We start from the raw sequence: 115,343 nt of genomic DNA on the forward strand, positions 1-115,343 counted from the left end.
GGCTATGGCGTGCTCGGCCTGGTCATCCCGACCTCGGCGGTGCTGGCGCTCGAAGACCACGGCGAGATTGCCGGTACGGCGTCGGCACTGATGGGTACGCTGCACTTCGTCACCTCCGCCGTCGCCATGGTGGTTGCGACCATCTTCTTCGACGGCACGGCCCTGCCGATGGCCGGCGCGATTGCCGCTTGCGCCCTTGCCGCCTTCCTGCTGACCCAGGCCACGATCGGCCGCAGCCGGGTGGTCGCTGCGGAATAGGGGCTGCTATTACCGAACCAAAAGGCCGGCGAGGGTGTTCCTCGCCGGCCTTTTGTTTTCAGGTGTGACCGGATGCGCTGTCTTTAAAAGTCCCAGTCCTCGTCCTCGGTCGCGACCGCCTTGCCAATGACGTAGGAGGAGCCGGAGCCGGAGAAGAAGTCGTGGTTCTCGTCGGCGTTCGGCGAAAGGGCGGAGAGGATGGCCGGATTGACCTTGCACGCCTCCGCCGGGAACAGCGCCTCGTAGCCGAGGTTCATCAGCGCCTTATTGGCGTTGTAGTGCAGGAACTTCTTCACGTCTTCGGTGAGCCCGACGCCGTCATAGAGTGCCTCGGTGTACTTTGCCTCGTTGTCGTAGAGCTCGAGCAAGAGGTCGAAGGCGAAATCCTTGATCTCCTGGCGGCGCTCCTCGCTCAGACGCTCCAAAGCGCGCTGGAACTTGTAGCCGATGTAATAGCCATGCACGGCTTCGTCGCGGATGATCAGGCGGATCATGTCGGCAGTGTTGGTGAGCTTGGCGCGGCTCGACCAGTACATCGGCAGATAGAAGCCGGAATAGAACAGGAAGCTTTCGAGGAAGACGCTCGCGACCTTCTTCTTCAAGGGATCGCCGGAGGCATACTCTGCCATGATCAGCGCCGACTTCTTCTGCAGGAACTCGTTTTCCTCCGACCAGCGATAGGCGTCGTCCACATCGGGTGTCAGGCAGAGCGTCGAGAAGATCGAGGAATAGGAGCGCGCGTGCACCGCCTCCATGAAGGAGATGTTGGAAAGCACCGCCTCCTCGTGCGGGGTGGCCGCATCCTCCATCAGCCTGACGGCGCCGACGCCGTTCTGGATGGTGTCGAGCAAGGTAAGCCCGGTGAAGACGCGGATCGTCAGCGTCTGCTCCTCGGGTTTAAGCGTCGCCCAGGACGGGATGTCGTTGGAGAGCGGCACTTTTTCCGGCAGCCAGAAATTGCCGGTCAGGCGGTTCCAGACCTCCAGGTCCTTGTCGTCCTCGATCCGGTTCCAGTTGATGGCGCGGATGCGGCTTGCGGGTTTGGTGTGCATGTTCATCGGTTGGGCCTTTTTTGGGTCAGCCCTTCATCCGCCCGCTGGCACCCTCCCCGCGCGCGGGGAGAGGGTGAGGGGCAGCTTGGGCAGTTGCTGGAATGCAAGGTTACAGTGCGCAGGAAACGCAGCCCTGGACCTGCGTGCCCTCGAGCGCCATCTGGCGAAGACGGATGTAGTAGATGGTCTTGATGCCCTTCTTCCAGGCGTGGATCTGGGCGCGGTTGATGTCGCGGGTCGTCGCCGTGTCGCGGAAGAACAAGGTTAGCGAAAGGCCCTGGTCGACGTGCTGGGTGGCCGCCGCGTAGGTGTCGATGATCTTCTCCGGGCCGATCTCGTAGGCGTCCTGGTAGTATTCGAGATTGTCGTTGGTCATGAAGGCGGCCGGGTAATAGACGCGGCCGATCTTGCCTTCCTTGCGGATCTCGATCTTCGAGACGATCGGATGGATCGAGGACGTCGAATGGTTGATGTAGGAGATCGAGCCGGTCGGCGGCACGGCCTGGAGGTTCTGGTTGTAGAGCCCGCCTTCGATCACTGCCCGTTTCAGCTCCAGCCAGTCTTCCTGTGTCGGGATGGCGATGCCGGCCGTCTCGAACAGCTCTTTCACCTTGTCGGTCGCCGGCAACCATTCCGCCTCGGTATATTTGTCGAAGTATTCGCCAGAGGCGTATTTCGAGTTCTCGAAGCCGCCGAAGCTGACGCCCTTTTCCACCGCAAGGCGGTTGGAGGCGCGGATGGCGTGATAGGTCACCGTGTAGAAATAGATGTTGGTGAAATCGATGCCTTCCTCGGAGCCGTAATAGATGCGCTCGCGGGCGAGATAGCCGTGCAGGTTCATCTGACCGAGGCCGATCGCGTGGCTGTCGTCGTTGCCCTTCTCGATCGAAGGCACGGACGAGATGTGGCTCATTTCGGAGACGGCGGTCAGCGCCCGGATCGAGGTCTCGATCGTCTGGCCGAAATCCGGGCTGTCCATGGCAGCCGCAATGTTCAGTGAGCCGAGATTGCAGGAGATATCCTTGCCCTTGTGCTTGTAGGAGAGGTCGTCGTTGAACGCGCTCGCCTCGCTCACCTGCAGGATCTCCGAGCAGAGGTTGCTCATGGTGATGCGGCCGGCAATCGGGTTTGCCCGGTTCACCGTGTCTTCGAACATGATGTACGGATAGCCGCTCTCGAACTGGATCTCGGCGATGATCTGGAAGAAGTCGCGCGCCTTGATCTTGCGCTTGCGGATGCGGGCGTCCTCCACCATCTCGCGATATTTCTCCGTCACCGAGATTTCGGTGAGCGGCACGCCATAGACCTGCTCCACATCATACGGCGAGAACAGGTACATGTCCTCGTTGTTGCGGGCGAGCTCGAAGGTGATGTCGGGAATGACGACGCCGAGCGACAGCGTCTTGATGCGTATCTTCTCGTCGGCGTTCTCACGCTTGGTGTCGAGGAAGCGCATGATGTCAGGGTGGTGGGCATGGAGATAGACCGCGCCCGCGCCCTGGCGCGCACCGAGCTGGTTGGCATAGGAGAACGAGTCTTCCAGCAACTTCATGACCGGGATGACCCCGGAGGATTGGTTCTCGATCTGCTTGATCGGCGCGCCCATTTCGCGGATGTTGGTGAGCGACAGCGCCACGCCGCCGCCGCGTTTGGAAAGCTGCAGCGCCGAATTGATGGCGCGGCCGATGCTCTCCATGTTGTCCTCGATCCTCAGCAGAAAGCAGGAGACGAGCTCGCCACGGCTTTTCTTGCCGGCATTGAGGAAGGTCGGCGTCGCCGGCTGGAAGCGGCCGGAAATGATCTCGTCGACGAGATCGCGGGCAAGCGCCTCGTTGCCGCGCGCCAAGGCCATCGCCACCATGCAGACGCGGTCTTCGTAGCGTTCCAGGTAGCGCTTTCCGTCGAAGGTTTTGAGCGTATAGGACGTGTAATATTTGAAGGCGCCGAGGAAGGTCGGGAAACGGAACTTCTTCGAATAGGCGTGGTCGTAGAGATCGCGCACGAAGTTGAACGAATACTGGTCCAGCACGTCCTGCTCGTAGTAGCCCTCGGTCACCAGATAATCGAGCTTTTCCCGCAGGTTATGGAAGAAGACCGTGTTCTGGTTGACGTGCTGGAGGAAGTATTGCTTCGCCGCCTGCCGGTCCTTGTCGAGCTGGATCTTCCCCTCCTCGTCGTAGAGGTTCAGCATCGCATTCAGCGCGTGGTAATCCAGCGCCGCTTCCGTCGCCTTCAGGGGGCGTTCGAGTGTTGTGACGTCCAAAATCGTTCCATCCCGTTTTTGACATTGGCGACGTCCTCGTCGGTTCCGAGCAGCTCGAACCGGTAGAGGTAGGGCACCCGGCACTTGTCCGAGATCACGTCGCCGGCGATCCCGTAGGTCGCGCCGAAATTGCTGTTGCCCGCTGCGATCACGCCGCGGATGTGAGAGCGGTTGCCCGCGTCGTTCAGGAAGCGGATCACCTGTTTCGGCACGGCACCTCGGCCATCGTCGCCGCAATAGGTTGGTACGACGAGCACATAGGGCTCCGAAACCGTAAGTGCATCCTTACTTTCTTTGAGCGGTATGCGGGCCGCGCGAAGGCCGAGTTTCTCGACGAAGCGATGGGTGTTTTCCGAGCGGCTGGAAAAATAGACGATCAGCCCCATCGCTTCTCTCCCTCAGGAAAGCGCGCTGATCATGTCCGGGCGGAACCCCGCCCAATGCCGCTCGCCGGCGACGACCACGGGAACCTGCCGATAGCCGAGACCCTGCACGAGCGCGAAACCATCGGAATCCTCGGAGATATCGACGATGCGATAATCGATGCCCTGGCGGTCAAGCGCGCGGGTGGTGGCGGTGCATTGGACGCAGGCGGGTTTGCTGTAGACGGTGATCGACATGGGTTCCTCGTGAGGGTCTGGCAAATGGGCGCAAAAAATCGGCGGCTCGCGCGAACGCGAACCGTGGGCTTGACGATAGGGTACGAAACATCGCTCCCCGATCGCCTCGACCGGAGTGGATGTCGGCAAGCTGGCCCAAAATCGACTAGGCAGCCGGGCCGGCTCGTTCTGGTCGGGCGCTCTGGAATTTCCGCGGGTGCGGGCTCTCAGGACGCGGCCTTTCGATCAGGCGCGCAACAATGCGCACCCGTCCGCAGAAGGTGGATCTGAACTGGAAGAAACTGACATGACTTCACCCCGAAGCTTTCGACAGGCTGCCGGGGAGATGTCGAGACGATCGGGCAGGCTCATCCTGCCACGCACTCAACCTCTCCGGACACCCCGCCCGTGGACGTTTGTTGCTCGAGGCAGGTCTCCTGGCTTACGGGTCAAAGATTCCATCCCGACCTTCCCGAGGCCTCATGCCTCAGTGGTCCAATTCCGGACAGTCGCTCGCCGTCTACAGTTGCGGGGGCAGCTACGGCATAGCCTGAGCGGAAACCCGCCGGCGCACCGTATTCCCGTCTTAGCTCCCAATCCTTGCGAATCGGAAGAACCTCGAACACTAGATATAGTAGTTCATCGCAAATCTGCGTCAATAGGTTCTATATGCTGGAGGCGGGGGTGCAGCGGTCTTTTCTTTTTCGGTGTGGATAACGGGGAGTAAATAGCGGCCCGCGATCAATCCTGTGGACCGAGGGCGCCATGCGCGGCGCCCCCGGCTTGCTCAGGCGGCGAAGGCCGCAACCGGGCGGTTGCGGCTGTCGACGGCCACCATCACGAAAGTCCCGGTGACGGTCAGCACGCGCACGCCGCTGAGCAGTTCTTCCGACCAGAGCTCGACCTCTATCGTTGTGGAACTGCGTCCGGTCCGGGTGACCCGCGCCAGCGTGTCGATGATCGTACCGGCGGCGACACGCCGCTTGAAATCGCTACTGCAGGAGGCGAGCACCATCAATTTTCCGGTCAGCCGGGTCGCGACGACGAAGGCCGCCTTCGTCATCTGGGCGAGTGCATCGCCGCCGAAGAGCGCGCCGGCGCTGTTGGTCTGGCCCGGAAAAACGATGTCGGTCATGCCGACGAAATCGGCGGCGGGCGCAGCCGGCGCGGGCTCGGCGAGCGGCGGAAGGTGCCAGTCGGCACCTTTGTCCTGCGGCATCCCAACCATGGTGAACTGTCCGCGTGAGCAAAGATCGCGGCCGCCGGTCGCAAGGTCTTCGGCCACCATCTCGACGTCGACGACCATCGAGAGCCGCCCGACGCGCACCGGGCGGCCAGAGAAACTGACGATCTGGCCGATGCGGGCGGGTGCGCGAAAGTCGATCCGGTCGCAGGAGGCGGTGACGAAGGGAACGCGGCCGTGGCGGGTGGCGACGATGAAGGCGATCCGGTCCATCAGCGCCAATGCGGCACCCCCAAAGAGGGTGCCGTGATGATTGGTGTCGCCGGGAAAGACGATATCGACGAGGGTCTGTGGCACCGGGGTTTCCCCCGACGCCGCTTCCGTGTGGTCCGTCATGCGCGAAGCGCCTTGCGGGGATCATCCGCGAAGGCCAGGCGCAGGGCGCGCGCCGCCGCCACCATGTTGACAAGCGCTGGCCGGGTTTCCTCCCAGCGCCTGGTCTTCAGCCCGCAATCCGGGTTGACCCAGATCTGCGCCGGCGTCAGCCCTTCGGTCGCGCGCTCGATGAGATGCACCATTTCATCCACCGCCGGTACGCGGGGCGAATGGATATCGTAGACGCCCGGGCCGATCTCGTTCGGATAGGCCCTTCCGGTGAACGCGCCGAGCAGTTCCATCTTCGATCGCGACGTCTCGATCGAAATCACGTCGGCATCCATTGCCGCGATCGCCGGCATGATGTCGTTGAACTCCGAGTAGCACATATGGGTGTGGATCTGGGTGGCGTCGCCGACGCCGGCGGCGCTGAGGCGGAAGCACTCCACCGCCCAGTCGAGATAGGCCTTGCGGTCGGCGGCCTTGAGCGGCAGGCCCTCGCGCAGCGCCGGCTCGTCGATCTGGATGATGGCGATGCCCGATGCCTCGAGGTCCCTGACTTCGTCGCTAAGCGCCAGCGCGATCTGCCGGCACACCACCGACCGCGGCAGGTCGTCGCGCACGAAGGACCATTGCAGCATGGTGACCGGACCCGTTAGCATGCCCTTGACCGGTCGATCGGTCAGTGACTGTGCAAAGGCCGCCCATTCGACCGTCATCGGGTTTGGCCGAGAAACGTCGCCGAAGATGATCGGCGGGCGCACGTAGCGCGAACCGTAGCTCTGTACCCAGCCACTTCGGGTAAAGGCGTAGCCCGAGAGCTGCTCGCCGAAATACTGCACCATGTCATTGCGCTCGAACTCGCCATGTACCAGCACGTCGATGCCGATCTCCTCCTGCCAGCGCACCGCCTGCTCGGTCTCCCGGCGCAGATAGGCGGTGTAGTCGACATAGCTGAGTTCGCCCTTGGCATGCAGGGAACGGGCCTGCCGTACTTCCGGCGTCTGCGGGAAGGAGCCGATCGTCGTCGTCGGGAAAAGCGGCAACGGCAGCGCGTCCGCCTGGAGCGCGCGACGGGCCGGGAAGGGAGGCCGGCGCTCGCTGTCGGCTGCCGTCAGCGCCTTCAGTCGCCCGGCAACGAGTGGATCATGGATCCTGAGCGACGTCAGACGCGCCTTGGCAGCTTCGCTCGATGCCGCAAAGGCCCTTTCCGGATGGGCAAGCCCCGGCTCGAAGGCGCGGGCAAGAAGGCTCAACTCGTCGAGCTTCTGCACGGCGAAAGCGAGCCACGAGGCAAGCTCCGGGTCGAGCGCCTGTTCCAGATCGAGGTCGACGGGCACATGCAGGAGCGAGCACGAGGGCGCAAGCTCGATCCGGTCCCGGCCATGGGCGGAGATGAGCGGCTGCAGGCGGCGCAACAGGCCGGCAAGATCCGTCCTCCAGACGTTGCGGCCGTCGATGATGCCGAGCGACAGCACTCGGTCAGCCGGAGCGGACTGGAGGAGGACCTCGATCTGCTGCGGCGCGCGCACGAGATCGACATGCAGGCCCGCGATCGGCAGCGCCAGGGCGCTCACCATATTGTCGCCGATCGCGCCGAAATAGGTCGCAAGCATGATCCGGAGCCCGGGAACCTTCGCCCGGAACGTATGATAGGCAAGGTCCAGGGCCTGCCTTTCCCGGTTGGTGAGATCGAGCACCAGACTAGGCTCGTCGATCTGAACCCAGTCGGCGCCGGCATTGGCAAGTTCGGTTAGCAGCTCGACGTAAACGGGAAGCAAGCGTTCGATCAGATCCAGGGGATCGAAATCTCCGCCCTTCGCCTTGCCGAGCTTGAGGAAGGTCACCGGGCCAAGCAGGACCGGGCGGGTTCGATAGCCGAGGGCTTCGGCCTCGAGAAAGGCTTCGAGCGGCCGGTTATGCGTCAGCGCAAAGCGTTGATCCGCTTCGAATTCGGGCACCATGTAGTGGTAGTTGGTATCGAACCACTTGGTCATCTCGAGTGCGGCGTTGCCGCCGTCACCCGCATGCGTGCAACCGGAAGCGCAGGGCGAACCGGTCGAGCCGCGCGCCATGGCGAAATAGGTATCGAGATCGACGGGACCGCCCTTCCAGCCATAGGCGGCCGGGACCGCACCGACGAGCACGGCAGTATCGAGCACGTGGTCGTAGAACGAGAAATCGTTCGAAGGGAGGATGTCGATGCCGCGCGCCTTTTGCGCCGCCCAGTTTTCGGCCCGAAGCCGGCGGCCGACGTCGAAAAGGTCGTCACGGCTGATCTTGCCGGACCAGTAGCGTTCAAGCGCGAATTTCAGTTCGCGGTGTCGGCCGATGCGCGGGAAGCCGAGATTGGCAGTCTTGATGGTCATTTCCTTACCCCGAAGGTTGAAGGGCAAGGCTTGAATGCGACGCATCCGCGACGCGAGAAGTGTCCCGCGTCGTCAACGCGCCCCATCGGACACCCCGCCCGTGGACGTTGTTCATCGCGGCAGGTCTCCTGGCTTGCGGGTCAACGCGGACCGTTCCGTCTTCCCGAGGCGTCTTCCTCAGTGACATCATCGAACGGCCGCTCTCCGCCTACAGTTGCGGGGGCAGCTCCGGCCTGGGCGCTTGTCAGCGCCGCACCGAATTCCCTCTTAGCTCCGCCCCGCCGGATGGCGAGGCGCAGAACCACGATGCCTGGACAATGCCCTGCAATCGCTCGGCCGTCAATCGCATAAAGAAATGCTTATGTCTTTATTCTCTCCGGCCTGGGCGCGGGGCGAAACGCGGCCAATGCGCGGTCCTTCGCTGCAAACTGCTTTCGCGGCGGGTTGCACCGGCACGGGCTTGGGCTCCTCCGGCCAGTGCCACGGATCCGCGGTGTCGCCGACGTGCGCACGGATATGTTCCTGGTCCCGCGTCAGGCCGATATCCCGGAGCTGGAACTCGTTGAACGTGTCTATGTCGACCGGAGCACTGAGGGTCCTGTCGGCCCAATTCAGGGCATGGTAAATCATTGATCGCACTGCGCTAAGCATTGCTATCCTCACTTCTCTACAAGGCGTGTGTTCGCGAAAAAAGTGAGGTTTTTTGGCGTTTCGCGCAAAGCGATTTCTCGCATGCTGGCATAAAGAATGCTTATCTCAGCGTCATGAGCAAGATTCCCCCTATGAGTGCAGTGCGCGCCTTTGAGGCCGCCGCCAGGCACCTGAGTTTCACCCGCGCCGCCGAAGAGCTTGGCATGACGCAGGCGGCCGTCAGCTATCAGATCCGGTTGTTGGAGGAACGCATCGGCGCGCCGCTCTTTGTCCGCCTTCCGCGCGAGGTGCGGCTGACCGGTGCCGGGCGGCAGCTGGCGCCAAAGGTAACCGAAGCGATCGATCTTTTAGGGGCGGCCTTCTCGGAGATTGCCGACAAGACCGAACATCACCTGCACATTTCGGTGCTACCGACCGTCGTTTCGAGCTGGCTCGGCCAGCGGCTCGCCACCTTCCAGACCGCGCATCCGAACATCAGCATCAGGGTCCACATGTCGACCGAGCTGGTCGATTTCAAGCGTGACGCTATCGATCTCGCGGTGCGCAGCGGTGCCGGCGACTGGCCGGGAAACGATGTCTTTCCCTTGTTTCCGCTCGATTACGTGCCGGTCTGCACGCCGTCCTTCCTGGAGAAACATCAACTCAAGGAGCCCGCCGATGTTCTGAGGATCCGGCGTTTCGGCAATGCCAACTGGTGGCGGCGGTGGATGATCGAAACCGGCGTCGAGCCGCCGGCGAGCAATGGTACCGAGCTGATCTTCGACGTCCAGGCGATGGATGTCGCCACCATCCTGGCGGATCACGGCATGGCGATTGCCGTCTCGACCTTCCTGATGGATGAACTGAAGAGCGGCCGGCTGATCCGGCCGTTCGAGCATGTGGTGCGCGACGGCCGCGCCTATTGGCTGGTTTATCCGCAAAGCACCAGGCGGCAGAAGAAGATCCAGGCCTTTCGCGACTGGGTCGTCGCGGAAGCAGACGCGTCGAATGCGATGCTTGCGACCGTCATGGAGCAGTCCTGTCCGGCATCTTTTCGGGGCGAACTCGGCGCAAAGTGGTGAGCCTGGGGAAAGAAGTAGCAGACGCATCTGGTGCCGCGTGTGCCGGTTCGCGCCGGCCGGGCTTCTGAAAATGACGCTTTCATGGAGAAACTGAAAATCAGCTGAGAACGGCTGTTACCAAACTGACATGGCGGCTCCCTAAAGACTGCGGCCAACCGCAGAGAAGGGGAGAAGACAGCCCTCCGACGCGGATACCGCAAGCCATCGTCGGAGGCCCGTTTCCATGAAAATCGTCCAGATCAGCGACACCCATCTCAGCCCCGCCAAAAGCCATTTCAACGGCAATTGGGAACCGGTTCGCGCCTGGATCGAGGCGGTAAAACCCGATCTCGTCATCCACACGGGCGATGTCACCATCGATGGTGCCGACCATGAGGACGATATCACCTTCTCGCTCGATCTGATCGGTCAGCTCTCGATGCCGGTCGCGATCGTTCCCGGCAATCACGATGTCGGCCATCTGCCGGGCTCGCACCAGCCTGTGGATCCCGTCCGGCTTGCCCGCTGGCGCCGTCTCGCCGGTCCGGACTACTGGGGCCGCGACCATGGCGACTGGCGGCTGCTCGGCCTCAACAGCCTGCTGATCGGCTTCGAAGACGAGGAAGAAGACAGGCAATTTGCCTGGCTGGAGGAACAACTGCTTGGTCGCGACGGTCGCCGGGTGGCGGTCTTCGCCCACAAGCCGCTCTTCGTCGACGACCCGGCCGAGGGCGACACCGGCTACTGGGGCATCCGTCCCCGCCAGCGCCAGCGCCTCTTTGATCTTTTCGCCGAAGCCGAGGTGGCGTTGCATGCAAGCGGTCACCTGCACTGGGCCTGGACCGGCGAACATGCCGGGACGTCGCTCGTCTGGGCGCCGCCGACCTCCTTCATCATCGACACGCTGGAACGGCCGATGCCGGGCGAGCGGCTGGTCGGTGCCGTCGTGCACGAACTCACCGATGCCGGCGTGACCAGCGAAATCGTGGCGGTGCCGGGTCTGACGAGCCACGTGCTCGACCCGATCGTCGAGGACGTTTATCCGCTCGCCGCCAAGAAGAAGGTTCGCGTGGAGGCAGCGCAATGAGCGTGCTTTCGCTGGATGGCATCACCAAGTCCTATGGCGGCAACGCCATCCTGAAGGGCGTCAGCCTGGAGGCGGAAGCCGGCGAGTTCATTGCGCTCGTCGGCCCTTCCGGCTGCGGCAAGAGCACGCTTCTGCGCATCGTCGCGGGCCTCGATCACGGCGATGCCGGCGAGATCGTGATCGGCGGCCGCAGTGTCGCGCGGATGGCGGCGGCCGATCGCAACGTGGCGATGGTGTTCCAGTCCTACGCGCTCTATCCGCACCTGACCGCAGGTCAAAACATTTCGGTGCCGCTCGCCATGCGGCGCCTGACGGCGATGCAGCGCTTGCCGGTCATCGGCAATCTCCTGCCGGGGCAGAAGCAGATCCGCAGCGATATCCAGCGCCAGGTCAAGGAGATGGCCGGAGCGCTGAAGATCGATCATCTGCTCGACCGCAAGCCCGGCCAGATGTCCGGCGGCCAGCGCCAGCGCGTAGCGCTTGCCCGCGCCATGGTGCGCCGCCCGGCCGTCTTCCTGATGGATGAGCCGCTCTCCAATCTCGACGCCAACCTGCGCGTCCATGCCCGCGGCGAAATCGTCGACCTGCACCGCCGCGCCGGCGTGCCGACACTCTATGTCACGCACGACCAGTCCGAAGCGCTGTCGATGGCCGACCGCGTCGCCGTCATGATCGGCGGCAATCTCTTGCAACTGGCGAGCCCGAAGGAGATCTACGACAACCCCTCCCATATCGAGGTTGCGCGCTTCCTTGGCCAGCCGAAGATCAACGTGCTCGAAACCCGCACGGATACGGCAAGCATCGTGCGCTTCGGCGATCTCGTGCTTCTGGCAAGCCGCGGGCAGGCGCCGGATGCACCGGTGAAGCTCGCAATCCGCCCGGAATTCGTGCGCTTCCATACGGCAGGCGCCGGCCGGCTGACTGCGCGGGTCGAGCGCATGGAGTTTCTCGGCTCCGAGGTGATCGTCCACGCACGCCTCGATGCGATCGGCGAGGTGGTCACCGCCAAGTCAGCACCCGCCGAAGCCGCAGCACTCGCGATCGGTCAGCCCGTCGATGTCGCGTTCATGCCGGAACGGGCGATGCTGTTCGACGGCGAGGGCACCCGGGTGGCAGCCGAGCCGGTCGCTATCGCCGCGACGCTGGAGAAGGTCCATGGCTAGTGTCGCAACCTTCGAAACGGCGATCGCTGCGCACCATCCCGACCGCCGCGAAGCGCGCATCGCCTGGTTGCTGGCGCTGCCGGCCATCACGCTGCTCTTCCTCTTCATCCTGCTACCGACCGCAGCCGTGATCGTGCTCGGCTTCACCGATTTCGAGCTCGGCTACAGCAGCTTCCGTTTCGTCGGTTTCGAGAACTATGCCGAGCTCTTCGGCGACCGCACCTTCCGTCGCTCGCTCTGGAACACCGCCGTCTACACCGCGATCGTCACGCCGGTATCGATCCTGCTTTCGCTGGCGATCGCCATGTTGATCGAGGCGGAAACCAAGGGCAGGGCCCTTTTTCGGACCGTCTATTTCCTGCCGGTCGCCTCGCTGCTCGTCGCCATGGCCACGGTCTGGCAATTCCTGTTCCACCCGACCATCGGCCCGATCAACACCTTCCTCGCCGTTTTCGGCATCGCCGGCCCCAACTGGCTCGGCGCCTCCAGCACGGTGCTCTACGGTCTCTCGATCATCGGCATCTGGCAGTCCGTCGGCTTCAACATGGTGCTGTTCCTCGCCGGCCTCACCGCCATCCCGCGGGAACTCTACGCCGCAGCCGAAGTCGATGGCGCAAAATCCTGGTTCGATCGTTTTCGGCTGGTGACCTGGCCGATGCTCGGGCCGACGACGCTGTTCGTCACCACCATCAGCATCATCAATTCGGTGAAGGTGTTCGAGACGGTGAAGACGCTGACCGAAGGCGGTCCGAACAAGGCGTCGGAAGTGCTGCTCTTCACCATCTACCAGGAAGGCTTCGTCTATCTGCGCGTCGGCTACGCCTCGGCGATGACCGTGGTCTTCCTCGCAATCCTCGTCGTCCTGATGTTTCTGCAGTACCGCGTGCTTGACCGGAAGGTGCACTACGCATGACCAGCAACGCCTTCTCCGTCGCCCGCATCGCCCGTCTGACGGTGCTGTCGCTCGGCGCTCTTATCTTCCTTGCACCGTACATCTTCATGGTCTCGACCGCAGGCAAGGCGCAGAGCGAGATCTTTTCCTCGTCGCTGTCGCTGATTCCTGAGCAGTGGTCCTACATCGAGAACTTCTCCAAGGCGCTGTCGCGCGTCTCGATGTCGACGCTGCTCTTCAACGGCGTGATCGTCTGCGCGCTGATCTTCGTCATCCAGATCGTCGTCGCCATACCTTGCGCCTATGCCATGGCGAAGCTGAAGTTCCGGGCCGCCCGCACCATGATGGTTCTGGTCATGCTCGGACTGCTCGTGCCGATCCATGCGACGGCGCTGCCGATCTACGTGGCCTTCGACCGGCTCTCGGTGCTGAACAGCTACACGGCTCTGGTGGCGCCCTTCTCGATCTCGGTCTTTGCGATCTTCCTGTTCCTGCAGTTCTTCCGCGCCATGCCCGACGATCTGATCCATGCGGCGCGCCTCGATGGCATGTCTGAGGCCGGCATCGTCGCGCGCGTCATCGTGCCGAACGCCTGGCCGGCGATCACGGCTTTTGCGATCTTCTCGGTCGTCGCGCACTGGAACGATCTCTTCTGGCCGCTGATCGTCGTCACCAACCAGGATTATGCCACCCCGCCGCTCGGTCTTCTCTACTTCCGCGCTGCGGAAGCCGGCGACGACTACGGCGCGCTGATGGCGGCCACCCTCATCATCACCCTTCCCCTCGTGACCGCCTTTCTGCTCGCGCAGAAGCGCTTCGTCGAGGGCATCACAATGACCGGTCTCAAAGGCTGAACGGTCCAACCTGGAGCGCAACCCATGACACATCTGAGACAGCTTTTCACCGCCGCTGCCGCATCGCTGATGCTCGCTGCCCCCGCCTATGCCGAGACCCAGCTGACGGTGCATTATCCGATGCCCGGCTTCTTCAAGGACGTGATGGACACGATCTCGAAGAAGTTCATGGAAGAAAACCCGGATATCAAGATCACCTTCGCCAATCCGTCGGCGACCTATGAGGAAGGCATCCAGACGATCATGCGTCAGGCCGGTACGGCCGAGATGCCCGATCTGACCTTCATCGGTCTCAACCGCCTGCGCATGGTCAACGAGCGCGACATCCCCGTCGATCTCGGCCCGTTCATTGCCAAGGACGGCAACATGGCCGAGCAGGGCTTTTCCGAAAACATCCTGAAGCTCGCCCAGGTCGGCGGCAAGCAGGTGGGCCTTGCCTTCGCCACCTCCAACCCGATCATGTATTACAACGCCGATCTGGTACGCAAAGCCGGCGGCGACCCGGAAAACCCGCCGAAGACCTGGGACGAGGTCATCGCGCTCGGGGGCAAGATCAAGGCGCTCGGCGACGGTAACGAGGGCATCGACTTCCGCTGGCAGGGCGACGACTGGATGTTCTCCGCGCTGCTCTTCGGCGCCGGCGGCGAGATGCTGAGCGAAGACGAAAGCCAGGTTGCCTTCAACGGCCCCGAAGGTGAGAAGGCCGTCGAAGTGCTCGACCGCATGGTCAAGGAAGGCGGCCTGCCGGTTCTGACCAAGCAGGCGGGCGAACAGGCCTTCGTTGCAGGCAAGGTCGGCTTCGCCTTCCAGACGACAGGGGCGCTTCGCAACACCATCAAGAATGTCGGCGACAAGTTCGACCTGCGAACAGCGCATATCCCGCTGATCGATCCGGCAAGGGGCAAGCTGCCGACCGGCGGCAACGCCGTCGTCATCCTGACGCGCGACGCAGAAAAGCAGGAAGCCGCCTGGAAGTTTGCGAAGTTCGCTGCCGGCCCCTATGGCGCCTCGGTCGTCGTTCCCGGCACCGGCTATGTGCCGAACAACGAGCTGGCCGCCAAGTCGCCGGAGTACCTCGCCAACTTCTACAAGGAGAACCCGCTGTTCCGCGCCGGCCTCGAGCAGATGCCGCTGATGCGCCCTTGGTATGCCTTCCCGGGCAGCAACGGCGTGAAGGTCACGCAGACGATCGTCGAGAACCTGTCGCGCATCGTCGAGCAGCAGGCCACACCGAAGGAAGCGCTGGACGAAGCTGCAGCCGAAGTCGAAAGCCTGCTGCCGCGCAGCTGATCCTGTAGCCGAAGCGACAGACGCCGCCCCGGGGAAATCTCGGGGCGGCGTTTTCGTGTTTGCTCAGGCGAGGTGGCGAACCGTGCCGCCTGGATAAAGGCGGCAGTCGAGATTGAGATGGCGGCAGACCGACGCGTTCTCCGCCATATCGAGCAGCAGCGCGGCCGCCGCAAGCCCCATGTCGCCATCGGGCATCGAGATGGTGGTTAGCGCCGGCGTCATCAGCCGGCCAAGGGCGATGCCGTCGAAGCCGGCGACGGAGACATCGTCCGGTACGGCAAGACCTTCGCGCCGAAGCGCGGCGATCACGCCGAGCGCCAGCAGATCGTTGGAAGCGATGATCGCCGTCGGGCGGTGCTGCGTTAGAACCGTCGCGAGGTCGGGGTTCTCGTAGCCGTCGACGAAGGGGATCTCGACGGCTTCCATCGGCTGGACACCCGCTTCTCTCATGGCGGCGGAATATCCGTCGTAGCGCAGGCGCGCCCGGTCGGACGAACGGAAGTGGCCGGAGACGACGAGGATGCGGCGATGACCGTGGTCGAGCATGTGGCGGGTGAGTTCGAAGCCCGCCCGGTAATTGTCGACGGTGACGGCGGCGGCGAAGCGGGCGACCGGCCGGTTGTTGAGAAGCACCGTCGGCGGCAGCGCCGCCGAAAGCGCCTCGCTGGTCTTGGCGTCGCAGAGCGTCAGGATCAGACCGGTCGGTCGCTGTTCGAGCAGCGAGCGCACGGCGCGTGCCTCGAGTGCGGGATCGTAGTTTGACTGGGCAATCAGCACGCCATGGTTTGCGGCCTGCAATCGATGCTGGATGCCGCCGAGCGATGCCGCGAAGACCGGATTGGTGACGCTTGGCACCAGCACACCGACGACCGGCTGGCTGCGGTTGGTCGCACGGCCCGTGGCCAGCGGCTGCCGGTAGCCGAGTTCGGCCGCGGCCCGGCGCACGCGGCGCACCATTTCGTCGCTGACGGGACCTTCGCCCTTCAGCACCCGCGAGACGGTCGCCAGCGAGCAGCCGGCATGAAAGGCGATCTGTTGCAGGGTAACCATGACCGCGCTTTAAGGGGTCTCCGTGACAGCTGATTGAAGGACCAGATCCAAGGTTTTCCACGTCGCGCATGAATTATTATTCATGCCATGAATTATATTGACAGAAGCTGAGTCCGCGGCTTAAATCGCAATAGTCGGAAGTCGAGGAGGAGTTCCGGCAAACTCATACATTCAGCGGCCGCAAGCAAACGGCCCTATCGGTTTTTGGGAGGGGCTTCGGCCTCGAGGAGGACGCGTGCGCAAATTTCTCAGCACGACCGCTCTGGCGGTCATTGCAGCTTCGTTTTGGGCAGGTTCGGCAAGTGCCGAAACGGCGAACCCGTTTCGCTGCCAGCCTGGCGAAAAATACGTCATGAACGTCATGGTATCCGGCGTCGAATATTGGTTCCCGGTCTATGAAATGTTCAAGCAGGCCGGCCAGCAGTTCGGCTGCGAGACCGAATATACCGGCACGCCGGAATATGACGTCAACAAGCAGATCGCCACTTTCGACCAGGCGCTTGCCCAGAACCCGGCCGGCATTCTGGTACACCCGATGAACTCCGATCCGTTCATCGAGCCGATCAACCGGGCGATCGACCAGGGCACGGCCGTTGTGACCTTCGCGGCGGACTCGCCGCTGTCGAAGCGCGTCTCCTTCATCACCTCGGACAACACCCGCGAAGGCATCTATGCCGCCGACGCGATCGCCGAGAAGATGGGCGGCAAGGGCGAATATGCCGTGCTTGAAAACCCCGGCCAGGACAACCACGACAAGCGCATCACCGCCTTCGTCAACCGCATGGCTGAGAAATGGCCGGACATGAAGCTCGTTGGTCGCGCCGCCTCGAACCAGGATCCGAACAAGGCCTATCAGGGCCTGATGAGCCTCATCCAGGCCAATCCGAACCTTGGCGCAGTGTTCATGCCGGAAGCCAACTCCGCAATCGGTGCGGCCCAGGCCAGCAAGGAAAGCGGTGGGAAGGTGCTCGTCATGTGCGCCGACGTCAACGCCAACATCCTCGACATGATCAAGGCCGGCGAAGTCTTCGGCTCGATCAACCCGAACCAGGGCATGCAGGGCTACATGGGCTTCATGCTCCTGTGGATGGCCAAGCACCCGGAACTGATCGACCCGATGAACGACGCCAAGCGTTCCGGCTTCAATCCGATGAGCATCCCCTTCGTCGACAACGGCCTTTCGATCGTCACCGCCGAAAATGCCGATGACTTCTACTGGGACAAGTACCTGAAGCGTCGTGGCACCAAGGGCATCGACGAGTAAGATCGTGAATTGGCTGCCCGGGCGTTTCCGGGCAGCCAGGACTGCGGGTGGAGGACAGCATGACAGCACAACCGGTTCTGGAGGTCCGGCGCGTCACCAAGCATTTCGGTGCGGTGAAGGCGCTGACGGAGGTGGATTTTCGCCTCGAGCGGGGAGAGATCCACGCACTCTGCGGCGAAAATGGCGCCGGCAAATCCACGCTGATGAACATCATTGCCGGGGTGCTGCAGCCGAATGACGGCGAGGTGCTGGTCGATGGAGCGCCCGTGAAGATCGCCTCACCGGCCATCGCCCAGACGCTCGGCATCGGCCTCGTCCACCAGGAAATCGCGCTCTGCCCGGATGCGACGGTGGCGGAAAACATGTTCATGGCAGCCACCAACCGCCGGCGTTCACCGCTGATGAATTACGGCGCGCTCGAACGCGAAGCCCAGGTCGTGATGAACCGGCTGGCGCCGATCGACGTTCGCCGCAAGGTCGCCGACCTTGCCATTTCCAGCCAGCAGCTCGTCGAGATCGCCAAGGCGCTGACGCTCGACTGCCGCGTACTGATCCTCGACGAGCCGACCGCGGCGCTGACGGAAGCCGAGGCGCAGGCGCTGTTCGCCATCATCCGCGATCTCAAGGCCGCTGGTATTTCCATCATCTATATCAGCCACCGCATGGCCGAAATTTTCTCGCTTTGCGACCGCGTCACTGTGTTTCGCGATGGCCGCCATGTGGTCACCGAGAAGATCGCTGACGTGACGGCCGACGACGTGGTGCGCCGCATGGTCGGCCGCGAGATCAGCCAGCTCTATCCGCAAAAGCAGGCGCCGGAGGCGCGCTCAGACGAGACCATTCTCTCGGTCCGGGCCTTGAGCGACGGCGACCGCATCGACACCGTTTCCTTCGACCTGAAGCGCGGCGAGATCCTCGGCATCGGCGGCCTGATCGGTTCCGGTCGCACCGAGATTGCCGAAGCAATCTGTGGCCTCAGGGCCAAGTCGAAGGGTGAGATTGCGCTGCGCGGAAAGCCGCAGCGCATCGGCAATTACCGCGATGCGGTCGATGCCGGCATCGTCTACCTCTCGGAGGATCGCAAGGGCTCCGGCGTCTTTGTCGACCTGTCGATCGCCCAGAACATTTCCGTGCTTGACCTGAAGACGCTGACCGGGCCGATCGGATTGCTGAATTCCAGGGCCGAGGCTGATCTCGCGCGCGATTTCGTGCGCCGGCTCGGCGTGCGCATGGGCGGCATCGATATGCCCGTCTCGTCGCTGTCGGGCGGCAACCAGCAGAAGGTGGCGATCGCCAAGCAGCTTGCCGTTCGCCCGCAAGTGATCCTGATGGACGAGCCGACGCGCGGTATCGACGTCGGCGCCAAATCCGAAATCCATCGGCTGCTGCGAGAGCTCGCCGAAACCGGCATCGGCATCGTGGTGATCTCGTCGGAATTGCCGGAACTGCTCGGACTTTGCGACCGTGTGCTGGTGGTGCGCGAAGGCGCGATCGCCGGCGAGCTTGATGATACGGACATGAGTGAGGAGGCGGTGATCCGCCTGGCCTCAGGGGTGACGCAAACGGCCGAGGCCGGCCGGATGGTGGATCATGTCGCCTGAAAGAACTGACAGAGCCGGGGAGGCGGAAATGGCTGTTGATACGATGGTTGCAACGCAAGCACAGGCGCCGGCCTGGAAACGCATCGGCACGATGCGCGAGGCGGGTCTGATCGCCATCATCCTGGCGCTCGGCATCGTCATGAGCTTTGCCTCGCCGCACTTCCTCACCTTTGGCAACATGCGCGCCATGCTGATGAGCTTCTCGGTCGAAGGCATCGTCGTCGTCGGCATGACGATCCTGCTCATCGTCGGCGGCATCGACCTTGCGGTCGGTTCGGTGGTCTGCTTCGCCATGGTGCTGGCCGGCTCGCTGTTCCTCGCCGGTGTCGATCCCTGGACGGCCTCGCTGGTCGGTATCCTCGCCAGCAGCATGATCGGCATGATCATGGGCTTCTTCGTCACCGTCGTCGGGCTCAATCACTTCATCACGTCACTGGCGGCGATGGTAATCGTGCGGGGCCTCTGCCTCGTGATTACCAAGGGCACGCCGCTGTCGCTCTTCACGCTGCCGGCGTCGTTCAAGGCGGTGGGGCAGGGCACCTTCCACGGCGTGCCCTACGTGATCCTTATCTTCGTCGCCGTCGTCGTGCTCTTTGATTTCCTGCTGCGCCGGGCGACCGCCTTCCGCAAGGTGTTCTATACCGGCAGCAACGAGAAGGCGGCGCTCTATTCCGGCATCAAGACCAAGCAGGTGAAGTTCTGGGTGACGGTGCTGTGCTCGACGCTCGCAGGTGTCGCCGGCGTCATCTACATGTCGCGCTTCGGTGCCGCGACCCCCACCTTCGGCGTCGGCATGGAGCTCAACATCATCGCTGCAGCCGTCATCGGCGGTGCCTCGCTCAACGGCGGCTCCGGCACCATCCTCGGCGCCATCCTCGGCATGGCCCTGCTATCGGTCGTCACCAGCTCGTTGATCCTGCTCGACGTCTCCGTCTATTGGCAGGACATGATCAAAGGCTGCATTCTCTTGGCTGCCGTTTCCATCGACCACTTGCTGCACAAGCGGAAGGCAGCCTGACCATGCCGATTGCCAAACCCATTTTGTCCCAGGCTCCAACCGCGCGAGAAGAACTCGTCGTCGCGCGGCAGATGCACCAGGCGCTCGTCCTGCACTTCCTTGAAGGGCTGACCCAGTCGCAGATCGCCGACCGCCTCGGCATCTCGCAGCCGACCGTCAACCGGCTGATCAAGCGCGGTCGCCAGCTCGGTCTGGTCGAGATCAAGATCAAGTCGCCGATCGAGCCCTTGGTCGACATGGAAGAGCAACTGCTTGCGATCGGCGGCATCCGCCGGGCGATCGTGGTACCCACCGTCTCGGACAACCAGCAGACCGCGCTCCAGGCGGTCGGCGAGGCGGCGGCCCGGCTGCTGCTCGAGGAGATCGGCGATGGCGACACCATCTGCATCACCGGCGGCAAGGGCGTCAGCGCCGTCGTCGCCGGGCTGCAGGCGCCGCGCCGCTTCGATGTCGAGGTTATCCCCGGAACGGGCTGCGTTCAGGGCAAGCACTATACGGATGTGAACCACGTCTCGACGATGATGGCGGATCGGCTTGGCGGGCGGTCCTTCCAGATCCACGCGCCGCTCTTTGCAGACAGTGCCGCCGAGCGGGCGATGCTGATCAATATGCGCTCGGTGGCCGATGTCTTCGGACGGGCGCGCGAGGCGAAGGTGGCGGTCGTCGGCATCGGTTCGATCCTTTCGGACGATTCGAGTTACTACGACCTGCACCCGTCCTCGAGCACCGACCGGGCGGCGATCGAGCGCTCTGGCGCAAGCTGCGAGCTGCTCGCCCATCTGCTCGATGATAAGGGCCAGGTCTGTGACTACAGCCTCAACCGTTCGCTGGTGTCGTTGACGCTCGAGGAATTCGCTTCGATCCCGACGAAGATCGGCGTGGCGAGCGGACCGAACAAGGCCGGGCCGATCCTCAGCGTCATGCGGGGGCACCACCTCGACACGCTGGTGACGGACGAGGCGACCGGCGAGCGCGTGCTCGCCATGGCACAAGAAAAGGGACTTCTGGTATGAGCGGGGATCAATTGATGCGGGAGATCGGCCGATCGGGCGTGACGGCTTCGGCCGTTGGGCTCGGCACCTGGGCGATCGGCGGCTGGATGTGGGGCGGAACGGACGAGTGGGAATCGATCGCAGCGATCCAGGCCTCGCTTGACGCCGGCGTGACGCTCATCGATACGGCACCGGCCTATGGCCTCGGCCGCTCCGAAGAAATCGTCGGCAAGGCTTTGGCCGGCCGCCGCGACAAGGCAATCATCGCCACCAAATGCGGCCTCGTCTGGCATACGGACAAGGGACGGCACTTCTTCGATCAGGACGGCAAGCCGGTGCATCGCTACCTCGGCCGCGATGCCATCCACCATGAAGTCGAGCAGAGCCTGAAGCGGCTCGGCACCGATTACATCGATCTCTACATCACCCACTGGCAGGACCCGACGACGCCGATCGAGGAAACGATGGCTGCACTCGAGGAGTTGCGCCAGGCCGGCAAAATCCGGGCAATCGGCGCCAGCAATGTCGGGCGCGGCGAGCTGGAACAGTACATCGCGATCGGCGGGCTCGATGCCATCCAGGAGCGCTTCAGCATGATCGATCGCGAGATCGAGGCGGAGCTTTTGCCGCTGACGCGGCGCAACGGTGTTGCGACGCTGAGCTACTCCTCGCTGGCGCTCGGGCTTCTCTCCGGCGGGATCGGACCGGAGCGGGTGTTTTCCGGCGACGACCAGCGGCGCGACAATCCGCGCCTTTCGGTCCGCAACCGCGAAAAGGTCGCGGCCTTTGCCAAGGCGATCCGGCCGGTCGCAGAGAAACATGGCGCGACGATCGCGCAGATCGTCATCGCCTGGACGCTTGCGCAGGAGGGCGTGACTTTCGCTCTGTGTGGCGCGCGCAATCCGGCGCAGGCACTCGATAATGCACGGGCCGGGACGATCCGGCTCGATCAAGACGATCTCAAGGGGATCGACGCGGCGATCGCCGCGACGCTCGTCAACATGGACAGCTAACGGACTGCCATCATGAACCGGGAAGAGATTTTCAACGGGCTCGCCAAGAGCCCGAAGGTGGACGTGTGCGTCCTCGGCGGCGGCATCAACGGCCTCAGCGTCTTTCGTGAACTGGCGCTGCAAGGGGTGAACGTGCTGCTCGTCGAGAAGCACGACTACTGTTCTGGCGCCAGTGCGGCACTGTCGCGCATGGTGCATGGCGGACTTCGCTATCTCGAAAATGGCGAGTTCAGCCTGGTCAGGGAATCGCTGGTCGAGCGCGACCGGCTGCTGAAGAACGCGCCGCATTACGTGGCGCCGCTGCCGACGACCGTGCCGATCTTCGACATCTTCTCGGGCCTTGCCAATGGCGCGGTGCGCTTCCTGGGATTGACACGCCGGCCAAGCCGCCGCGGCGCCATCGCCGTCAAGATGGGCCTTGGTATCTATGATTTCCTGACGCGCAAGCGGGCGCTGATGCCCAAGCACGCCTTTCGCGGGCGGCGCGCCACGCTTGCCCGCTGGCCGGCGCTCAACCCTGACATCAACAGTTCCGCCACCTATTACGACGCCTGGGTCAGCCAGCCGGAGCGCCTCGGCATCGAACTCTTGAAGGACGGCCTTGCAGCCGGTTCTCACGCCCAGGCGCTGAACTACACGGAACTGACGCTGGCCGCACCCGGGCGCTACGAACTGAAGGACGGCGTCACCGGCGCGGTCGCTGCGATCGAGCCCAGCCTCATCATCAACGCCACCGGCGGCTGGATCGACATCGCCAACGGCGCGCTGTTCCCCTCGACCTCGAAGCCGGCGCCGCTGATGGGCGGCACCAAGGGTTCGCATCTGATTATCGACAATGCCAAGCTCATGGACGCGCTCGACGGCCACATGATCTACTACGAGAACGAGGATGGGCGCATCTGCATCCTCTTTCCTTATCTCGGCAAAGTGCTGGTGGGTTCGACGGACATTCGTGTCGATGATCCCGAAACCGTGCGCTGTGAAGCCGACGAGCGTGACTACATCCTGCAGTCGCTCGCCTTCGTCCTACCCGATATCCGGATCCGACCGGAAGAGGTGGTCTTCCAGTTTTCGGGTGTCCGGCCGCTGCCGACAAGCCAGGACAGCTTTACCGGACGCATCCCGCGCGACCATTTCTGCACCTTCGTGGAGAGCGCCGACGGCGGCCCGCCGGTGCTCTGCATGATCGGCGGCAAATGGACAACGTTCCGCTCCTTCGGCGAAATGGCGGCAGACCTCACCCTGGAACGGCTTGGACGGCAGCGCCGCGTCAGCACTGGCGAGCGCGCCATCGGTGGCGGGCAGCACTATCCCGCCGACCGCGACCGGTGGATCGACGATGTCGCAGCAGCCACCGGGCTTTCGCGGGAGCGCTTGCGCGTGCTTTTTGTCCGCTATGGAACGGGCGCGCGCGACGTCGCCGATTTCATCGCCGGCGGTGCCGACCATGCCTTGCCGCACCCGGATTACTCCGCGCGCGAGCTGCAATATCTGATCCGCAACGAAGCCGCCGAACACCTCGACGACCTTTTGCTGCGCCGCACGACGCTTGCGATCACCGGCGCGCTCTCGCTCGACATAGTGGACGCGGTGCTCGCTCTGCTTGCCATCGAAAGGCAATGGTCGCCGCCACGCGTCGCTGCCGAGCGTAAGCGATTTCTTACTCTTCTCGCCGAGCGCCATGGCGTCGACGAGGAAACCCTATCCGTACGGAACGAACAAAGGAGTGCATTATGCGAAACAACAGCAAGGTCCGGATGAACCGTCTGTTCGGCGGTGGACGTTGCCTCGACGTGGCGATCGACCACGGCGTCTGCAACGAACCGTCCTTCCTGAACGGGCTGGAAGACATGTCCGCCGTGGTCAAGGCCTTGGTTGCGGCCGCGCCGGATGCGATCCAGATGAACTATGGCCAGTCGGATCTGTTGCAGGAGGTACCGGGCAAGGACAAGCCGGCGCTGGTGATGCGCCTCGACATGGGCAATCCCTATAACCGCATCCGCCACCGGCACATGTGGGCCGTGCTGCAGAACGAAGCCGAGCCGCTGATCGGCGCGCTGGCGATGGATGCGGCCTGCGTCGTCGTCAACCTGTTCATGCTGCCGGACGAGCCCGATCTCTTCCGCCAATGCGTCGCCAACATCTCGCGCGTGCGGGCCGATTGCGACAAGTACGGCATGCCGTTGATGATCGAGCCGCTGGTGATGCAGCCGGTCACCGAGCATGGCGGCTACATGGTCGATGGCGACGCCGAGAAAATCGTGACGTTGACCCGGCTTGCGCGCGAAATGGGTGCCGACATTGTCAAGGCCGACCCGACCACCAACGCCGAGGATTTCCACCGGGTCGTTGAGGCGGCGCGCTGCCCGGTTCTGGTGCGCGGCGGCGGCAAGGAGGATCTGCGCACCGTCTTCGACAAGTCGGCGGCCTTGATGCGCCAGGGCGCAATGGGCATGGTCTATGGGCGCAACATCTACCAGCACGCCAATCCGAGCGCCGTCGTGCGCGGCCTGATGGCGATTATCCACGAGGATGTCAGCGGCGAAGAAGCCTACGCGCTCTACCAGCGCGGTTGAAATCGCTCAACCGGAACCGCTTCATAAGCGATGCTCCGGCGCAAGAGGAACGCTGCCGCTGTGAGGACACCGGCGGCGTTCGGGCAAAGGAATTATGGACCTTGGGAGGGGTTCGGCAATGGGTAAATATCTGCTCGGGATCGACGCCGGGAACACCGTGATCAAGACGGTACTTTTCGATCGCGACGGCAACGAGATCGCGATGGCTGCGGAAGAAGGGCACAGCCACGTGCCGATGCCCGGCCACGTCGAGCGTGGCCTCGGCGAACTGTGGAGCCATGCCAAGGTGGTAATCCGCGCCTGCATCGAGCACGCCGGCATTGATGCCAGCGAGATCGCCGCGATCGGTTGCGCCGGGCACGGCAACGGACTTTATGCGCTCGATCGAGACGGGGAACCGCTTGTCGGCATCCAGTCGCTCGACACGCGCGCCGCTGGCCTCGTCGAGGAGTGGCAGGCCGCAGGTGTCGGCGAGCGAACCTATCCGATCGCCGGACAGAAGCCCTGGCCGTCCCAAACGCCGACACTGCTTGCGTGGCTGAAGCGCCATCGGCCGGAGCAGTTTGCAAAGATCGGCACGGTGTTTCTTTGCAAGGACTTCGTCGTCAATCGCCTGACCGGCGCGCGCGTCAGCGACGTCTCGGACATGAGCGGCGCGGGTCTGCTCGATGTCGCCGGTCGGCGCTACGATGCGGTTTTGATGAAGGCCTATGGTCTCGGCGACGACATGGCGCTGCTGCCCGATCTCGCCGAAAGCGCCGATATCGTCGGACGCGTCACCGAAGAGGCGGCGGCGCAGACGGGTCTGGCTGCCGGAACACCTGTGGTCGGTGGGCTCTTCGATGTGGTCGCCTCGGCGATCGGCTCAGGCGTCACCCGCACAGGCGCTGCCTCGATCATCGCGGGCACCTGGAGCATCAACCAGGTGATCATCGATCAGCCGGATCTTTCGCGCCCGCTCTTCATGTCTTCGACCTTCGACCGCGAGCGCTACATGGCGATCGAGGCGAGTGCGACATCGGCCGCCAATCTCGAATGGCTGGTGCGCGAACTCTTCCCGCATGACGGCAAGGACGGCCGGTCGCCCTTCGATCTCTGCTGCCAGCTGGCCGCCGAGATCACGCCGGCCGCGGATGATCCGCTTTATCATCCGTTCCTCTATGGCGCGCAGCAGGATGGCAACGCGCGGGCGGGCTTCTACGGCGTTGCAGGCTGGCACGGCAAGGGGCATCTTGTCCGCGCCTTGCTTGAAGGCGTCGCCTTCGGCCATCGCCAGCATATCGCGGCGTTGCGCGCGGCCGGCGCGCGCTTCGAGGATGCGGTCCTTTCGGGTGGCGGATCGCGCAGCCTGATCTGGCCACAGATCTTCGCCGACGTGCTCGACGTGCCGGTCACCGTCGCCCGTTCGCGCGAGACCGGCGCGCTCGGTGCGGCTATCACGGCCGGCGCCGGCATCGGCCTTTTCGCTGATATCTCCGCCGGCGCGGCGGCGATGGTCAGGGCCGAGCGCCACTACCGGCCGAACCCGGCACTTGCCGCGCATTACGACAGGCGCTTTGCGCTTTACGGCGAGATCGCCGCCGCCATGGCGCCGATCTGGCGTCGGATGGCGACGCCCGAGCGATCGGCGCGGGAAGCGGCGGAGTGATCAAGGTAGGGGCATCGATCTGTGGGGGCGCTGCTGGGAGGAACGTTGCAGCGCCGCCACAAACCGTCTGACCCGTCAGAAACGCATATTGATGCCGGCCTTGATGACGTGGCTGTTGATGTCCTTCTCGCTGGAGCCGGAACTCGTGTAGGTGCGGACATCCGGCGTCGTGATGTAGTTGTATTCGAGCTTGGCGGAGAGGCCGCCGGCAAAGGCCTGCTCCACGCCGGCGCCGAGCAGATAGCCGCCCTTGAAGCCGACGTCGTTACGCACGTCGCCGCCCTTCTTGTAGCTGGTCATGGCATAACCGGCCGTGCCGTAGACAAGCGTCTGGTCGAAGGTGAGACCCGCCTTCGCCTTGATCGCGCCGCGCCATTTCTCCTTGAGCTTGCCGCCATTGACCTTGTGCTCGGTGTCGCCAAGATAGGAGCCTTCGATTTCCGCGCCGACGATGCCGGGTCCGGCCTGCATGTTGTAGCCGGCCTGGACGCCGAGTGCGACGCCGTTGCGGTCGGCGAACGGGTTGGGGCTGCCGGTAAAGCCAAGGCCGCCATGGGCGCCGACATAGGCACCGCTCCAGCTGAAGGCTGGCGGGTCCTGATAGGTGGGGGCGGAGAAATCAGCCGCCCGGGACGATTGTGCGCCGCAGAGGGCGAGGAGGGTAAGACCCGACCAGATGAAAAGCTTGCTGGACTGCCGCATTTTGTTGCTCCGTGCATAGGAAACGCGCCTTGGTGGCGCTTGCGTCCTCCCATGCGCGCTTCACCTTCGGGGCGAGATGGCCATGTTTGGACGGTACACCGCCTTTGTCGGCCTCGCGGATTGCATCAACATTGCGCAACTTTCCTAAGCTGCTGATTTTGTTGTTAGTTGTCTGTTAACCATAAGCCCCACGGAGACATGACCTAGCCGGTCGGCAAGGTGATCCGGAAGCAGGCGCCGCCGGCGGGATCGTCGACAACGGAGATATGGCCCTTGTGGCGGCCGATGATTTCGCTGACGAGATGCAAGCCGAGGCCGGCGCCATGGTCCCGCGGCTGAAGGCGATGGAAGGGCTCGAAGATCCGCGCGCGTTCCCGTTCCGGGATGCCGGGGCCTTCGTCGGTAACCTCGATCACACCGCCGCGCTCCACCCGGATCGTGATCAGGCCGCCGGCGTGTTCGATGGCGTTGCGCACGAGATTGGTGACCGCCCGCTCGATGGCGCCGGTATCGCCGCGTACGATGACGCGCTCGATGCCCGGTGCAAAGGAAAGCTCGCAACCGGCCGAAAGCGCCAGCGGAGCAATGTCGGCCGTCACGTCACGGCAGAGCGATACCAGGTCGAGCGTGGAGAAATCCGTGCCGTCGCGATCGATACGTTCGAGGTCGAGCAACTGTTCGGCAAGGCCGGCAATGCGATTGGAATCGATCAGCAGGCGGTTCCTGAGCGGGCCGGCCTCCATGCTTTCCAGGCGCGTGTGCAGGATCGCGACCGGGGTCCGAAGCTCGTGCGCGGCATCGAGGATGAAGCGCTGGCGGCGCTCGTAGCCTTCATCGAGCCGCTGCAGCGCGCCGTTGAAGGCTTCGACGAGCGGCCGCACTTCGCCTGGAATGCGATGATCGGGCAGCCGAGCGCCGCGGCGGTCGACATCGATCGTCTTGGCCTGGTCGACAACCTCGGCGAGGCCGGCAAAGGCGCGCCTTACAATGATCGGGATTGCGAAGGCCGGGATCAGCACCACGATCAGGACGATCGGCAGCAGCAGCAGGTTGGCCAGGATGAACACCGCGAAGGACGCGCTCCAGAGCCGCCCGCCGCCGGCAAGCACCGTGTAGGTGCCGCTGTCCGTGGTTACCGAGCGCACGATCGACGAGAGCGTATAGGGCTCGACGCTGTCGCGCATATCGCCAAAGGCGATGCGGTCGAGGTGCTCGCCGATGCTGCGATAGGCGTCCGGCACCGGACCGCTGCGGATCATCTCGCCGCGTTCGTTCCGCGCGACGAACCAGAAATCGGCGGACTCGGCCCGCATGGCAAGCAGTTGCGGCGTCTCCACAAGCGTCAATCCACCCGCGGGATCCGGCCGGATTGCCCCGGCCGCGATCGATGCGGCATCGGCGTCGAGGAACTTGCCGCCGAGATCGGCGCGCGTCAGCAAGGCCATGAAACCGGCGATGACCGCCATCAGCAGCAGCACCTGAAAGGTCAGGATCTGCCAGATCAGGCGTTTCTTCAGCGAGTTGGTGGAAACGTTCGTCATGGAGAGGGTCTCAGAAGGTAGCCGACGCCGCGGATGCTGTGAATTTCGACACCGGCACCGGTTTCAGAGAGCTTCCGGCGCAGCCGCGAAACATGCGCGTCGAGGGAGTTGGACTGGATTTCGTCGTCATAGCCATAGACGGATTCTTCCAGCGTCGAGCGCTGCACCGTGCGCCCCTGCCGGCGCGCCAATGCCTCCAGTACCAGGAGCTCCCGCCGCGGCAGGTCCAGCACCCGGCCGTCGACGCGGGCCTGTCTGCCTTCGAAATCGAAGATCAGTTGGCCGATGCGGGCGGTGATCGGCGCAATGTCCGGCGAACGCCGCATCAGGGCGCGGATGCGCGCCAGCAGTTCCTCCACGGCAAACGGCTTGGCGAGATAGTCGTCGGCGCCCATGTCCAGCCCCCGTACCCGTTCGTCGATGGCGCTGCGCGCCGTCAGCACGATCACCGGGATACCCGATCGCAGCGCGCGCACCCGCGGGATCAGCGACAGGCCATCGCCATCGGGCAATTGCCGGTCGAGGATGATGCCGTCGTGAACCTGGTTGGCCAGCGCCGCCATTGCATGGTCGATCGACGGTGCGTGGTCGAGGATTATGTCATAGCGGCTGAGTGCGGCGCTGAGCGCGGCCGCCATTTCCAGCTCATCCTCGACAAGGAGCAGGCGCATTGAATATCTCCGAATCCGATAGGCGTGTCTCGTTCACGTCTGGTGGACGAGGATTGCAACAACGTTGCGGCCTTTCCTGCCTTTTTAGCGGCGAGGGCGGGTGCCCGACAATGCGGCACCGGGGAGGCTTACGGTATTCGGATGGGACGGAGAGAATGCCCGCGCATTCGCGGCGGGCGATCGGAGGAGTGCCAGTAAAGTCGCCTTGCGCGAGGTGCAGATCGTCAAACAATGTGCCGCTGCGCAAGGGCACGCAGCGGCACGGACCGGCCGTGGACCGGTCGATGGTGGCGGTCAGGCGACAGCCATGATCCGCTGGAATGCGTCATAGGCCGCGAGCACCGTTTCCTTCTGCGCCTCGTGGCCGGCGATGAAGGCATCGCCGTAGATGGTCTCGTCGGGATATTCGGTGATCAGCGTCAGCGGTGCCGTGTGGCGGTCGTCGACCGAGATCATGCACGGGAAGCCGTTGATGATGCGGAAGCCGGTTTCGCCGGCATGGGTCTCGTAAAGTGCGATCTGGGCGTCGTTATAGGCGATCAGGCCCGGAACGGCGGCGAGCCGCTCGGTGACGTCTGCGATCAGCTGTTCGGCGCGCGCTTCCCATTCGGCGTGATGGCGCATGATCAGGAAGAAGCCCTTGGGCAGGGTCCACATGGCAAAGCCGCGCGGCACGTAGCCCGAAAGCGGTCGCGTCCATTCATGCGAGGGATAGCCGTGCAGGTTGACGTGCAGCTGCGCGCCCGTCAGCCGCTCGGCCTCCTTGCGGATCTCGCGCTCGTTGAGTGCGGCACCGGTGCGGTATTCGAGATCGTCGCCAAGGGCGGTGTAGCGGGCGGCGTGGTGCATGTGCAGCGGGTTGTCCACCCGCAGCCGCTGGTGCACGGCGTAGCCGTCGGGGTTTTCGAGCGGCGAAATGGTGAAGTGGCTGCCGGCGCGGGCTCCAAGCGTCTGGGCGGCACGTAGCACGCCGACGATGCCGGTCGTCTCGTTCGGGTGCTGACCGCCGCTGATCATCACAGGGGCGTCGGTTCCCTTGTGGTAGCGGGCCTTCACCGGCCGGCCGGCACGCGACTTGGCCTCGAAGGGCTCGCCGTCGATCGCGGCGAGTTCGGCGTGGATCTGCGCCACCGCCAGCGGTGCCTCGGCGGTATCAAGCGGCAGGGTTTCGCCGTCGACATCGGTCGCCTGCAGCGGCAGCACTTTGACGACGACGGTTGGCTTGCCGACGCCGAAGACGATTTCCGGTACAATCTGGCCGGGCTTCAGGCCGCGGTCGCCGAGCGGACGTCCGGATTTCTTCTGGAAGACTTCGAGCAGCGAGAAATAGAAGTCCTCGTGCAGCGCCTCGCGAAGGCTGATGACCTCTTCGCCGACCGGCAGGCGGAAGTCGGTGATCGGCAGGGTGGCGCGGATGTTGAGCTCTTCGAAATAGGGCTCGCTGTCGCCCCAGGCGTGATCGGCGATCGCCTGCATCGTACCGGCAAACAGCCGCTCGTAATCGGTCTCGAGGTGGCACTCGCGATGTTTGTCGCAGCCCTCGTCGAGGCGGATCCAGCCCGTCGGCGAAAGCAGCGTTTCGCCGATGAAATCGGTGTGGATACGGTTCGGGGCAAAGACTGTGTGGCTCTCCTTCCGTCCGTCACGGAAGGTCAGCGCGACATCATAGGTGAAAGCCTTGGCGCTACCGGCCGCAAAGTGGATCTCGGCATCGCCGAGGAGGGCTGCGAGCGGATAGGCTTCGAGCAGGAAGCGGTTCTGGGGGGCGCCCTCGTGCTGGGGATAGCGGACGATGACGTTCGCGAGGGCCGCGCGATCCACTTCTTCAAGGAAGAAATGCAGCAGCGGCTTGTAGGCGCTCCTGAGCGCCGCCTTGACGCCGAAGCTCGCGAGCTTCTGTTCGGCCGCCTTGCGGCTGGCGGCATCGTCGAACAGCCAGGCTTCGAGCTTGGTGCCGCGGGCGGCTTCCTTGCCGTAGGTGGTCAGGAGCGTATCGAGCGTGCGCTGGAAGGCGCCTTCGAAAATCGTGGTCATCGTGAGGTTCTACCGGTTGGGTCGAGGCTGTCACGCAGCCAGTCGCCGAGAAGATTGAGGCCGAGAACGGTCAAGAGGATCGCAAGGCCCGGGAAGACGCTGACCCACCAGGCGTTCTGCAGGTAGGTACGACCGTCGGCGAGCATGCCGCCCCAGCTGGGGATCAGCGGATCGACGCCGAGACCGAGGAAGGTAAGGCTGCTTTCGAGCAGGATGTTGTTGGCGACGTTGAGCGTCATCAGGACGATGACCGGGCCGATCAGGTTCGGCAGCAGGTGCTGGAACAGGATCTTGTAGTCGCGCACGCCGATGGCGCGGGCCGACTGGATGAATTCCCGCTCGCGCAGCGACAGCACCGAGCCGCGCACGAGGCGGGCATATTGTACCCATTGCGACACGATCAAGAGGATGATGGTGTTGCCGAGCCCGCCGCCGACGATGGCAATGAAGGTGATCGCGAGGAGAATGAAGGGGAGCGCGAGCTGAACGTCGGCAAAGCGCATGACGATCATGTCCCAGAAGCCGCGATAGTAGCCCGAGACGAGCCCCATGACCACGCCGACGACGACAGCGCCGGCAACCGAGGTGAGGCCGACGAGCAGCGAGATCTTGCCGCCGGCGACGACACGGGCAAGCACGTCGCGGCCGAGCGGGTCGGTTCCGAGCGGATGCGCCCAGTTGACGAAGGGCGGCGTCAGCCGCGCCATCAGGTCGATCTTGTCGACGCCACCGGGAAAGAGCACGCCGGAGAAAAGAACGGCGAGGCAGATGCCGCCGGTAAGCAACGCACCGAGGATGAATTCGAGGTTGCGGAAACGGGCAAAGCGGGAGTTTGCAGCCTTTGACGTCATCGGCTCACTCCGTCCGGATGCGCGGATCGACGAGGCCATAGGCGATGTCGACCAGAAGATTGACGAACACGATCATCAGAGAAAGCACTGTTATGACCGCCTGAAGCACGGGGTAGTCGCGCGAGGCGACCGCATCGAAGGCGAGTGTGCCCATGCCCGGCCAGTTGAAGACGAGCTCGACGACGACGATGCCGCCGAGCAGACCGCCGAACTGCAGGCCGAAATAGGTGATCAGCGGGATCGCGCAGTTACGAAGCGCATGCTTGTAGAGCACCTTGCTTTCGCTGAGGCCCTTGGCGCGCGCGACCATGATGTATTGCGACTGCAGCGTTTCGAGCATTGCGGTGCGCACCAGCCGCACGTTGGTCGCGGTCAGGATGATGCCCATGGTCAGCGCCGGCATGATGAAGCTCGCAAAGCCGTCCATGCCGCTCGGCGGCAGCCATTTGAGGACGATCGAGAACAGCAGCACCAGCATGATCGCCAGCCAGAAATTCGGGAAGGAGAGCCCGATCAGTGACAGAATGCGGATCGTCTGGTCGGCCCATTTGCCGCGGGCGACGGCGGCGCGGATGCCGAGCGGAATGGAAATGGCGATCGAGACGATCAGCGAGGCAAAGGCAAGCAGCATGGTTGCCGGCAGCGCCGAGGCGATCAGCTGCGAGACAGGGGTGCCGCCCATGAAGGAACGGCCGAAGTCGAGCCTGAACATGCCTGTGATGAAGTCGTAGTACTGCGAAAGGAACGGCTGGTTGAGGCCGAGACCTTCGCGGATGCGCACGAGGTCTTCCTCGGTGACGCTGCCGGCACCCTGGGCCAGCATCAGCGCGGGGTCACCGGTGAACCGGATGGCATAGGAGACGGTCAGTGTCACGACGAACACGACGAAAACCGCCTGCAGAAAACGTTTGATCAGAAATCCGGCCAAGTGACCCGCCCTTTAAGGAAAATGGTCCGCCGTCCCGAAGCGGCGGCGGACCGCACTGTTTTTACTCGACCGTCACATCCGTCAGCCGCAGACGGCTGTCCGGCACCGGCACGAAATTCTTGACGCGCTTGCTCACGCCGAAGATGGCGTTGAGGTTGTAGAGCGGCATCTCGAGCGAACGATCGGCGGCGTAGTTGGCGATCTGCTTGAGGATTTCCTCGCGCTTCGCCTGATCGGTGATCGAACGCTGCGACTCGAGCAGCTTGTCGAGTTCCGCGTCCTTGTCGTAGGGGTTCCACTTTTCGCCGGAGTGGTACATCGAGTAGGCGGTGTTGTCGTAGTCGAGCGTCCAGCCGCCCCAGGACTGCTGGAACATCGCGCCGGTCTTGCCGGCCGGAATGATGTCGTTCAACAGAACGTTGGTTTCATACGGCTTGATCGTCGCGTTGATGCCGATCAGTTGCAGGTAGCTGGCGACCGCCTGCACGACCTCGTTGAAGGTCGCGTCGTTGCCGCGAACGTCGATCTGGACCGTGGCGCCCGGCGCAACGCCAGCTTCCTTGAGAAGCGCCTTGGCCTGTTCCGGATCGTAAGGCAGCGGCTTCATCGCCGGGTCGAAGCCGAAGGAGAGCTTGCCCTGGAAGCTGGCGATCGGGTCCGCCTGGCCGCCGAGGATCGACTGGATGATGGTGTCGCGGTCGACGCCGAGGATCAGCGCCTTGCGGACCTTCGGATCCTTGGTGATGCCGTCGCGGGTGTTGAAGCGCAGCGCATAGACCGTCGGGCCGGCGCTGGTGACGATCTCCAGGTTGCTGTCGTCCTGGATCGTCGGGATCATGCCGATCGGAATGGTCGGCGGGATGACGAGATCGACGCGGCCGGCCTGCAGTTCGGCAACGGCGGTCGCCGGCTCCGAGATGAAGCGGTAGTTGAGGTTGGAAAGCTTCGGCGCGCCGCCCCAATGGTCGGCGAAGGCTTCGAGCTTGATGCCGACCTTCGGCTCATAGGAGACGAACTTGAACGGGCCGGTACCAACAGGATGGGCGTTGAAGTAGTCCTCGCCCTTTTCCTGGATGTACTTCGGCGGAACGATCATCGCACCGTAGCCGGCGAGCTTGGTGAGAAGCACCGGATCCGGGGTCTTGAGAACGAGATCGACGGTCTTTTCGTCGACGATCTCGACCTTCTCAATCACGGCATAGTTGGACTTCTGCGGGCCCTTGGAACCTTCTTCGCCGAGCAGGCGGTCGAAGGTGAACTTCACCGCTTCGGCGTTGAAGGGCTCGCCATTGTGGAACTTGACGCCTTCGCGCAGCGTGAAGCGCAGGCGCTTGCCGCCGTCGAGCTCTTCCCAGGCGGTCGCAAGACCGGGCACGAGCTTCAAGTCGGGGCCGCGATAGGTCAGGCCGTCATAGATGTTGGTGGCAACCGACGCCCAGTTGACGAGGAAGGTGTCGACCGGGTCCCAGCTTCCCGGATCCTGCGGCGAAGACACCGTCAGCGTGCCCGCGGCAAAGGCCGGGGCTGCGGTCATGAAACTACCCGCCATCGCAAGGGCGATGAAAGCGGCGTGGATCCCCTTTTTGTTGATCATTTACTCACTCCTGTTTCGACAGCCTTCTTCAAAGAAAGAAAGCGGCTCACGCACCCTTGGCCACAAAATGGCCAGGGGCGATCTCTTTGCGCGGCAGAACCGCGGGTTCGTCGCCGACGCGGCGGATCGGGCTCGGAATCTCGCCTTCAAGCATGGCGCGCTCGCGGCCCTTGCCGGGCTCGGCGACCGGCACAGCGGAAAGCAGCCGGCGCGTATAGGGATGACCAGGCGTTTCGAATACCTGCTGGCGGCTGCCGAATTCCATGACCTGGCCGAGATAGAGCACGGCTACACGGTGGCTCATGCGCTCGACGACCGCCATGTCATGGCTGATGAACAGATAGGCGAGGCCTTCCTGCTCCTGCAGCTCCATGAACAGGTTGATGATTTGCGCCTGGATGGAGACGTCGAGGGCCGACAGCGCCTCGTCGGCGATGATCAGCTTGGGGCGGGAGGCGAGCGCACGGGCGATACAGACGCGCTGACGCTGGCCGCCGGAGAATTCATGCGGATAGCGCTTGGCATGCGCGGCCGTCAGGCCGACGCGCTCCAGCAGTTCATGCACGCGCTTTTCGATTTCCTTTTCGCCAAGGATCAGGCCATGGGTGCGGATCGGCTCTGCGATCGAGAAGCCCACGGTCTTGCGCGGGTCGAGCGAGGCGAAAGGATCCTGGAAGATGTACTGGATTTCCTGCTTCAGCCGCTGCCGCTCGGCATAGCTCATGGCCGAGACCGGCCGGCCGCCAAAGAGGATTTCACCCGATGTTGCGCTCTGCAGCTGCTGGATCGTGCGGCCGATCGTCGACTTGCCGGAACCGCTCTCGCCGACGAGCGCCAGCGTCTCGCCCGGAAAGATCTCGAAGCTGACATTCTCGATGGCGTGCACGCGATGCGTCGCCTTGCCGAACAGGTTCTTGCGCACGTCGAAGCGGGTGACGAGATCGCGCACCGAAAGGATCGGTGCAGCGTCGTAGCGGGCGGTGCGCTGAATATGGGTTTCGCCGACGCGCTTCGGCTCGCCGTCCACCATCATGGTCAGCGGCAGGCGCTTCGGGAATTCCTCGCCAGTCATGCTGCCGAGCTTCGGCACAGCGGAAAGCAGCGTCTGGGTATAGGGATGCTTGGGGCTTGCGAAGATCTCGTCGACCGAACCTTCCTCGACCTTGCGGCCCTTCCACATGACGACGACGTCGTCGGCCATTTCGGCGACGACACCCATGTCATGGGTGATGAAGATCACCGCCATGCCGAGTTCTTTCTGCAGGTCGCGGATGATCGTCAGGATCTGCGCCTGAATGGTCACGTCGAGCGCCGTGGTCGGCTCGTCGGCGATCAGGAGCTTCGGCCGGCAGGCGAGCGCCATGGCGATCATGACGCGCTGGCGCATGCCGCCCGAGAGCTGATGCGGATAACGGCCGATCAGTTCGGCGCTGTCGGGAAGGCGGACCATGTCGAGCAGGCGGCGCGTCTCGACGAGCGCTTCGGCCTTGGTCATCTTCTCATGCAGCATAAGCACTTCGGCGACCTGGTCGCCGATGGTGAAGACCGGGTTCAGCGAGGTCATCGGCTCCTGGAAGATCATGGCGATCTCCTTGCCGCGGATGGCGCGCATGGTCTTCTGTGGGGCGCTCGTCAGGTCGATTTCGCCGTCCTTGCCGCGAAACAGAATGCGGCCGGTCGGAAACTGGCCGCCCATCATGTCGGCGAGCCGCATGATCGACAGCGACGTCACCGATTTGCCGGAGCCGGATTCGCCGACGATTGCGAGCGTCCGGCCGGGCGTCACCGTGAAGCTCAGGTCTTCGACGACAGGATTGCCGTTGAAGGCGACGGAAAGCTTCTCAACGGCGAGCAATGGCGCAGGCTTTTCGACGGTCACGCGGTCTTCCTTGTTACAATGTGGTCGCGGCGCGCGCGGACTGTTCATAGGCGCCCGACATGAAACGCAGGACGGCGGCGATCTCGGACAGCGTCTCTTCGGAAGGACGCGCCTTGGCGGTGGAGGAAACCAGCAGCCGCTCGCGGATCTTTGCGTAGCGCGTGCAGGCGTCCGAGCCCTTGTCGGTGATGAGGATGGTCTTTTCCTTGCCTTCCTTGCCCGTCGTCACCAGGCCTGCGGCTTCGAGCTTGCGGATCGCATAGGTCGCGACATGGGTGTCTTCGATGTCGAGCACGAGACAGATGTCGGCAAGCTTCTTGCCGCGATCGCGATGGCGGATCGTGTGCAGGATCAGGATTTCGATGGGGGAGAGACCGGGAACGCCGGCGGCCGCCATGCAGCGCATCATCCAGCGGTGAAAGGCATGCGACGCGAGAATCAACCCGTATTCGACCTCGGAGAGGCCGGGAGAGCCGCCTTCAGCCAGGTGCGCGGAGGAAACGATCGGGCCGATGGCCGCAACCGGCTTTAGATGTTCGGGCAGGGCATTTTCGGCCCATTCCCGTCCTTCGAAGCTATCCTCCGACTTCTTCGTCATTCAGCTCTTCCTCATCTTGACGATTTTATGTCATCATTTTATCGACATTTTGTCAACGAACTGCTTTGATGAATTTCCGGGCTTGCACAATGATGCGGCTCGCGAATGAGAGGGATGGACAATGAGCGCACGCGAAACCGGCAGCTGGGACTTCTGGATCGACCGCGGCGGCACCTTCACCGATGTCATCGGCCGCGATCCGCACGGGAACCTGCATGCGCGCAAGGTGCTTTCGGAAAATCCCGAGGCCTACCGCGACGCGGCCGTGCAGGGCATTCGCCTGCATCTCGGCCTTGCGACCGGTGCGCCGATCCCGACCGGTCTCATCGGCGAAGTGCGCATGGGCACGACGGTTGCCACCAATGCGCTGCTCGAGCGCAAGGGCGAACCCTTGGCGCTGGTGACGACCAAGGGTTTCCGCGACGCGCTGAAGATCGGCTATCAGGAGCGAAAGAAGATCTTCGCGACCGAAATCATCAAGCCGGAAGCGCTCTACCAGGATATCGTTGAGCTTGACGAGCGTGTGCTGGCCGACGGTATCGTCGAGCAGCCGCTCGACGAGGCAAAGGCGCGCGTTGCCCTCGAAGATCTCAAGGGCAAGGGCTACAAAGCCGTCGCCATCGTCTTCATGCATGCCTACAAATACCCGGAGCATGAGGCGGCCGTTGCCCGCATCGCCCGTGAGCTCGGCTTCGAACAGGTCTCCGTCAGCCATGAAGTCTCGCCGCTGATCAAATATGTCGGCCGCGGCGACACCACCGTCATCGATGCCTATCTCTCCCCGGTTCTGCGCCGCTACGTTGCCCAGGTCTCCGGCGAACTCGATATTGCCCGCACCGGCGCGCGCGTCATGTTCATGATGTCATCCGGCGGCCTGACGGCAGCGGAGATGTTCCAGGGCAAGGACGCCATTCTCTCCGGCCCCGCCGGCGGTGTCGTCGGCCTCGCCAAGACCGGTGAAGCCGCGGGCTTTGATCGCGTCATCGGCTTCGACATGGGCGGCACCTCGACCGACGTCGCCCATTTCGACGGCGAATATGAGCGCGCGTTCGAGACCGAGGTTGCCGGCGTGCGCGTACGCGCGCCGATGATGCTGATCCACACGGTTGCCGCCGGCGGCGGCTCGATCCTGCATTTCGACGGCGAGCGCTTCCGTGTCGGCCCGGACTCCGCCGGCGCCAACCCTGGCCCCGCCTGCTACCGCAACGGCGGCCCGCTCGCGGTTACCGATGCCAATGTCATGCTCGGCAAGCTGATGCCGGACTTCTTCCCGGCGCTCTTCGGCCCGAACCAGGACGAGCGTCTCGATGTCGAGACCGTGCGTGGCCGCTTTGCCGCCATGGCAACCGAGATCGGCGATGGACGCAGCCCCGAGGACGTGGCCGACGGTTTCATCCGCATTGCCGTTGCCAACATGGTCGAGGCGATCAAGAAGATTTCCGTGCAGCGCGGCTATGACGTCACGCGCTATGCGCTCAGCTGCTTCGGCGGCGCGGGCGGCCAGCATGCGTGCCTCGTTGCCGATCAGCTCGGCATGAAGAGCATTCTCGTACACCCGATGTCCGGCCTGCTTTCGGCCTATGGCATGGGGCTCGCCGATATCCGCTCGACCCGCCAGAAGGCGCTCGGCGTCGCGCTCGACGACCAGGCGCCGGCAGCCCTCAGCACGCTTGGCGCCGAACTGGAGGTCGAATGCCGCGGCGAACTGGAAGCACAGGGGATCGCTCGCGACGAAATCCGCACCCATCTGCGTGCCCATATCCGCTATGCCGGCACCGACACGGTGCTTGCGGTCGACGCAACCTACCCCGCCCATGACGACATCGCCCGCCTGCGCGCCGAGTTCGAAGAGCTGCACAAGCGCCGCTTCGGCTTCGTTGCCGACAATAAGGCGTTGGTGATCGACGCCGTCGAAGTCGAGACGGTCGGCGGCGGTGCTGCCCAGATGGAACGCGAAGGCGCGTCCGTCACCACGGGCATGCCCGACGTTTCACGCCGCACCCGCTTCTATTCGCAAGGCCAGCTCCACGACGCGCCGGTCGTCCTGCGCGCCGAACTGAGCCCCGGCCAGCGGCTCGACGGCCCGGCGATCATCATCGAACCGAACCAGACCGTCGTCGTCGAAGACGGCTGGCAGGCGGAACTGACCGCCAAGGACCATATCGTGCTTCGCCGCGTTAAGGTGCTGCAGCAGCAAAGCGCGATCGGCACCCATGCCGATCCGGTCATGCTGGAGATCTTCAACAACCTGTTCATGTCGATCGCCGAGCAGATGGGCGTGACGCTGCAGAACACGGCCTATTCGGTCAACATCAAGGAGCGGCTCGATTTCTCCTGCGCCGTCTTCGACAACCGCGGCAATCTGGTCGCCAATGCCCCGCACATGCCGGTGCATCTCGGCTCCATGGACGCCTCGGTCGCGACCGCGATCCGCGAAAACTCGGTCATCCATCCGGGCGACGTGTTCCTGATCAACGCGCCCTATAACGGCGGTACGCACCTGCCTGACCTCACCGTCTGCACGCCGGTCTTCGACGATGCCGGACGAGAGATCCGCTTCTGGGTCGCCAGCCGCGGCCACCATGCCGATATCGGCGGCATTTCGCCGGGCTCGATGTCGCCGCTTGCCACCAATATCGAGGAGGAAGGCGTCTATATCGACAACTTCAAGCTCATCGATGCCGGCCGCTTCTGCGAAGCGGAGCTCGAAACGCTTCTGAACGGTGCGCGTTATCCGGTGCGCAACATCCTGCAGAACGTCAACGATCTGAAGGCGCAAGTTGCGGCCAACGAAAAGGGCGTCGCCGAACTGAAGAAGATGATCGCCCAGTTCGGCGAGGATGTGGTCGAGGCCTATATGGGCCACGTCCAGGACAATGCCGCCGAGAGCGTGCGTCGCGTGCTCGACCAGTTGCCGGACGGCGAGTTCTCCTACGAGATGGACCAGGGCTGCAGCATCGTCGTCAAGATCACCGTCGACCGCGACAAGCGCGAGGCGACGGTCGATTTCACCGGCACGTCCGAGCAGCGCGGCGACAACTTCAATGCGCCGGCGCCTGTCACCCGCGCGGCGGTTCTCTATGTCTTCCGCGTGCTGGTGGAGGCCGACATTCCAATGAATGCCGGTTGCCTGCGTCCGATCCACATCGTCATCCCCGAGGGCACGATGCTGACGCCGCGCTATCCGGCCGCCGTCGTCGCCGGCAATGTCGAGGTCAGCCAGGCCGTCACCAACTGCCTGTTCGGTGCGGTCCAGAGCCAGGCGGGCGCGCAAGGGACGATGAACAATCTGACCTTCGGTAACGACAACTATCAGTATTACGAGACGATCTGCTCCGGCGCTCCCGCCGGTCCCGGCTATAACGGTGCCGATGCGGTTCACACGCACATGACCAACTCGCGCCTCACCGACCCGGAAATCCTCGAAACCCGCTTCCCGGTGGTGCTCGAAGACTTCCACATTCGCCTCGGCTCCGGCGGTCGTGGCCAGTGGCACGCCGGCAACGGCACGAAGCGCACGATCCGGGCGCGCGAAACGCTCGATTTCGCGATCCTCTCCGGACATCGCCGTGTCGCGCCCTTCGGCATCAAGGGCGGCAGCCCGGGTGAACTCGGCCGCAACATCGTTCGCCGCAATGACGGCCGGACGGAGGAGCTGTCGGGCTGTGCCCACACGGTGCTCGAGGCGGGCGAAGCCTTTACCGTGGTGACGCCGACCGGCGGCGGCTACGGCCGGTCATAAGCCGAAAAGACTGAAATCTCCCAAGACTGCTGCGGTGGTCTGCGGGCGGGCGAGCGATCGTCCGCCCGTTTTTCGTTCTGGGATATGCGCACTTTCTTTTGCTGTAACTGCGAAAAGACGCGATCGCTTTTTTAACCTGAATTTAAATTCAAAATTACTAGGTACTTATGGTCAGTGCGCGCGCCGTTCCTCCTCCCAAGGTGCCGCTAACAGCCGGTCTTCCTCCCGCCGGTATGGCTGACCATGTCCTCCCCAATTGCGCGATCGCGACATCACAGGAGTCACGTCAGTGGCGTTCAAGAACCTTTCGATTTTGACCAAGGTCGGCCTCGTGGTCGTGGTCATGGGCATATCCTCCATCCTGATTGCGCTCGCCGGAGCGCGTGGTCTTTCCTCGCTCGGTGCGACGATCGTCGATGTCGGCGCGCGTGAAGAAGCAGCGCGCGAGGCGATGGACCTGCGCGTCGATATCATCGCCATCAGCCGCATGACCTATCAGCTCGCCGCAGCGCCTGAAAACGCCGCCGACTTTGGCGCGGAAACCGAGAAGCGTGCCGAAGAAATGCTCGGTCGCTTGACCAAGATCGAGGCCGTCGCCGACGATGCCGAAGACAAGCTGTTGAACGATGTTCGCCTGACGCTGAACAGCTACTTCGACGAGATCCGCGCCATGGTCGCCGTTGCCGCCGAAAAGGGCGGCGATGCCGGCGCTGTCAAGGCCGCACTCGACAAGGCGCTCGAAGCGCAAAAAACAGTGACGGCAACGGTCAAGACCTACAGCACCTATTCCGGCGATGCGCTGGCGGCTGCCCGTGAAGAGGCGCTTAACTCCTCGTCCGTGGCCATGACGATCCTTGCCGCCGCTGCGGCGCTTTGCGTTCTCTTCGGCGTCGGCGTCAGCCTCGTCGTTGCCCGCCGCGGTATCGTCATGCCTGTCCGTGACCTGACCTCAACCATGAGCGAACTTGCCGACGGCAAACTCGATGGAGATGCGACGGACGTTTCCCGCCAGGACGAGATCGGCGAGATGGCTCGTGCCGTTGAAGTCTTCCGCAAGAACGGCATCGCCATGCGTGCAATGAAGGCGCAGGAAGCGGCCCTCCATGCCCGCAGCAGCGACCTGCAGTCCAATATCAGCGTCGTCGTCGCTTCGGCCGTTGCCGGCGATTTCACCGGCCGCATCAACAAGGACTACGAAAACGACGACCTCAACCGCTTTGCCTCGAGCGTCAACGAGCTGGTGTCGAGCGTCGACCAGACGGTCAACGAAGTTCGCCGCGTCATTGCAGCCCTTGCCGATGCCGACCTGACGCAGACCATGCGCGGCGAATTCCACGGCGCCTTTGCCGAGCTGCAGGTGAACGTCAATCAGACGATGGTGACTCTGCGCTCGACCATGCAGAACGTGCGCAGCGCCGCAAGCACCATCAACGACAACTCCGCCGAACTGAGCTCGGCTGCCAATGATCTGTCGAAGCGCACGGAACAGCAGGCGGCTGCGCTTGAAGAAACCGCTGCCGCGCTCGACGAGATCACCTCGACCGTGCGCACCGCGTCGGAGCGTGCGAACGAGGCGCATGAGATGGTACGCGCCACCAAGGAAAGTGCCGGCCGCTCCGGCGCGATCGTGCGCAGCGCGGTCGATGCCATGGGGCGCATCGAGGATTCGTCGAACCGCATCAACCAGATCATCTCGGTCATCGACGAGATCGCCTTCCAGACGAACCTGCTGGCGCTCAATGCCGGCGTCGAAGCGGCACGCGCGGGCGAGGCCGGCCGCGGTTTTGCCGTCGTCGCCCAGGAAGTGCGCGAGTTGGCGCAACGCTCGGCCAACGCCGCCAAGGAAATCAAGACGCTGATCCACAGCTCGGCATCGGAAGTCGAAACCGGCGTTTCGCTGGTGCGCTCCACCGGCGAAGCGCTGCTGGAGATCGAGACGCTGGTCAACAATGTCAGCGGCCACGTCAACACGATCGCAACTGCCGCCCGTGAGCAGGCGACCGCGCTGCAGGAGATCAACACTTCGGTCAACCACATGGACCAGATGACCCAGCAGAACGCGGCGATGGTCGAAGAGACCACGGCGGCCAGCGGCACGCTCGCCGAAGAAAGCCGTCAGCTGCGCACGATGTTGGCGAAGTTCAAGCTGGAAGGTGCTACGGCACGCGAAAGCTGGAGCCGCGCGGCCTAGAGCCGGACGTAGTCCAAGTACCAAACAAATTTGCGATCGGAGCGGCGGCAAAGTGCCCCGATCGTTTTCGTTTTTCCAGGAAGCCTGCGCGTGAGTGTTCGGCCGGCGGTCGTCGCAGGCCGCTTTCCTTCGAAGGCGCCACTAGAAGCGCACGCTAATCCCCACTCTGCCGCCAGCGGCCTGTTCGCCATCTTCTTCGATGTTGAAAAGCAGAGCGGCGTCCAGATTCCAGTTGATGTCGTTGGACAGATCGACGCCGGCCGACAGCGTGCCGAAAGCGCCACTGTTGTCGAGTGCAGCAAAGCCGACACTGGCGCCCATTCGTGGCGTTAGCGTCAAGCCGTTTTCAAGCTCGTAGCTGCGCTCGATTTCCGCTCCGGCGCTGAACCGCCATTGCTGCTCGGTAAAACCGTCGAGGGATACGGTCCCGCCGGCGCCGTTCGAGACGCTGTAGTCATCGACCTTTTCGTTGAAGAAGACCGCTCTGAGTTTTGGCGTCAGGATCGTTTCCTCATCGATCAGCCATTGTCCCTGCAGCTTGGTGTCCCACAGCCAGCGGGTCGTGTCGAACGAGCCGTCGAAGAACGCCGTGTCGATGTCGTTCCAAGAGCCGCCATAGAGCAGGCTCGTGTCGAGGAACACGCCCTTGCCGATCTCGAACGAGGCGTAGGGACCGGCGAGCCAGCCGTTGCCAGTCAGTTCGGCATCCTCTTCCGTCGGGTCGCTCATACGGTCGAAATGGAAGGATAGACCGACCAGGGCCTTTTCGTTGATGAGGTAGTCGGCACCCGCCGAAAACATTCCGAAATTGCCCCACCGACCGTCGTTCTGATCGCGTTTGTGCATCAGGAACGTGCCATCGATCCAGACGTCGAAGGGCGTGAGCATGGGATCGGCTTGCGTTTCGGCGCCTTCGGCGGTCTTGCGGGCCGCCTCGATCTGCGAAATGCTGGTGGCAAAACCAAGCGTAATGCCGTCGGCTGACGGCGAAACGCGGGTCGTGACGGGATCGCTGCTCGTCGCATTTCTCCGCCGATCGAGCAGACCGGGCACCTTCAGCGTGGAGGAGATGAGGTTCTGTCGGGTTTCGACAAAACCACGGACGAGACGGTCGACTTCATCCGCGACATGCAGAGGATCAAAACCGATGCGATAGGAAACGCTGGCGACGTTCGACGCGCCACTGGCGCTCGACAGTCGGTAACCGACAACGGCGGTACCTGAGAAGGCAGGGTTCGGAGTGAACTTCAGATAGTATCCAACGGGCGTGAAGCTGCCCGCAGCGGCAAGTTCACCTTCGATGATCTCAGCCCTTCCCGCGTTCGGCGGCTGGACGAACGCGACGGCGGCCGAGGTGAAGGGGCCGCCCGTCGCGCCAGCATTCAGGTAGACATTCGGCGGCGAAGAGCCGGGGGGAACGGTGACTGTCCTGTCGGGCGCTGTCACCTCGCGCGCCTCGACCGTGATGGAATATGACGCCGTACCGCTGTTGCCGGCCGTGTCCGTCGCCCTGATCGTGAACCGGTGTTCACCGATTGTCGCGTCTGCGTCGAGCGGCCCTGTCAGCGCACCGGTGGTGACGTTCAGGATCATTCCCTTGGGCAGGCTGCCGCCGCTGACGTCGTAGAGCAGTGCGCCAACACCTCCGTTCGCCACTATGCCGACGCTGTAGTTCTCGCCGGCCATGGCTGCCGGCAAGGTCCCGGCGGCCGGTACGAACGACAGAGCCAGCGGTGCAGCCTTGATTGTCAGGGAATATGTCGACGCGCCGCGTGTGCCAAATGCATCCGTGGCAGTGACGGTGAAGTTGGAGCTGCCGGCAGCAGTCGGCGTTCCGGACAAGGCGCCGTCGGCCGCGATGCTGAGGCCTGCCGGAAGTGTGCCTGCGGTCACCGAATAGGAATAGGGTGCTGCACCGCCGCTGGCAGAGATCGTTTGGCTGTAGGCTGTGCCGACCGTTCCTGCGGCGAGGCCCGAAGGCGCTACCGTGATCGTCGGGGCGTTGACGGCCAATGTGTAGCTCTGCGCCCCGGTTCTGCCGAGGGCGTCGGTTGCCTGGATGTCGAACGTGGCGTTCCCGCTCGCAGCCGGCGTGCCGGAGAGCGTCCCGTCGGCGGCAAGGTTGAGGCCTGCGGGCAACGCGCCTGAGTTGACGGAAAATCCGTAAGGGCTGACGCCGCCGCTAGCGATCAACGTTTGGCTATAGGCGGTGCCTGTCGACGCGGAAGGCAGTGTCGCAGGCGAGAGTGTGATCGTGGGCGTGCCAATCACCAGTGTATAGGCTTTATCGGCGAAAAAGGGCGCGCCGGTTCCGCTGGAGGTGTCGGTGGCGCGAATTGTAACGTTGAAGGTTCCGCTCGCTGTCGGCGTGCCGGAAAGGGTACTGTCTGCGGCCAGGGTGATGCCGGCCGGCAACGTGCCTGACACGATGGAAAAGGTGTACGGTGCTGTTCCGCCGGTTGCCGTCACCGGCTGATTGTAGGCGACACCTATTTCACCGGCGGCAAGGCTTGCCGTTGAAAAGGTGATCGTCGGTGCGCCAACCGTGACCGTGTAGGCCTGCGTGCCGATGCTGCCGAGAGCGTCGGTCGCCTTGACGGTGAACGAGAAGCTTCCGCTGCCTGTTGCCGTCCCGGACAATGTTCCGTCGCCCGACAAAGTGATCCCCGGCGGGGCTGTGCCTGAAGACATCGTATAGCTGTAGGGTCCGGTTCCGCCGGTCGCCACGATCGCCTGATTGTAGGCAGCACCGATCGATATGGCTGGCAAGGTCGCAGGCGAGAGCGTGATCGCCGGTGCCCCGATCAACAGTGTGTAAGTCCGGGTGCTGGTATAGGGGCCGGCGCCGGTGGAACTGTCAGTGACCTCAATGGTGACGTTGGAAGTGCCGATCGCCGTTGGAGTGCCGGACAAGGTGCCGTCTGTGGCAAGCGTCACCCCCGTCGGCAATGCGCCAACCTTGACGTTAAAGCTATACGGCGCTGTTCCACCGCTGGCCAGAATGGTCTGGCTGTAGGCCGCGCCGATATTGCCGCCTGGCAGGCTTGCCGGAGATATGGCGATCGTCGGAGCGTTGACGGTGAGGGTGTAGGCCCGGGCGCCGGTGCTGCCGAACGCGTCGGTGGCCACGACCGTGAACGCGAAACTTCCTCCAGCCGTCGGCGTGCCGGACAATGTCCCGTTGCTCGCCAAGGTCATTCCCGCCGGAAGTGAGCCAGATTGCAGCGTGTAGCTGTAGGGGCCGGACCCGCCCGTTGCGGTGATCGTCTGGCTATAGGCGGTGGCGACCGTTGCTGCAGGCAAGGTCGCAGGCGAAAGCGCAATCGTCGGCGCCACTATTTCAAGGGTGTACGCCGCCGTGATGGTATCGTTATGGCCGTCCGTGGCCGTGATCGAAAAGTTGTAGGTATTGGCCGCCGTCGGTGTACCCGAGAGCGCACCGGCCGATGAGAGGGTCAATCCGGTTGGAAGTGCGCCTGCCGTGACGGAATAGGTCCGGGGCGCCATTCCTCCGGAGGCGACGAAATCCAGGTCGTAGGCCGCCCCGACGGTGCCCTGGGCCAAAGTGCCGGCTGGCGGGGCGAGGGACAACGGTGCGCCGCGCGTGACGACAAGCGAATAGGTCTTCTGAGTGGATCGATCCTGCGCTGTAACGGTCACGAAGATGGAGTTCATTCCCATGGCCAGGCCGATGGCGGGCGAAGGCGAGCCGCTTGCGACCGGAGTGCCGTTGATGGAGACGGTCGCTCCGCTGTCTGCGGTCGTTGAGGTCAGTGACAGCGACGAGACGCTGTTTGGAACATTCATGGAATAGTTCGTCGTTGTTGGCGCGAACGAAGGCGAGAGCGTCCCCGTGCTCGGAGAGAGGAGGCTGAGCGTCGCGTCGATCGATGGCGCGTTATAGGTGAAACCTCCCGGAAGTGTCCCCGTCCCGGCTGGGTTGGTGACGACGACATCGACGGCGCCGGCCGCATGCGCCGGCGCGACGGCGGTTATCTGCGTGGCGCTGACGACGACGACGGACGTGGCTGCGGTTCCGCCGAAAGTGACGCCTGTCGTACCGGTAAAATCGGTGCCGCGGATTGTGATGGCGGTCGTGTCCAATGTCAGACCGGTTGCCGGCGAGATCGACGTGACGGTGGGCGGCAACAGCGTCGAGCGGCACGTAACCGTAGCCGTCGCGACGCCACCTTCGGCGCCACCCATGACGTAGATCCAATATGTCTGCCCCGGGTCAAGCGCGATGGTGCCGGATCGCGTGAAATCGTTCGGCTCGGTCGTGCCGATCGTGTGCTCAACGACCGTTATGTCGTAGCCGCCGCCTTTCGAAACCCCAAACGAGGCTCCGGCATAGCCGCCACTCTTTTCCAAAGCACTGCTGTTGGTGGTAGTGGCTGTATAGGAGAGTTCTTCCCCCTGCTCGAACGACCCATAGAAGCCGTCGAACCATGCGCTTGGTACGCCGCGCGAAATATTCGACCAATTGGCGTTGATTTCGTTGCAAGCATTTGAGAGGGCGTAGGCGTTGCCGGCCATCAGCAGCGCAACTAGGAACGTCGCAAACCACGTGGCGACCGCCTTACTCCAACGGGGCAGACCTGCCGGGCGCATGGGGCGGGCCACGGAGAGCGCGACGGGAGAAGAATTTCGTGTTGCAACGATTTCTCGTCCAGAGTCACGACAGGAATACGTCATCGAAAAAGTGCCCCACCACGAATGCCAAACGCAAGCGTGCGTGGCGAGAAGGCAAGGCCTTCGTCACACGCTTCCTTCGTCTGGATTGTCCCCCGATTGCCGTCGCTCCGTTGCCACCAACAGAGCTCAGCAAGTGATAAGTATTATCTATTACTGGTTCACATATGTGTGGCTGTAACCTTCTTGCCACACACGTGCAGATCTAGTGATTTTGCCTGGGATATTCATCTTTCAGCGATGTCCGCTGCGGCACTGCCGTTCCTGTTCTGCGTTTGCGAGGACAGGGCGGCAGATGCCGCCGAAGGCTTTTCAAGGGGCGATTCTCCCCATCTGGCGCGCCGTGTCGGCTCGGGCAGGCACCGTTTTTGTGATTAGCCCTGCCGGCCCTCGGGCTTTGCGCAAGCGGTCGTCCCCATCATTCTTCCCCATTTGCTGGGAAGCATGCCTGTTAGCCGCTATTCTGGAACACAGACGTGTGAGTCGTTAACTTGCGGGACAACCGAATGACGCAGCAGTTCGACCTCTTTGTTTCGGACGAGGCAACTTCCAAAAAGGCGGGCGGTGGACCGGCGGTCAAGCGGGCATCGCTGACCGAGGACGATATGGTCCGTCACCTTCAGGCGACGGGTCGTTACCGCCTGTTGCAGCGGCTTGTGCCGCGCGCTGTGGTGCCCGTCGCTCGCCCCGGCTTTCCACTGCATGGCGTCATTCTCGATACCGAAACCACAGGGCTCAACCATCGCAAGGATGAGATCATCGAGATCGGGCTGGTCGCCTTTACCTTCGATGAGAAGGGGAACCTCGGCGATGTGACTGGCGTTTTCGGCGGCTTGCGCCAGCCGGCCAACCCGATCCCCGCGGAAATCACCCGCCTGACCGGGATCACCAACGAGATGGTCGCAGGAAAGTCGATCGACCTCGATGAGGTTCGGGTGCTGATGGAAAAAGCGGACCTTGTCATCGCCCACAATGCCGGCTTCGACCGGCCCTTCTGTGAGGCCTTCTCGCCCGTTTTTGCAGGAAAGGCATGGGCCTGTTCCGTCTCCGAGATCGATTGGTCTTCCCGCGGCTTCGAAGGCACCAAGCTCGGCTATCTGATCGGGCAGGCCGGTTACTTCCACGACGGCCACCGGGCGGTCGACGACTGTTTCGCTCTGCTCGAAGTCCTTGCCAAGGATGGCGGCTCCGGCAGCACGCCCTTTGCCGAACTCTACGAGGCGAGCCAGCGATCGCGCGTCCGCATTTTTGCGGAAAACAGCCCCTTCGACATGAAGGATCACCTGAAAGCTCGCGGCTACCGCTGGTCTGACGGAAGCGACGGCCGTCCGAAATCCTGGTGGGTCGAAGTCGCCGAAACCGCACTTGAAGACGAACTCGGCTACCTCCGCTCGGAGATCTACCGCTGGAAGGAAGCCGATCCGCCGATCAAGCGCTTGACCGCTTTCGATCGCTTCCGCGCCTGACAGGCGAGCGAGCCGCTCCGGCGGACTGAGCGGCCCTTGGGCGGATATGGGCGTCGCTCGATAAGGGCATCCCCCCCGATCTTCGGATGACCCGGCTTCCGATCGGCCGGCCGGCGTTGGAGTGGGCTGTGCCGTGTCCGGCGTGAGATAACGGACCCCGCCAGGCCCGATTACCCGTCTTTCCGCATCTGGCAGGCAATGTCCGGTTTACCGTTAACCGCTGAATTCACGCACAAAAAGCGTGGACGCCCGGCCGAATCCGACTATACGTGCACAGACTTGACTTGGAAATTCAAGTTTTATGCCGTTGTTATAGTTGATGTTTCAATGCCGATGTTCGCAATGTCGCCCAGTTTTGAGACTGTTCCCAACCATGGGACGCCCCGCGATCGCCGACACTTTGTCTGGCTGCGGGCCTGCATCGGCGTAACCGCACGCGCAGTGACCGAAGGGCCGGTCACGCACCCGCTTTGCCGAAGCGAGCTGCTGCGCACGAGACCCGTCTGTCGGTCGAAATAGCCGCAACTGAACGCAATGTCTGGGCTCGTCCTGCACCGTTGTTCAACGGGCAAGGCGCGTGCGTCGCGTTCTGAGCGGCGGCTGGGTTCGGCCGGCCACAGTGGCGGATACGGAATTCACCTTAATCGAAGTTACAGGGGTAAGAGAATGGCAAGGGGCAGGTTCAATTCGGTTTCGCGTCGGCGAGGCAAAGTCGCTCTGGTGGGTGTGTCGCTGCTGGCGATGTCCGCCGTAGCGGCGTCGGCGCAGGAGGCGCGCAAGACCAACCGGGTCGAAAGCCCGGCCCAGGCTGAACGCAGTTCGGGCGGCGCGACGCAACTGGCCCCCATCGTGGCCGTCGGGCAAACGGGCGGCCAGCCGCCTGAGACCGGCACCATCGGCCAGCCTTCGGCTCCCTATGCCGGCGGTCAGATGGCGACCGGCGCACGGCTCGGCGCGCTCGGTAACCGTCCTGTCAAGGAAACGCCGTTCAGTATCACCAGCTACACAGACAAGCTGATCCGCGATCAGCAGGCCCGGTCTATCGCCGACGTCACGCTCAACGATCCGTCCGTGCGCATGGATGCGCCGGCATTCAGCGAGCGCGACTCCTTCTTCATCCGCGGCTTCTCAGTCACCAACCTGGATACGGCTTACGACGGCCTGTTCTATATCACCAATCCGCGCCGCAGCCCGCTTGAGGGCATCGAGCGGGTCGAGGTCCTGAAGGGCCCGAGCACCCTGGTCAACGGCGGCGTCGGCCGCGTCGGCGGCACCATCAATCTGGTGCCCAAGCGCGCCGCGGACGAGCCGCTGACGCGGCTGACGACGACCTATATGTCGGACTCGCAACTGTGGTCGCACCTCGATGTCGGTCGCCGTTTCGGACCCGAGGGCGAATGGGGCGTCCGTTTCAACGGATCCTATCGCGGTGGCGACACGGCGCTTGATCACAACGAGAATGAGATCGGCGTGCTGTCGCTCGGCCTCGACTATCGCGGCGAACGGGTACGCGCCTCGCTCGACATCAACCACTCCAAGCAGAACATCAATGCGCCGGCCTCGCTGTTCAACGCGGCAGCGCCGGGCATCAAGATCCCGGAAGCGCCGGACGGCCGGATCAACACGTCCAACCCGTTCGAATACCATGACAGCGAACACAATATGGTCGCTAGCCGCGTCGAGTTCGACGTGCTCGAGAACACCACTGTTTACGCCGCCGGCGGCATCAGCCGCTACCGTGAGGACTTCCTGAGCACGTCCTACACCATTCAAAATCCCAATGGCGATGCGCTGGCCGAGTTCGGCTACAATCCACAGGAGATCCAGGGGGTCTCGGGTGAGGTTGGTCTTCGCTCGGAGTTCGATACCGGACCCGTCGGTCATCAGCTCAGCGTTTCTGTGAGCCGAGCGCTCAACGAGAACAACCGCGGTTATTTCCATCCCGGCAGGCTCGGCTTTAGAAGCTACATGACCAACATCTACAAGCCGGTCTATGTGCCGAGCGATTGGGTGGACACGGGCGGGCTGCCGCGCTCGAACGACCTGCACCAGTTCTCGGATCTGCTCGCAACCAGCGTCGCGATCTCCGATACGCTGTCGTTTGCCGACGACCGGTTCCAGCTGACGGTCGGCGGGCGCTATCAGGAAATGCGCGTGCGCGGCTTCAATACGCGTCCGGGGCCAATCCCGCTGGGTCAGCAGACCTATTTCTACGAGGACTCGCGGTTCAGCCCCGCCGTGGCCGCACTTGTCAACGTCACCGACAGTTTTTCGGTCTACGCCAACTACGTGGAAGCGCTGACCGAAGCCCCGACGCCGCCTTCGACTGCCACGAACAACAACGAGGTCTTCGCTCCCGTCGTGAACAAGCAGAAGGAAATCGGCTTCAAGTACGATCTCGGCGAGGTGATGTTGGGCGCAGCGCTGTTCGAGATCAGACAGCCCAACGGTCTGACGACCGGCGGCGTTTTCGCCGTCGACGGCCTGCAGGTCAACCGTGGTCTCGAGCTCTCGGCCTACGGCGAACCGGTTGACGGTGTTCGCCTGCTCGGCGGGGTCACGTTCATGGACGCTAAGCTCGATAAGGCAGAAAACTCGCGGACAGGCGAGCGGTTCGATGGCAAGCGCGTTCCCGGCGTTCCGGATGTGGCCGTCAGCCTCTACGGCGAATACGACACGCCCTGGGTCGAGGACCTGACGCTGACGGGCCGCCTCGTCTATACCGGCAGCACCTACTACGACCAGCGGAACACGCAGAAGGTTTCGGACTGGACACGAGTCGATCTCGGCGCACGCTATTCCTTCGAGCGCGAAAACGGCAAGCCGGTGGAAATCCGCGCGACCGTCCAGAACGTGTTCGACGAGAACTACTGGGCCTCGTCAGCCCGTGGCTTCCTTGCCGCCGGCGCCCCGCGCACCTTCATGGTCTCGACCGCGTTCGAATTCTGAGCCAGCGGAATTCAGTCACATAAAGAAACGGCCGGCATTCGCCGGCCGTTTCTCGTTTCAGGAGATGTCTAGATCAGGCTTCCGGCGAATAGCCGAAGACGACGGCCGGGTTCTCTGCCGTCTCGACCCAGACACTCTTCGTCTGGGTGTAGGCCATCAGCGCGTCGCGGCCGGAGGAGCGGCCGTAGCCCGAGCGGCCGAAGCCGCCGAAGGGCGACATGACGCTGATCGTCTTGTAGCCGTTGATCCAGAAGGTGCCGGCCCGCACTTTCGACGCGACCCGGTGGGCGCGGCCGACATCACGGGTCCACACAGCACCGGCAAGGCCGTAGGGGTTGTCGTTGGCGAGGGTCACCGCCTCTTCCTCGTCGTCGAAGACGGTAACACCGACGACCGGGCCGAAGACCTCTTCGCGGGCGATCGTCATGTCCGGCTTGACGTTGTCGAGAATGGTCGGCGCGAAATAGAAGCCGCCGGAGGACTGAAGGGCAGCCGGCTTGGCGCCGCCGGTTGCAAGCGTCGCACCTTCGGCCACGCCCTGCTTGACCATTTCCTCGATCTTTGCCCATTGGCGGGCGTTGTTGATCGGACCGATCTGCGTCGTATCCAGGTAGGGATCGCCAACGGGGATGCGGGCGGCAGCCTCGGCATAACGCTCGACGAACTGCTGGTGCACCGAGCGATGCACGAGCAGGCGCGAGCCGGCAACGCAGCTCTGGCCGGCGCCAGAGAAGATCGCCGATTGGGCGCCGACGATGGCGCGGTCGATATCGGCATCGGCAAAGACGATGTTGCCGGACTTGCCGCCGAGTTCGAGGATACAGGGCACGACGTTCTTCGCAGCCGCTGCCGCAATGGCCGAACCGGCAAGCGCCGAGCCGACGAAGACGACGAGTGCCGTTTTCGGATGGGCGACCATCGCCTGGCCGGCTGTCACGCCTTGCCCGGCGATGACGTTGACGAGGCCGCGCGGCGCACCGCCCGCCTCGCAGAGCGCACCGAGCACGAGGGTGCTCAGCGGCGTCAGTTCCGACGGCTTGATGACGACGCCGTTGCCCGCGCAGATCGCGGGCGCAATCTGCCAGCCGCCGGTAAAGAGCGGTGCGTTCCAGGGGGTGATCTGGGCGACGACTCCGACCGGCTCGTTGCGGGTATAGTTTAGGTGCGAGGTCGGAACCGGGATCACCTCGCCGTGCAGCTTGTCGCACCAGCCGGCGTAGTATTCGAACATCTCGGCGACGCGCAGCGCCTCGCCGCGGATGTCACGGATCGGCCGGCCGGCAGAGCGGCTTTCAAGTTCAGCGATCTCGCCGGCGCGCTCGCGGATCTTGCGGGCAATCTCGTTCATCACCCGGCCGCGCGCCGAAGCCGTCATCGAAATCCATTCGCGCTGGGCGCGCGCTGCCGCCTGCATCGCCGCGTCAACGACATCAGCGCCGGCATCCTTGAAGTTGGCGAAGATTTCGCCGGTCGCCGGATCGGTCAGCGCCTGTTCGTCGCCGGAGCCGGGTACCAGCGTGCCGTCGACATAGCTGCCGATCTCGCTGCCGGGGATGAGGCCGTGGAACAGCGCCCGGATGCGCTCGGCCTTGGCGGGCATGGTCATGTCGTTCATCGTCGTTCCCTTCAGGTCTCAGTTGTCGTTGGCCACGGGGCGGAAGGCGCCCATGCGGGTGAAGTCTTCGGCGTTGTCGAGCGGGCTTTCGGCCCAGAGCTTGGCGACGGCGCTTGCCAGCGGAAGCTCGGCGCCGGTGCGCGCCGCAAGCTCGCTGGCAAGCCGCACGTCCTTGCGCATCAGGCCCATGGTGAAGCCGCTGTCGAAGCGGCCGTTCGTCACCCAGGTCGGGAAATGCACTTCGCTGATCATCGACTTGCCGGAGGCGGCGTTGAGCACTTTCAGCGCCTCTTCGGCATCGAGCCCGGCGGCAAGCGCCAGCTTCAGCCCTTCGCCCGTCGTAACCATATGGGCCGCGGCAAGCAGGTTGTTGACGAGCTTGGCGACGTTGCCCGCGCCGCTCGGGCCGACATGCAGGGCCTTGGCCGACATCGCGTCGATGACCGGACCGGCAAGGGCGACATCCTGATCGCTGCCGCCGATCATCATCGTCAGCTTGCCGTTTGCGGCACCCGCCGGTCCGCCGGAGACGGGCGCGTCGATGAAGCCGTGGCCGAGACCGGCAAGGGCGGCAGCGAGATCACGCGAGACATCCGGCTCGGAGGTCGAGGTGTCGATGATGACGACCCGCCGACCGGCCTCCTTCAGCGCCTCGAGATTGGCCTCGACGACGGCTGCCACGTCCTTGGCGGTCGGCAGCGAGAAGACGATGAAATCGGTGTCGAAGAAGACCTCAGCGAGGGAGGCCACCGGGGTCACCCCGCCATCGGCGGCGAGCACGCGGCGTGCGTCGGAAAGGTCGAAGCCATTGACGGAAAAGCCTTTTCCGGCGAGCGTCGTCGCCATGCCGAGCCCCATGGCGCCCAGTCCCACCACGCCCACTGTCGTTCGTTCCGCCGTCATGATCCGCTTACCCTCGTATGATCTGATTGATCCGGAGAAGGTGGCACGCGGGCTGGTGAGCGGGTAGACGGCGCGCCTGGTACAATGCGTTGCTGGCGTGGCAACGTCTGGAGGGCCAACGGCGACGGGCAGGCGCGCGTCAGCGGCACGCGGGTTCATAGGGCCGGGAAGCTGCCTAGGAGCGGAAGGACTGCATTTCCTGTGCAAGGTGCTGGCCGAGCTTTTCGACCGACAGCGGCAGGCGGCGGTGCGCCCGCACCATCAGATGCGCACTCGCCTCGCTCAGCAGCGGATCGGCGAGATCGATCGCCTGCATGGACCCGCGCGCGATTTCGACAGTGACGGACGTGCGCGGCAGGAAGGTGACGCCAAGGCCGGCGGCGACAAAACGCCTGAGCACCTCGATCGAATGGGTTTCAAGCAACGGCGCCAGCGCCAGCCCCGCATCGGCCGCCACGCGCGCCACCAGTTGGGTCACGCCATTGCCCTTCCCGAGCAAGGCGCAGGGGAAGGCGAGGCAATCGGCAAGTTTCAGGATGCCGCGCTCGGACAGCGGATGGCCCGCCTGCACGATGACGCAGAGCGGCTGGCGCGCAATCGCCAGCGCCCGAATGCGCGGCTCGGTCAGGGGATTGTAGGCGATGCCGATGTCGGCGTCGCTGTTGGCGATGGCGTCGACGACATCTTCGGTGCTGCCGAGCTCGACGATGTAGCGCACATAGGAATGCGCCTTCGAAAACGACGAGAGCCCGTGCTCCACCAGATCGGCCATGAAGCCTTCGCCGCAGCGAATGCGGATGCGGGTCTGCTGCACGCCGCGGATCTGGTCGAGCTGCTCGGCGAGCAGCCCGTTGTCCTCGAGCACCCGTTTGCCGTGTTCGAGCACCAGTTCACCGGCGTCGGTCAAAACCGTGCCGCGGGCGGTGCGCTCGAAGAGGGACAGGCCGATGTCGCGTTCGGTGTCGGCAATCTGGCGGCTGACGACGGATGGCGCCAGCCCCATATGCTCCGCAGCGCCCCGGATCGAGCCGATGCGCGCAACCGCCATAAAGATCCTGAGCGCTTTCGCGTCGAGTACGTCCATGGTGGTCATGGATGCGACGGAATTCCCTTGCGGTCAACGACCAAGCGAGGTCGCGATCAGGCGTGTCCAGAGGTTTACGCCCTGGCCGATGATCGCATCGTTGAAATCGTAGTGCGGCGAGTGCAGGCCGGGGTTAGCGCCCTCGCGTCTTGCGCCGAGCCAGAGGTAGCAGCCGGGGCGTTCGTCGAGCATGAAGGCGAAGTCTTCCGCCGCCATGCTGGGGGCCGCGTCGACGACGGTCAAGGCAGGGTCCGCAGCGGCGACCGAGCGGGCGAGCGCGGCGGCCGCCGGATCGTTGATGGTTGCGGGGTAGCGGCGCTGATAGTCGAGCTCGGCCTTGCAGCCGAGGCCCTCCGCGAGCGCGGTGACGAGCGTGCGCATGCGGCTTTCGAGCGTATCGCCGACCGCCTTGTCGAACCAGCGCGTGGTGCCGCGGATCACGGCTTTCTCCGGGATCACGTTCCAGGCGTCGCCACCGTGGATCTGCGTGACGGAGACGACGGCGGCTTCGAGCGGCGAGACGTTGCGGCTGGCAATTGTCTGCAAGGCCGTGACGATCTGGGCGCTCGCGACCAACGGGTCGGCGCCCTCATGCGGCATCGCTCCATGGGCGCCGCGACCGGTGATAGTGATCTCGAAGACGCCGAAGGCGGCCATCATCGCGTCGTCGCGGGCCACCACCGTGCCGACATCGAGCGCCGGCCAGTTGTGCAGGGCATAAACGGCATCGGCGGGGAAATCGCGGAAGAGGCCGTCGGCGACCATGACGCGGGCGCCGCCCTCGGCCTCTTCGGCCGGCTGGAAGATGAAGTGCACGGTGCCGTCGAAATCCATCTCGCTTGCCTGCCGGGCGGCGGCAAGCAGCATGGCGACGTGGCCGTCGTGGCCGCAGGCGTGCATCTTGCCCGTCGTCTTCGAGGCGTAGGCAGCGCCGCTCGTCTCGACGATCGGCAAGGCGTCCATATCGGCGCGAATGGCGATCGATCGGTTCGATGTGCCACGCCTGAGCGTGCCGACAACCCCGGTGCCGCCATAACCGTCCTTCACGGCAATGCCCCATTCGGCAAGCCGGCCGGCGATGAAGGCCGCGGTCTGGCGTTCCTCGAAGGCAAGCTCGGGATGGGCATGCAGGTGATGACGCCAGCGGATCGTTTCCTCGATGCGCTCGGGGCTGATGTCGTGGCGTATCATGGCGTGCGTCCTGTCATTAGAGGGATGGCCGGCCGCAGAGCGGCCGACCCTTTTTTGCACAGTTCCGGACGGAAAACCGCTTCGCAGTTCTCCTTGGAATTGCGCGCCTGCGTTATTGGCCGAGGCGCAGGAAGAGATCGGCGACGACGACCGAGCCCATATAAGTGCCGACCATCACGCAGATCGCGACGATGACGATCTTCCAGCCGGAGCGGCGGGCGATCGCGAATTCGCTCGCGGTCAAAGCCAGGCCGCCATAGGCTAGCGCCGGGGTCGCCAGTGCAAGGAAGTTGAGGTGCTCGACCTGCTCACTGACCCAGGCTGCACCCGGAACGCCCGGGATGGTGATGAGGATCGCGATCAGCGAAACCCAGGCGACGCTTGGGAGGTAGAAGGGCACGAAGCGGGCGAGCGCCAGGCCGACGATGCAGGCGGCATAGAGCGTCGCCATGCCCGGCAGTGCGGTGAGCGGCGAGGTGCCGGTACCGACCCAGTTGGCGACGAGGCCGATGGCACAGGCGATGATCAGCAGGCCCGCATGGCCGACGACGTCGAGCTTGCGCTCGTCCTCCGGGTTCAGCGGGAGATCGTCGGCGTAGTTGGCGGAAGTGTTCTGGTTGGTCATGGTTCTCTCTCCCGATCAGGCTGCGGTGCGACGCTCGGACGGGCGAGCCTTGTTGTAGAGCCACTCCGTCAAAGGCAGCGCGACGAACATGCCGACATAAAGCCCAGTGGCGTAGGTCAGGATGTTGCTCGCGGCGGCGAGCGCCAGGATGATGTCCTTCTGGTCCGGCACGGCCGCGACGAGGCCGCCGGTACATGCGGCGAGCATCGAGCCGGAGCCGACGCCGCAGGACATGGCGAGCGCGCGCACGTCGAAGATGCCGAGGCCATGCACGATCGGCGGCATGATGGCGAAGACGAAGGTGCCAATCAGCGTGCCGGTCGCGTAGACGCCCATGGCGCCGGCACCTTCCGGCGAGTTGAGGCCGTATTTGTCGGCGATCAGCGCGATGTTCGGCTCGCGGTCGATCGAATAGGTGGCGCCGACGGCTTCACGGCCCATCTTGAGAAGAAACACTGCGACCGGGAAGGCGACCATGATCGTGCCGAGATTGCCGAGTTCCTGCAGCACCAGCGCCGGGCCGGCCTCGATGATCTGCGAAATCTGCGGGCCGACCGTCGTTCCGAACTTGGCGATGAACGGCATGATGGCAACGGTGATCATCGCGCCGGAAAGCTTGACCGCGTCGCGCGACAGGAACTTGCCGGTCGCCTTGAAAATGGCCGGATTGAAGGCGATGCCGAGCGCGAAGGCGTAAAGGATCGGCAGGAAGATGACGGTGCCGATGCCGATCGGCAGGCGCTGAATGCCGATCAGCTCGGAGACGATGACGATCGCCAGCACAAGGATATGGAGATAGAGCGCGCCCGAGGCGGCTCCGGTTTTCCCGGTCATGATGTTCTCCTCTGGTTGGGAGCCAGTTGTTGTTCTTTGCCCAGCGTTCAGAGTAGGCGGTGAGGGCAAATTGCGGCTAGCCGGCCGGCGAGCAACGAAGTGTTGCGATTTGAGCAACGGGCGGGCCGCTGTTCGGGCGGCCATCGGGATCGATCCCTGAGCGCCTTCGTGTCATGGCGTCATTCCTGCAGTTCATTCCAGTTGGCGCAACGACGAATCGTCAACGCCTCTGCCCTTGCTGTCGCACAGCGGGGAGGGGCAGCCAAGCGCTATTGGCTTCTTTCGGCGAGAGACTTGCCGAAGTCCATTCCGCCTGCGCCCACGCTCTCCATCATCTCCTTGATCCTCCCGGCGACGGAAAACGAGAGCCAACAAAATTCCCTGAAAACCCCCATTGAAATCGATTACATTTTCTGGCTTCATGGTTTTCGCAAGATTTGGGAGGATCTGATGAAGAAATTTATCGCCGCAGCGCTTGGCGCTGTCGCAACCATTGCTATTTCCGCTTCTGTCGCCAATGCCGAGACTTTCAAGATCGGCCTGTCCAACGGCTGGGTCGGCAGCGAATGGCGCACGCAGATGATCGACGAGGCCAAGGAGGCCGCGGCGAAGTGGAAGGAGAAGGGCGTCGATGTCGAAGTCTCCGTCCAGAGCGCCAATGTCGACGTGCCCGGCCAGATCGCGCATGTGCGCAACTTCATCGCCGAGGGCGTCAACGCCATCATCATCAACCCCAACAGCCCGACGGCCTTCGATCCGATCTTCGCCCAGGCGAAGGAAGCCGGCATCCTGGTGATCGCGACGGACGCCGAGGTTTCCTCGCCGGATGCGACTTATGTCGGCATCGACCAGACGGCCTGGGGTGCGGCCGGCGCCAAGTGGCTCGCCGATACGCTCGGCGGCAAGGGCAAGGTGGTCGCCATCAACGGCGTTGCCGGCCACCCGGCCAACGAGATGCGCGTTGCCGGCTACAAGAGTGTCTTCAAGGACTATCCGGATCTGCAGGTGGTCAACGAGGTCAACGCCAACTGGGATCAGGCCCAGGGCCAGCAGGCGATGCAGAACATCCTTGCGACCTATCCTGACATCAACGGCGTCGTCGTGCAGGACGGCATGGCGGCGGGTGCCTGGAAGTCGATCATGGATGCGGGCAAGACCAGCCAGATCGCCGCGACCGGCGAAATCCGCAAGGACTTCATCGATCTCTGGAGCAAGGACAAGCTGAATTCCGGCGCGACCGTCAACCCGCCCGGCGTCATGGCAAGCGCGCTCAACGTCGCGGTGCTGATGCTGCAGGGCAAGGAACTGAAGGAGCCGGCAACGGCCGGTCAGTACAAGAACGCCATGTATCTGCCGATCCCGTTCATCGACTCGAAGAACCTTGGCGACGCTGCCAAGCAGCTCGACGGCAAGCCGGGCTACTACTCCTACACCAACGCGCTTTCGATCGACGACGCCACGGCGTTGTTCAAGTAAGCACGGTTTCGTCGGGCGGCTCCTGTCTTGAGCCGTCCGGCGACCGTTGCCGCCGATGGCGAACAAGGCCGATCGGCGTGAAGGAGCGCCGCAGTGGAGCCTGTCCCGAGACACGGGCATCCCTGATGGTGCGGCAAACAACCAAGTGGACGACAGCCGATGTCGAAACTGAGACTGAACGGCGTGAGCAAGGCTTACGGCGCAACGCTGGCGCTACGCCGCGGTGATCTCGAGATCGCCGCCGGTGAGGTGCATGTGCTGATGGGCTCCAACGGCTCCGGCAAGAGCACGCTCTGCAAGATCATTGCCGGCAGCGTGCGACCCGACAGCGGCCAGATCTTGATCAACGACAAGGCCGTGACGATCACCGGGCCGCAGGCCGCGCGCGCCGCCGGCATCGGCATCTTCTACCAGGAACTCAGCCTCGCCAGCCACCGGTCGGTCGAGGAGAACATCTGCCTTTCCGCCCTGCCGGTGAAGGCAGGCCTCTTCATCGACCGGCAAGCGCTGAAGGCGCGCGCGGCGCGCTACATCGCACTCTTTTCTGAGGTCTCCGGCGTGGGCTTTCATGCGGAGGCGCTGGTCGGCAACTTGCGCGCCGACCAGCGGCAACTGGTCGAAATCATGAAGGCGCTCGCGAGCGAAGCGCCGATCCTGATCTTCGACGAACCGACCTCGGCGCTCGACCGCGCTCAGGTCGATCGCTTTTTCGAGATCCTGCGCGATCTGAAGGCGCAGGGGCGCGGCATCATTTTCATCTCCCACCGCATGGATGAAATCACCGCGATCGGCGATCGCGTCACGATCATCCGCGATGGCGAAACCATCGAGACGCTCAAGCTCTCCGAGACCGATCCGGCAACGGTCATCCGGCTGATGGTCGGCGGCGCCAGCGACATGCCGGCGGCGCGATCCTCGGCGCCGGCAGTGGTGGAAATCGGGGCACAAGCGGCAATCTCGGTTCGCAACCTCGCGGGCAAGGGCTTTCGCGATGTCAGCTTCGAGGTTGCAAAGGGCGAGATCCTCGGCCTCGGCGGCCTGCACGGCCAAGGGCAGTCGGCGCTGCTGCGGGCGATATTCGGCGCAGGCACCGTCACATCCGGCGCGGTGACGATCGGTGGCCAACGCTACGAAGCCAAAAGCCCGCGTGACGCCATCCGCCGCGGCTGCGCCTATGTCTCCGGCGACCGCGGTCGCGACGGCGTCATCAGCGGCCGTCCGATCATCGAGAACGTCACGCCGATCCATTATCTGCGCGACCGGCTGATGCTTGCGCGACCCTCAAGCCTTCGGGACAAGGCGATGCCGGCGCTGGAAGCGATGCACACCAAGTTTGCGAGCCTCTTCCATCCGATCAATTCGCTCTCCGGCGGCAACCAGCAGAAGGTGATCATCGCCCGCTGGCTGATCGATCGTCCCGATGTGCTGCTGCTCGACGATCCGACCAAGGGCATCGACCTCCAGGCCAAGGCCGATCTCTTTGCACTCATCCGGCAGCTTGCGGCCGAGGGTCTCGGCATCCTGCTCTATTCGTCCGAGGACGCCGAACTGCTCGGTAATGCCAACCGCATCCTCGTCTTCAACGGCGGCTCGGTGACGCGCGAACTGACCGGCGACGATCGCACCCGCTACAATCTCTACCAGGCTGCATACGAGGCCGCATGATGACATCGATCGCCACAGACATTTCTACGCCAAGGAGCGGTGGCCTGCGCTCCTGGCTCGAGCGTTACCCGTTCCTGCCGGCGCTGGTCATCCTCATCGCGCTTCTGGCGCTGAACGGCCTCTTTTCGCCCAACAGCCTCAGCTTCCGCTCTCTAGCGGGCCTGCTCAGCACCTACATGGCGCTGGTCATGCTCGCGATCGCCCAAACCTATGTCGTCTCCGCCGGCGACATCGACCTTTCCGCCGGTGCGACGCTGTCGCTGGTCAATGTCGCAATCGTCGTGCTGATGGAGCGCTGGGGCGGCGGCGCAGGCGCGGTACTGCTTGCGCTGACGCTTGGGCTCCTCATCGGTCTTGCCTGCGGGCTGGTCAACGGACTGGTCGTTGCGGCCCTTCGGCTGCAGGCGATCGTCGCGACCTTTGCGACCAGCATCTTCTTCACCGGGCTGGCGCTCTATGTCATGCCCGTCGCCGGCACGCCGGCGCCGACAATCTTCTGGCGCACCTATGGCGGACGGCTGCTCGGCCTGCCCTTCGTCTTCTACGTGCTCGCGGCCCTCGCGATCCTGCTCTTTCTGTTGTCGCGCACCCGCATCGTCACTGAACTTCTGGCCGTTGGCGACGACCAGCAGGCGGCCTATCAGACGGGGCTTCCGGTCGTCGCGGTCCGCATCAAGGGCTACCTGCTTTGCGGCCTGTTCTCTGCCCTCGCCGCCTTCTGCCTGACGGGCGATACGGCGAGCGGCGATCCGCTCGTCGGCGGCAAGATGACGCTCTATAGCGTCGCCGCCGTCGTGCTCGGCGGCAGTGCGCTTGCCGGCGGCTGGACGACGGTGGTCGGCTCGCTCCTCGGCGCGCTGACGATCGGCCTCGTCAATTCGCTGGTCTTCTTCATGGGCACGCCGTCGGAATGGCAGAACTTCGTCCAGGGCCTCGCCATTCTGATCGTCCTGATGGCGGGCGTGCTCGCCGGCCGGAGGGCACGCGTATGAGTTCGGTTTTCGCCTTCTTCAAACGGCCGCTGGTCGTGGCGCTCATCCTCATCGTCGCGCTGCTTGTTCTCGGCCAAAGCCTCTCGCCGGGCTTTGCCTCGGCCGACCAGATCCTGCGGCTCTTGATCGTCGCCTCGCTGCTCGGCATCGTCGCTGCCGGCCAGAATGTCGTCATTCTCGGCGGCCGCGAGGGCATCGATCTCTCCGTCGGCGGCGTCGTGTCGCTCTCGGCGATCATTGCTGGCAATGTCATGAACGGTGCCGATGGCGGCATCCTGCCGGCCGTGCTTGCCTGCCTCGCAGCCGGCGCCGTCTTCGGACTTTTGAACGGTCTCGGCGTCACGCTTCTGCGCATCCCGCCGCTGGTGATGACGCTCGGCATGCTCGGCGTGCTGCAGGGCCTCCTGGTGGTCATTCGCCAGGGCATCCCTTCGGGCCGCGCCGCGCCCGGCCTCTCCGCCTTCGTGACCCAGCCGATTGCGCTCGGCATTCCCGGCATCATCTGGCTCTGGGTCGCGATCGGCCTGTTCATGGCCTTCATGCTGAACCGCACCGTCTTCGGTCATCGGATCTACGCGATCGGCTCCAATGATCACGCGGCCTATATGGCCGGCGTGCCGGTTCGGCTCATGCGCATCGGTCTCTTCATGATCTCGGGCATGTTCGCCGCGATCGCCGGGCTCTGCCTGCTCGGTTACTCCGGCTCGTCCTTCGCCAATGTCGGCGAGCAATACATGCTCTCATCGATCATCGCCGTCGTCTTCGGCGGCACGTCGCTTGCCGGCGGCAAGGGCGGCTACACGGGCACCATGGCGGGCGCGCTGCTGCTTGTCATCCTTCAGGGCATCCTGACGACGGTGAACATCGACGAATCCGGGCGTCAGATGGTGTTCGGCGCCACCCTGCTACTGCTCATGCTGTTCTATGGCCGCGGGAGGGCGATGCGCGCATGAGCGAGCGGCCGAAGATCAAGGATATCGCAGAACGCGCCGGAGTCTCGGTCGCAACTGTGTCGCGGGCGCTGAGCGGCTCGTCGCTGGTGACCGACGAGACACGCAAGCGCGTCAACGCGCTGGCGCGCGAGCTCAACTATCGCCCGAATGTCAGCGCCCGCAACTTGCGGACCCGCCGCTCCATGTCGGTGCTGCTCGTCGTGCGCGACGTCGGCAACCCCTTCTATCTCGAAATCCTCAAGGGCGTGGAAGCGACGGCGCGCGAAGCCGGCTACGCCGTCCTCATGGGCAACACCGAGAACGATCCGGACCGCGAGGTCGAGTACTTCAACATGCTGCGCGACGGCCATGCCGACGGCATGATCCTGATGACCGGCAAGCTGCCGCCACCGCAGCCGGGTGAAAGTGCCGATCTCTCGCATCTGCCTGTTGTTATCGCGCTGGAAATGATCGAGGGATCCGGTTTCCCACATGTGCAGATCGACAATGTGGCCGCGGCTCAGGCTGCGGTCGAACATCTGATCGCGCTCGGTCATCGCCGCATCGCCCATATCGCCGGTCCGCTGCCGGAGGTCATGGCGGTCCATCGCCGTGACGGCTACCGGGTCGCGATGAAGGCCGCCGGCCTTGATATTCCCGAGGGGTACGAGGTTCGCGGCGATTACCTGCTCGAAAGCGGCGAGGCCCGCGCCGCGGACCTTTTCGCCCTGGCGGAACCGCCGACGGCGATCTTCGCCGCCAACGACGAGATGGCCTATGGCGCCATCCATGCGCTGCGGCGGCTCGGCCGCGATGTTCCGGGCGACGTCTCGGTCGTCGGTTTCGACGATCTCTATCTCAGCAAAGCCTTCTATCCGCCGCTGACGACCGTCAGCCAGCCGCGCGCCGACATCGGCCGCACGGCGATGTCCCAGCTTCTCAACGTTCTCTCGGATGGCGACGTCGGAGCAGAGCCGGCCATCGTCCTGCCGACGACGCTCAACATCCGTGGCAGCACCGCACCGCCGCGAAAATAGCCGGAGCGGGATGAACGCACGTGGTTTCCGCACGTCCCGATCCCGCCGTTATCACACTCGATCAATGGGAGAAGAGAATGACACAGCTACCGAAGCAGACGCTGCGCGTGGGTTTCGTCGGATCGGGCTTCATCGCCCATTTCCACCTGAAATCGATGATCGGCGTGCGCAATGTCGAGGTCACCGGCGTCTTCAGCCGCGAGGCGGAAAACCGCGAGAAGTTTGCAAACGAAGTCGCATCCCTCGGTCTCGGAACCTGCCGCACACATGAAAGCCTGGAAGCGCTGCTGACCGCCGATGACGTCGATGCAGTCTGGATCCTCTCGCCCAACTACACCCGCATCGACGTCATGCGTTCGCTGCACAAGGCGGTCAAGGACGGCCGCAGCAGGATCTTTGCCGTTGCCTGCGAAAAGCCGCTGGCGCGCACGGTGGCCGAAGCCCGCGAGATGCTGTCGCTGGCCGAAGATGCAGGCCTCAACCACGGTTATCTCGAAAACCAGGTCTTCTGCACGCCGGTGCTGCGCGGCAAGGAAATCATCTGGCGGCGCGCGGCGTCCACCACCGGCCGCCCCTATCTGGCGCGGGCGGCCGAGGAACATTCCGGCCCGCACGAGCCCTGGTTCTGGCAGGGGGACAAGCAGGGCGGCGGCGTGCTCTCAGACATGATGTGCCACAGCGTCGAAGTCGCACGCTACCTGCTGACGGCGCCCGGCGCGCCGCGCAATTCGCTGAAGATCAAGGCGGTGAACGGCACGGTCGCCAATCTCAAATGGACGCGGCCGCACTATGCCGAACAACTGCGCAACCGCTTTGGCAGCGAGGTCGATTATCGCAACCGGCCGTCCGAGGACTTTGCCCGTGCCACGGTGACGCTTGAGGATCAGGACGGCAACGAGCTGATGATCGAGGCGACCACCTCCTGGGCCTATGTCGGCGCTGGACTTCGCATCCAGCTCGAACTGCTCGGTCCGGAATATGCGCTCGAATACAATTCGCTCTCAACCGGCCTTAAGATCTTCATGTCGCGCGAGGTCAAGGGGTCCGAAGGCGAGGACCTCGTCGAGAAGCAGAACGCCGAACAGGGCCTGATGCCGGTGCTCGAGGACGAGGCCGGCGTCTATGGCTACACGGATGAGAACCGCCATATGGTGGAGTGCTTCCGCAAGGGCGAAAAGCCGCTCGAGACCTTCGAGGACGGGCTTGCCGTCGTCGAGATGCTGATGGGCCTTTACCGGTCGGCAGAAATCAATGCGACGCTCAACTTCCCGGCGCCGGAACTGGAACATTACGTGCCGGTCGTGGCACGCCGGGGTGCCTGACGACTGATGCTCGGCGCCCGCGCGATCGGGGCGGTGGGCCGAGTTTGCTGAGCAATTGGGCGGCGGAGGCGATGACCGTCTTCGCCGCCCCGCAAGCAACGAGGGCCGTATACGCTTTCCTCCATGATCCCGGTTGACGGGGATCAATGTCGCCGCGCGCGCATCTGCCTAGGCTCACCCAGTCCTTAGGTCCGGTCGCGAGGAGGAAACGCGATGACATACAAAACCATTCTCGCCGTCGTCGGCGTCGATCATTCTGCAGACGATCTGCGTGCCGCGGCACAGGTCTGCGCCTCGGCAAACGCTCACCTCTGCCTGTTGATCGTCAAGCTCGCCGCTTCTCCACCGATCGGCGATTTTGCCGCCGCCATCTCGATTGACTGGCTGAACGAACGTCAGCGCGAAGTCGACAAGCTCGAATCCTGCGTGGCGCGTGCAACCGACATTCTCACCCGGGAAGGCATCTCGTTCAGCGTCGAGACGAAATACACCGAAGCCGCCTGGGCGGATGACGAGATCGGCGAGCGCGCCCGCTATGCCGACCTGACGCTGGTCGGCGACGGCCTGATGCTGGACCCGGAGCTACGGTCGCGCACCATCGACGGGACGCTGTTCAACTCCGCCCGACCGGTCCTCGTCCTGCCCAAGGGCAAGCCGGCGCGGCTTGATCCGAAGACGGTCGTGCTTGCCTGGAACTCCCGGCTGGAAGCGGCCCGTGCCGTGCGTGAAGCGCTCGACCTTCTGAAGGGGGCCAGGACCGTGCACGTGACGATGGTCGACCCGCGTTCGGCGTATGGCAAGAACGGCGAGGAACCGGGCGCCGATATTGCCGGTTACCTTGCCCGGCACGGCGTTTCGGTTTCCGTCGAGCGGCTGCCGAGCGGCGGTCATAGCGTCGACGACGTGATCAATCGGTTCGCTTCCGACGTGGCGGCCGATCTGATCGTCATGGGCGCCTATGGCCACTCCAGAATGCGCGAACGCGTCTTTGGCGGCGTCACCCGGTCGATGCTCGAAAACGCCGTGGTTCCCGTGCTCATGGCCCATTGACCGGCAGGGCCGAGCGCGCAGCGATCTAACTGCGCGCCGACGGCCGTCAACCCACGGACGCTGCCCGTCCGGTCACCTCGTCGATCTCGATTTCGAAGAACAGATGCGGCGAGGCGCCGGCAATCACCTGGTCGCCAGGCTTCAGGCCGCCCGGTTCCCACCAGTTCACGCGCTGTTCGAGAAGCGACCAGGCGTTCATGCGCTCGCGATGCCATTGTTTCGTATCCGGCAGTTCCTGATAGCGGCCGTAGATGACGACGCTTCGCCAGTCCTGCCGGTCCGTTGCCGTGTCCATTTGAATGCAGACGCGGGGAGTGGCCCGCATCCAGTCGATCTTCTGCCCGGGCATCGAAAAGCCGTAGAGCCTGTTGGCGGCAAAAGCATATTGGATGGGCACGACATAGGGCTGGCCATCCCGGACGCACCCGAGGCGAGCGATATGGTTCTCGGCGACGAGGTCGATGCATTCCTGCCGCGACATTTCCCTGATCAACATCAAACTCTCCTTTTTAAAGAGGTCATCCAAGCATCAGTCTCTGCCGGTCAGACGGACCGGCATTGATCTCGCTCATTTCGGACATAGGGCAAGAAAGCCGAAAAAATTCTGGAGCGGGGGAATAAATCGCCCGGGGCTCCGTTTGCCCTCCCACGACATCAGCCTGATGGCTTCGTGCGGCGCGGTTGCCGCTTGCGAGCGTCGGCCAGCAAAAAGGGAGCGTAGCTATGACCATCAGCCCGGTGATCGCTTCGGAAAAAGACCTCGTCACCCTGAACGCGGCGGTAGCCGAACGCATTGACGGCCATATGCCGGTGAGCCAGGTGCGCCTGCTCGTCGGCGTAATGCTCGTCGCCTTTGCCGCCGTCCTGATCTTTCTCGCGGCTGACGGCCTGACGCTGCCGATGCGCCTTTCGCTGATGGTGTTTGCGACGACGCTGATCTGCTGGACGATCTTCGACCTGCCGGAAACGCCGGTGGCGCTTGCCGGGGCGGCGGCCTTGGCCGTGACCGGTGCCGTCGGCGAGGAGGCGGTTTACGCCGCGCTCGGCAACGACATCGTCTGGCTGATGATGGCGGCTTCGGTGATTGCGGCGGTGTTGCAGGCATCGGGCCTCGTCGAGCGGCTCGCTTTCCGGCTGCTCGCCCGTTTCCGCGACGTCAGCCGGTTGTTCTGGGTAGTGACGCTGACGATCTTCGTGACGGCTTTCGTCATTCCCTCGACCTCGGCACGGGCGGCCATTTTCATGCCCGTCTTCCTGGGGCTCGCCTCGACCATCGGCCGTCCCGGCATCACCCGCGCTTTGGCGCTGCTGTTTCCGTCGGTGATCCTGCTTTCGGCGGCCGCTTCGCTGACTGGCGCCGGCGCCCATCTCGTCGCCGTCGATTTCATTCGCCGCAGCGGTGGCGAAGCACCGGGCTTCCTCGGCTGGGCCTTGCTTGCAGCACCCTTCGCGCTGCTGACGAGCCTGATTGCCTGCAGCCTGATCCTGCGTTTCTTCCTCGACGATACCGATCGGAACTGGCGCCTCGACCTGCCGGCCGCACCGACAGAGAAACGTCCGTTTTCGGCGCGCGACAAGGCGATCCTCGCTGTCACCGCGGCGATCGTCGCCGCACTCGCGACCTCGGACCTGCACGGCATCGCGCTGCCGGTGGTGGCACTCGTCGGCGCTCTGATCCTGGCGTCGGAAAAGATCTCCGGCATGCCGTTTCGCAAGGCGCTGAAAGGTGTGGAGTGGAACCTGCTTCTGTTTCTTGCCGGCACGCTCGTCATCGGCGAAGCGCTGCTGTCGACCGGAACGGCGACCGAGCTTGCCGATCGCCTGATCGGCGCCTTCGGCCAGATCGGCGAGCCGCCGGCGTGGCTGGTCGTGCTTCTTGCCATCGCGGTCGCGACCTTTGCCCATATCGTCATTGCCTCGCGAACGGCGCGGGCGACGGTGCTCATTCCGGCTGTGGCGCTGCCGCTGGCAGGCTTCGGGGTCAGCCCCGCCAGCCTCATCATGGTTACAGCTATAGGTAGTGGTTTCTGCCAGACGCTGATGGTTTCGGCCAAACCCGTGGCGCTGTTCGGAGGCATGGAACCACCGGCTTTCGGCCCTTCCGATCTGCTGCGTCTGGCCTTGATGCTGGCCCTCCCGTTCATCGCGCTGCTTGCCCTTTTCGCCCTTGTGATCTGGCCGGCAATCGGCTTGGCGACGTAACAATAAACATCTGATATATAGACATGTTTTTAGCCGAAGCGTCGTTCGCTTCGGCTCTTTTGTTTTTCGTTCCGCAAAAGAAAGAATTCTGCATTTCGGGCGGAATAAACGTCGCGAGCCGCCGTTTCTCCCTTGCATCCGCATTGTCACAAAAGTGCAAGGAGATTGTCACATGTCACTTACCATCCTGGTTGCACCGTCCGGTTTCAAGGAAAGCCTGTCGGCGGAAGAAGCTGCCGATTGCATCGAGAAGGGCGTGCTGCGCGCCTGCCCGAATGCCGAGGTTCTGAAGGTGCCCATGGTCGACGGCGGTGAAGGTTTCACCAAGGCGCTCGTCGCGATTACCGGCGGCAGCCTGCATGAACTTGATGTCACCGGTCCGCTCGGCGAGCCCGTCGCCTCACATTTCGGTTTCCTCGGTGGTCAGTCCGAACGCACGGCCGTCATCGAAATGGCGGCGGCGGCCGGTCTGCGGCTGGTGCCGCGCGATCGTCGCAACCCCTGCATCACCACCAGCTACGGTGTCGGGGAGCTCATCCGGGCGGCGCTGGACGCCGGTGCCCGCCGTATCCTGCTCGGCTGCGGCGACAGCGGCATCAACGATGGCGGCGCCGGCATGGCCGCGGCCTTGGGCGTGAAGCTGCTCGACAGCGATGGCAATCCGCTCGCGCCCGGCGGTGCGGCGCTTGCCTCGCTGGCAAGCATCGATATGTCCGGTCGCGATCCGCGTCTTGCCGAGGTTCGCATCGACGCGGCCGTCAACTGGCACAATGTGCTGCTCGGCGAACGCGGCGTCGCCCGCGTCTTCGGGCCGCAGAAGGGCGCGACGCCGGAGCAGGTGGAGCTGCTCGCGGCAGCGATGGAGACCTATGCCGCGGCCATTCAGGCGACGACCGGCATTGCGGTCGGCGACGCACCGGGAGCGGGCGCGTCCGGCGGCCTCGGCGCGGCGGTCATGGGGCTGCTCGGCGGCGCACTGCATCCGCGCTACGACATCGTCATGCGCTATCTCGATCTCGATAGCATGATCGGCAGGGCCGACCTGGTGATCACCGCAGAGGGCAGCCTCGACGGGCAGACGCCGTTCGGCAAGGTGCCGGCCGAGGTCGGCCATAGGGCCAAGGACGCAGGGCGCCCGGTCATCGCGCTCGCCGGCACCATCGGCAAGGGCGTGACCCTCAACTTCGACCACGGCATCGATGCCTTCGCCTCAATCCTGAAGGCGCCGTGCACCCTCGACGACGCCATCAATGCAGCGCCGAAACTGCTGGTGCGTGCGGCGGAAGATGCCGTGCGCATGGTGCGCGTCGGCATGCTCCTGAACGAGCGTGGACTGGCTGCCTGATCGACGCATTGACCGGTCTGGCGGGATGGTGGCGCTGCCGCCTCCCGCCGGAACCGTACGGGTGGCTACCGTCACGCAATCGCCGAGATTGTCCTCTCAGTCTTCGTAAACGCAGGACGGATCACGAGGACCAAACGTCAAATGTCAAACGGATGGGAAGAGTCGGCGGCGGCCTGGATTTCCGGGCTGGGCGTCGAAGGGGATTTTGCGCGGCGTTTCGTTCTCGATGTGCCCATGCTCGAACGGGCGCGGCGAAGCGGGGCAGGAACGGTCCTCGATGTCGGGTGCGGCGAAGGGCGGTTCTGCCGGCTGCTTACGGCGGAGGGGCTGAGCACGGTCGGCATCGATCCCGCCGGGTCGCTCGTTGGCCAGGCGAGACTCCTGCATCCGGATGGTGACTATCTTATCGCACAGGCCGAACAATTGCCTTTCGCGGACGAGACCTTCGATCTCGTCGTTGCCTATCTCAGCCTCATCGACGTTGCCGACCTGGAGGCGGCGATCGGCGAGATGAACCGGGTTCTGCGCCCAGGCGGTCATCTGCTGATCGCGAACCTGACCAGCTTCTACAGCGCCAGCAATCCGACCGGCTGGCGCGATGGCGCCGATGGCAAGCGCAGCTTCATGATCGACCATTACATGGACGAACGGTCCGATTGGATCGGCTGGGGCGATCTTCGGGTGATCAACTGGCACCGGCCGCTCAGCACCTATATGTCGCTGTTGCTGGGAGCGGGCCTGCAGTTGCGCTATTTCGACGAACCATTGCCGCGGGGCGGCGACCCGGAGCAGACGGATCTCTTTCGAAGGGTTCCCTCGTTCCTGGTCATGGACTGGCGAAAGCCGTAGTCCCTGCCGCTGCTACGAGCGGCAGAGCTCGCGGGCGTTGAGAACGCCCCAGCCAAATACAGGATCCTTGCCCGGTGCACCAAGATCCTGCGTCGTCTCGGTGACGAGCTTTGCGACTTCTGCCGCCGAGAGATCAGGATGCGATGCCCGCAGGATGGCGGCGGCAGCCGTGACGAAGGGGGCGGCAAAGGAGGTGCCGGTTCGTGGCGCTGCGCCTTCGATCGACGCCGCCGTCCAGACACGGGTGCCGAGTGCCGCGACATCGATATGGTCGCCCCGCCCGGCGCGGCGATAGGGCTTGAAGTTGCGGTCGACGGCGGTGACCGCGATCATCGCCGGATAGGCGGCGGGATAGACGGGTTTTGCCCTCGGGCCGTCATTGCCGGCCGCAGCCACCTGGATGATGTTCCGCTCGGCCACGAGCGCGACGGTCTTTTCGAGCAGCAGGTTGTGCGGCCCGGAGAGGCTCATGTTGATGACCGTGACCTTGCGCGAGGCCAGGAGGTCGATGGCACGCACGAGATCGTAGGTCTCGGCGATATCGCTTTCGCCGCCCTTGCGCTGGAAGGCGTCGACGGCGATCAGGTGGGCATTGCCGAGCAGCCCCGGCGCGCGGCTGTCCTTCCGTCCGGCGATGAGGGCGGCAACCGCGGTCCCGTGCTGGCGCCCGGATTCCGGCGCCTCTTCTTCCGCCAGCCTGACGATGTCGAGCTTGACGTCCTTGAGCGAGGGATGGGCGGGATTGATCGCCGTGTCGATCAGCCCGATCGGGCCGGCGGCCGTGCAAGCCGCGCTGGCGTCCGGCCAGCCGATGGCGGTGCGAACGAGCGCGCAACCACCGTCGGCGCAGGGAGCCGGTGAGGCGGCGCCTTCGTTCGGGTCGAAATAGTGGTTGAGATCGGCGATCGCTCCCGGCGTCGCATCCGCGACCTGTCGGCGTGCGTCTTCGAGCGCCATGCCGCTGGGCGCGCCGAGCTTGACGATCTCTGTCGTCGAAAGCCCGAGCGGCTCCCTTGCGCGCACCGTGAAGCCGCTTTCCGTCAGACGCTGGACGGCGGCCTCGTCGAGGCCGAACGCAATGATTTCGCCCGGCACATGGGTCGCCCGGCGGGCCGGCGGACGCTGGCGCACGACACGTCGCTCCGGCGTTCCGCGGAAAAGATCAAGCAGGTTGCCGCCGCCTCCGCCCCAGCTGCCGCTCGAGCCGCGATCGCTGGAGCTGCGTGACGAGCCGCCGCCACTGCCGCCATCGTCATCGTCGCCCCCATCGTCGTCGTCCGCCTGGGCCTGGCCGACCCAGGCAAAGCGAAGGGCCGACTGGCCGTCGCTGCTGCCAAAGGAGAGGTCCCCCGCGCCCGCAGCCAGGCCGCACAACGACAGGACGGACATTCGAAACAGGCGGTTTTTCAAGGTTTTCTCCTTGTGCAACGGCATCCGAAAACGAAAGCTTACCGTGAATGAAAGGACCATAAGTGGTGACTTTCGGGTGTAGTTCCCATAACGCTCAACGGATGAATGGACAAATTATTCCACCGGGAACGAAGGGTTGTACCCAAAGAGGCGCCCGATGACGGACCCGACCATCGCCTTCGGTGAGCGCCTGGTCGCGTTTCTCCCGAACCTGCGCCGCTTTGCCATTTCGCTTTGCCGCTCGCGGGATGTGGCCGACGACCTAGTGCAGGCGGCTTGCGAAAAGGCGCTTGCCGGTTCCGACCGCTTCGAGGAAGGCACGCGTTTCGACGCGTGGATGTTCCGTATCCTGCGCAACCTGTGGATCGACCAGCTGCGCCGGCAGAAGACCACCGGTCCGACGGAGGAGATCGAGGCGCAGGCCGAGCTCGCCGTCCCCTCCGGCGAAGCCGGGAGCGAGGCGCGCATGGCGCTGAAGAGCGTGGCGGCTGCGATCGACGGCCTGGTGCTCGAACAGCGGGAAGTGCTGATCCTCACCTGCGTCGAGGAGCTTTCCTACAAGGAGGCCGCCGAGGTCCTCGGCATTCCGATCGGAACCGTCATGAGCAGGCTTGCCCGGGCGCGTAAAAATCTTGCGGAGGCAACGGGAATAGAACCGCCGGTCGCGCGTTCACAGGACATGAGAGGCGGGACAAGATGAGCGACACGGAATTCAGCGATGAGATCTTGATGGCGTTCGCCGACGGCGAACTCGACGAGGAGACGATGCGTCGTGTCGAGGCGGCACTGGAAACGGACGACGAACTGATGGCGCGTATCGCGATGTTCATGGAAACGCGCGCCGCCGCAAGCGAGGCCTTGAAGCCGGTGCTCGACGAGCCGGTTCCGGACGAACTGGTTGCCAAGGTGCGGGCCATGGCGGCGGCGGCGAGTGGCACTGAAAGTACTGCGGACGCGCTGACGGCCGGCGGCGACAATGTCGTGGCCTTCCGGCGCCCTGCGGATCGGCCCGCGTCGCCGAACGCCGGGCCTTCGCGATTTCTGATGGCGATGGCAGCGTCGATGCTGGTGGTCGTCGGCGGCGCCGGCGGCTACCTGCTTCGCGGCGGCGGGTTGGCGGAAACCGGCGCGCTACAGGTGGCCGGCACCGTCGGTCCGGCGCTCGCCGCCATCCTCGACAAGGCGGCTTCGGGGGACGAAGTCGCCGTTGGTGAAGGCCAGGGGACGGTCCGCCTGGTATCGGCATTCGAAGTCGGCTCGGGGCAGCTCTGCCGGGAATACGAACTCACCCAGCCTGGTGCGCCCGGCCTCGTTTCGGTCGCTTGCCGCAAGGCATCAACCTGGCAGACGCGGCTCGCCGTCGCCAGACCGGAAGGCGGAGACGGCTATGCGCCGGCCTCCTCGCTTGAGACCGTCGATGCATTTCTGACTTCCATCGGCGCCGGGCAGCCGCTCGATGCGGACGCCGAGAAGAAGGCGCTCGCCGGCACGAAATAAACGGTGAATTCCAACGTCGGGCAATCGCTGCGCTGCTTTCGGCCCTAAAGCGGGACCGAAAGCCCGACCTTCACCGGATCCATCGTCACGAAGGTGCGGAAGCGCTTGATGTTCGCGTTGCCGAAGAACATGCGCCGGGTAAAGGCCTCGTAGTCGGCCATGGTCGGCACGATGACGACGAGCATGAAATCGACGTCGCCGGTGACGTAGTAGCATTGCTGCACTTCCGGTGCTGCGGTAAACGCCACTTTCGCCGCATCAAGCAGCGCGATCTGCTCGCTCTCGACCTCCACTTCGACGAGGATCGTCAGCGCCTGGTTGACGCTGACCGGATCGACCAGGGCGACATTGGCGCGGATGACGCCGGTTTCCTCCATGCGCTTGATCCGCCGCTGTACGGCAGGCGCCGACAGATTGACCGCCTCGCCGATCTGGCGCTGCGGCGTCGTATTGTCCTTCTGCAGGATGGCGAGGATCGCAAGATCGAAGCGATCCAGTTCGACCTGTGGCTTTTTCGACGGGGCCATTCAGTGCCTTTCGGTTCCGCTCTCCGGCGCCGAAGGTGGGACTCCACGTGACGGCTCCTCGGCTTTACAAACTTGCATTCGCGAGCGTCATTTAGAGCGCATTTCTCAGCGGCGATGAAATAGATTTTCGTGGTCTACGGAGATTGCACCATGTTTCTCGCCAATACCCATGCCGATTTCGGCCACCCGCTGCTGCCTGCGGATGCCGACATGCTGTCGCTGACAGCCGCCGCGCGCGTCGAGCAGCAGCTTGCCCGCCGCCCCGACCATCGGGAGACGCCGCTTCATGCCTTGCCGGCCTTGGCGGAAGAGCTCGGCGTTGCCGGCGTCTTCCTCAAGGACGAGGGCCACCGGCTGGGGCTTGGCAGCTTCAAGGCGCTTGGCGGCTCCTATGCGGTGATCCGGCTTGTGCTCGATGAGGCGGAACGGCGTCTCGGGCGCAGCGTCGATCTCGACGATCTGGACCGGCCCGAGGTTCGGGCGATCGCCGCCGCCCAGACATTCGGCTGCGCCACCGATGGCAATCACGGGCGCTCGGTCGCCATGGGCGCCCGGCTTGTCGGCGCCAAATCAGTGATCTTCGTGCATGCGGGCGTCAGCGAAAAGCGCATCGAGGCGATCGCGGCCTATGGCGCCGAAATTGTCCGGGTCGCCGGGACCTATGACGATTCCGTCCGCGAGGCCGCGCGCGTCTGTGACGAAAATGGCTGGACGGTCGTCTCGGACACCACCTGGCCCGGCTACGAGTACATTCCCGGCCTGGTGATGCAGGGCTATACGGCGCTGCTGAGCGAGGCCCTGCGGCAGATGGAAGAGCCGCCGACCCATGTCTTCGTGCAGGCGGGTGTCGGCGGCATTGCCGCCGCCACGGCTGGGCATCTGGCGCTACGCTATGGCACACAGCGCCCCCGTTTCGTCGTCGTCGATCCGGCCCGCGCCGCCTGCCTCTACGAAAGCGCCAGGGCCGGCCATCCGGTCAAGGTGGCGCATGGCGAGGCGACGATCATGGCCATGCTCGAATGCTACGAGCCGTCGCTCGTCGCCTGGCGTATCCTGTCGCGTGTCGCCGATGCGTTCATGACCGTCGACGAGGAGGATGCCGTTTCGGTGATGAACCGGCTGGCGCGGCCCGCAGGCTCTGACCCGGCGATCGTGTCCGGCGAAAGCGGCGGCGTCGGCCTTGCCGGATTGCTGTCGGTTGCCCGTGATCCGGCGCTGCGGGAGACGCTCGGATTGACGGCCCAATCGCGTGTTTTCGTCATCAATACCGAGGGTGCGACCGACCCCGAGCGGTATGCCGCCCTCGTCGGCTTGTCGCCCGAGACCGTTGCAAACACATCGAACGAGAGAGGGTGAGCCATGGCGGGATCAAATCTTGACCGGCTTGTGAAAGACATGACTGCCTGGCGTCGCGACCTGCACGCGCATCCGGAATTCGGCTTCGAGGAACAGCGTACCTCCTCCTTCGTCGCGGCCAAGCTCCGGGAGTTCGGGCTCGACGAGGTGGTGGAGGGGGTCGGAGGCACCGGTGTCGTCGGCCGCTTGAAACGCGGCAGCGGCAACCGCGCCGTAGCACTTCGGGCCGACATGGATGCGCTCAGGATACCGGAGCAGGGAGAACTGCCCTATCGCTCGACGAAGCCCGGCACCATGCATGCCTGTGGCCATGACGGTCACACGGCCATGCTGCTCGGCGCAGCCAAGATGCTCGCCGAAGATGGCGGCTTCGACGGCACTGCGTGTTTCATTTTCCAGCCGGCCGAGGAGTGGGGCAAGGGCGCGCTCGCGATGCTCGATGAAGGGCTGATGGAACGCTTCCCGTTCGACGAGATCTACGGCCTGCACAACATGCCGGGGCTGCCCGTCGGCCGTTTCGAGACCCGCGTCGGCGCGATCATGTCGGCGGAGGACAATTTCGAGATCGTGCTAAAGGGCGTCGGCGGGCACGCGGCGCGGCCGCACTGGGGCAATGAGACGTTGGTTGCCGCCTGCGCCACCGTCGTCAATCTGCAGACGATCGTCTCGCGCCGCCTGTCGCCGACGGATATCGGCGTTGTCTCTGTCACCGAGCTTTTGACCGATGGCACGCGCAACGCGCTGCCCGGTCTCGCCCGCATCCTTGGCGATGCCCGCAGCTTCCGCCCGGAGGTCAGCGCCAAGATCGAGGCGGAGATGCGGGTGATCGCCAAGGGAACGGCGGATGCCTATGGCTGCGCGGTCGAGGTCAACTACACCCGCGAGTTCGTTCCGTTGATCAACGATGCGGCCCTGACCGGCCACGCCTTTGCTGCGGCGGAAACGGTGTTCGGTGCGGCGAATGTCGCAACGGCCGCCGAGCCGATGACCGGCTCCGAGGATTTCGCCCGCTTCCTCGAACACGTGCCGGGTTGTTTCGTCTTCATCGGCAATGGCGAGGCATCGGCGCCGCTGCACAATCCGCGGTATGACTTCAATGACGACGCCCTGATCTTCGGCGCGCGTTATCACGCCGAGATTGTTCGGCAGAGGCTGGCGCCCGCCGAAAGCCGGCCGTGAACCGAAATCCGCATGAAAGCAGGACAGAGATGCCTTCTTCTTCCATAGATGCCGCGCGCCTGATCGGGCGTATCCGTGAGCTCGGCGACATCGGTCGCGATGCGGAGGGGCGATTGACCCGGCTCGCCGGCTCCGACAACGACAAGGTCGGTCGCGATCGTCTCGTGGCGTGGATCGAGGCGGCCGGGCTCGACGTTGCGGTCGACCGTATCGGCAACATCTTCGGCATCTGGCGCGACGACGCGAACGGCGGCGAAGCGCCGGTCATGCTCGGCTCGCACATCGATACGGTCATCAATGCCGGCATCTATGACGGTTGTTACGGCGTGCTTGCCGGATTGGAAGTGATCGAGACGCTGAAGAGCAGTGGTGCGACGCCGACCCGGCCGATCGTCATTGCCGCCTTCACCAATGAGGAGGGTGTGCGGTTTGCGCCCGACATGCTCGGCTCGCTCGTCTATGCCGGCGGTCTGCCGCTGGAGACGGCGCTCGCGACCATCGGCACGGATGGCTCGTTGCTGGGCGAGGAACTCGAGCGGATTGGCTATGCCGGTACCGTCGAGCCGGGGTTCCTCACCCCCCACGCCTATGTCGAGCTTCATATCGAGCAGGGGCCGGTGCTGCAGCGCGAGGGCTTTGCAATCGGTGCGGTCGAGAACCTGCAGGGCATCTCCTGGCAGCGCGTGACGATCGATGGCGTCGCCAACCACGCCGGCACGACACCGATGGCGATGCGTTCCGACGCCGGTCTCGCCGCCGCCCGGGTTGGCCTGCTCCTGCGCGAACATATTGCCCGGTCGAACGCGCCGAGTGTCGCGACCATCGGCACCATGCGTTTCGAGCCCGACGCGATCAACGTCATCCCGTCTCGTGCCATCTTCACCGTCGATCTGCGCGATCCGGACGAGGAACGGCTGCAGGCGCTCGAAACGGCGCTTGCGGACTTCCTTGTCCTTATCGCCGAGGAAGAGGGGGTGACGATCGCCGTCGAGCGGCTTGCACGCTTCCAGCCGGTGGTCTTCGATCAGGGCATCGTCGCAGCGATCGAGGCGTCGGCCAAGGCGCGCGGCCTCAAGAGCCGGCGCATGACCTCCGGCGCCGGCCATGATGCCCAGATGATCGCCCGCATCGCGCCGACGGCGATGATCTTCGTGCCGAGCCGCGACGGCATCAGCCACAACCCGCGCGAACACACGGAGTCGGACGAGCTCGTCGCCGGCGCCAATGTGTTGCTCGATGTGGTCGAGCGGATGGTGGGGAGTCGCTAGAGGGGTAGGGGTATTGCGCGTCCGTTGATTAAACGGGATCGATGTCGCGCCTCCCTCTTCCCGTCATGTCAGGGCTTGGCCCGAGCATGCAGAGGCAGACGCTCTTATGTCTTCGATAAAACAGCGCGCGCCACTCTTCGGCGCGACGAAGCAGACGGCGCTTCAAGGCTCTTTTTTTGTGTGACCCGCACTTTTACGGGATCCCGCATAGCCCTTCTGCCGGGTGGAAGATTCTGGCCCGCTCCCCTCGGCGGGCTCCTCCGGTGTCTGGCGGAAAAGATTGAGGAAGCTGCTGCCGCCGTGCCATACGCTGCCGGTCGGTCCGTAATCGCGCCCGTCGCGCGAAGAGTGACGCTCGCTGTCTCCACCGCTCAGGCCGCTTCCGTCGATGACGCCGCCTCCGCCGCCTGCGCCGGTCCCACCGGGCTCGCCACCCACGCCGCTACCGTCGCCGGAGCCCCAGTTGCCGCCACTCCCGTCACCGCCACCCTCGGTGCCGCCGCTCCCGACGTTTTCGCCGCCTTGGTCGCCGCCGCCCGGAGCACCTTCACCATTCCCGCCGCCGGTATTGGCGTCGTCCGCATGGGCGGCGGAAATCCAGGAAAGGCCCGCGGTAAAGCTCCCATCGCGCGGCAGGTCGCCTGCGAATGCAAGGGCCCCGATGGACAGGGCCGTCAGTCTCAGCAGGCGTGTCCTCAAGTCTTTCTCCTTGTGCGAACGGCGTTGTTGCGTCGTTCTGCAAGACCTTCTGCGCGTCATAGGACTGCAGCGCGTCGCGAATGAATTTCGCCGACAGCGACTTTTGCGAGTGCCTTGCATACCGTTCAATCGCCGCGGGGACAAGCTATTCGGGTGCCGCGCAAGGTGCGGGCCCAGGGCGGTGGCCGCAACACGCCGATGATCGCGGGTTCGACAGGGGGGCGCGTTCGTCGATTGGGCGGGTCGGAAGCGCGCGTCCTACTGTGGTCGAGCCCGAACATGAAGGAGGTGGGGACCGTTGGCGATCGCCGGGAAATCCTGCGCGAATTGAAGGGGCCGTGACCGGCCCCTTCAGGGGGTCTTTGCCGCCTACTCGACCGCGCCAGCCGCGTCTTCCACCGGCATGTAGAGGTCGCCGCCCTCGCGGTACTTCGCGGCCATCGCCTCCAGCCCTTCCTTCTGCGCCTCGGCCCGGATGTCGTGCGAGATCCGCATCGAGCAGAATTTCGGGCCGCACATGGAGCAGAAATGCGCGACCTTGTGCGCCTCCTTCGGCAGGGTCTCGTCGTGAAAATTGCGGGCTGTTTCCGGGTCGAGCGAGAGGTTGAACTGGTCCTCCCAGCGGAACTCGAAGCGGGCGCGAGACAGCGCGTCGTCGCGCACCTGGGCTGCCGGGTGACCCTTGGCGAGATCGGCGGCATGGGCGGCGATCTTGTAGGTGATGACGCCGACCTTGACGTCGTTGCGGTCAGGCAGGCCGAGATGCTCCTTCGGCGTGACATAGCAGAGCATGGCGGTGCCGAACCAGCCGATCATCGCAGCACCGATGCCGGACGTGATGTGGTCGTAGCCGGGTGCGATGTCCGTCGTCAGCGGTCCGAGCGTATAGAAAGGCGCCTCGCCGCAGACGGCCAGTTGCTTGTCCATGTTCTCCTTGATCTTGTGCATCGGCACGTGGCCGGGGCCTTCGATCATCACCTGACAATCCTTGGCCCAGGCGATCTTGGTGAGTTCGCCGAGCGTTTCGAGTTCGGCGAATTGTGCGGCGTCGTTGGCGTCGGCGATCGAGCCCGGGCGCAGGCCGTCGCCGAGCGAGAAGGAGACGTCATAGGCGCGGCAGATGTCGCAGATCTCCTCGAAATGCTCGTAGAGGAAGCTCTCACGATGATGATGCAGACACCACTTGGCCATGATCGAGCCGCCGCGTGACACGATGCCGGTGACGCGGTCGACGGTGAGCGGGATGTAGTGCAGGCGGACGCCGGCATGGATGGTGAAATAGTCGACGCCCTGCTCGGCCTGCTCGATCAGCGTGTCGCGATAGACTTCCCAGGTGAGGTCCTCGGCAATGCCGTTGACCTTTTCCAGCGCCTGGTAGAGCGGTACGGTGCCGATCGGAACCGGCGAGTTGCGGATGATCCATTCGCGGATGTTGTGGATGTTGCGGCCGGTCGAAAGGTCCATGACCGTGTCAGCACCCCAGCGCGTCGCCCAGACCATCTTCTCGACTTCCTCGGCCATCGACGAGGTGACGGCGGAGTTGCCGATATTGGCGTTGATCTTCACCAGGAAGTTCCGGCCGATGATCATTGGTTCGGATTCCGGGTGGTTGATGTTGGCGGGCAGGATCGCCCGGCCGCTGGCGATTTCCTGGCGCACGAATTCCGGCGTCACGTGATCGGGAACGTGGGCGCCGAAGCTTTCGCCGTCGCGGACCTTCGCGCGCGCCGCGTCGCGGCCGAGGTTCTCGCGGATCGCCACGAACTCCATCTCCGGCGTGATGATGCCGGCGCGGGCATAGGCAAGCTGCGTCACTGCCCGGCCACCCGTGGCCTTCAGCGGCGCATGCTGGAACGGGAAGGTCGGTGTCAGCCGGTCGCCGCTCACAAAGCCGTTGTCTTCGGGGCGGACGGTGCGTCCCTCATAGGTCTCGACATCGCCGCGGTCGACGATCCAGTTGCGGCGAAGCCGCGGCAGGCCGTCCTCGATGCGGATCTCGGCACCGTCGGCGGTGTAGGCGCCGGAGGAGTCATAGACCGTGACCGGTTGCTCGCCCGAGGTCGGGTGCAGAGCAATCTCGCGCATTGGCACGCGGATATCCGGATGAAGAACGCCCGGCTTGTGGATCTTTCGGGAGGCCGGAAGCGGGCCTTGCGTGACCGCGAGGGCTGAGGGTTTGGTGGCAATATTCATGACGAGGCTCCAAGTTTGCGATTGGAGACCCAGTTCTGATGCCGGAAAGATGAAAGACGCTCCGCCAGGTGCTCACCGCACGGAATCCTGGCTTCGATATCTGCACCGTCCCTACGCCAGTATGAACTGGATCAGGTTCAACGGGTCACTGCGCTATAGCCGGCAAGCCGGCCATCCAGCAGAATCTCAGCCCCTTGCGGGACCCCCCTGGTGAATGCCTAGATCATAGCCATCGAACGGCCCGGGTCGTCAAGCGTGAATTCGCCTGTCGATAAAGATGCACCTAGTGCGTGTATTTGCGGATTCGAATTTGGCGCTAGCGGCCGGCCTTTTCCGGTGCTGTCCGCTCGGCATAATCGGCGCGGTTGATGCCGTGGCGCTGGAGCTTGTCGTAGAAGGTCTTGCGCGGGATGCCGAGCGCCTCGATCGTCGCCTTGACGTCGCCGCGCTGGGCGCGCAGCACCTCCTTCAGGATCTCCGCCTCGTAGCGTTCAAGCCGTTCCGGCAGGGCGAATCCGGGCTGTTCGGTGGGCGCAATCGTTTGGCCCAGCGGACCTTCCACACCAAGCGCCACCCGCTCGGCAAAATGCGAGAGTTCACGCACATTGCCCGGCCAGGCATGCGTCATCAGATGCCGTTGTACGGCTGGAGAGATCATCGGCACGTCGCGCTTGAAGCGCTCGGCCGCCCGGGTCAGGAAGTGCGAGAAGAGCAGCGGGATATCGTCACGGCGTTCGCGCAGCGGCGGGATCGACAGCGTCACGACGTTCAATCGGAAGTAGAGGTCTTCGCGGAAGTCGCCGCGCTCCGCCGGATTGCCGAGATCGATCTTGGCAGCCGCGATGACGCGGATATCGACCGGACGAACCTGGTTGGTGCCAAGCGGCGTGATCTCGCGCGCTTCCAGAACGCGCAGCATCTTCACCTGCGTTGCCGGCGGCATCGCCTCGATCTCGTCGAGGAAAAGCGTGCCGCCGCTTGCATGCTCGATCCGGCCGATGCGCTTCTTCAAGGCGCCGGTGAAGGCGCCCGGTTCGTGGCCGAAGAGTTCGCTTTCGATCACCGTCTCCGGCAGAGCGCCGCAATTCAGCGCCACGAAATTGCCGTTACGGCGGCGGCTCCAATTGTGAAGCAGCGTCGCCACCACTTCCTTGCCGCTGCCGGTCTCACCGGCGACGAGCACGTCGACATCGGTATCGGCGATGTGCCGGATCGTCTGGCGCAGGCGTTCCATGACCGGCGTCTGGCCGATCAGCGGCAGGCTGTCGCCGGCCGTCTCGGCGGCCCGCTTCAGTGCGCGGTTCTCCATCACGAGCCGGCGTTTTTCCAGAGCGCGATGCACGCTCTGCACCAGCCGGTCGGCGGCGAAGGGTTTTGGGATGAAGTCGTAGACGCCGTCGTGCAAGGCCTGCACCGCCATCGGGATATCCCCATGACCGGTCACCAGGATCACCGGCAGGTCTGCGTCGAAGGCTTCGATGCGGCGGAAGAAGGCGAGGCCGTCGATGCCCGGCATGCGGATATCGCTGACGACGATGCCGTCGAAATTGGCATCGAGCGTCTTCAACGCTTCGGCGGCGCTGGCAAACGGGATGACGGTGAGGCCGGCGAGTTCCAGCGTCTGCGTCATCGCCTTGCGCAGATGGGTGTCGTCATCGACGAGATAGACGGTCGGCTGCATCGCTCAGGCCCTCTTCAGGCGAACCGTGAAAACGGTGCCCTTGTCGCTGGTGTCGACGGTGATATCGCCGCCATAATCGGCGACGATCTCCTTGGAGATGGCAAGGCCAAGGCCGAGGCCCTCGTCCTTCGAGGTGTTGAACGGCGTGAACAGATCCTCGCGGATATGCGGGGGAATGCCCGGGCCGTTGTCGGCAACGACGAGCGAAACCGTCCCGGACGGGCTCTCCTCGCAGCGCACGCGGATCTCGGCATCGCCGCGCGCGCCGAGCGCTTCCAGCGCGTTCTGGAGAAGATTGATCAGCACCTGTTCCAGCCGGATGCGGCTGCCGAGCACGCGGAGGCCATTTTCCGGCAGGTCGATGACGATCGCATCCATGCGGCCGGCAAAGCGGCTGCGCAGCAACAGCATCGCCCCTTCGATCACGTCGCGCATCGGCGTCGGTTCGGCGACGAAGCGGCCCTTGCGGGCAAAGCTTCTGAGTTCGTCGGTGATGGTGCCGACCCGGTCGGTCAGTTCGGCGATGCTGACGAGGTTCTCGACCGCGGTCTGCTGCTGGCCGCGATCGAGGAAGGTGCGGGCGTTGTCGGCATAGGCGCGGATGGTCGCGACCGGCTGGTTGATCTCATGGGCGACGCCGGCCGCCACCTGGCCGAGGATCGCCAGCCGGTTCGCCTGGACGAGCTCCTGTTGCACCGCCTGCAGCTTTTCGCCGGTGCGCCGATGGTCGGCGATCTCCGTTTCGAGATGATCGCGGGCAAGGCTGAGGTCATGGGTGCGCTCCGCCACGCGGGTTTCCAGCTCGTCGCGCGCGGCGCGATCCCTTGCAGACACCAGCGCCAGCGTCTGGCGGCGGCGCAGGAGGAAGGCGGTAAGGGCGAGCAGCGGGGCGAGGAGGGCGAGCGCAATCAGCCGGGCCTCGCGGGTTGCCGCCGAGATCGCGCCATCGAGCGGCGCCAGTTGCTCCAGCCGCCAGCTTGTGGTCGGCACCATGGTTTCGACCCTGAGGAACCGGCGCTCGCTGTCGCCGGGCAGGAGCGCCCGCAACTCGCTGGAGCCGTCGTTTGTCGGTTCGATGTCGCGGAAGGGCAGCGGCAGCAGCGAAGCATCGCCGAACTGCAGGCTGTCGCGGATGGCGGCGACGCGATCGCGCGGAATGGTCCTCGTCGTCATGAAGCGCCAGGACGGGAAGCTGGTGATCAGCACGATACCGCGCCGGTCGGTGACGTAGACCGGCTTGCCGGAGGCGAGCCATTCGGCCTCCACATCGTCGAATTCGAGCTTTGCGACGACGACGCCGATCGGACCGTCGGGCCCCTGAACCCGTCGCGAAATGTAGAGACCGGGCCGCTTGCTGACGTTGCCCATGGCGAAATGCTCGGCCTTGCCGTCGCGCATTGCCATGCGGAAATATTCGCGGAAAGCATAGTCGTTGCCGACGAAACTCGTCGGCTCGCGCCAGTTGCTGGCAGCGACGGCAACACCATCGGGGCCGATCACATAGATGACGGCGGCATCCGTGTTGGCCGCCAGCGCCTGCAGCTTCTCGTCCAGCCGCTGCAGCGCCTGTGGGCTGCGGGTCGAAAGGGCCGCCTTCACCTCGACATCGTCGGCCAGCACCAGCGGCGTCGAGCGCTGGCGTTCAAGCACGGCGCGCAACAGCGAGGCCTTCAGATTGGCATCGATCCGGCTTTGGGCATCGACCGTTTCGAGCGCCTGGCTTCGGCCGTACTCGCCGGCGAGCAGGAGCGCGGCGACAAGCAGCGCGACGGCAAGGCCGGCAAAGACCAGCCAGGTGCGGCGCATCGATTGGTCGAGATCTGCCAGATTGAGGGGGGCGGAGAGGGCACTGAACATGGCCTAATTGTGCACTTTTTCGCTCAGGCTTCCAGGTAGGTTGTGCGGAAATCCGCTCAACTCTTTGTGTGCGCCAAGCCGCCCGCACAAAACATCCTCATCAATTCAAAGGCTTGTCTCGTGCCGCGGCGAACTGGCACGGCCGTTGCAAATGACGTCCTCATGACAGCCCGCGCTGTCGCGCATCGGAATTTGACCCGGGAGGCCCGGCATGACGCCGGACTGGGTGCAGTGGAGGATCTCATGATTATCGAACAATCCGCGGAACCGCGCGGCAAGACACCTTTCTATCGCCATCTCTATGTCCAGGTTCTGGCGGCGATCGCCGCCGGTATCCTGCTCGGCCATTTCTATCCGTCGCTCGGCACGGAACTGAAGCCCCTCGGCGACGCCTTCATCCGCCTCGTCAAGATGATCATCGCGCCGGTCATCTTCCTGACGGTCGCGACCGGCATTGCCGGCATGACCGATCTTGCCAAGGTCGGCCGCGTCGCCGGCAAGGCGATGATCTACTTCCTGACGTTTTCGACGCTGGCGCTCATCATCGGCCTGATCGTCGCCAATGTCGTGCAGCCGGGCGCCGGCATGCACATCGATCCGGCCTCGCTCGACGTCAAGGGCGTGACGACCTATGCCGAGAAGGCGCATGAGCAGACGATCACCGGCTTCCTGATGGGCATCATCCCGACGACGCTGGTCGGCGCCTTCGCCGATGGCGACATCCTGCAGGTGCTGTTCATTTCCGTGCTCTTCGGCCTGTCGCTCGCCATGGTCGGCAAGAAGGCCGAGCCGGTCGTCGACTTCCTGCATGCGCTGACGCTGCCGGTGTTCAAGCTCGTCGGCATCCTGATGAAGGCCGCCCCGATCGGCGCCTTCGGTGCGATGGCCTTCACCATCGGCAAGTACGGCGTCGGCTCGATCGCCAACCTCGCGATGCTGATCGGCACCTTCTACATCACGTCCTTCCTCTTCGTGTTCATCGTTCTCGGCGCCGTCGCCCGCTACAACGGCTTCTCGATCGTGGCGCTCATCCGCTACATCAAGGAAGAGCTGCTGCTCGTTCTCGGCACTTCCTCGTCGGAAGCCGCCCTTCCGGGCCTGATGAGCAAGATGGAAAAGGCGGGCTGCAAGCGCTCGGTCGTCGGCCTCGTCATCCCGACCGGCTACTCCTTCAACCTCGACGGCACCAACATCTACATGACGCTGGCCGCGCTCTTCATCGCCCAGGCGATGGATATCCCGCTGTCGCTTGGCGACCAGGTGCTGCTGCTGCTCGTCGCGATGCTGAGCTCCAAGGGTGCCGCCGGCATCACCGGTGCCGGTTTCATCACGCTGGCCGCGACGCTCTCGGTCGTGCCGGCCGTACCGGTCGCCGGCATGGCGCTGATCCTCGGCATCGACCGCTTCATGTCGGAATGCCGCGCGCTGACCAACTTCGTCGGCAATGCGGTCGCAACCATCGTCGTTGCGAAGTGGGAAGGGGAACTCGACGAGGCACAGATGGCCGCGGTCCTTGGTGGTCGCACGCCGGAAGCCTTGCCGCAGCCGGCCTTGCAGCCCGCGGAATAAGTTTGCCTCCCAAGGCATGACTGCTAAGGCAGTCCGGACGCGGCTCGTGGCAACACGGGCCGCGTTTTCGTTTGGGCTACTGGCCGCTCAAGGTCATCTTCGACGTCTCAGGCGCGCCGGCGTTCAGATAGGCGACGAAGTCTCGGAGCATCGGCACCCGGCGCGGGCGGAAACTCTCCTCCGTCATCGCGACATCGACGATGCGGTCGACGCGGAACTTGCGGAAATCCTGGCGCAGGCAGCACCAGGCGAGCAGCACCAGCATCCGCTCGAGATAGACGATCGCCAGCGGCAGGACCTGTCGGTCGGTCCGCTGCTGGTCGGCGTCGACATAGCCAATCATGACTGCGCGCTCCTGCCAGCAGGCCTCGCGCAAAAGAGCGACATCGGCAACCGGCGGCTCCCGGCGCTCGAAGCGGTAGACCTGCGATGCCGCATGCAGCGCCTGGCGCTGCAAGCGATCGGGCAGTGTCGCCGTTATCTTGGAAAGCACGGCGCCTGCTGCGGCCGCAAGATCCGGCTCTCCCATGTGCTGCACTTCGGCAAGGCCGAGCACCAGCGCCTCGATCTCCAGGCGCGTGAAGGTTTGTGGCGGCAAGGCGATGTCCTCCGTCAGCCGGTAGCCGAAGCCGCGCTCGCCATCGATGACGGCGCCGGCGGCGCGCAGGCTGTCGATGTCCCGATAGAGCGAGCGCAACGACACGCCCGTTTCCTCGGCGAGGCGCGCGGCCGTTACCGGGGAGGGGAGTGTGCGAAGCGCCTGGAGCAGGCGGAACAGACGATCACTGCGGGCCATGACTTTGGAGGATAGAGGAAGCCTACTGACGAAAACTGGCAGTTGGCCGACTGTATAAGATCCGCATTGCCAAACGCAACCGAGGAACCAGACCATGCTGACACTCTTTCACGCCCCGCGCTCGCGCTCGTCGCGCATCATCACCCTGCTTCGCGAACTCGACGCCGTGGACAAGGTCGCGATCGAGATCGTCGATATCACTCGAGGCGATGGCAGCGGCCGCAAGGATCCGAAGAACCCGCATCCGGAAGGCAAGGTTCCGCTGCTCGTCCATGACGGCGTCGTGCTCTGGGAGAGCATCGCGATCATCCAGTACCTGACGGATCTCTTTCCGGAAAAGAGGATGGCGCCGGCCGCAGGCGACGCGCAGCGCGGTCGGTACTTGAGCTGGCTTGCCTGGTATGCCGGCGTGGTCGAGCCGGTCCTGATCGCGCAGGCAGCCGGGCTGTCGCATCCCTATCTGGATGCGACCTTCCGAGGCCCGGCTGAACTTGCAGAGCGGCTCGAAAACGCCTTGAAGGACAGTCCCTATCTGATGGGCGACCGCTATACGGCCGTCGACCTTCTTCTGCACTCGCCCTTTGCCTGGTATCCGGCTGCAACGCCTGACAGCGCCTTCGTCAAGGCCTGGGTCGAACGCTGCGGCGAGCGCCCGTCGCTGCAATGGACGACCGACTTCGACACTCGCACCACGGCGGCGGCCTGATCGCTGGCCAAGGCCGCTCCGGCGGGGCGGCCTATTTTCGCTTGAGATTGATCTCGCTTGTCACCACCCGCCTTCCTGAAGCGGGATCGACATCGATGGTTGTCAACCGCATTCCATTGGCGCCGATCTTGCGCAAGGTGAGGTCGGCGCTGCGGTCGCCGTTGACTTCCTTGGCCCAGCGGATGGTGAGGTTGATCGCGTCGCCGCGCCGGCTGCCATTAAGGCCGGCGCGCCCGCCGCGCGGGCCGAGATAGGAGCCGCTATAGGTTGAGCCGGAATAGCGCAGCTTCGCGTCGACCGAGCGTGAGATCACGAGCAGGCCGCGACAGACGCCCTCCATCGACAGTGCAAGGCCGCTGGCCTCGGAATTGAAGCTGCAGGTGACATTGACCGGCGACAGGTTGGTGCGGATGCGCACCGTTCCTGTTCCCGCCCAGTTGCCGCCGAGCGTCTTCAGGAAAGCGCCTTCGTCTGCGCGCGCACCGCCGGCAGCGAGTGCGGTCATGGCGACAAGCAGCAACCATTGGGGCATGGACGCAACCCTCCCTCCAGGGCGTCGATCTTACAAAAAGGGCATCTGGATAACCAGCCGAACGTGTGACGGCGGCGGATGTTCCGTTCGCGGCGTCATATTCCGTGCAGAACTTGCGTGGCTTTCACCGCGGCGGACGCCCGGTTCTCGACGCCGAGCTTCACATAAATCTGCTCCAGATGCTTGGTGACCGTACGTGCACTCAAGCCCAGGATCTCGCCGATGTCGCGGTTCGCCTTGCCCTTGGCGATCCAAAGCAGCACCTCCGCTTCCCTGGGGGTCAAAGCGAAGTGCTGACGCAACACCGCATCGTCTGAGCGACGATTTTCGGCCGTGAGACGGAAGAGGTGTTCATTCGGGCCGATCGAGCCGAGGAAGGATATCTGCAGCGACGACTGCTCGGGCTGGTCGAGCGTGAAACTGCCGTCTTCGGGCGCGCTGGCGCGCAGGCGGGTTGCCATCCAGCCCGCGATGCGCCGGGTGACGATTGCCATGCCATCGTCGCGGCCGGTTGCGGCGTTGACGAGACGCGTTGCCTGCGGCGTCGACCAGCAGACGCTTCCGTCGCTGCGCACCGCGAGCAGATGGCGGCCGGCCGCGTCGAGTGCGACCCTTGCGCTCTGCGCCGAGCGGGCATTGGAGAGATGGACGCGGATGCGCGCCCTCAACTCATCGATGTTGATCGGCTTGGTCAGATAGTCGACGCCGCCGGCCTCGAGTGCGCGCACCACGTGTTCGGTCTCTGTCAACCCGGTCATGAACAGCACCGGCGTCTGGCCGACGGCGGCGTTGCCCTTGAGGCGGCGGCAGGTCTCGAAGCCGTCGATGCCGGGCATGACGGCATCGAGCAGGATGACGTCGGGCGTGATGCGCTCGGCAATCGAAAGGGCAGCGTTGCCGGAGGTCGCGATCAGCACGGAAAAGCCGGATTGTTCCAGCGCTTCCGTCAGGAAGCCGAGCGCCTCCGGGGAATCGTCGACGAGAAGCACGATGTCGCGGCGGTCATTGGTTTCAGCCATGGGCGTTGTCTCCGTTGGCCGCGTTGTTCTTGAGGAAAGCGTCGTAGCCCGAGAGGTCGAAGGCCTGCACATAGGCGCGGGCGGCCTCGGCGAAGGGCTGGTGTTCGGGCTGCAGGGCAATCTCCGTCAGCTTGGCCTCGATGCCCCTGACATAGCCGATCTCTCCAAGGCGGATCAGCTCTTCGACGTGGAAGGCGTCGGGGCGCATCAGCGGTTTTGTGGCCGGTGCCGGGCCGGCTTGCTTCTCCTCTCCCTCGTGAACCCAGGTGAGGCCAAGGTGCACGGCGAGCTTGTCGGCGAGTTGGCCGACGGGGAAGGGCTTGGCGAGCGTGTCGCTGTGGCCGCGGAACGCTCCGGTCGCCGAACCGTCGCCGATATTGGCCGACAACATGATGATCGGCGCGACCTGTCCGCCCTGGCGCAGCCGGTCGACAAGCTCCCAGCCGCTCATGCCCGGCATCGAGATATCGATGAGGAAGAGGTCCGCGCCGAGGTCTTGAAGCAGCGCCAGGCAATCGGCTCCGGACGCGGCGGTCAGCACTGTGAAGTCCATCGGCACGAGGATCTCACGCATGAGGTCACGATGGTCGGCATTGTCGTCGACGACGATGATGGTGCGGCGCGGGCCGAGATAGGAGGTGATGCGGCGCGGGGCTGCGGGAGGTAGCGCACGATCGACCGCCGACAGCATCAGCCGTACCCGGAAGCTGGTGCCTTGCCCCAGCGCACTGGTGACTGAAATTTCGCCGCCAAGCGTCTGCGTCAAAAGCCGCGTGATCGTGAGGCCGAGGCCGAGGCCCGGCATGCTGCCTTGATGTTCGGCCTCGCCGCGCTGGAAGGGATCGAAGATGCGCGGCAGGTCCTTGTCGCCGATGCCGCGGCCGCTGTCGGCAATCGTGAAGGTCGCGACCTGACTGCGATAGGCGACATCCAGACGGATGCCGCCGCGCTCGGTGAACTTCAGTGCGTTGGAAAGGAGGTTGACGAGGATCTGGCGCAGGCGTTTCTCGTCGGTCTTTACATAGCGCGGCAGGCTGGCGGCGCGCTCGTGCTCGAAGCTGATGCCCTTGGCCAACGCCTGCGGCCGGAACATCTCGACGATCTGGTCGAGGAAATCGTGAATGTTGATCTCGTTGGAATAGACCTGCAGCTTGCCGGCCTCGATCTTCGAAATGTCCAGCAGTCCGTCGATCAGGCCGGAAAGATGATCGGCACTGCGCTTGATCACCTTGATCGCGCCCTGGCGCGCCGGCGGGATCGTCTCGTCGCGCTCCAGCACCTGGGCGTAGCCGAGCACGGCGTTGAGCGGCGTTCGAAGCTCATGGCTGAGGCCGACGACGTAGCGGCTCTTGGCGCGGTTGGCGGCCTCAGCCGTTTCCTTTGCCTGCTGCAGGGCAGCGTCGGTCTTCTTGTGGGCGGCGATTTCCTTCAGGAGCAACGTATTCTGCCGGGAGGATTCTTCTTCGGCGACCACGCGGCTGTCATGGGCAAGCACGTAGAACCACGAGACGATACCGGCGAGCACCGCAAAGACGAAGAAAACCACGGTTACGGTGCGCTCGACGACCGCCGCGACCTCCGGGGATGTGCCGGCGGTCTGATGCGCGATCATTGCGAGGATGAGGCCGATACCGGCGATCGACACCACTGCAGAGATGGCGTAGCGGCCGAGCCGCGTCGCGAGCTTTTCCGTGACGGAGCGCGGAAGCAGCGTGTTGGCAACGGTCGCGACCTGAGCGTTGTAGCGCGCCTTCGGCTTGCACATGTCGTGGCAGCGGCTATCGAGCGAGCAGCAGAGCGAACAGATCGGCGCCACATAGGCAGGACACCAGGCCATGTCCTCCGGCTCGAACGGGTGCTCGCAGATCGAGCAGGTGATGTCCGTCCGGTTGGCCCAGCTTCGGCGCGGTTTGCGGGCAAGGTAGAACTTGCCGTCGGTCGCCCAGGCGATCGCAGGCGAGGCGAGGAAGGCGGCGACCAGTGCGATGTAGGGCGCAAGCGAGGCAGCGATTTCGCCGAAGGCGCCGAAATGCGCCGTCAGTGCCACCGTCGCCGAGATCGCCATGGCGCCGAGGCCGACAGGGTTGATGTCATAGAGATGGGCGCGCTTGAACTCGATGCCCGGCGGCGACAGGCCAAGCGGCTTGTTGACGAAGAGGTCGGCCGAAATGGTGCAGAGCCAGGCCATGGCGATGATCGAGAAGACGCCGAGCGTTTCTTCGAGCAGCCGGTAGATGCCGAGTTCCATCAACAGAAGCGCGATCGCGACGTTGAACACCAGCCAGACGACGCGGCCCGGGTGGCTGTGGGTCAGCCGCGAGAAGAAGTTCGACCAGGCGAGCGACCCAGCATAGGCGTTCATGACGTTGATCTTCAACTGCGACACGACGACGAAGGCGACCATCAGCAGCAGTGCTGCCGTATCGGAGGGGATCATGTAGCCGAAGGCGGTGTAGTACATCTGCGCTGGATCGGCGGCCCGGGTCGAAGGCACGCCGGCCGAAAGCGCCAGCACCACCAGGAAGGAGCCTGCAAGCAATTTCGGCGCGCCGACGATCACCCAGCCAGAGCCGGCGAGGAAGACGGCGATGCGATGATGCAGCTTGCGCTGACCATCGGGCGGCAGGAAGCGCAGGAAGTCGACCTGCTCTCCGATCTGCGCCATCAGCGCGAAGATGACGGCCGATGCCGCGCCGAACTCGACGAGATCGAACGGCGCGAAGGTGCCGGGCGGCCCTGAAGCGTGATGCATGCCCGCATAGGCAAGCCAGGCGCCGACCTTCTCCCAATCGGCGAAGGCGATGAAGACGAAGGGCAGGACGTTGAGCACGATCCAGAAGGGCTGCGTGATCAGCTGGAACTTGCTGATCAGCCGCACGCCGTGGGTGACGAGTGGGATGACGACGACGGCGCTCAGGATGTAGCCGATCCACAAGGGAATCCCGAGCGCCAGTTCGAGCGCGCCGGACATGATCGAGGCCTCGATCGCAAAGAGGATGAAGGTGAAGCTGGCATAAATCAGCGAGGTCACCGTCGAGCCGATATAGCCGAAGCTGGCACCACGAGTGAGCAGATCGATGTCGACGCCGTGGCGGATGGCGTAGCGGCTGATCGGCAGCCCGACGGTCAGGATCATCAGGCTGGCGACCAGGATCGCGACGATGGCGTTGGTGGTGCCGTAGGACATGGTGATGGCGCCGCCGATCGCTTCCAGCGCCAGAAACGAGATCGCGCCGATGGCCGTCTGCGAAATGCGCTCGGAGGAAAACCGTCGGGCGCTCTTGGCGGTGAAGCGCAGCGCATAGTCCTCGAGCGTCTGGTTGGCGACCCAACGATTGTATTCCCGCCTTATGGGAATGATGCGCTGGCGTGCCGCCATGGGGGTCCTAACGTGCCGTCGAGGGAACTTATGCCTCTTTTCTTAGCACGGAAGATTTCTGCTTAAAATTGCTGCAAACGAAAAATTTGCGGGAAGGGCAAACTGGGGCGGCCCGTTCCCAATGACCATAGGTCAACGGACGGCAGGCGGTAGCTGATGCCATGGAAACCAATTCAAACGAGAGCAGGAAGCGTGCGTCAGCCCGCGCGGCAATAGATTGGGTTGCTGATCGCCCGGCGGATCGTCTGGCGGGCGATATCCTCCTCGGAAAGCTGCCAGGGTAGGCTTTTGCCGGCGAATGCGTCGCGGAACTCGGCAACGATCGTCTCGCTGCTTGCGACGGCGACGATTTCGGTCCGCAGGAAGCGATCGGGCGAACCGGCATAGTGGCCGGTCCAATCGTCGGCTTCGATCACCTGTTCGCTGACAATGCCCGAGGCGTCGAGCCACAGCAGCCTGTCGCCGACGGCGCCGCGAACCAAAGCCTCTGCAGCCACCGGGCCAGCTACCGTCGATCCCATCGGCTGGCCGTTGGCAACGAGTTCCAGATGCGGCCCGGTTGGGCTTTCCGTGACATAGCCATGGCCTGATTTCATGGCCCCGAGCACGGCGTCTTCGGAAAGCTCGTTGAGATAGAGAACCGTCGTCGGCCGAGCAAGAACCAGCGGTCCCTCGGGCATCAGCCGCGCCGGCTGATGGAAATCGCTGCCGCCGATCGCCGAGATCTTCAGGCCGGAGGCGAGGCGCTGCTGGTAGCGCTCGAGTGACACCCAGTTCCACGCCAGCCAATGGGACTGCCAGACCTCCATGCAGTCGATTTCGGGCAGGTCGTAGTCCCAGGGGATAGTCGGCTTGTCGTGATTGACCGAGATCAGGCCGTCGCTTTCGTGCACCAGGCGCGCGAGTGTGTGGGCGTGCTCGGGTTTCGTCATGCGGAAATCGATCCAGTCGTCGACGCCGAAGACATTGGCGTGGCCGACCGCGGTGGTAATTTCCATGGCACGGACGAAGACGAGGTCGGCGGAGGAATGCGGGTGAAAATAGCGCCGCTGGGTGATGGTGTTGTGGTCGGCAACCGCAAGAAAATCGAGCCCCGCCTGTTTGGCGGCGGCGTGCAACAATTCGGGCGAGCCGGCCGCATCCGAGTGGAAGGTGTGGCAGTGCAGGTCGCCGCGATACCAGCCGGCCTGTCTGCGCACGGGGAAGGTTCTTTCCGGTTGCGGAGCAATCGGACGCGGGCTCTTGTCGAAGTCGACCATCACGCGGATGTCGGCGCCGTCATCGGGGATTTTGTAGAGACCGAGCATCACCTTCCACCGGCCGGGCGGTATCTGGCCGTGAATGTAGCCGGGTGTTGCGTCATCGGTGGCGATGAAGAAGCGGTCGCGCGCCCCGCCGCTCCAGCCGCGAAAGCCTTGGCTGGTCGGGTAGTCGGTCGCCCGCGGATCGAGCGCGCCGAGATCGATGATGCAATCTTCCGCCTTCGGATAGCTTAGCGTGGCGTCGATGCGCGTCACCCCATCGGGCACCTCGAAGGGCATGTAGAAATAGGGATCGGCCGCCTGATGCTGCCGGGTGATCCGCACGGAAAATTCCTGCATGGCGGCCTCAGCACTCGTCGGCGGCGGGAATACGCGCGCCGCTGTCGTCGAAGAGGGTGATGTGCCTGGCGTCGAAGGCGAGATGGACTGATGTTCCGACCTTGATCTCGTCGTCTGTAAAAATGCGCGCGGTGACGCGACCGTTGTCGCCGCGTTCGAACGTGACGAGGCTCTCCGGTCCCATGTTCTCGTTGGCGAAGAGTGCGCCGGAGACCACGTTCGGGTCACCCGCGGCAGCAATGCGCAGATGTTCGGGGCGGACGCCGAGCGTCATCTTGCCTGATTTTGCCGCCTTGACGACGGCCTCGGTGAGGGGGATCGGCGCAAGCTGAAGGCCGTCGGCGCCGAGGTGGAGGGCGCCCTCGCCGATCGATGCTTCGACCGGTACCAGGTTCATCGGCGGATTGCCGACGAAGTTGGCGACGAAGGTGGTTGCCGGTCGGCGGTAGATCTCGATTGGCGGGGCGAACTGAACGATCCGGCCCTTGTCCATGACGGCGATACGGGTCGCAAGCGCCATGGCCTCGGCCTGATCGTGGGTGACGTAGACGGCGGTCATGCCCATGTCGCGCTGCAGGTGGTTGAGGAAGCCGCGCGCTTCGAGCCGGAGCTTGGCGTCGAGGTTCGAAAGCGGCTCGTCGAAAAGATAGACCTCGCTCGGATAGACGAGCGCACGCGCCAACGACGTCCGCTGTTGCTGGCCGCCGGAGATCTGGCTTGGCAGGCGCTTCATCAAGTCGCCGATCTTCAGGACATCGGCGACTTCCTTGGCCCGGGCGTGGCGCTTGGTTTCCTGCTCGCCGCGCACTTTCAAGGGGTAAGCGATGTTGTCGGCGATGTTCATGTGCGGGTAGAGCGCATAGTCCTGGAAGACCATGGATATGCCGCGGTCCTTCGGATGCAGGTAGGTCACGTCGCGTCCGCCGATCATCACTCGGCCAGAGGTCGGGGTTTCTAGACCTGCGATCATGCGGAGGCTGGTTGTCTTGCCGCAGCCCGACGGGCCGAGCAGGCAGATGAATTCGCCATCGGCGATCTGGAAGCTGATGTCGGGCACGGCGACGAAGGCGCCGAAGGTCTTGGAGATGTTCTGGAATTCGACAGAGGCCATGACAGATTTCCGATTACGACTTGATGCCACCGAAGAACCGGAAACCGAATTTCCAATTCACGAAGAGATAGAGGGCGATGACGGGCAGGGAGTAGATCAGCGAATAGGCGGCGAGCAGCGTGACGATCGGCGTGCCGGCCTCCGAATAGAAGGAATAGATGGCGACCGACGCCGGCATCAGCTTGTCGCTGCGCAGCAGGATGAAGGGGATGAGGAAGCTGCCCCAGATGTTGACGAAGGCCCAGACGACGACCACGACGATGCCCGGCCGGATAACCGGCAGCGCCACGTCGAAGAAGGCCTGCAGCGGCGAGGCGCCGGCGACCATGGCGCTCTCTTCATAGGAGCGCGGGATGGCGTCGATGAAATCGCGCAGAATGAACATCGCCGTCGGCAGGAGCCCGCCGGCAAAGACGAGGATGACGGCGAGATGGGTATCGATCAGGCCTGCCGCCGAGATGATCAGGAAGATCGGCACCATCGCCGCCGAGCCTGAAACGACCGACGAGAAGAGCAGCAGGATATAGGTGACGGCACCCTTGCCGGGGATCGGCGAGCGCGAGAGGGCATAGGCGGCAAGCGTCGCCGCCGCGCCGACCAGCAACACGCCGCCTGCCGCCTGGATCAGGCTGTTCAGCAGTGCCTGCATCGCAAACGTGTTCTGGAAGACGGTGGCGAAGTTCGAGAGCGTGAAGGGCGAGGGGATCGCGAGCCCGAGTTCGGCACGGGCGTTGAACGGTGCGAAGATGAACCAGACGAGCGGCAGCGCAAAGACAGTGCCGAGGAAAGTGGCGGCGGCCGCAAAGATCGTGCGCCGCACGAAGATGTTCTGGGTTTTCTTCTGCATCATTCCGCCTCCACCGGCTTCTTGTGGGCAAGCCGAAGATAGACGAGGGCGAATGCCAGGTTGATCAGCATGATGACGACGCCGACGGCAGCGCCCTTGCCGAACTCGAAATCCTTGAACGCGATGCGGTAGGTGTAGATCGAGAGGATCTCGGTGCGATAGGACGGCCCGCCGTGGGTGAGCAGGAACGGCGTGAAGACGTTGAAGGTCCACATGGTGATGAGGATCAGGTCGGTCACGACATGGCCGCGGATCAGCGGCAGCGCAATGTCGCGAAGCTTCTGCCAGGAGGTGGCGCCGGCCACATCTGCCGCCTGGAAATAACTCGGCGGGATCGACTGGAAGGCCGAGTTGAACAGCATCATCGAGAAGGCGGCGCCCCGCCAGGTGTTGAAGAAGACGATCACCCAGAAGGGCTGCTGCAACAGCCAGTCGCCGGGCGGCAGGCCGAGACCGCGCAGGATCATGTTGAGCGTGCCGTTGTCGTAGTCGAGGAAGGCGAACCAGGCGAAGCCGATCACCACCTCCGGCAGGATCCAGGCGGCGATGACGGCGGTTTGCAGGAAGGACTTGAGCGTCGGCGTGACTGTCTGGCTGAGCCAGGCGAGCAGCAGGCCGAGCAGCGCCTGGCCGATCAGGGCCGAGAGCAGCACGAACTGGATCGTCAGGATCAGCGAAAAGCCGAACTGGCCGCGGGTAAAGAAGGTCGCGGGATTGAAAAGTGCGAAATAGTTCTGCAGGCCGACGAAATCGGGATCGACGGCCGTGCGCCCGAGCAGCGTGCGGTTGGTGAAGGAAACGAAGATCACCCAGAAGAAGGGAATGATGACGAAGACCCCGACGAGGGCCGACGCCGGCGCCAGGAAAAGCGCGCCGGCGCGCGTCGAAAGCAGGGAGAATTTCTTCATGCGCGTTTCATGCCCATATCCTGGATCGGAAGCCCGGCCACGGATGGCAGCCGGGCGCTCTGTCGTTGGATCGAAGCGGGATGAGGGCCGCGTTGCGGTCGCATCCCGCATCGGCGCTAGAGCGTGCTGACGGTGTTTTCCTCGCCGACGATGGCGATCACGGCTGCCTTGTACTGGGCCATTGCGTCCTCGGGCGAAAGCTCGCCGGAGACGACGCTTTCGGTCATGCGCTGGATCTCGGTCGAGACCTTGTTGTAGTTGGCGTCGTTCGGGCGGGCCGTGGTGATCGGCAGCAGGGTCGTTGCCGTTTCCGTCAGGAACGGCGAGTTCGGGATCGCCACGTCGTCGCGGATGCGGATGGCCGGCTGGATTTCCTGGAACGCGTCGAGCTGCTCCTTGCTGTTCATGAAGGAGAGCAGCGCCCAGGATTCGGCAGGCGCGTCCGTATGCGGATTGATGACGAAGCCAGTGCCGCCGGACATGGTGACGAAGTCCTGGCCGCGCAGGCCCTTACCCGGTGCCGCGGCCGGCATCTTCTTCCAGGTCATGGTGTTGTCGCGATCGGCGACGGCGAATTCGGCGCCGGGCGCTGTCACCGAGCGATAGAACCAGTCGCCCTCGATGAGCATCGCCGTCTTGCCGTCGCGGAAATTGGCGAAGGTCCGGTTGCGGCCGTCGGCCAGCAACTGCGCGCGCTGGTCGCCGAGCTTGTCGTCGACATAGATGGTCTTGTAGAGCTTCAGCGTGTCGAGAATGCCCTGGCTCGAAACGATGTATTTGCCGCTGTCGTCGGTGACCTGTTCGCCGGTGCCGAGCAGCGCCATCCAGTAGCCCTGCATCGTCGTCGCCTCGCCCATGGAGACACCGGCATTGAGCTGCAGCGGGAAGCTGTCAGGGGCCGCCGCCTTGATCTTGCGGGCGGCGTCGAGCAACTCGTCCCAGGACTTCGGCTGCCAGCTGTCGGCATCGAGGCCGGCCGATTTGAACAGGTCCTTGCGCACGAAGATCATGCGGGCGTCGGTGCCAAGCGCGATGCCATAGGGCTTGCCCTGGTAGCTCATTAGCGCCTTGGTGCCGTCGGAAATATGCTGCCAGCCTTCCCATTTCGGAACGTCTGGGCCGGCCACTTCCTCAAGCGACTTCAGGAGATTGCCCTGGACGAAGCTCGGGATCAGGAAGCCGTCGAAGCCGGAGACATCAGGGCCGGCGCCGGTGGAGAAATCGAGCGCGAGCTGCTGCGTCAGCTGCTCGTCCTCACCGCCGAACTGGGTGAGCTTGACGGTGACGTCCTTGCCTTCGCCCTTCATCTTCTCGGTAAAGGCCGGAATGACCTTCTTTTCGATCCACTCGGCCATGCCGCTGTTTACGCCGCCGATGATGCAGCGGCAGGTAATGTTGAGTTCGGTGGCGCTCACGGGTGCTGCAAAGGCAATGGCCGCGGCTGCGCCGAGCAATAGGGAATGAAACCTGGTACGCATGTTTTCTCCTCCCGGTCGATCCTCTCAAGGACCTATGTGTCTGGCTGCGACAGTCCGTCCCTCCTCCAGGTCCGGCGTCCCGACGACGGTCAAGAATGAACACGCTTTCATTTTTGTCAACACGGATCATGTGTTCCAGGCGCAAAAATTGACGGAATACCTATTCCACTTGACGAAATCGCTGTGTTGCTTTCTTCTGCGAATGAACACGTTTTCATTTTGTGACGGATCGATGAACGAGCGCGCCGACAAGAAAGCTGCCCGAGCCACCGCCGACCAGGTGGCGCGCGAGGCCAATGTTTCCCGCGTGGCGGTCTCGCGGGCCTTCAACCCGAATGCTTCACTGAAGCCGGAGAAACGCGACCGCATCCTGCAGGTGGCGCGGGAGCTCAACTACACGCCCGACATGGCGGCGCGATCGCTGGTGACCGGCCGCTCGCATCTCGTCGGCATGATCGTGCCCGACGTCTGCAGCCCCTGGGAGAGCCAGGAAATCGACGCGTTGACGACGGCGCTGCAGGCGGAAGGCTTCGCCACGCTGCTCTTCAAGGCCAAGGCCGATTTCAGCATGGATCCGCGCCTGCTCACCTATATGCGCGGCTTCAATCCGGATTCGGTGATCGCCTTTACCGAGAACATCCTGCCCGACGTGCTCTGCGGCTTTCTGGACCGCGCCGTGCCGATCTACGTGATCTACGACGACGTGAAGCAGTTTGCAGGGGCTGCCTCCGGCACGCTCTATGACCGCCTGCTCGTGCGGCAGAAGAACGGCATCGAGCAGGCCGTGGCCCTGCTTCAGGGCTATGGCGCGCGACGCATCGCCTATCTCGGCGGCAAGGCGCAGTCGCTTGCCAATGCCGAGCGCGAGCGCACGCTGAAGGAGACGCTGGCCGAACGCGGCATGGACGCGCCGATCGTCCTTGCCGGCGACTACACCTACGACACCGCCTACCAGGCGACGCTCGATCTCTTCAGGATCGGCGAGGGCGCCGATGCGATCTTCGCGGCCAACGACGTCGGCGCCTTCGGTGCGATCGACGCGCTCCGCCACGAACTCGGGCTTTCGGTGCCAGAGGACGTCAAGGTCGTCGGTTTCGACGACATCCCGCAGGCGCACTGGAAGAGCTACAACCTCACCACCGTGCGCATCGACCTCGAAGAGCGCGTGCGTGCGCTCGTCCGCCTCATCCTCATGCGGCTTCGGGCACCCGATGCCGAGCCATTTACCGAGACACTCAACACCCGCCTGATCGTGCGGGGCACCGTCGGCTGAAGGTAGCGAACATGACCGAAAAACGCATTCACGTCGTCTTCAAGACCCATCTCGATATCGGCTTTACCGATCACGCCGAGAAGATCCGCAAGCAATATCACGAGCGCTTCATCCCGCAGGCGATCGAGACGGGCGCGCATTTTTTCAACGAAAACCCGGACGAGCCGCAGTTCATCTGGACGACCGGCGCCTGGCTGATCTGGGATCATCTGAATTCACGTTCGAAGGAGGAGGTCGCCCGCCTGGAGCAAGCGATCGAGCGCGGCCTGATCCGCTGGCATGCGCTGCCCTTCACCACCCATACGGAGCTGATGTCGCCGGATCTTTTCAAGGCGGGGCTTTCCTACGCGCAGGAACTCGACCAACGCTTTGGCCTGAAGACGATCGCCGCCAAGATGACCGACGTGCCCGGCCATACGCTCGGCATGGTGCCGCTGCTCGCGGAAGCCGGCGTGCGCTTCCTGCATATCGGCGTGAACTCCGCTTCGCCGCCGCCTGAAATCCCGGATATTTTCCGCTGGCGGGCGGCGGGCGGCGAGGAAATCGTCGTCATGTACCAGCGCTCCTATGGCGAGACCTATTTCCCCGAGGGTCTCTCCGATGGCCTGAGCTTCGCCCATACCAGCGACAACATCGGCCCGCAGAGCGTGTCGCAGGCGGCCGAAGCCTATCGCGAAATCCTCAGACACGAGCCGGGTGCAACCGTGCGCGCAGCGACGCTGGAGGACTACGGCAAACTGATGTGGGCGGCGCGCGAGCGTTTCCCGGTCGTCGAGAAGGAACTCGGCGATAGCTGGATCCACGGCAGCGGCACCGATCCGGAAAAGATCGCCCGCTATCTGGCGCTGCAGCGGCTCTACGACCGCTTTGCCGGTGAGCGGATGACCGCAAGCCGCCAGGCCTTTGGCCGCAAGCTGGCGCTGGTGGCCGAACACACCTGCGGCGTCGACATCAAATCCTTCCTGCGCGACGAAAAGGCCTGGGCACGCCCCGCCTTCGAGGCGGCACGGAAATCCGATCAGCGCTTCCACTATACCGAGGCCTCCTGGGCGGAGCAGCGGGCCTACCTTGAACAGGCAGTGGCGGAACTAGACGGAGAAGATGCCGCGCGTGCGGGAGCGGCGCTTGTCGAGCTTGCCGCGCCACCGTGTCCTGAACCCGCGAATTCTGCCACTCGGCTAAAGGTGGGCGGCTGGACCATCGACCTCGATCCGGCCACAGGGGATGTCGCCGCCTTGACCGCGCCCGACGGCCGGACGGTCCGTGGCGACGATGGTTCGCTGATCGCCTATCGCTACGAAAGCTACGATGCCGGCGACGTGCGGCGGCATATGGATACTTACCTGACCCAATGGATGGACTGGGCGGTGCTTGATCACGACAAGCCCGGGCTTGCCAATGTCGCCGAGGCCCGGTCCCGGACTTATGCGCCCAGGCTTCGGGGTACGACGGCGACATCGATTGTCGGGGAAATGCCCATCGAGGCTGTGGAGCAATTGGGTGCGCCGGCCGAAATCGCCATCGACTTTTCCGCTGGCAAGGACGGCCTAGACATCCGGCTGACGCTTTACGGCAAGAACGCCAACCGTATGCCGGAAGCGAGTTTCCTGTCGTTCACGCCCGAGGGGCGTTCCGCGTGGGGTGTGCGCAAGACGGGGCATTGGCATGCGACCGACAATTTTGCCCGTGCGGGGGGTGCGCAGCTGCAGGCGGTCACGGCTGTTCGCGGGCAGACGGAAGCGGGTGTAGAGCTGCTAGTCGAAAATCTCGACACGCCGCTGGTTGCGCCGCAGTCCTGGCCGTTCATGGCCTTCTGCAAGGACTTGCCCGACTACTCCTCAGGCGTCCGCTTCAACATCCACAACAACAAATGGGGCACCAACTTCCCCATGTGGTGGGGCGGCAACTTCACCACGCGCTTCAAGCTCAGCTTCAGCGGTCGGTAATCGTCAGCGACTGCGGAGTGGTGGAGGGCTCGTCTTCGTTCGGGTGAGCCGATCCCGTCTCCCGTTGGAGGCACCAGATGTCGACCGGAAGGCGGCGACCCGGCAGCACGACCGCCTCGTGCGATATCCATGCGGCCTCCGGTGCGGGTCCTTGAAGCCGGCACATCAGCGAGGCGGAGACGACGAGCGGCACCTGCAGCGTCTTGGTCATGGATTCCAGGCGCTGGGCGACGTTGACCGCATCGCCGATGACGGTGAATTCGCTGTGGCAGCCGCTGTCGAGAACGCCGCCGACGACGGTGCCGTAGTGCAAGCCGATGCCGGCATCGAGCGCCGGATGGTTGTTGCGCGCGTTGTGGTTCTTCCAATCCGTGAGGATGTCGACGAGATCGAGTGCGCAGGCAAGCGCCCTGTCGGCATCGTCTTCCTTTGGCCTTGGCTGGCCGAAGACCGCCATGACGCCATCGCCGATGAACTTGTCGACCGTACCGCCGTGTTCGAAGATCGTCTGCGAGACGAGCTGGCGGTATTCGGCAAGCACGAAGGCGAGCTCAGGTGCCGGCGCCGCCTCGGCAAAGCTGGTGAAATCGCGCAGGTCCACGAACATGATTGCGGCGCTGCGCCGCTCCAGGCCGAGCACATCGCCTTTCTCCTGAAGCGCGGAAACAACCAGCGGCGAGAAGAAGCGCGAGAGATTTTGCCGCCGCTGGTCGGCCTTCAACGCTTCCTTGCGCGTCCGGTCGTGGTCGCGCGCAAGAAGATAGATGGCAAAGGCGGTGAAGCCGAAGCTCACGGTCAAACCAAGATCCTGGTTGAAGAACGCTCCGAGCAGCGAAAGCGGACCGGACGCATCGTGCCTTGCCGCAGTCATGGCCAGCATCGTTACCCAGGATAGGAGCACAATGGCGGAAAAGAGCAGGACCAGGCCTCGCTCGAGCTTGAGGCCGACATGGACGAGCAGGATAAAGGCGACGACGAGGCTGGTCGTCGTCAGATTGTGGTTGGCCGTTACCGGACCGGCCAGGATATGGGCGTAGAGCAGCAGCGCGACCAACAGCGCATCGAGAACGACGAAGAGGGTCGTCAGCGCGGTGCGGCCGGGCAGATGACGCGCCGTCGCCACCGACGCCACGCTGATGGCGAGATAGCTGACGACGACGACCGCGTGCATGCGTTCTGCACCCGCATTGCCGCCGAGCAGCAGGCTTGCCAGCAGGATTGCGAAAGCAACGAAGCGCAGGGTGAGCGAACGCTTCTCCCGGGCAGAATCCCAATGCGGATGAAGTGAGGACGTCATGTCTTTCGGCATTCCCCTACGTCAACGGCCGGCGATAGCCGCTCTGCTACCAGTCGATTCGCGTCGAATATGTGGCGTGGCCGAACGCCCGCTGACCTGCGGCCAGATTAGGTTCTAGAGCTTCCAACGTTGGGAAGGTCAAGGCCGCTGCCATCGTTGCGATGCAACTGCCCGCGACGAGGCGACCTCTCGCGTTCCTCTTTGCCCCCGGCGCCTACGTAGAATGACGTATGTGCAGTGCAGCGTGGCTGTCCGATGATCCCATCAAGCAGCGGCTAGAAGCACCGAAAGGCCAGTTGCTCCAGAACGAGAGGGGTTCCATCAGATGACTATCAAGGCAAGCGTGACCGGCGCATTCCTGGCCGCTATCCTGTCGACGACGGCGTTCAGCGGCGCCTTCGCCGCGGACGACACGATCAAGGTCGGCATCCTGCATTCGCTCTCCGGCACCATGGCGATTTCCGAGACGACGCTGAAGGACGCCATGCTGATGCTGATCGACGAGCAGAACAAGAAGGGCGGCCTGCTCGGCAAGAAGCTCGAGGCCGTCGTCGTCGACCCGGCGTCCGACTGGCCGCTCTTTGCCGAAAAGGCGCGCGAACTGGTCTCGGTCGACAAGGTCTCGGCGGTTTTCGGTTGCTGGACGTCGGTCTCGCGCAAGTCGGTTCTGCCGGTGTTCGAGGAGCTGAATTCGATCCTATTCTATCCCGTCCAGTACGAGGGCGAGGAAAGCCAGCGCAACGTCTTCTACACAGGGGCTGCACCGAACCAGCAGGCGATCCCGGCCGTCGACTATCTGATGGAGAACGAAAGCGTCGAGCGTTGGGTGCTCGCAGGCACCGATTATGTCTACCCGCGCACGACCAACAAGATCCTCGAAGCCTATCTGATCGCCGAGGGCGTGAAGCCCGAGGACATCATGATCAACTACACGCCGTTCGGTCATTCCGACTGGCAGACGATCGTCTCCGACATCAAGAAGTTCGGCTCGGCCGGCAAGAAGACCGCCGTCGTCTCGACCATCAACGGCGATGCCAACGTGCCGTTCTACAAGGAACTGGCGAACCAGGGCGTCAAGGCCGAGGACATCCCGGTCGTTGCCTTCTCGGTCGGCGAAGAAGAGCTTGCCGGCCTCGATACCGGCCCGCTCGTTGGCCATCTCGCCGCCTGGAACTACTTCCAGTCGGTCGACACGCCGGCCAACGCCGAATTCATCAAGACCTGGAAAGCCTACACCAAGAACGACAAGCGCGTGACCAACGACCCGATGGAAGCGCATTACATCGGCTTCAACATGTGGCTGAAGGCGGTCGAGAAGGCTGGCACGACCGATACGGACAAGGTTCTGGACGCGATGATCGGCGTCTCCGTGCCCAATCTTTCGGGCGGCTATTCGACGATGATGCCGAACCACCACATCACCAAGCCGGTGCTGATCGGCGAGATCCAGGGCGACGGCCAGTTCGAGACCGTCTGGGAAACGCCCGGCCTCGTCGTCGGCGACGAATGGTCCGACTATCTGACCGACTCGAAGGACCTGATCTCCGATTGGCGCGCACCGATGTCCTGCGGCAACTTCAACATTGCCACCGGCAAGTGCGGCGGCAAGGGCTCCTGATTTCATCACCTAGTCAAAGGCCGGGCGGCTTGCCGCCCGGACAGTGATTGCATGACGAAAACTTGAGACAGGCATGCCCTTCGTTCGGCGGCGCGCACGAGCGAAGGGAGCCTGCCTGGGGCGATGACGGGTTTGTGCATGCGCCGCATGACCGGACCCGGACGAGGGGGCCATGTACCGAATTCTGCAGATCCTGTTTGTTGCGCTGTGCCTGGTGATATCCGCCCATGTGGTCGGTGCCCGCGCAGCCGAGGACCTCGGCCCGCTGATCGACCAGCTGGGCAGCGCAAAACTTTCCGACATGGACGACCACATAGCGGCGCTGGCCAAGACCGGCGACGCGAAGGTCATTCCGGTGCTTGAGGCCCTGGGCGAGGGCGAGCTTTACCAGCGCAAGTCCGACGGCAAGGTCTTCCTCGTCAAGACGCAGGGCGCGGACCTGTTGCTCGTCGATCCCGTGAGCGCCGCCGATTCCGGAACTGCACCGAAGGCGACGATGCAGAAGGTAAAGGTCAACAACGCCGTGCGTCGTGCCGTTCGCAGCGCGCTCGGAGGCCTTACGCTCTCCAGCGAAGACACCGGCGCGCGCATGAAGGCGGCGCAATCCATGCTGCAGACGCCGAATGCCGATGCGCTCGAGGCGATCGAAACGGCGATCGCGGCTGAGAAAGACGGGACTGTGCGCAAGGTTCTCGATGAGGCCCGCGCGGTGACGCTGCTCGTCTCGGATCGCCCGGACGATCAGAAGCGGCAGGCGATCGCGCTGCTTGCCGAAGGCAACGGACGCAAAGGTCTAGCCGTCCTGACCTCTGCTCTCGCCACTGCCGATGTTTCCCTCAAACCCGATATCGAGGCGGCGATCGCTCGGATCGAGCAGACCCAGGCCTTCTGGGGCGCCGGGCAGAACGTCTGGTACGGGCTGTCGCTCGGCTCCGTCCTTTTGCTGGCGGCAATCGGCCTTGCCATCACCTTCGGCGTCATGGGGATCATCAACATGGCCCATGGCGAGATGGTCATGCTCGGCGCTTACACGACCTTCCTCGTGCAGGAAGTCATACGCAATGCCTATCCCGGCCTCTTCGACTGGTCGCTGGCGATCGCGCTGCCACTTGCCTTTCTCGTGACCGGCGCGGTGGGCCTTGCAATCGAGCGCGGCGTCATCCGCTTTCTCTATGGCCGCCCGCTCGAGACGCTGCTTGCAACCTGGGGCATCTCGCTCATCCTGCAGCAGTCGGTGCGTTCGCTCTTCGGGCCGACCAACCGCGAGGTCGGCAATCCCTCCTGGATGTCCGGCGCGTTTGATCTCGGCGGGCTGACGATCACCTGGAACCGCCTCTGGATCATCATCTTCGCGCTGGCGGTATTCGCCGCCCTCCTGTTCCTGCTGAAGAAGACGCCGATGGGGCTTCGGATGCGGGCCGTGACCCAGAACCGGCGCATGGCGTCCTCCATGGGTATTCGCACGCCGCTCGTCGATGCCCTGACCTTCGCGCTCGGCTCCGGCATCGCCGGCATGGCTGGCGTCGCGCTCTCGCAGATCGACAACGTCTCGCCCAATCTCGGACAGGGCTACATCATCGACAGCTTCATGGTTGTCGTCTTCGGTGGTGTCGGCAATCTCTGGGGCACGCTCGTCGGCGCCTTCTCGCTCGGCATCCTCAACAAGTTCCTCGAGCCCTATGCCGGCGCCGTGCTCGGAAAGATCCTCGTTCTGGTGCTGATCATCCTCTTCATCCAGAAGAAACCGCGCGGCCTCTTCGCACTCAAGGGAAGGGCGGTGGAAGCATGATCACCTCGTTTCTGATGAAATCAGCAGACCGCAGCATCCTTGCGGTCGTGGCGATCCTTGTCGGCTTCGCCATGCTCGTCCCGGCGCTCAATCTCTTGACCGCGCCCGACCATCCGCTGCATGTGCCGACCTATCTGGTCTCGCTGTTCGGCAAGTATCTGACCTACGCGCTTTTGGCGCTGGCGCTCGATCTCGTCTGGGGTTTCTGCGGCATCCTTTCGCTCGGGCACGCAGCCTTCTTCGCGCTCGGCGGCTATGCCATGGGCATGTATCTGATGCGCCAGATCGGCGCGCGCGGCTCCTACGGCAATCCGCTGCTGCCGGATTTCATGGTGTTCCTCAACTGGAAGGAACTGCCGTGGTTCTGGCACGGCTTCGACATGTTCTGGTTCGCCGCCCTCATGGTGGTTCTGGTGCCCGGGCTGCTCGCCTTCGTTTTCGGCTGGTTCGCCTTCCGCTCGCGCGTCAACGGCGTCTATCTCTCGATCATTACCCAGGCGATGACGTACGCGCTGCTGCTCGCCTTCTTCCGCAACGACATGGGCTTCGGCGGCAACAACGGCCTGACCGACTTCAAGGATATCCTCGCCTTCAACATCCAGGCTAACGGCACGCGCGCCGCCTTGTTTGCTGCCTCGGCGCTGATGCTGGCGCTCTGCCTGATCCTGACGTCGGCGGTCGTGCGTTCCAAGTACGGCAAGGTGCTCGTTGCAGTCCGCGACGCGGAAAGCCGAACGCGCTTCCTCGGCTATCGGGTCGAACATATCAAGCTTTTCGCCTTCACCGTCTCGGCAATGATGGCCGGTATTGCCGGCGCGCTCTATGTGCCGCAGGTCGGTATCATCAATCCCGGCGAGTTCGAGCCCGGAAATTCGATCGAGGTGGTGATCTGGACGGCGGTCGGCGGGCGCGGCACGCTGATCGGCCCGATCGTCGGCGCGATCCTCGTCAATGGCGGCAAGAGCATCTTCACCGCGGCGTTTCCTGAATTCTGGCTTTTTGCGCTTGGCGGCCTCTTCGTGCTCGTCACCCTGTTCCTGCCGAAGGGCGTCGTCGGAACGGCCGGCGGCTACCTTGCCCGCCGTCGTGCGGAGCGCAAGGCGCGGGCAGCTGAAACGCCGGACAATCTGGCCGGTGAACCCATGGCGGCGGAGTAACCACATGAACCAGACAATCGGGCAGACCAAGCCGACCAGCCTTCTCTATCTCGACGGCGTCTCCGTCTCCTTCGACGGTTTCAAGGCGTTGAATGCGCTCTCCTTCGTTATCGAGCCCGGCGAACTCCGAGCGATCATCGGCCCGAATGGCGCCGGCAAGACGACGATGATGGATATCATCACCGGCAAGACCCGGCCGGACGAGGGACAGGTGTTCTTCAAGGGCGAGATCGACCTGACGAAAAAGGACGAGGCGGAGATCGCCTCGCTCGGCATCGGCCGCAAGTTCCAGAAACCGACGGTGTTTGAAAGCCACACGGTGTGGGACAACCTCGAACTTGCGCTCGACCGCCAGCGCGGTGTGTTTTCGACGCTCTTCTATCGGGTGACGGCCGAGGACAAGGCGCGGATCGAGGAGATCCTTGCCATCATCCGCCTCTCTTCGCGTCGGGGCGATCTCGCCGCCAATCTTTCGCACGGCCAGAAGCAATGGCTGGAGATCGGCATGCTGCTTGCGCAGGAGCCGGAGCTGCTGTTGGTCGACGAACCGGTCGCCGGCATGACGGATGCGGAAACTGCGGAAACGGCCGTCCTGTTGAAGGAGATCGCCAGGACCCGTTCCGTCGTCGTCGTCGAGCACGACATGGGCTTTATCCGTGAACTCGGGGTCAAGGTCACTTGCCTTGCCGAAGGCGCGGTGCTGGCGGAAGGCTCGATCGATTTCGTCAGCAGCGATCCGAAAGTGATCGAGAACTATCTTGGCCGGTGATGGTTCACACCGAAAATCTTCAAGGAGGGCGCGCCATGCTCAGCGTCGAAAACGTCAATCTGCATTACGGCGCCGCGCAGGCGCTGCGAAACGTGTCGATCACGGCCAAAATGGGCAAGATCACCTGCGTGCTCGGGCGCAACGGCGTCGGCAAATCGAGCCTGCTTCGGGCAATCACCGGCCAGCATCCGGTCAGCGCCGGCGCGATCGGCTTCAACGGCGCGGCACTCGCCGGCATGGCGCCCCATCGGCGGGCAAAAGAAGGCATCGGCTACGTCCCCCAGGGGCGTGAGATCTTTCCGCTGCTGACGGTCAAGGAAAACCTGGAGACCGGTTACGCACCACTGAAGCGCGGCGACCGCTCGATACCCGAGGACGTCTTCAACCTGTTCCCGGTTCTGCGCTCGATGCTCGGCCGTCGCGGCGGTGACCTCTCCGGCGGCCAGCAGCAGCAGCTGGCGATCGGCCGGGCGCTGGTGACACGGCCGAAGATCCTGGTGCTCGACGAGCCGACCGAAGGCATCCAGCCCTCGATCATCAAGGATATCGGCCGGGCGATCCGCTATCTCCGGGATTCGACCGGCATGGCGATCCTCTTGGTCGAGCAATATCTCGATTTCTGCCGCGAGCTCGCCGACCACGTCTACATCCTGGACCGGGGCGCTGTTGTCCACGAGGGCGCACCCGAAACGCTGGACACCCCAGAGGCGCGGAGACACCTGACGGTGTGATCGCATCCTGAACAGCGGCGCCTGAGGCGCTCCGACGCTGGATTTCGTGCCGCTTGAGGCAAGCGACTGCCGGTTTTTGCGGCAAAACCTCCTGCTCAAGTGAGTGGAAACTCCCCGCTGCCATAAAAGCGCCTTCTAAAATCACTAAATCTATGCAGTAACTGACGTATTTTATTGAGAATGGTGCAGTTTGGGTGTAGGACATCCTAAGCGAAAGAGTGCGGCCGTCACAACCCGTTACCCCCGGTAAATGCCGCGGGAAGGGGCGTTGTGGCGGCTTTCCTTGTTCAGGAAAGTGAAGTGACATGTTGACCAAAAAAGGAAAATACGGGCTCAAGGCCCTTGTCGACCTGGCTCAACTGGAGCCCGGAGAGACCGCCTTCATCACCGAGATCGCCACGCGGAACAATATTCCGAAAAAGTTCTTGGACGCGATCCTGCTCGAACTGCGCAATGCCGGCATCCTGCGCTCGAAGAAGGGTCCGGGCGGCGGCTATTCGCTTTCCCGGCCGGCCTCCGACATTCGTATCGGCCAGGTCATCCGCACGCTCGACGGCCCCCTGGCGCCGATCCGCTGCGCCAGCCGCACTGCGTTCGAGGCCTGCGACGACTGTGCCGATCCGGTCAACTGTCATGTGCGCAAGTCGATGAGCAACGTTCGCGATGCGATCGCCTCGATCCTCGACAACATGACGCTGGAGCAGTTCGCCGCCAACGACAACGCCTCCGAGATCGTCGCCTTGAAGGACGCGGAAGCCGGTTGACCTCGTCCGCTGTGCCTGCGATCGCGCGATGCGACCGAACAATCGCGGCGTCAGAGCTTTCTGATGATCGCGGCGGCCACTGGTGGTGCTATGATTTCGAGCAGGCGCAGCAGCCGTGCCTTGCCGACATGGATGCGGGTGGCGCCCGGTTCGAGCGCGTGCAGGATTTCCTTTGCCGCATAGGCTGCGCTGATCTTTCCCTTCCCCCGCCCCGAGGTCATCGGGGTATCGACAAGCGGCAGCACCACATCGACCACCCTGACCGCGCCTGCCCGGTTCTGGACGGAGAGCGCGTCCGAAAACATGCGCAGCCCCGCCTTGGTCGCGCTGTAAACCGCAGACGTCGTCTTCGGATGGCAGGCGAGCGCTGAGCCGACATTGACGATGACGAAAGGGCGTCCGGGCGTCTTTGGCAGAAGCAGCCGCGACAGCAACATCGGCGCAAGCAGATTGGTATCGACCTCGTCGGCGATGTGCTCGACGTCGTAGTAGGGGTCATCGAAGCGGACATTGTGCTGGATGGCCGCGTTGTTGATGAGACCGTCGATCGGATCGCCAGCCAGCGCGCTGCCACAGGCGATGGTCGCGGCCCGATCGCGGAGGTCCACCACCCGGGTTTCGATCCTCCGGTTTCGCAGGGCCAAGTCCTCCAGCCGCTCCCGGTCGCGGCCAAGCGCGACGACATCGTGCCCGCCCGCAGCCAGTTGCAGTGCGATCTCCCGGCCGATTCCCGAGCTTGCCCCGGTGACGACGTAGCGTGCCATGTGATCTATTTCCCGTTGTTGCGCAGTCGAATCTGCAATGGGGGGACGGGGATGGCATTAACCGAGGTTAAGCGCGGACAGGGCGCTGCGATTTCGCTGTTCGAGCGCATCGCCGGGCACCCGTTGCCGCAGGCGGAGCGGCTGGCCGAGGCGATCCAGGTGCGCTGCATCAGGGCCGGCGAAACCGTCTTCCATCAGGATGAGCCGCATCCCTATGTCTACGTGATCGAAAGCGGCCTGGTGAAGCTCACCTATCTGCGTGCCGATGGCGAGGAATGGATCAAGTCCTTCGCCATCGAAGGTCGGTTCTTTGCCAGCCTCTCGGCCCTGGTGCCTGCCGGGCGGGCGAGCTTCTCGGCGGTTGCGGTCGAAGGTGGGCGTCTCGAGAGATTTCCGTTCGGGACGCTGCAGGCGCTGGCCGATGCCGATCTCGGCTGGTCGCGGATGATCCGAAGCGCGCTGATGATGCTGGCTGAGCGCAAGGAGCGCCGCGAACGCCAGTTCCTGACGCTGGATCCCGCAGAACGTTATCGCGCACTGCTCGTCGAGGAACCGGAGGTGGTCGCGCGCGTGGCGCAGAAGGACCTCGCCGGCTATCTCGGCATCACCCCGGTCGGCCTCAGCCGCATCGCCAAGCGCGTGCGGGCGGAGGCCGGCGCCCAAGCTTAACCCGGGTTAATGCGCGGCATCCGACAAGGAGCGATACCAGCCGCCGTTGCAAAACGGAGGCTCATCTTGACCAAACAGAAAACGGCATCGGATTTCCTGCTCTTCCTCAGATCCTGGGCGGCAAGACCGCTGGAGGTCGCGGCGATCGCCCCTTCGAGCAGGCGGCTGGCGGCTGCCATGACCACCGAGATCGGCCCGCTCTGCGGCAACGTGCTCGAACTTGGGCCTGGCACCGGAGCCTTCACGCGGGCACTGCTGCGCAATGGTGTCTACGAGGACAATCTCATCCTGGTGGAACGCAATCCGGCTTTCGCGACGCTGTTGCGGGAGCGGTTCCCGAGTGCGACGCTGATCGAGGGCGACGCCCAGCACCTGGCGCTGCCGGCAGTGAAGTCGGTCGGGGCGGCGATCAGCGGCCTGCCGCTTCTGTCCATGCCGGCGCAGACCGTGCGGGCGATCCTTTCGTCGGTCTTCCATCACCTTGCCGAGGACGGAAGCCTGTTCCAGTTTACCTATGGACCGCGATGCCCGATCTCGCCCCGCGTTCTGGACGAGCTTGGCCTCAAGGCTTCGTTCCGGCGCTGGGTGCCGCTCAACCTGCCGCCTGCCAGCGTCTATCGCATTTCGCGGAGCTGCGCCTGAGGTGGGCAGTCTCATTACCTTGACGGCGCGCGCCGGCTGGGCTGGTAGGACTTTCTCGGCCTCCTGCCCAAGTCGGAATTCATTTGCTGTTATTATCTATAGAATAAGTTCATTATTGCGCCTCAACCAAGGAGAGGCGGATGAGCAACGTACACTTCCTGAGAGAACCGGCGCCAGCGAGCGCCGAGCATGACGAAAGGCGCCGAGAGCTTTTCACCCGCGCCGAGGCGTTGTCACAGGATCTTGCCCGGCGCGGCGCCGAACTCGACCGGGCGGGCGCGCCGCCGCGCGCGGAGATCGAGGCGCTCCGCCAGGCCGGTCTGTTGACGGCGCTGCATTCGCCGGAGATCGGCGGGGCGGGCTTGAACTGGGTCGACGGGTTGCGGCTGGTGCGTATCGTCGCGCGCGGCGAAAGCTCGATCGGGCAATTGCTGGGCTACCACTACGTCAACAGCCAATACGTCTACTGGGCGGCCGCCGACCCCCGGCAGGCCTGGGTGCTGGGCGCCGAAACAGTGGAACGCCAGCTCTATTGGGGCGCTGCCGTCAACCCGCGCGACCTAGGGCTGACGCTGGAGCGGCGCGGCGCGCACTACGTCTTGAATGGCCGCAAGACCTTCTCGACCGGCGCCCATGTCTCCGACCGCATCAACGTCAATGCGGTGCTCGACGGCAAGATCGCCAACTTCGTCGTGCCCACGGACCGACCGGGGTACATCGCCAACGACGACTGGGACAATATCGGCCAGCGCCTGTCGGACAGCGGCAGCGTCGAGTTCCGCGACTTTCCGGTGTATGGGCGAGATTTCATCCTGCCGCTTGCCGATCCGTCCGACCCGCCAGCGGTGCTGGCGACCTTCAACACGCCACTGATCCAACTGGTCTTCGTCAATTTCTATCTCGGCACGGCCGAGGGGGCGCTGGCAGCAGCGCTCGACTACGTCCGCAGCACGACGCGTCCCTGGGTGACATCGGGCGTCGAACGTGCCAGCGACGACCCCTATATCCTCGAGGCGATCGGAGAACTCCAGACAAGCCTGAAGGCATCTGTCGCACTTGCCGATGCGGCCGCGGCGGCGGTGGAAGCGGCCTTGTCGCAGGGCAGTTCAGTGACGGCGGAGGCGCGGGGCGCGGCGGCGATCGAGGCCTATGCGGCCAAGGTGCATTCGACCCACGTGGCGCTCGACGTGACCGCAAGGGTGTTCGAATTGATGGGCGCGCGGGCCACGGCCGGCCACTACCGCTTCGACCGCTACTGGCGCAACGTTCGCACCCACACGCTGCACGATCCGGTTGCCTACAAGGCGCGCGAGGTCGGCGACTTTACACTCAACGGGCGGATCCCGCTGGTCAGCCTCTACAGCTGAACCTTACGTACGGGGTATTGTGCAAAAGAAAACGCCGCCTGAACAAAAGTTCCGGCGGCGTTTCTGTGATATCTTCGATTAAGCGGAGGCTGCGACGGCCTGCCTCTGGCCGGCGAGGTCGCGATAGCCGGCGCCCGGGTGCGGCGCCGCAAGCCTTGGACCGGCGCCGAAGAGCTTTTCTCGCAGCGTGCCTTCGCGGTAGCCGGTCTTGTAGACGCCGCGCCTCTGCAGTTCCGGCACCAGCAGGTCGACGGCGTCCTCGAAGGTCCCGGGCGTGACGGCATAGGCAAGGTTGAAGCCGTCGACATCGGTGTCTTCGACCCATTCCTGAAGCAGATCGGCGACCGTCGAGGGCGAGCCGACGAAGACGGGGCCGAAGCCGCCGATGCCCACCCAGTCGGCCATTTCGCGCACGGTCCACACCCGGTCCGGGTCGATGGTCGTAAAGGTCTCGACGGCCGATTGCACCGCGTTGGTGTACCGGTGGCGCAGCGGCTCGTCCGGGGCGAACTGGCCGAAATCGATGCCGGTCCAGCCGGAGATCAGCGCCAGGGCACCCTCGTAGGACACGTGGCTGCGGTATTCGTCGAACTTCTTCTTCGCCTCCGCGTCGGTTTCGCCGAGGATCACCGTCTGCAGATTGAAGGCAAGGATTTCGCGCGGGTTGCGGCCGGCGCGCGCTGCTGCCTCGCGGACATTGGCGACATAGCGCTTCAATACGGTTTTGGATGGCGCGGCGACGAAGATGCACTCGGCATGCGCCCCGGCAAAATCCTTGCCGCGGCTCGAGGAGCCGGCCTGGTAGAGCACGGGCGTGCGCTGCGGCGACGGTTCGCTGAGGTGGATGCCGGGAACGGTGAAGTGGCGGCCGTGATGGTTGATCGGGTGCACTTTTTCCGGATGGGTGAAGATGCCGCTTGTCCGGTCGCGCACGACGGCTGCGTCCTCCCAGCTTCCCTCCCAGAGCTTGTAGCAGACCTCCAGATACTCTTCGGCGAGATCGTAACGGTCGTCGTGGCGCGCCTGCTGCGCCTGGCCGATGTTGAGTGCGCCGCTGTTGAGATAGGAGGTGACGATGTTCCAGCCGACACGCCCCTTCGTCAGATGGTCGAGCGTCGAGATGCGGCGGGCGAAAGTATAGGGGTGCTCGAACGAGAGCGAGGCCGTCAGCCCAAAGCCGAGATGCTGGGTTTCGTAGGCCATGGTCGGCACCAGTTGCAGCGGGTCGTTGACCGGCACCTGGGCCGAATGGCGAAGGGCTGCATCCGTATTGCCGTTCAGCACGTCATAGACGCCAAGCACGTCGGCGATGAACAGGCCGTCGAACTTGCCGCGCTCGAGCGTCTTTGCCAGATGCACCCAGTAATCGAGATCCTTGTAGCGCCAGGACTGGTCGCGCGGGTGGGTCCAGAGCCCCGGCGACTGGTGGCCGACGCAGTTCATGTCAAAGGCATTCAGCCGGATTTCGCGGCTCATGGGTCTCTCCTTCGGGCAAGGTTGGGCGCTGCCCGAAGCGCCGGTCACGCCTCGGGCCGATCGCGCGCGGTCGATGGGCTCAGAGTGCGCCGTTCTTCGGCGGCTTGATGCCGTTCAGGTGGTAGTTGCCGACGACGTGGTGTTTCCAGCGCACCGGGTCGTGCAGCGTATGGGTGCGGGCGTTTCGCCAGTGGCGGTCGAGGTTGAGGCCGATCTTCGTCGATGCGGTGCCGGCGAGTTCGAAGAGCGTGTTGCTCGCCTCCAGGGCGA

91 protein-coding genes and 3 riboswitches (2 of these 94 cut by a window edge) are annotated in these 115,343 nt (G+C 64.0%); of the genes, 47 read left to right on the top strand and 44 right to left on the bottom strand.

The window, feature by feature from the left end; translation table 11 throughout:
* Positions 1–258, top strand: the 3' portion of a protein-coding gene (locus tag IB267_RS25380) for a multidrug effflux MFS transporter (RefSeq protein WP_192450185.1). Its footprint begins 939 nt before the window's first position; the window shows 258 of its 1,197 coding nt (coding positions 940–1,197); the start codon falls outside the window, past its left edge; it ends in the stop codon at positions 256–258.
* A gap of 83 nt (positions 259–341) precedes the next feature.
* Here IB267_RS25380 and nrdF read toward each other — a convergent pair whose 3' ends face one another.
* From nrdF to IB267_RS25415, 7 genes are all read right to left on the bottom strand, one after another.
* Positions 342–1,316: a class 1b ribonucleoside-diphosphate reductase subunit beta gene (gene nrdF, locus IB267_RS25385; RefSeq protein ID WP_192450187.1), complete on the bottom strand. Its 975-nt coding sequence runs from the start codon at positions 1,314–1,316 to the stop codon at positions 342–344.
* Between the two features lie 103 nt (positions 1,317–1,419).
* Positions 1,420–3,573 (bottom strand): class 1b ribonucleoside-diphosphate reductase subunit alpha, encoded by a 2,154-nt coding sequence (gene nrdE, locus IB267_RS25390; RefSeq protein WP_192450191.1) that lies wholly within the window; start codon positions 3,571–3,573, stop codon positions 1,420–1,422.
* Entirely contained in the window at positions 3,543–3,959 is a 417-nt protein-coding gene (nrdI, locus tag IB267_RS25395; RefSeq protein ID WP_192450194.1) for a class Ib ribonucleoside-diphosphate reductase assembly flavoprotein NrdI, read from the bottom strand. The genes nrdE and nrdI overlap by 31 nt, the downstream gene beginning before the upstream one ends.
* A 12-nt stretch (positions 3,960–3,971) precedes the next feature.
* Complete coding sequence (nrdH, locus tag IB267_RS25400; protein ID WP_192450207.1) at positions 3,972–4,193, bottom strand: glutaredoxin-like protein NrdH; 222 nt, start codon at positions 4,191–4,193, stop codon at positions 3,972–3,974.
* 388 nt (positions 4,194–4,581) lie between these two features.
* Positions 4,582–4,808, bottom strand: a riboswitch (cobalamin riboswitch).
* A gap of 151 nt (positions 4,809–4,959) precedes the next feature.
* On the bottom strand, positions 4,960–5,751 hold the full coding sequence (locus IB267_RS25405) for an acyl-CoA thioesterase (protein WP_192450211.1): 792 nt from the start codon (positions 5,749–5,751) through the stop codon (positions 4,960–4,962).
* Entirely contained in the window at positions 5,748–8,099 is a 2,352-nt protein-coding gene (metE, locus tag IB267_RS25410; protein WP_192450214.1) for a 5-methyltetrahydropteroyltriglutamate--homocysteine S-methyltransferase, read from the bottom strand. Before metE ends, IB267_RS25405 begins: the two co-directional genes overlap by 4 nt.
* Positions 8,100–8,199: 100 nt before the next feature.
* Positions 8,200–8,420, bottom strand: a riboswitch (cobalamin riboswitch).
* 18 nt (positions 8,421–8,438) lie between these two features.
* Positions 8,439–8,729, bottom strand: a complete 291-nt coding sequence (locus IB267_RS25415) for a hypothetical protein (protein ID WP_192450216.1) — start codon at positions 8,727–8,729, stop codon at positions 8,439–8,441.
* A gap of 152 nt (positions 8,730–8,881) precedes the next feature.
* Between IB267_RS25415 and IB267_RS25420 the strand changes: the two genes are divergently transcribed.
* From IB267_RS25420 to IB267_RS25445, 6 genes are all read left to right on the top strand, one after another.
* Positions 8,882–9,811: a LysR substrate-binding domain-containing protein gene (locus tag IB267_RS25420; RefSeq protein ID WP_192450219.1), complete on the top strand. Its 930-nt coding sequence runs from the start codon at positions 8,882–8,884 to the stop codon at positions 9,809–9,811.
* Between the two features lie 223 nt (positions 9,812–10,034).
* Entirely contained in the window at positions 10,035–10,877 is an 843-nt protein-coding gene (locus IB267_RS25425) for a metallophosphoesterase (RefSeq protein WP_192450221.1), read from the top strand.
* Positions 10,874–12,040, top strand: a complete 1,167-nt coding sequence (locus IB267_RS25430; protein ID WP_192450223.1) for an ABC transporter ATP-binding protein — start codon at positions 10,874–10,876, stop codon at positions 12,038–12,040. The genes IB267_RS25425 and IB267_RS25430 overlap by 4 nt, the downstream gene beginning before the upstream one ends.
* The gene (locus IB267_RS25435) at positions 12,033–12,953 is read left to right on the top strand and encodes a carbohydrate ABC transporter permease (protein ID WP_192450225.1); all 921 of its coding nucleotides are present in this window, start codon (positions 12,033–12,035) and stop codon (positions 12,951–12,953) included. Before IB267_RS25430 ends, IB267_RS25435 begins: the two co-directional genes overlap by 8 nt.
* Entirely contained in the window at positions 12,950–13,786 is an 837-nt protein-coding gene (locus IB267_RS25440; protein WP_192450227.1) for a carbohydrate ABC transporter permease, read from the top strand. Before IB267_RS25435 ends, IB267_RS25440 begins: the two co-directional genes overlap by 4 nt.
* Before the next feature lie 24 nt (positions 13,787–13,810).
* Positions 13,811–15,076 (top strand): ABC transporter substrate-binding protein, encoded by a 1,266-nt coding sequence (locus IB267_RS25445; RefSeq protein ID WP_192450229.1) that lies wholly within the window; start codon positions 13,811–13,813, stop codon positions 15,074–15,076.
* Positions 15,077–15,139: 63 nt separating this feature from the next.
* Here the strand turns inward: IB267_RS25445 and IB267_RS25450 are convergent, their stop codons facing one another.
* Positions 15,140–16,126 (bottom strand): substrate-binding domain-containing protein, encoded by a 987-nt coding sequence (locus IB267_RS25450; RefSeq protein WP_192450231.1) that lies wholly within the window; start codon positions 16,124–16,126, stop codon positions 15,140–15,142.
* A 235-nt stretch (positions 16,127–16,361) separates the two neighbouring features.
* Between IB267_RS25450 and IB267_RS25455 the strand changes: the two genes are divergently transcribed.
* The 8 genes from IB267_RS25455 to IB267_RS25490 all read left to right on the top strand — a co-directional run bounded on the left by IB267_RS25455 (position 16,362) and on the right by IB267_RS25490 (position 26,238).
* Entirely contained in the window at positions 16,362–17,390 is a 1,029-nt protein-coding gene (locus tag IB267_RS25455; RefSeq protein WP_034805587.1) for a substrate-binding domain-containing protein, read from the top strand.
* Positions 17,391–17,449: 59 nt separating this feature from the next.
* Entirely contained in the window at positions 17,450–18,991 is a 1,542-nt protein-coding gene (locus IB267_RS25460; protein ID WP_192450233.1) for a sugar ABC transporter ATP-binding protein, read from the top strand.
* Positions 18,992–19,019: 28 nt separating this feature from the next.
* The gene (locus IB267_RS25465; RefSeq protein WP_192450236.1) at positions 19,020–20,009 is read left to right on the top strand and encodes an ABC transporter permease; all 990 of its coding nucleotides are present in this window, start codon (positions 19,020–19,022) and stop codon (positions 20,007–20,009) included.
* A 2-nt stretch (positions 20,010–20,011) separates the two neighbouring features.
* Positions 20,012–21,022, top strand: a complete 1,011-nt coding sequence (locus IB267_RS25470; RefSeq protein WP_192450239.1) for a sugar-binding transcriptional regulator — start codon at positions 20,012–20,014, stop codon at positions 21,020–21,022.
* Positions 21,019–22,014 (top strand): aldo/keto reductase, encoded by a 996-nt coding sequence (locus IB267_RS25475; RefSeq protein ID WP_192450242.1) that lies wholly within the window; start codon positions 21,019–21,021, stop codon positions 22,012–22,014. Before IB267_RS25470 ends, IB267_RS25475 begins: the two co-directional genes overlap by 4 nt.
* 12 nt (positions 22,015–22,026) lie before the next feature.
* A complete protein-coding gene (locus IB267_RS25480; RefSeq protein WP_192450245.1) occupies positions 22,027–23,775 on the top strand; it encodes a glycerol-3-phosphate dehydrogenase/oxidase in 1,749 nt (582 codons plus the stop codon).
* Positions 23,772–24,590 carry a class I fructose-bisphosphate aldolase gene (locus tag IB267_RS25485; protein ID WP_192450533.1) on the top strand — a complete coding sequence of 273 codons (819 nt, stop codon included), beginning with the start codon at positions 23,772–23,774 and terminating at the stop codon, positions 24,588–24,590. The genes IB267_RS25480 and IB267_RS25485 overlap by 4 nt, the downstream gene beginning before the upstream one ends.
* A gap of 118 nt (positions 24,591–24,708) precedes the next feature.
* Positions 24,709–26,238 carry an FGGY-family carbohydrate kinase gene (locus tag IB267_RS25490; protein WP_192450248.1) on the top strand — a complete coding sequence of 510 codons (1,530 nt, stop codon included), beginning with the start codon at positions 24,709–24,711 and terminating at the stop codon, positions 26,236–26,238.
* A 75-nt stretch (positions 26,239–26,313) separates the two neighbouring features.
* Here the strand turns inward: IB267_RS25490 and IB267_RS25495 are convergent, their stop codons facing one another.
* The 9 genes from IB267_RS25495 to IB267_RS25535 form a co-directional block, all read right to left on the bottom strand.
* The gene (locus IB267_RS25495; RefSeq protein ID WP_192450251.1) at positions 26,314–26,940 is read right to left on the bottom strand and encodes an outer membrane protein; all 627 of its coding nucleotides are present in this window, start codon (positions 26,938–26,940) and stop codon (positions 26,314–26,316) included.
* Positions 26,941–27,143: 203 nt separating this feature from the next.
* Positions 27,144–28,481, bottom strand: a complete 1,338-nt coding sequence (locus tag IB267_RS25500) for a HAMP domain-containing sensor histidine kinase (protein ID WP_192450254.1) — start codon at positions 28,479–28,481, stop codon at positions 27,144–27,146.
* Positions 28,478–29,152 (bottom strand): response regulator transcription factor, encoded by a 675-nt coding sequence (locus IB267_RS25505; protein WP_192450257.1) that lies wholly within the window; start codon positions 29,150–29,152, stop codon positions 28,478–28,480. The genes IB267_RS25500 and IB267_RS25505 overlap by 4 nt, the downstream gene beginning before the upstream one ends.
* A 294-nt stretch (positions 29,153–29,446) precedes the next feature.
* On the bottom strand, positions 29,447–31,186 hold the full coding sequence (locus IB267_RS25510; protein ID WP_192450259.1) for a M14 family metallopeptidase: 1,740 nt from the start codon (positions 31,184–31,186) through the stop codon (positions 29,447–29,449).
* Entirely contained in the window at positions 31,183–32,037 is an 855-nt protein-coding gene (locus IB267_RS25515) for an ABC transporter permease (RefSeq protein ID WP_077963156.1), read from the bottom strand. The genes IB267_RS25510 and IB267_RS25515 overlap by 4 nt, the downstream gene beginning before the upstream one ends.
* A gap of 4 nt (positions 32,038–32,041) precedes the next feature.
* A complete protein-coding gene (locus IB267_RS25520; protein ID WP_192450263.1) occupies positions 32,042–32,965 on the bottom strand; it encodes an ABC transporter permease in 924 nt (307 codons plus the stop codon).
* 61 nt (positions 32,966–33,026) lie between these two features.
* A complete protein-coding gene (locus IB267_RS25525; RefSeq protein WP_371742649.1) occupies positions 33,027–34,514 on the bottom strand; it encodes an ABC transporter substrate-binding protein in 1,488 nt (495 codons plus the stop codon).
* A 91-nt stretch (positions 34,515–34,605) separates the two neighbouring features.
* Positions 34,606–36,438 carry a dipeptide ABC transporter ATP-binding protein gene (locus IB267_RS25530; RefSeq protein WP_371742635.1) on the bottom strand — a complete coding sequence of 611 codons (1,833 nt, stop codon included), beginning with the start codon at positions 36,436–36,438 and terminating at the stop codon, positions 34,606–34,608.
* A 13-nt stretch (positions 36,439–36,451) separates the two neighbouring features.
* Positions 36,452–37,036 (bottom strand): winged helix DNA-binding protein, encoded by a 585-nt coding sequence (locus tag IB267_RS25535; protein ID WP_043622645.1) that lies wholly within the window; start codon positions 37,034–37,036, stop codon positions 36,452–36,454.
* A gap of 121 nt (positions 37,037–37,157) precedes the next feature.
* On the opposite strand from IB267_RS25535, the gene IB267_RS25540 reads away from it, so the two are divergent.
* Both IB267_RS25540 and IB267_RS25545 read left to right on the top strand, forming a co-directional pair.
* A complete protein-coding gene (locus tag IB267_RS25540; protein ID WP_192450272.1) occupies positions 37,158–40,778 on the top strand; it encodes a hydantoinase B/oxoprolinase family protein in 3,621 nt (1,206 codons plus the stop codon).
* Between the two features lie 289 nt (positions 40,779–41,067).
* The gene (locus IB267_RS25545; protein ID WP_192450274.1) at positions 41,068–42,969 is read left to right on the top strand and encodes a methyl-accepting chemotaxis protein; all 1,902 of its coding nucleotides are present in this window, start codon (positions 41,068–41,070) and stop codon (positions 42,967–42,969) included.
* 141 nt (positions 42,970–43,110) lie between these two features.
* On the opposite strand, the gene IB267_RS25550 is transcribed toward IB267_RS25545, so the two are convergent.
* Positions 43,111–47,580: a putative Ig domain-containing protein gene (locus IB267_RS25550; RefSeq protein WP_192450277.1), complete on the bottom strand. Its 4,470-nt coding sequence runs from the start codon at positions 47,578–47,580 to the stop codon at positions 43,111–43,113.
* Between the two features lie 587 nt (positions 47,581–48,167).
* Between IB267_RS25550 and IB267_RS25555 the strand changes: the two genes are divergently transcribed.
* Positions 48,168–49,127: a 3'-5' exonuclease gene (locus tag IB267_RS25555; protein ID WP_192450279.1), complete on the top strand. Its 960-nt coding sequence runs from the start codon at positions 48,168–48,170 to the stop codon at positions 49,125–49,127.
* Between the two features lie 666 nt (positions 49,128–49,793).
* Positions 49,794–52,076 (top strand): TonB-dependent receptor, encoded by a 2,283-nt coding sequence (locus IB267_RS25560; RefSeq protein ID WP_371742636.1) that lies wholly within the window; start codon positions 49,794–49,796, stop codon positions 52,074–52,076.
* A gap of 73 nt (positions 52,077–52,149) precedes the next feature.
* Here IB267_RS25560 and IB267_RS25565 read toward each other — a convergent pair whose 3' ends face one another.
* The 6 genes from IB267_RS25565 to IB267_RS25590 all read right to left on the bottom strand — a co-directional run bounded on the left by IB267_RS25565 (position 52,150) and on the right by IB267_RS25590 (position 58,328).
* On the bottom strand, positions 52,150–53,691 hold the full coding sequence (locus IB267_RS25565; RefSeq protein ID WP_371742637.1) for an aldehyde dehydrogenase family protein: 1,542 nt from the start codon (positions 53,689–53,691) through the stop codon (positions 52,150–52,152).
* An 18-nt stretch (positions 53,692–53,709) separates the two neighbouring features.
* A complete protein-coding gene (locus IB267_RS25570) occupies positions 53,710–54,753 on the bottom strand; it encodes an NAD(P)-dependent oxidoreductase (RefSeq protein WP_192450281.1) in 1,044 nt (347 codons plus the stop codon).
* 16 nt (positions 54,754–54,769) lie between these two features.
* On the bottom strand, positions 54,770–55,687 hold the full coding sequence (locus tag IB267_RS25575) for a LysR family transcriptional regulator (RefSeq protein ID WP_246810838.1): 918 nt from the start codon (positions 55,685–55,687) through the stop codon (positions 54,770–54,772).
* A 24-nt stretch (positions 55,688–55,711) separates the two neighbouring features.
* Positions 55,712–56,869, bottom strand: coding sequence for a M20 aminoacylase family protein (locus IB267_RS25580; RefSeq protein WP_192450283.1), 1,158 nt, complete (start codon positions 56,867–56,869; stop codon positions 55,712–55,714).
* Between the two features lie 112 nt (positions 56,870–56,981).
* Positions 56,982–57,494 (bottom strand): hypothetical protein, encoded by a 513-nt coding sequence (locus tag IB267_RS25585; RefSeq protein ID WP_192450285.1) that lies wholly within the window; start codon positions 57,492–57,494, stop codon positions 56,982–56,984.
* Positions 57,495–57,509: 15 nt separating this feature from the next.
* A complete protein-coding gene (locus tag IB267_RS25590; RefSeq protein WP_192450287.1) occupies positions 57,510–58,328 on the bottom strand; it encodes a DUF3100 domain-containing protein in 819 nt (272 codons plus the stop codon).
* Positions 58,329–58,778: 450 nt separating this feature from the next.
* Here IB267_RS25590 and IB267_RS25595 point away from each other — a divergent pair, with 450 nt between their 5' ends.
* From IB267_RS25595 to IB267_RS25625, 7 genes are all read left to right on the top strand, one after another.
* A complete protein-coding gene (locus tag IB267_RS25595; RefSeq protein WP_192450289.1) occupies positions 58,779–59,804 on the top strand; it encodes an ABC transporter substrate-binding protein in 1,026 nt (341 codons plus the stop codon).
* A gap of 159 nt (positions 59,805–59,963) precedes the next feature.
* Positions 59,964–61,469: a sugar ABC transporter ATP-binding protein gene (locus IB267_RS25600; RefSeq protein ID WP_192450291.1), complete on the top strand. Its 1,506-nt coding sequence runs from the start codon at positions 59,964–59,966 to the stop codon at positions 61,467–61,469.
* On the top strand, positions 61,469–62,461 hold the full coding sequence (locus IB267_RS25605) for an ABC transporter permease (protein WP_192450537.1): 993 nt from the start codon (positions 61,469–61,471) through the stop codon (positions 62,459–62,461). Before IB267_RS25600 ends, IB267_RS25605 begins: the two co-directional genes overlap by 1 nt.
* On the top strand, positions 62,458–63,414 hold the full coding sequence (locus IB267_RS25610) for an ABC transporter permease (protein ID WP_192450293.1): 957 nt from the start codon (positions 62,458–62,460) through the stop codon (positions 63,412–63,414). The genes IB267_RS25605 and IB267_RS25610 overlap by 4 nt, the downstream gene beginning before the upstream one ends.
* On the top strand, positions 63,411–64,430 hold the full coding sequence (locus tag IB267_RS25615) for a LacI family DNA-binding transcriptional regulator (RefSeq protein ID WP_192450295.1): 1,020 nt from the start codon (positions 63,411–63,413) through the stop codon (positions 64,428–64,430). The genes IB267_RS25610 and IB267_RS25615 overlap by 4 nt, the downstream gene beginning before the upstream one ends.
* Positions 64,431–64,507: 77 nt before the next feature.
* Complete coding sequence (locus IB267_RS25620) at positions 64,508–65,752, top strand: Gfo/Idh/MocA family protein (protein ID WP_192450297.1); 1,245 nt, start codon at positions 64,508–64,510, stop codon at positions 65,750–65,752.
* A 213-nt stretch (positions 65,753–65,965) separates the two neighbouring features.
* Positions 65,966–66,802: a universal stress protein gene (locus IB267_RS25625; protein ID WP_192450299.1), complete on the top strand. Its 837-nt coding sequence runs from the start codon at positions 65,966–65,968 to the stop codon at positions 66,800–66,802.
* Positions 66,803–66,848: 46 nt separating this feature from the next.
* Here IB267_RS25625 and IB267_RS25630 read toward each other — a convergent pair whose 3' ends face one another.
* Positions 66,849–67,298, bottom strand: a complete 450-nt coding sequence (locus IB267_RS25630; RefSeq protein ID WP_192450301.1) for a pyridoxamine 5'-phosphate oxidase family protein — start codon at positions 67,296–67,298, stop codon at positions 66,849–66,851.
* Positions 67,299–67,525: 227 nt separating this feature from the next.
* On the opposite strand from IB267_RS25630, the gene IB267_RS25635 reads away from it, so the two are divergent.
* The 3 genes from IB267_RS25635 to IB267_RS25645 all read left to right on the top strand — a co-directional run bounded on the left by IB267_RS25635 (position 67,526) and on the right by IB267_RS25645 (position 71,198).
* Complete coding sequence (locus IB267_RS25635) at positions 67,526–69,004, top strand: SLC13 family permease (protein WP_246810839.1); 1,479 nt, start codon at positions 67,526–67,528, stop codon at positions 69,002–69,004.
* Positions 69,005–69,176: 172 nt separating this feature from the next.
* The gene (locus IB267_RS25640) at positions 69,177–70,349 is read left to right on the top strand and encodes a glycerate kinase (RefSeq protein WP_192450302.1); all 1,173 of its coding nucleotides are present in this window, start codon (positions 69,177–69,179) and stop codon (positions 70,347–70,349) included.
* Between the two features lie 141 nt (positions 70,350–70,490).
* Positions 70,491–71,198, top strand: a complete 708-nt coding sequence (locus IB267_RS25645) for a class I SAM-dependent methyltransferase (RefSeq protein ID WP_192450304.1) — start codon at positions 70,491–70,493, stop codon at positions 71,196–71,198.
* A gap of 12 nt (positions 71,199–71,210) precedes the next feature.
* Here IB267_RS25645 and IB267_RS25650 read toward each other — a convergent pair whose 3' ends face one another.
* On the bottom strand, positions 71,211–72,608 hold the full coding sequence (locus IB267_RS25650; RefSeq protein WP_246810840.1) for a S8 family serine peptidase: 1,398 nt from the start codon (positions 72,606–72,608) through the stop codon (positions 71,211–71,213).
* 157 nt (positions 72,609–72,765) lie between these two features.
* Here IB267_RS25650 and IB267_RS25655 point away from each other — a divergent pair, with 157 nt between their 5' ends.
* Both IB267_RS25655 and IB267_RS25660 read left to right on the top strand, forming a co-directional pair.
* Positions 72,766–73,308 (top strand): RNA polymerase sigma factor, encoded by a 543-nt coding sequence (locus tag IB267_RS25655; protein ID WP_192450306.1) that lies wholly within the window; start codon positions 72,766–72,768, stop codon positions 73,306–73,308.
* On the top strand, positions 73,305–74,105 hold the full coding sequence (locus tag IB267_RS25660) for an anti-sigma factor (RefSeq protein ID WP_192450308.1): 801 nt from the start codon (positions 73,305–73,307) through the stop codon (positions 74,103–74,105). Before IB267_RS25655 ends, IB267_RS25660 begins: the two co-directional genes overlap by 4 nt.
* Before the next feature lie 44 nt (positions 74,106–74,149).
* Here IB267_RS25660 and IB267_RS25665 read toward each other — a convergent pair whose 3' ends face one another.
* Positions 74,150–74,632 (bottom strand): Lrp/AsnC family transcriptional regulator, encoded by a 483-nt coding sequence (locus IB267_RS25665; protein WP_043621407.1) that lies wholly within the window; start codon positions 74,630–74,632, stop codon positions 74,150–74,152.
* Between the two features lie 150 nt (positions 74,633–74,782).
* Here IB267_RS25665 and IB267_RS25670 point away from each other — a divergent pair, with 150 nt between their 5' ends.
* Genes IB267_RS25670 through IB267_RS25680 form a run of 3 tightly spaced genes read left to right on the top strand, consistent with a single transcriptional unit; the run spans position 74,783 to position 78,435 of the window.
* Entirely contained in the window at positions 74,783–75,988 is a 1,206-nt protein-coding gene (locus IB267_RS25670) for a diaminopropionate ammonia-lyase (protein ID WP_192450310.1), read from the top strand.
* Positions 75,989–76,027: 39 nt separating this feature from the next.
* Complete coding sequence (locus IB267_RS25675) at positions 76,028–77,167, top strand: M20 aminoacylase family protein (protein ID WP_371742638.1); 1,140 nt, start codon at positions 76,028–76,030, stop codon at positions 77,165–77,167.
* A gap of 29 nt (positions 77,168–77,196) precedes the next feature.
* The gene (locus IB267_RS25680) at positions 77,197–78,435 is read left to right on the top strand and encodes a Zn-dependent hydrolase (protein ID WP_192450315.1); all 1,239 of its coding nucleotides are present in this window, start codon (positions 77,197–77,199) and stop codon (positions 78,433–78,435) included.
* Between the two features lie 162 nt (positions 78,436–78,597).
* Here the strand turns inward: IB267_RS25680 and IB267_RS25685 are convergent, their stop codons facing one another.
* The 4 genes from IB267_RS25685 to IB267_RS25700 all read right to left on the bottom strand — a co-directional run bounded on the left by IB267_RS25685 (position 78,598) and on the right by IB267_RS25700 (position 84,865).
* Positions 78,598–79,134, bottom strand: coding sequence for a hypothetical protein (locus IB267_RS25685; RefSeq protein WP_192450316.1), 537 nt, complete (start codon positions 79,132–79,134; stop codon positions 78,598–78,600).
* Positions 79,135–79,503: 369 nt separating this feature from the next.
* Positions 79,504–81,327 carry a phosphomethylpyrimidine synthase ThiC gene (thiC, locus tag IB267_RS25690; RefSeq protein ID WP_192450318.1) on the bottom strand — a complete coding sequence of 608 codons (1,824 nt, stop codon included), beginning with the start codon at positions 81,325–81,327 and terminating at the stop codon, positions 79,504–79,506.
* A 90-nt stretch (positions 81,328–81,417) separates the two neighbouring features.
* Positions 81,418–81,546, bottom strand: a riboswitch (TPP riboswitch).
* Between the two features lie 97 nt (positions 81,547–81,643).
* Positions 81,644–83,008, bottom strand: a complete 1,365-nt coding sequence (locus IB267_RS25695; RefSeq protein ID WP_192450320.1) for a sigma-54 dependent transcriptional regulator — start codon at positions 83,006–83,008, stop codon at positions 81,644–81,646.
* A 3-nt stretch (positions 83,009–83,011) separates the two neighbouring features.
* Positions 83,012–84,865 (bottom strand): ATP-binding protein, encoded by a 1,854-nt coding sequence (locus IB267_RS25700; RefSeq protein WP_192450322.1) that lies wholly within the window; start codon positions 84,863–84,865, stop codon positions 83,012–83,014.
* 243 nt (positions 84,866–85,108) lie between these two features.
* Here IB267_RS25700 and IB267_RS25705 point away from each other — a divergent pair, with 243 nt between their 5' ends.
* Positions 85,109–86,434: a dicarboxylate/amino acid:cation symporter gene (locus IB267_RS25705; protein ID WP_192450324.1), complete on the top strand. Its 1,326-nt coding sequence runs from the start codon at positions 85,109–85,111 to the stop codon at positions 86,432–86,434.
* A 76-nt stretch (positions 86,435–86,510) separates the two neighbouring features.
* Here the strand turns inward: IB267_RS25705 and IB267_RS25710 are convergent, their stop codons facing one another.
* The gene (locus IB267_RS25710; protein ID WP_192450326.1) at positions 86,511–87,230 is read right to left on the bottom strand and encodes a YafY family protein; all 720 of its coding nucleotides are present in this window, start codon (positions 87,228–87,230) and stop codon (positions 86,511–86,513) included.
* Positions 87,231–87,324: 94 nt separating this feature from the next.
* Here IB267_RS25710 and IB267_RS25715 point away from each other — a divergent pair, with 94 nt between their 5' ends.
* Positions 87,325–87,936: a glutathione S-transferase family protein gene (locus IB267_RS25715; RefSeq protein ID WP_192450328.1), complete on the top strand. Its 612-nt coding sequence runs from the start codon at positions 87,325–87,327 to the stop codon at positions 87,934–87,936.
* 31 nt (positions 87,937–87,967) lie between these two features.
* Here the strand turns inward: IB267_RS25715 and IB267_RS25720 are convergent, their stop codons facing one another.
* The 8 genes from IB267_RS25720 to IB267_RS25755 all read right to left on the bottom strand — a co-directional run bounded on the left by IB267_RS25720 (position 87,968) and on the right by IB267_RS25755 (position 98,811).
* Positions 87,968–88,468 (bottom strand): hypothetical protein, encoded by a 501-nt coding sequence (locus IB267_RS25720; RefSeq protein ID WP_192450330.1) that lies wholly within the window; start codon positions 88,466–88,468, stop codon positions 87,968–87,970.
* A gap of 95 nt (positions 88,469–88,563) precedes the next feature.
* Positions 88,564–89,487 (bottom strand): response regulator transcription factor, encoded by a 924-nt coding sequence (locus tag IB267_RS25725; RefSeq protein ID WP_192450332.1) that lies wholly within the window; start codon positions 89,485–89,487, stop codon positions 88,564–88,566.
* Positions 89,480–92,866, bottom strand: a complete 3,387-nt coding sequence (locus IB267_RS25730; RefSeq protein WP_192450334.1) for an ATP-binding protein — start codon at positions 92,864–92,866, stop codon at positions 89,480–89,482. Before IB267_RS25730 ends, IB267_RS25725 begins: the two co-directional genes overlap by 8 nt.
* Before the next feature lie 197 nt (positions 92,867–93,063).
* The gene (locus tag IB267_RS25735) at positions 93,064–94,467 is read right to left on the bottom strand and encodes a CehA/McbA family metallohydrolase (RefSeq protein WP_192450336.1); all 1,404 of its coding nucleotides are present in this window, start codon (positions 94,465–94,467) and stop codon (positions 93,064–93,066) included.
* A gap of 7 nt (positions 94,468–94,474) precedes the next feature.
* Positions 94,475–95,578: an ABC transporter ATP-binding protein gene (locus IB267_RS25740; protein WP_192450338.1), complete on the bottom strand. Its 1,104-nt coding sequence runs from the start codon at positions 95,576–95,578 to the stop codon at positions 94,475–94,477.
* Between the two features lie 13 nt (positions 95,579–95,591).
* Positions 95,592–96,428 (bottom strand): carbohydrate ABC transporter permease, encoded by an 837-nt coding sequence (locus IB267_RS25745; protein WP_246810841.1) that lies wholly within the window; start codon positions 96,426–96,428, stop codon positions 95,592–95,594.
* Positions 96,425–97,333 (bottom strand): carbohydrate ABC transporter permease, encoded by a 909-nt coding sequence (locus IB267_RS25750; protein ID WP_043617508.1) that lies wholly within the window; start codon positions 97,331–97,333, stop codon positions 96,425–96,427. The genes IB267_RS25745 and IB267_RS25750 overlap by 4 nt, the downstream gene beginning before the upstream one ends.
* A gap of 116 nt (positions 97,334–97,449) precedes the next feature.
* Positions 97,450–98,811 carry an extracellular solute-binding protein gene (locus IB267_RS25755; protein ID WP_192450340.1) on the bottom strand — a complete coding sequence of 454 codons (1,362 nt, stop codon included), beginning with the start codon at positions 98,809–98,811 and terminating at the stop codon, positions 97,450–97,452.
* 232 nt (positions 98,812–99,043) lie between these two features.
* Between IB267_RS25755 and IB267_RS25760 the strand changes: the two genes are divergently transcribed.
* Both IB267_RS25760 and IB267_RS25765 read left to right on the top strand, forming a co-directional pair.
* Positions 99,044–100,084, top strand: a complete 1,041-nt coding sequence (locus IB267_RS25760) for a LacI family DNA-binding transcriptional regulator (protein WP_029742798.1) — start codon at positions 99,044–99,046, stop codon at positions 100,082–100,084.
* A gap of 11 nt (positions 100,085–100,095) precedes the next feature.
* A complete protein-coding gene (locus IB267_RS25765) occupies positions 100,096–102,030 on the top strand; it encodes a DUF5054 domain-containing protein (protein ID WP_192450341.1) in 1,935 nt (644 codons plus the stop codon).
* On the opposite strand, the gene IB267_RS25770 is transcribed toward IB267_RS25765, so the two are convergent.
* A complete protein-coding gene (locus IB267_RS25770) occupies positions 102,017–103,327 on the bottom strand; it encodes an adenylate/guanylate cyclase domain-containing protein (RefSeq protein WP_192450343.1) in 1,311 nt (436 codons plus the stop codon). The genes IB267_RS25765 and IB267_RS25770 overlap by 14 nt on opposite strands.
* Positions 103,328–103,652: 325 nt before the next feature.
* On the opposite strand from IB267_RS25770, the gene urtA reads away from it, so the two are divergent.
* From urtA to IB267_RS25800, 6 genes are all read left to right on the top strand, one after another.
* Positions 103,653–104,945: an urea ABC transporter substrate-binding protein gene (gene urtA, locus IB267_RS25775; RefSeq protein WP_192450345.1), complete on the top strand. Its 1,293-nt coding sequence runs from the start codon at positions 103,653–103,655 to the stop codon at positions 104,943–104,945.
* Between the two features lie 172 nt (positions 104,946–105,117).
* Entirely contained in the window at positions 105,118–106,734 is a 1,617-nt protein-coding gene (gene urtB / locus IB267_RS25780) for an urea ABC transporter permease subunit UrtB (RefSeq protein ID WP_192450347.1), read from the top strand.
* Positions 106,731–107,891 (top strand): urea ABC transporter permease subunit UrtC, encoded by a 1,161-nt coding sequence (gene urtC / locus IB267_RS25785; RefSeq protein ID WP_192450349.1) that lies wholly within the window; start codon positions 106,731–106,733, stop codon positions 107,889–107,891. The genes urtB and urtC overlap by 4 nt, the downstream gene beginning before the upstream one ends.
* 4 nt (positions 107,892–107,895) lie before the next feature.
* Positions 107,896–108,660, top strand: a complete 765-nt coding sequence (urtD, locus tag IB267_RS25790) for an urea ABC transporter ATP-binding protein UrtD (protein ID WP_192450350.1) — start codon at positions 107,896–107,898, stop codon at positions 108,658–108,660.
* 35 nt (positions 108,661–108,695) lie between these two features.
* Positions 108,696–109,391 (top strand): urea ABC transporter ATP-binding subunit UrtE, encoded by a 696-nt coding sequence (urtE, locus tag IB267_RS25795; protein ID WP_192450352.1) that lies wholly within the window; start codon positions 108,696–108,698, stop codon positions 109,389–109,391.
* Between the two features lie 305 nt (positions 109,392–109,696).
* Positions 109,697–110,155: an Rrf2 family transcriptional regulator gene (locus IB267_RS25800; protein WP_192450353.1), complete on the top strand. Its 459-nt coding sequence runs from the start codon at positions 109,697–109,699 to the stop codon at positions 110,153–110,155.
* A gap of 50 nt (positions 110,156–110,205) precedes the next feature.
* On the opposite strand, the gene IB267_RS25805 is transcribed toward IB267_RS25800, so the two are convergent.
* Positions 110,206–110,919: an SDR family NAD(P)-dependent oxidoreductase gene (locus IB267_RS25805; protein ID WP_192450355.1), complete on the bottom strand. Its 714-nt coding sequence runs from the start codon at positions 110,917–110,919 to the stop codon at positions 110,206–110,208.
* A 51-nt stretch (positions 110,920–110,970) separates the two neighbouring features.
* Between IB267_RS25805 and IB267_RS25810 the strand changes: the two genes are divergently transcribed.
* The 3 genes from IB267_RS25810 to IB267_RS25820 all read left to right on the top strand — a co-directional run bounded on the left by IB267_RS25810 (position 110,971) and on the right by IB267_RS25820 (position 113,597).
* Positions 110,971–111,588 (top strand): Crp/Fnr family transcriptional regulator, encoded by a 618-nt coding sequence (locus tag IB267_RS25810; protein ID WP_192450358.1) that lies wholly within the window; start codon positions 110,971–110,973, stop codon positions 111,586–111,588.
* Positions 111,589–111,654: 66 nt separating this feature from the next.
* Entirely contained in the window at positions 111,655–112,230 is a 576-nt protein-coding gene (locus IB267_RS25815) for a class I SAM-dependent methyltransferase (protein WP_210336007.1), read from the top strand.
* 140 nt (positions 112,231–112,370) lie between these two features.
* On the top strand, positions 112,371–113,597 hold the full coding sequence (locus IB267_RS25820) for an acyl-CoA dehydrogenase family protein (RefSeq protein ID WP_192450361.1): 1,227 nt from the start codon (positions 112,371–112,373) through the stop codon (positions 113,595–113,597).
* Positions 113,598–113,675: 78 nt separating this feature from the next.
* Here IB267_RS25820 and IB267_RS25825 read toward each other — a convergent pair whose 3' ends face one another.
* Together IB267_RS25825 and IB267_RS25830 are read right to left on the bottom strand one after the other, a co-directional pair.
* Entirely contained in the window at positions 113,676–115,073 is a 1,398-nt protein-coding gene (locus IB267_RS25825) for an LLM class flavin-dependent oxidoreductase (protein WP_192450363.1), read from the bottom strand.
* A 79-nt stretch (positions 115,074–115,152) separates the two neighbouring features.
* Positions 115,153–115,343 carry the 3' portion of an SfnB family sulfur acquisition oxidoreductase gene (locus IB267_RS25830; RefSeq protein WP_192450366.1) on the bottom strand. The gene runs 1,027 nt beyond the window's last position, so only the last 191 of its 1,218 coding nucleotides appear in the window; the start codon falls outside the window, past its right edge; its stop codon occupies positions 115,153–115,155.

This window comes from Ensifer sp. ENS09 (genome assembly GCF_014852425.1).
Taxonomy (GTDB): Bacteria; Pseudomonadota; Alphaproteobacteria; order Rhizobiales; family Rhizobiaceae; genus Ensifer.

Coding starts and splice junctions, on each gene's coding strand:
- nrdF (WP_192450187.1), bottom strand. CDS start 1,316: ATGAACATGCACACCAAACCCGCAAGCCGCATCCGCGCCATCAACTGG.
- nrdI (WP_192450194.1), bottom strand. CDS start 3,959: ATGGGGCTGATCGTCTATTTTTCCAGCCGCTCGGAAAACACCCATCGC.
- nrdH (WP_192450207.1), bottom strand. CDS start 4,193: ATGTCGATCACCGTCTACAGCAAACCCGCCTGCGTCCAATGCACCGCC.
- IB267_RS25405 (WP_192450211.1), bottom strand. CDS start 5,751: ATGACGGACCACACGGAAGCGGCGTCGGGGGAAACCCCGGTGCCACAG.
- metE (WP_192450214.1), bottom strand. CDS start 8,099: ATGACCATCAAGACTGCCAATCTCGGCTTCCCGCGCATCGGCCGACAC.
- IB267_RS25415 (WP_192450216.1), bottom strand. CDS start 8,729: ATGATTTACCATGCCCTGAATTGGGCCGACAGGACCCTCAGTGCTCCG.
- IB267_RS25420 (WP_192450219.1), top strand. CDS start 8,882: ATGAGTGCAGTGCGCGCCTTTGAGGCCGCCGCCAGGCACCTGAGTTTC.
- IB267_RS25425 (WP_192450221.1), top strand. CDS start 10,035: ATGAAAATCGTCCAGATCAGCGACACCCATCTCAGCCCCGCCAAAAGC.
- IB267_RS25430 (WP_192450223.1), top strand. CDS start 10,874: ATGAGCGTGCTTTCGCTGGATGGCATCACCAAGTCCTATGGCGGCAAC.
- IB267_RS25435 (WP_192450225.1), top strand. CDS start 12,033: ATGGCTAGTGTCGCAACCTTCGAAACGGCGATCGCTGCGCACCATCCC.
- IB267_RS25440 (WP_192450227.1), top strand. CDS start 12,950: ATGACCAGCAACGCCTTCTCCGTCGCCCGCATCGCCCGTCTGACGGTG.
- IB267_RS25445 (WP_192450229.1), top strand. CDS start 13,811: ATGACACATCTGAGACAGCTTTTCACCGCCGCTGCCGCATCGCTGATG.
- IB267_RS25450 (WP_192450231.1), bottom strand. CDS start 16,126: ATGGTTACCCTGCAACAGATCGCCTTTCATGCCGGCTGCTCGCTGGCG.
- IB267_RS25460 (WP_192450233.1), top strand. CDS start 17,450: ATGACAGCACAACCGGTTCTGGAGGTCCGGCGCGTCACCAAGCATTTC.
- IB267_RS25465 (WP_192450236.1), top strand. CDS start 19,020: ATGGCTGTTGATACGATGGTTGCAACGCAAGCACAGGCGCCGGCCTGG.
- IB267_RS25470 (WP_192450239.1), top strand. CDS start 20,012: ATGCCGATTGCCAAACCCATTTTGTCCCAGGCTCCAACCGCGCGAGAA.
- IB267_RS25475 (WP_192450242.1), top strand. CDS start 21,019: ATGAGCGGGGATCAATTGATGCGGGAGATCGGCCGATCGGGCGTGACG.
- IB267_RS25480 (WP_192450245.1), top strand. CDS start 22,027: ATGAACCGGGAAGAGATTTTCAACGGGCTCGCCAAGAGCCCGAAGGTG.
- IB267_RS25485 (WP_192450533.1), top strand. CDS start 23,772: ATGAACCGTCTGTTCGGCGGTGGACGTTGCCTCGACGTGGCGATCGAC.
- IB267_RS25490 (WP_192450248.1), top strand. CDS start 24,709: ATGGGTAAATATCTGCTCGGGATCGACGCCGGGAACACCGTGATCAAG.
- IB267_RS25495 (WP_192450251.1), bottom strand. CDS start 26,940: ATGCGGCAGTCCAGCAAGCTTTTCATCTGGTCGGGTCTTACCCTCCTC.
- IB267_RS25500 (WP_192450254.1), bottom strand. CDS start 28,481: ATGACGAACGTTTCCACCAACTCGCTGAAGAAACGCCTGATCTGGCAG.
- IB267_RS25505 (WP_192450257.1), bottom strand. CDS start 29,152: ATGCGCCTGCTCCTTGTCGAGGATGAGCTGGAAATGGCGGCCGCGCTC.
- IB267_RS25510 (WP_192450259.1), bottom strand. CDS start 31,186: ATGACCACGATTTTCGAAGGCGCCTTCCAGCGCACGCTCGATACGCTC.
- IB267_RS25515 (WP_077963156.1), bottom strand. CDS start 32,037: ATGACGTCAAAGGCTGCAAACTCCCGCTTTGCCCGTTTCCGCAACCTC.
- IB267_RS25525 (WP_371742649.1), bottom strand. CDS start 34,514: ATGGCGGGTAGTTTCATGACCGCAGCCCCGGCCTTTGCCGCGGGCACG.
- IB267_RS25535 (WP_043622645.1), bottom strand. CDS start 37,036: ATGACGAAGAAGTCGGAGGATAGCTTCGAAGGACGGGAATGGGCCGAA.
- IB267_RS25540 (WP_192450272.1), top strand. CDS start 37,158: ATGAGCGCACGCGAAACCGGCAGCTGGGACTTCTGGATCGACCGCGGC.
- IB267_RS25550 (WP_192450277.1), bottom strand. CDS start 47,580: ATGCGCCCGGCAGGTCTGCCCCGTTGGAGTAAGGCGGTCGCCACGTGG.
- IB267_RS25555 (WP_192450279.1), top strand. CDS start 48,168: ATGACGCAGCAGTTCGACCTCTTTGTTTCGGACGAGGCAACTTCCAAA.
- IB267_RS25560 (WP_371742636.1), top strand. CDS start 49,794: ATGGCAAGGGGCAGGTTCAATTCGGTTTCGCGTCGGCGAGGCAAAGTC.
- IB267_RS25565 (WP_371742637.1), bottom strand. CDS start 53,691: ATGAACGACATGACCATGCCCGCCAAGGCCGAGCGCATCCGGGCGCTG.
- IB267_RS25570 (WP_192450281.1), bottom strand. CDS start 54,753: ATGAACCCGCGTGCCGCTGACGCGCGCCTGCCCGTCGCCGTTGGCCCT.
- IB267_RS25575 (WP_246810838.1), bottom strand. CDS start 55,687: ATGACCACCATGGACGTACTCGACGCGAAAGCGCTCAGGATCTTTATG.
- IB267_RS25580 (WP_192450283.1), bottom strand. CDS start 56,869: ATGATACGCCACGACATCAGCCCCGAGCGCATCGAGGAAACGATCCGC.
- IB267_RS25585 (WP_192450285.1), bottom strand. CDS start 57,494: ATGACCAACCAGAACACTTCCGCCAACTACGCCGACGATCTCCCGCTG.
- IB267_RS25590 (WP_192450287.1), bottom strand. CDS start 58,328: ATGACCGGGAAAACCGGAGCCGCCTCGGGCGCGCTCTATCTCCATATC.
- IB267_RS25595 (WP_192450289.1), top strand. CDS start 58,779: ATGAAGAAATTTATCGCCGCAGCGCTTGGCGCTGTCGCAACCATTGCT.
- IB267_RS25600 (WP_192450291.1), top strand. CDS start 59,964: ATGTCGAAACTGAGACTGAACGGCGTGAGCAAGGCTTACGGCGCAACG.
- IB267_RS25605 (WP_192450537.1), top strand. CDS start 61,469: ATGACATCGATCGCCACAGACATTTCTACGCCAAGGAGCGGTGGCCTG.
- IB267_RS25610 (WP_192450293.1), top strand. CDS start 62,458: ATGAGTTCGGTTTTCGCCTTCTTCAAACGGCCGCTGGTCGTGGCGCTC.
- IB267_RS25615 (WP_192450295.1), top strand. CDS start 63,411: ATGAGCGAGCGGCCGAAGATCAAGGATATCGCAGAACGCGCCGGAGTC.
- IB267_RS25620 (WP_192450297.1), top strand. CDS start 64,508: ATGACACAGCTACCGAAGCAGACGCTGCGCGTGGGTTTCGTCGGATCG.
- IB267_RS25625 (WP_192450299.1), top strand. CDS start 65,966: ATGACATACAAAACCATTCTCGCCGTCGTCGGCGTCGATCATTCTGCA.
- IB267_RS25630 (WP_192450301.1), bottom strand. CDS start 67,298: ATGTTGATCAGGGAAATGTCGCGGCAGGAATGCATCGACCTCGTCGCC.
- IB267_RS25635 (WP_246810839.1), top strand. CDS start 67,526: ATGACCATCAGCCCGGTGATCGCTTCGGAAAAAGACCTCGTCACCCTG.
- IB267_RS25640 (WP_192450302.1), top strand. CDS start 69,177: ATGTCACTTACCATCCTGGTTGCACCGTCCGGTTTCAAGGAAAGCCTG.
- IB267_RS25645 (WP_192450304.1), top strand. CDS start 70,491: ATGTCAAACGGATGGGAAGAGTCGGCGGCGGCCTGGATTTCCGGGCTG.
- IB267_RS25655 (WP_192450306.1), top strand. CDS start 72,766: ATGACGGACCCGACCATCGCCTTCGGTGAGCGCCTGGTCGCGTTTCTC.
- IB267_RS25660 (WP_192450308.1), top strand. CDS start 73,305: ATGAGCGACACGGAATTCAGCGATGAGATCTTGATGGCGTTCGCCGAC.
- IB267_RS25665 (WP_043621407.1), bottom strand. CDS start 74,632: ATGGCCCCGTCGAAAAAGCCACAGGTCGAACTGGATCGCTTCGATCTT.
- IB267_RS25670 (WP_192450310.1), top strand. CDS start 74,783: ATGTTTCTCGCCAATACCCATGCCGATTTCGGCCACCCGCTGCTGCCT.
- IB267_RS25675 (WP_371742638.1), top strand. CDS start 76,028: ATGACTGCCTGGCGTCGCGACCTGCACGCGCATCCGGAATTCGGCTTC.
- IB267_RS25680 (WP_192450315.1), top strand. CDS start 77,197: ATGCCTTCTTCTTCCATAGATGCCGCGCGCCTGATCGGGCGTATCCGT.
- thiC (WP_192450318.1), bottom strand. CDS start 81,327: ATGAATATTGCCACCAAACCCTCAGCCCTCGCGGTCACGCAAGGCCCG.
- IB267_RS25695 (WP_192450320.1), bottom strand. CDS start 83,008: ATGCAGCCGACCGTCTATCTCGTCGATGACGACACCCATCTGCGCAAG.
- IB267_RS25700 (WP_192450322.1), bottom strand. CDS start 84,865: ATGTTCAGTGCCCTCTCCGCCCCCCTCAATCTGGCAGATCTCGACCAA.
- IB267_RS25705 (WP_192450324.1), top strand. CDS start 85,109: ATGATTATCGAACAATCCGCGGAACCGCGCGGCAAGACACCTTTCTAT.
- IB267_RS25710 (WP_192450326.1), bottom strand. CDS start 87,230: ATGGCCCGCAGTGATCGTCTGTTCCGCCTGCTCCAGGCGCTTCGCACA.
- IB267_RS25715 (WP_192450328.1), top strand. CDS start 87,325: ATGCTGACACTCTTTCACGCCCCGCGCTCGCGCTCGTCGCGCATCATC.
- IB267_RS25720 (WP_192450330.1), bottom strand. CDS start 88,468: ATGCCCCAATGGTTGCTGCTTGTCGCCATGACCGCACTCGCTGCCGGC.
- IB267_RS25725 (WP_192450332.1), bottom strand. CDS start 89,487: ATGGCTGAAACCAATGACCGCCGCGACATCGTGCTTCTCGTCGACGAT.
- IB267_RS25730 (WP_192450334.1), bottom strand. CDS start 92,866: ATGGCGGCACGCCAGCGCATCATTCCCATAAGGCGGGAATACAATCGT.
- IB267_RS25735 (WP_192450336.1), bottom strand. CDS start 94,467: ATGCAGGAATTTTCCGTGCGGATCACCCGGCAGCATCAGGCGGCCGAT.
- IB267_RS25740 (WP_192450338.1), bottom strand. CDS start 95,578: ATGGCCTCTGTCGAATTCCAGAACATCTCCAAGACCTTCGGCGCCTTC.
- IB267_RS25745 (WP_246810841.1), bottom strand. CDS start 96,428: ATGATGCAGAAGAAAACCCAGAACATCTTCGTGCGGCGCACGATCTTT.
- IB267_RS25750 (WP_043617508.1), bottom strand. CDS start 97,333: ATGAAGAAATTCTCCCTGCTTTCGACGCGCGCCGGCGCGCTTTTCCTG.
- IB267_RS25755 (WP_192450340.1), bottom strand. CDS start 98,811: ATGCGTACCAGGTTTCATTCCCTATTGCTCGGCGCAGCCGCGGCCATT.
- IB267_RS25760 (WP_029742798.1), top strand. CDS start 99,044: ATGAACGAGCGCGCCGACAAGAAAGCTGCCCGAGCCACCGCCGACCAG.
- IB267_RS25765 (WP_192450341.1), top strand. CDS start 100,096: ATGACCGAAAAACGCATTCACGTCGTCTTCAAGACCCATCTCGATATC.
- IB267_RS25770 (WP_192450343.1), bottom strand. CDS start 103,327: ATGACGTCCTCACTTCATCCGCATTGGGATTCTGCCCGGGAGAAGCGT.
- urtA (WP_192450345.1), top strand. CDS start 103,653: ATGACTATCAAGGCAAGCGTGACCGGCGCATTCCTGGCCGCTATCCTG.
- urtB (WP_192450347.1), top strand. CDS start 105,118: ATGTACCGAATTCTGCAGATCCTGTTTGTTGCGCTGTGCCTGGTGATA.
- urtC (WP_192450349.1), top strand. CDS start 106,731: ATGATCACCTCGTTTCTGATGAAATCAGCAGACCGCAGCATCCTTGCG.
- urtD (WP_192450350.1), top strand. CDS start 107,896: ATGAACCAGACAATCGGGCAGACCAAGCCGACCAGCCTTCTCTATCTC.
- urtE (WP_192450352.1), top strand. CDS start 108,696: ATGCTCAGCGTCGAAAACGTCAATCTGCATTACGGCGCCGCGCAGGCG.
- IB267_RS25800 (WP_192450353.1), top strand. CDS start 109,697: ATGTTGACCAAAAAAGGAAAATACGGGCTCAAGGCCCTTGTCGACCTG.
- IB267_RS25805 (WP_192450355.1), bottom strand. CDS start 110,919: ATGGCACGCTACGTCGTCACCGGGGCAAGCTCGGGAATCGGCCGGGAG.
- IB267_RS25810 (WP_192450358.1), top strand. CDS start 110,971: ATGGCATTAACCGAGGTTAAGCGCGGACAGGGCGCTGCGATTTCGCTG.
- IB267_RS25820 (WP_192450361.1), top strand. CDS start 112,371: ATGAGCAACGTACACTTCCTGAGAGAACCGGCGCCAGCGAGCGCCGAG.
- IB267_RS25825 (WP_192450363.1), bottom strand. CDS start 115,073: ATGAGCCGCGAAATCCGGCTGAATGCCTTTGACATGAACTGCGTCGGC.